Source organism: Sinorhizobium medicae, from assembly GCF_007827695.1.
Classification (GTDB): Bacteria; Pseudomonadota; Alphaproteobacteria; order Rhizobiales; family Rhizobiaceae; genus Sinorhizobium; species Sinorhizobium medicae.
Map to the genome: position 1 here is coordinate 171,280 of NZ_VITA01000003.1, position 115,343 is coordinate 286,622.

Genomic DNA, 115,343 nt, shown 5'->3' on the forward strand with positions numbered 1-115,343 from the left:
GAAATGATCCGGATAGCAACGGCGTTGCCGCGCGAGATCCTGATGCAGATCGGTCCGGCGCCTGAAATCGGACGCCGCAGATGGCTGGAATTCGAACTGCGCTGGTCCGCTCATAAGGACCCCGGACATGTGGCGCAGCTGGTTCTGGAGAGAGACGAAATTCAATCCGCTTCCAGCGACCTTCGCTTCGCCGCGGTTTTTGAAGCGCTTTCCAAAGCGGACGGCAAGCCTGCAGCATCTTCGGCCACGAGTGACCTGATTTCTCATGGTCTCGTGCTCGGCCAGGTCCAACGTAGCAAGTCGGCTTCCAGGCTGACATTCAACAAGTCCGTGCCAACGGGCTTCGTCGATTTCATTGCAGGTCAGATCGAAAGCCTGCACGACCAGTTCATGCAAAGGCAGAATTCGAAACGAGGAGATTAATCCGCAAAAGAAAAAGGCCCCCAACGAACAAGCCGTGGAAGCCTTCCTCAGATTTGTAGCAAGATCGAGAATCGCATTTCCACGAATCACAGTCAAGAGTCCTTGGCACCGTTTTTGGTGAGCTGCTTTCTTTTGCCTTATCGAAGGTGAAGAAAATGGAGAGTGGAAGTGTGACGACGCCCTTTGGGCGGCGGTCGATGACGCTTGCCATGTTGGCAGGCCAGTTCATCTCCCGCGAAATCGAACCTGGGAAATCGGTCGAGAAGTGGAAACTGTTTCGCTCGCTTTGTGCAGCCAAACGGCATCTGGGCATCAGTGACAGGGCGCTGGCTGTTCTGAACGCCCTGTTGAGCTTCTATCCCGAGAACACGCTTAGCGAAGAAACCGGCCTGATAGTTTTCCCCTCGAACCTCCAGCTTTCGCTGAGAGCCCATGGAATGGCCGAGGCAACACTCAGAAGGCACCTCGCCGCACTCGTCGATGCCGGACTTGTTGCCCGTAAGGACAGCCCGAACGGCAAACGCTATGCCCGCAAGACGCGCGATGGAGCGATCGGCACCGCATTCGGCTTTTCACTGGCTCCGCTTTTGGCCCGATCCACCGAAATCGAGCAGCTCGCAGCCAAAGCCGAGGCCGATCGGCTCGAATTGCAGCGGCTGCGCGAGCGGCTGACGCTTTGCCGTCGAGACATTGCCAAACTGATCGACGTGGTGGTCGAAGGAGAACTCCCGAGCGATTGGGCAACGGTGCAGGAGCATTTCCGGACCCTCGTCCAATCAATCCCGAGAGCCCCCGGCATTGACGACCTCACCCCCCTGGTCGCAGCGCTCGAGATATTGCGCGAGCAGGTGGCTAACCGATTGCAAATGCGCGCGAAACCGCAAGAACTGAGCGGCAATCCCGATCAAACTGAGCGGCACATACAGGAATCAAAACCTGAATCTATTATTGAACTTGAAGCCGGCTCGGGGAATGAACCATCCAAACATCAGCCCATTGCACCAGCCAGTGAGGCAAACAGGATCTTCCCGCTAGGGCTGGTACTGAAAGCCTGCCCGGAAATCGTCAATTACGGGCCTGACGGAACGGTACGAAGCTGGCGCGACCTTATGATCGCTGCTGTTACGGTGCGCTCCATGCTCGGCGTCTATCCCTCGGCCTATCAGGAAGCCTGCGCAGTCATGGGCACCGAAAATGCCGCGGCGGCCATGGCCTGCATCCTCGAGCGGGCAGGGCACATCAACTCTGCCGGCGGCTATCTGCGCGATCTGACCGCCAAAGCGAAGCAAGGGAAATTCTCGCTGGGCCCGATGCTCGTGGCGTTGCTGAGGGCGAATGGCTTCGATGTCCGGAGCGCGTCGTGATCAATGCGGCGGGAGCCTGCGACATTACCGGGCGCCTACCTATACCATTCCCTGGCTGCGAGAGGGCAGGGCGGTCGCGTGATGAGTTACTCCGGGAACAGCCACAGTGGCGAGATGCGGGTATTCATCAATATGCGGATAGCGCGTGCGGGCTGAATTGGCCCTGCCACCGCATCAGGGACAACAAGGCCCTCGATCGCAACGACCGCATTGGTGTGTGTCCAACGATGCTGGACGCTCGGACCAAGAAGGTAAGCGCCATGTCTAAGACCTCTTTCAACCTGATTCCAACGGCCTTTCTGGCCGCAGCGCGCAGCCCGGCACTGTCGAGCTACGCCGCACACCTCATCGAAGCAATCCGTCGTCGCAGGAGGATCCGCCGCACACGCGGTTGCGCCCTGAATGAGATGCCGGACGATATGCTCAAGGACATCGGGGTCACACGCTTTGAAATTCAGCACCTGGCCGGAGCCGCGCGCACCTTGGGAAATGCCCGGGAACGACATGCCCTCGGCCTCCCGCCAGCCGACAATGACCGGTTCAGGGACAGCCCGTAAGGCTATAATTCCGGTCGACCTCCAACCGAGAGCGGGCGGAACGGCTTGCCAGGGTGACCGCAGCGCGTGAGATGGGGTTTGCGGCGATACGCCCTTTTAACGGTATCAAAGGAGCTTCGGTCTACGCCGGGTCGCCTGCGGATTTTCAAATGCAAATTGTGTCGCGTGTTCGCGCGGGCTATTCTTCGTGGCTTCGAGAAGCAGCGACGTGTGGCGCTCTATACACGATACCTGAACCCCATCGATAGTGAGGGGTCCATGACGGAAGCGTGTTGGTATTTAGCTTCCGTTAGCGAATGTTTCCGATACTCACTCAGACGGTTAACGAATTCTGAAGCATTCGATCGCTGTCGCCTACACGCGGCCCTTGCGGCCGCTCTCGCGAGTCTGGGCAGCAGCGCTGCCGACGCTGCCGTTGGGAAACAGCAGTGAAGTTCGCATCAAGTCTGCCCGTAGGCTACGAATCCATCAGCTCTATCGGGGAATAGCGGCCAAGTTCCTGATTCGGATCGACACGATTTTCGTGCACTCTCTCTTTCCTTTTAAATTCGATGCTCTAGGCTTCTCTAAGACGCATGCGTGTACCGAGGGGAGTACGCCCAAGATGTCCGATGCAAATCAGGCCAGGGGGAGCATGGGACCCGCAAGGCGCCGGAACGAAGTCATCACTTTTCTCGTGCTGGCCTTCGGCATCTGGCCGATTGCCGCGGTGGGGTTCGTCGGCGCCTACGGCTTTCTCGTCTGGATGTTCCAGATCATCTTTGGGCCACCCGGCCCGCTAGCGCATTGAGGGCGGCATGGGTGAGAGCGTCGAGATATCACGGCGGAATTTTCTCCGCGGTTCTCACAAGCCGGGGGGTGGGCGTGTCTCTCCGCCGGGAGCAACCACGGAAAGCCTCGAGGCCTGCACCGGCTGCGGACGATGCGTCGATGCCTGTCCGGCCCACATCATCCGGCTGATCGCCGATCGCCCCGCGCTCGATTTCTCAGTCGCCGAGTGTACCTTCTGCGGCCAATGCGCGGAACTCTGTCCGGAGCCGGTCTTCATCGGCCGGCCAAGACACTTTCCCCACGTCGCAATGATCGGCGAGAGCTGTCTCGCGAAGAACCGAACCGATTGCCAGGCCTGTCGCGATGCATGTCCGACGGAGGCCATCCGCTTCCGTCCGCGTGCCGGCGGTCCCTTCTTGCCCGAGCTTAACGAAGAGGCCTGCACCGGCTGCGGCGCCTGCTTTTCCGTATGTCCGGTGGCAGCGATACGCACGCGAGAGACCGATTGGGAGCGCGCCGATGTCTGATTCGAGCGCGTCCTATCATATCTCCAGCGCCGTCATCATGACGATGCCGCACATGCGGGAGCGTGTCGTCGCCACTCTCGCCGAGATACCGAACGTTGAGGTTTATGCCCACGAGGCAGGAAAGATCGTCATCGTGATCGAGGGCACGAGCACCGGAATGCTCGGCGAAACTCTTTCGCGTATCGCGCTGCTCGAAGGCGTAGTGGCAGCCAACATGGTGTTTGAGCATGTCGAAACTCAAGGAGAGATCGGCCATGACCGGCGAACTGACGCGGCGTGAGATCCTGAAGGCGCATGCGGCCGGCATCGCCGCAGCTACAGCGGGAATCGCGCTTCCGGCGGCGGCGCAACCCGTGCCGGGCGGCGTCGAAGCACTTCAGATAAAGTGGTCGAAGGCACCCTGCCGTTTCTGCGGTACCGGCTGCGGCGTCATGGTCGGCGTCAAGGAGGGACAGGTCGTCGCCACCCATGGCGACATGCAGGCTGAGGTGAACCGCGGCCTCAACTGCATCAAGGGCTACTTTCTGTCCAAAATCATGTACGGCTCCGACCGACTGAAGACGCCACTCCTGCGCAAGCGCAACGGCGCCTTCGCCAAGGAGGGCGAGTTCGAGCCGGTGAGCTGGGACGAGGCCTTCGACATCATGGCCGAGCAGGCGAAGAAGGTGCTGAAGGACAAGGGCCCGACCGCCGTCGGCATGTTCGGCTCCGGGCAATGGACCATCTTCGAGGGCTACGCGGCAACCAAGCTGATGCGGGCCGGTTTCCGCTCCAACAATCTCGATCCCAATGCCCGCCACTGCATGGCCTCGGCGGCCTACGCCTTCATGCGCACCTTCGGCATGGACGAGCCGATGGGCTGTTATGACGACTTCGAGCACGCGGACGCCTTCGTGCTCTGGGGCTCGAACATGGCCGAGATGCACCCGATCCTGTGGACGCGCCTCGCCGATCGAAGGCTCGGGTACGAGCATGTAAAGGTGGCGGTGCTCTCGACCTTCACCCATCGGAGCATGGATCTGGCGGATATTCCGATCGTCTTCAAGCCGGGCACTGATCTGGCGATCCTCAACTACATCGCCAATCACATTATTCAGACCGGCCAGGTAAACGAGGATTTCGTCAGCAAGCATACGACCTTCATGGTCGGCGCAACTGACATTGGCTATGGCCTGAGGCCCGACAATCCGCTCGAGGTCAAAGCCGTGAACGCCAAAGATGCGGCGAAAATGACCCCGAGCGACTTCGAGAGCTTCAAATCCTTCGTTTCGGAATACACGCTCGACAAGACCGTCGAATTGACCGGCGTCGAGGCCGGGTTCCTCGAACAATTGGCCGATCTCTATGCCGATCCCAAGCGTAAGGTGATGTCGCTCTGGACCATGGGATTCAATCAGCATGTACGCGGCGTCTGGGTCAACCACATGGTCTACAACCTGCATCTGTTGACGGGGAAGATCTCTGAGCCGGGCAACAGCCCGTTTTCGCTCACTGGCCAGCCCTCGGCCTGCGGCACGGCACGCGAGGTCGGCACCTTTGCCCACCGGCTGCCGGCCGACATGACCGTGACTAATCCGGAGCACCGCAAGCACGCCGAGGAGATCTGGCGGATTCCCCACGGGATAATTCCGGAAAAGCCAGGCTATCATGCTGTCGAACAGGACCGCATGCTCAAGGATGGCAAGCTGAACTTTTACTGGGTGCAGGTGAACAACAACGTCCAGGCGGCTCCCAATACGCAGAACGAGACCTATCAGGGTTATCGTAACCCGGATAATTTTGTCGTCGTCTCCGACGTCTATCCGACGATCACCGCAATGAGCGCCGACCTGATCCTTCCGGCAGCCATGTGGGTGGAGAAAGAAGGCGCCTATGGCAATGCCGAGCGACGCACCCATGTCTGGCACCAGCTCGTCGATGCGCCCGGCGAGGCGCGTTCCGATCTCTGGCAAATGGTGGAGTTTTCGAAGCGTTTCACCACCGATGAGGTCTGGCCGACCGACATCCTAGACGCCAATCCCGGCTATCGTGGCAAGACCCTTTACGAGGTGCTCTTCAAGAACGGCAATGTCGACCGCTTCCCGGCAAGCGACTTCAACAAGGAATACGCCAACCGGGAGGCCGAGGCCTTCGGCTATTACATCCAGAAAGGTCTATTTGAGGAATATGCCTCTTTTGGGCGCGGGCACGGGCATGACCTGGCGCCCTATGACCGTTACCACGAGGAACGGGGGCTCCGCTGGCCTGTCGTCGACGGCAAGGAGACGCTCTGGCGCTACCGTGAAGGCTACGATCCCTACGTGAAGCCGGGGGAGGGCGTGAAGTTCTATGGTCGCCCGGACGGCAAGGCGGTGATCCTCGCCGTTCCTTACGAGCCGCCGGCGGAATCTCCCGACGACGAATACAATGTCTGGCTGGTGACGGGCCGCGTCCTCGAGCACTGGCACTCCGGCTCGATGACGATGCGGGTGCCGGAACTCTACAAGGCGTTTCCCGGCGCAGTCTGCTTCATGAATGCCGGTGACGCCCGCGATCGCGGCATCAATCAGGGGGCGGAGGTGCGGATCGTCTCCCGCCGCGGCGAGATTCGTGCCCGCGTCGAGACGCGCGGCCGCAACCGCATGCCGCCGGGTGTCGTCTTCGTACCCTGGTTCGACGCCAGCAGGCTGATCAACAAGGTGACACTCGACGCAACCGATCCCATCTCGAAACAGACGGATTTCAAAAAATGCGCGGTCAAAATCGTCTCTGTCGCATGATGAGGAGCCCCCGATCTTTGCTCGGAAGCCTGTTGGCGGTCCTGCTCGTCGCAACGGGGGCGATCGCCCAGATGGCGGGTGAGAGGGTGCCGGAGCTCTCCGGCCCACCGACGGAGATGGGCGAGGTAGTGGCGGAGCCTATTCCGAAGTGGGTCGTGGACGACGCGCGCAAGGAGCGCGCCTATCCCGACCAGCCGCCAGTCATCCCGCATTCGATCGAGGGCTACCAACTTTCGGTCAACACCAATCGATGTCTTTCCTGCCATAAGCGCGAACTGACGCAGGAGTCCGGCGCGCCGATGATCAGCGTCACCCATTACATGACGCGGGAGGGGCAGATGCTCGCCGACGTTTCACCGCGGCGTTATTTCTGCACGGCCTGCCATGTGCCGCAGGCCGACGTGCGACCGCTCGTGGGCAATACCTTCCGCGACATGAGCGAGATGGGCGTCGGTCACGCGGGGAGCGAGTAGGCCATGGCTCGTATAAAGCGCCTCCTATTGTGGGTGTGGAAGGTTCTGGCCACGCCGGCCGCAACGCTGAGCCTTGCCTTTTTGACACTCGGCGGCTTCGTCGGGGGCGTGATCTTCTGGGGCGCCTTCAACACCGCCTTGGAGCTCACCAACACGGAGGAGTTTTGCGTCTCCTGTCATGAGATGCGGGCCAACGTCTATGAGGAGCTGACACGCACGGTTCATTTCTCCAACCGCTCGGGCGTACGGGCGTCCTGTCCCGACTGCCACGTGCCGCATGAATGGACGGACAAGATCGCCCGCAAGATGCAGGCCTCCAAGGAAGTGTGGGGCAAGATCTTCGGGACCATCAACACGCGCGAGAAGTTCCTCAACCACCGCCTGGAACTCGCCAAGCACGAATGGGCGCGGCTCAAGGCCAACGACAGCCTCGAGTGCCGCAACTGTCACTCGTCGGCAGCGATGGACCTTTCCAAGCAGACGCAACGCGCCGCCGAGATCCATACCCGCTACCTGCTACCGGGCAGGGCGACCTGTATCGACTGCCATAAGGGCATCGCCCACGAACTGCCGAACATGCAGGGCGTCGAGCCCGGCTGGAAGCTGCCGCCCGAACTCGAAGGAGAGACGCTGCCTTCTGCTTCGGCAATCGACGACCTGAGGAAGGTAATGAATGACTCCCACAGGGTAGCCTTTGGCAATTGATGCTCGCAAGTCCTGGGACGAGCTGTTCCTGATGATGGAAGGCTGACTTGCAGCCTATCCATCTTTAGTTGGCTGCAGAGTGCACGCCAATCACCCGCTGCGGTACCGCCCTCGCAGGGCATCGGCGACGCCGGTCACAGACCTTCCTGAAGAGCTTTGATACTCATGAAGGCGGGCGGCAGCCTTTCCGGTGAGTTTGGCCATTGTTGATCACAATCAACGACTCAACCGAAACGACAGCGTAAAGTTGTCCCACATGCGGATTAACTTGGGGTCTTCCAACGAGCGTGCCCGACGCGTCGACCGGATTGCTACTTATTCCGACATTCGGATGTGGCACATCGATCTACGCTGCTGGGAAACAGACAGGATCCGGTCTGACGGTCCTATATCCAAAAACATTGGAGACGGCATGCGAGCAACGTGGGTGATTCCGGTAGCCGCTCTGGTGCTCCTACTCGACAGATCCGACGGATCGGCTGGTCAGCGGGGCAAATCAGTTGACGAGCCCAGTAAATACGTACCCAGCGTTGGCGAGATCATGACTAAGATAGATCTCAGCCGCTCTAAGCTTTGGTACTCAGTCAAATTGGGAAACTGGGCTTTGGCCGACTATCAATTGGAGCAGGTAAAGACAGGCTTTGATGACGTTTCTCGCCATCATCCTGACAAGTCCAACTTCGATTTCGCCAACGCGCAGAAGATAGCAAATTCGATCGAAGAGGCCATTGTCGCAAGAAGTGACGAGCAGTTTCAGCAGTCCTTCTCCCGGATGACAGCCGAATGCAACGACTGCCATCGGGCCGTTGGAAAACCTTTCCTCCACGTTGGGGCGCCAAAGATCCCTTCTCCTTACAGCGACAAAATGCTCGAGCCAGAAGCCTTCCGTTAACTCGATTTGCTTTGGCGCGATATTGTGGCTCCTCGTCATGCGATCCTAAGCAACGACTAAAGGCATAAATTCTGAAGGCCTCGATATCCCACGAGTTCAATCCCGCGAGCGCCATGCAGCTCGATGAAGCCCCTGTGCTTCAGCTTTGTCAGCGAGCGCGAAACCGTCTCAATCGTCAGCGCGAGATAGTCCGCAACATCGACACGGGACATGGACAACTCGAATCTGCGTGAATAGCCAGAGCGCTCCGACATCTCGAGCAGGAATGCCGCGACGCGCTCAATCGCACTTTGACGACCGATGACGAGCTGATGCTCTTGTGCGGCGGAGAAGTTTTCCAGCACCGCGGAGAATAGAGCCGGCCGACAAAGCGGTTCTTCCTGAAGGCCGATGCATCTAACGCCGGTGACCCCAATTGCTTCTGCATTCAAACTGTGCCGGTCCCGACTTTGCAGGCCAAACCAGTCGCCACCAAAATGGAATGCAAGGATCTGCCGCCTCCCATTCGCGAGTAACCTATAAACCCGGACGGCACCGAATTCGACCCGATAGACTTGATCGGCGCGTTCTCCGCAAGAGTAAATGCACTGTCCGTCAACGAAGCTGCTGGTCGGCGCCAACGCCGCCTCGCCTGACTGCGGGGGAATGGCATTTATATGCCTCCCCCAGGATGCCGATATCGAAGTGTTCATTTCTCCACTCCCAGAACTTTTATTATTCGGGCCGCCTTGCTCGCGAAGCTCCCGCCGCTGTTCTCTGTCGAGAAATTGCGTAGGAACGCCGCCCTTCGGATGAGCAGGCAAATACCTTTGAGTCAAATGAACCCGTCCGCCGGGCCAAGCGCTTCATCAATCTCTGCTGCCAAGCTCTCCATCAGTCCCTTGAACTCAGCACGGCGTTCCTCGCGAATATGCAAAGGAAGCTGATCGACGGCCGCGAGTGCGTCCTCAGCGGCTGCAAAATCCTCGCACATTCCCCTGAAATCCTCATCGCGCATCGATAGCTCCCTGATTTGCAAGGAGCGCGCCGGAAATCGCCGCAATGCTGCTGCCATGCAGTGTTTCCAGTCCGGTTCCCCATTCATGGCGCTCCTCCACCTTCGGTTTCAAAGATGTTTTTCTTATCGTCGGATTGTATTGCGCTCTGCCGGGATATGGACGTAAGATACAAGAGTATACGGGGCAGTTTCTGCAATCCTACGTTTTGCCCATGAGGGGCGGACATGACAATCGCTGACCGGGAGATCGTCCGAGCCGGATCGCCGACCGCTCTCCCTACGAACACGGAAATTCTTGCACAACTCGATCGAATACGGTCAAGCGCCGAATTCGACGTGCCGGACCGAGCGCGCAAATTCCTGGCCTACATTGTCGGAGAGGCAATTGCGGGCCGTGCCGACCGGATAAAGGCCTATTCGATCGCCACCGAAGTGTTCGGGCGGGATTCTTCTTTCGATGCTCAAACGGATCCAGTCGTGCGGATCGAAGCAGGTCGTATCCGACGCGCCCTCGAGCGATATTATTTCGTTGCGGGGAGCAACGATCCAATCGTGATAAAAATGCCCAAGGGCGGCTACGCGCCCGCCTTCGAAAAACGGCTCGGTGCGCTGTACCCCCTAACTTCCGGACAGGCCGCAGACGTTCAGTCGCGTTCCATGCCGCTTGAGCAGACCGCGCTGTGGGTCAGTGTGGCCACAGTGGGTCTCCTGACATGTGGTTTGATCGCAAATGCATTTTTTGGCTCGGCGGCAACGACATTCGAGAGCCTCACGAAGTCTGGCGGCACTCCAAACATTCCGAAACTGATGGTGATGCCGTTTGAAGACCTTTCACAAACGCCGCAATCGGCGATGATCACACGCGGACTAACAGATGAGGTCATCAACAACATCGCCAAGTTCAAGGAGATTGTTGTGGTCGCCGGGCCGGCAGCCCCGAACCCTCATAGCGCCGAAAGGGAATATCCGGCCTTTGCGTTAGAAGGCCGAGTCCGGCTCGATGGCGACAAACTTCGGCTGGGCATACGGCTAGTCCAGCATTCCGATGGTTCAGTCGTGTGGGCGAACACCTATGACGAAGTACTACAGCCGCGTAAGATCATCGAGTTGCAGCAGAACGCCGCTGCTGCAGTGGCTAGTGCCATCGCACAACCATACGGCATTGTTTTCCAGGCCAACGCCACACACTTCATGCGCTCTGTCCCGGACGATTGGCAGGCTTATGCGTGCACCCTGGCCTACTACGGGTATCGGGGCGATCTAAATCCGCAGACACATGCCTCCGTTCAAGAGTGTCTTCAGCATGCAACGACACAGTTTCCCGATTATGCTACGGCATGGGCACTTCTCTCACTGACCTATGTTGACGAGCTTCGCTTTCGATATCGCCTGAACCGATCGACGTCGGTGTCGCTCACACACGCGATCGAGGCTGCGGCGCGTGCGGTGGAGCTTGACCCTCAGAACGTTCGCGCACTGCAGGCGGAGATGCTTACATTATTTTTCCGCGGCGAAGTTAGCGCTGCCCTGGCGGTCGGCGCGCGCGCTTATGCGATCAATCCCAACGACGCCGAGTTCTCGGGCGAATATGGTTTCCGGCTCGCACTGTCCGGTCAGTGGCGTTCGGGGTGCGACCTTGTGTCGAAAACCGTAGCGAGCAATCCCGGGCCGACAGGATATTTCGAGGCAGCGCTGGCGGTCTGTTGCTATATTGAACACGACTACGTCGCCGCCGAACGGTGGGCCCGGTTGGCGGACCTTCACGCCAATCCTGTCTACCATGTCATTTTACTCGCCATTCTTGGCAAGCTCGGCAAGATGGACTTGGCTCGTGCCGAGAGACAATGGCTTGAAACCAACGTACCTGGTTTCCTCGAGAACGCACGAAACGAAGTCGCATTGCGAATTCACCGCCCGGAAGACCGAGAGCATTTCATAGAGGGTTTGCGCCAGGCAGGCGTACCCGTTCCCGGAAATTGAGGTATCGCCAAGCGCCATAGGCAAGCGCCATGGCATGCGTGCCATTAGGTTGGATTCGGCAGTTTCGATGGCTCCAGCCGCAGCCTTTCCGCTCCCACGGTGTCCGTGCTCATCCAGATCAACAGTAAATCGTGGAACACGCTGAGAACGATCGGCCCCAGGAAAAGTCCTATCAATCCGTACGAAAGCGTGCCGCCGAGCACACCCAGCAAAATCACGAGTGTCGGTGTGGAAAGTCCGCGCGCGACCAGGATTGGCTTCATGACGTTATCGATGATGAGGAGCGGTATCAGCAAGATCGTAAACAAGGCAGCCATGCCGAATTCCATCGAGGTCCACGCCCAGACGATCACGGGCAGCAGAACCAACGCCGGTCCAATCTGAATGATGCAGAGGATAAGGACGACGAAGGCGATTGCACCGGGTGCAGGAACTTTGAAAAGGCTCAGGATCAAAACACAGAGAAAGGCTTGCAAGAGGGCGACACCGATCACACCCCGCGCCACGTTGCGGATCGTTGCCGCTGCCAGTTGCAAAAAGCCAACGCCTCTCTCCCCACCTATTCTGCTCGCGAATCCCCGCGCACTGTTTGCCAGCCGTGCTCCGGACCCGAAGAGAAAACCGGCGACAAGAACGGAAACCACAAAGCTGAGCAGGTCGGCGCCAATCGACGCGATTGTGCTGAGCGCCTTGCTGCCCGCTTGCAGGAGCGAAGGCTTGATCTGTTGCAATACGGCCTCAAGATTGTCAGAAGCCATACTCCAGACCGAATAGATGCGCTCGCCGATAAGCGGAAAACTGCGAATACTGTCGGGTGGCGCCGAAATCAGAAGAGATCGATCATTCAGCCTCGCAAGCACCACCTGTAGGCCCTCGGCAAAGCTGATCGCAATGGCTGCGAGCGGAGCGACGATAACGAGCAGCCCCAGCATTGTAATGACGAGCGCCGTCACACGGGGCCGGTGGCCGAGGACAGCTGAAAGCGCAGTATAGGCCGGATAAAGGGCTACAGCCAGGATCGCGGCCCAAATAAGAATAATCGCAAATGGCGCGATCAAGGTCAGAGACCAGTAGGCGAAAAGTCCAACCAGGCCGATCCGTGCGATCTCGGTTATTCTCGGCTCGATAGACGGCCGCGCGGCGGGATTAACCGGGTCCGGGTTTCGTTGGGATGATGGATTGTCGTCCATGGCAAACCTCGCCTTTGATGCCGGAAACAAAAAGCTCATCCGCGTGGTTTCTGAGGCTTGCGCGTTCGATGCAAATGCGCTCGCGCAGGGTCACTTCAGTTGAAGCAAAAAAGTCCTGTCTTCTGCACCGATCGTCCGTCGCGGGGGCCAGGTACCCTCATGCAAGCCAGAGATTATGGTTGATTGTACGCCGCATATCCGCAGCGCAGCAGTAACATACCGTAGCATACGTCAATCAGCGTTCCCGCTTCGCGCGTTTCGTCGTACACAGATCTTGGGTCATAGGCAGGTTTTACAAGCGCGTGAATGATGGGGACTTGACCTGGAGGCCTAGCGCGGCGCGTCTTCACAGAGAGAAGCAGCCGGTATCGGGACGGTTCGCAAGTTGTTACCTGTCAATATTGACCGCGATCAATGCCACCGACGCATTCTGGCGTAATATCAGACTTGAGGAAATTGAGGTGACTAGTCCCCTTCTCTACTCGCCTTAGGTTCAAGCATTTTTGCCGCAGCCAGCGGCTTGTGCCAGTTTTCAGGAAGGGGGAGCGCAGAGATGGAAGACTCCTTGCATCCGGCTGCGGTTGCCCATCTGCCGCCGTTCATCACCGCGCCTGGTCAGACCGACGTTCTTTTTAACGTGATGATCGTCTTCGTCTTGCTGATGGTCTTTGTGGTCGGCATCCTCTACCTGCGCCTGCACGCTTTGCCCGAGCACATGGCGCATGGCGCCAGCAAAGTGCAGTTGCAGATCGTCGGCGTCTTGGCGCTGATCGCGCTCTTCACCCACAATCACTTGTTCTGGATTGCGGCTCTCTTACTTGCCATGGTCGAATTCCCGAACTTCTCGTCTCCAGTCGAATCAATCGCTCGCTCGCTGGCGAAAATGGCCGACCGGCACGATGGAACCGACGAACCCGTGACGAGCGCCCAGCCGGCGCCGATGCCCCCGCGAGCCAACGAATCCCACGCAAGCCCGCCGCAATGGGTACCGCTCGAGATAGAGCCCGTGGCAGGTGACGATAAGGCCGAACGGAGGGGGTGAATTGTGCTGGAATTCCTGATCTGCTCGCTGCTGACCATTTTTCCGGACTACCTCGTCCGCCGCTATGTCCAAGGCAAGCGCGTCGGCCGTGAGATCAATCTCTATTCCATGTGGTTTGAGCTTCGATACGGCATAACGGCCTGCCTTATCCTCACCATTTCACTGATCACAATGATCTTCTACTTCCATCCATCTACCAGCAACGTCACCGCGGTGTTCCGCACGGTAACGATAATGCCCGAATCGACCGGGCGAGTAGCGGAGGTTTATGTCGACCTCAATGAGAAGGTTCCTGCCGGAGCTCCCCTTTTCCGCCTCGACGATTCCGAGCAACGAGCAGCACTCGAGACCGCCCGGCGACGCGTCTCCGAGATCGAGGCAGAGGCAATTGTTGCGCGAAGCGAACTGGCCTCCGCCGACGGCCTTATCGCCCAGGCCGAGGGCGACTATCTTCAGGCGCTGAATGAACTCGAGACGCAGGTCGAATTGAACGAGCGCAACCCCAACATCGTCGCAAGGCGCGAAATCGAGCGCCTGCAGGTCGCTGTCGACGGTCGCGATGGTGCGCGTGCCGCGTCGATCTCCAACAAGCGGACCTTGGAAACGAAAATCGCCTCACTCCTGCCGGCGCAGAAGGCGAGCGCTGAAGCGGCGCTGAACCAAGCCCAGGTGGAGCTTGACAAGACGATCGTACGGGCTGGAACCGCCGGCGTAGTGCAGCAGTTCGCGCTCCGAGCTGGAGATATCGTCAATCCGATGATTCGCTCGGCCGGTATCCTGGTTCCCGAGCAACGCCGCGTTGGCCTGATCGCTGGCTTCGGCCAGATCGAAGCACAGGTGATGAAGGCCGGGATGATTGCCGAGGCGACCTGCATCGGCAAGCCGTTCACCATCATCCCGATGGTAGTGACGGAAGTGCAAGACGTCATCGCCGCCGGCCAAGTTCGTCCGACCGACCAGCTCGTCGACGCGCAGCAACTTGCCAGTTCTGGCACGCTGACCGCCTATCTGGAGCCGCTCTACGAGGGGCAGTTCAGCGGGGTACCACCTGGAAGCAGTTGCATTGCCAACGCGTACACGAGCAATCACGATGCACTACATGCGCCGGGCATCAGCACACCTCACTGGCTATTTCTGCACGTCGTCGATGCGGTGGGATTGGTGCACGCCATGATCCTCAGGCTTCAGGCCCTGCTTTTGCCGGTCCAGACGCTGGTCTTCAAGGGCCATTGAGGAGGGTCGGCTCCGCCGCGCCCAACGCAGACGTCAATACCTGTCGGGCACTGAACCGCAGATTCAAGTAACGATAGATACCGCAATCAGTGAGCAACAGGAGGAGGGACAATGGACAAGCACACCGACGACAGGAAAAAGAACAATCACTCGAAAGCGGAGGACGGGAAATCCGCCGAGACCAAGGGCTCCGAGGTGCGGTCCGGTGGAAACTATGCAAAAGAGCTGGCCCGATTACAGGAGGAGATCGCTCATTTGCAGGCTTGGGTGAAGAAGACAGGGGCTCGGATCGTCATCGTCTTCGAGGGACGAGACGCAGCTGGCAAGGGCGGCGTGATAAAACGGATCACTGAGCGAGTAAGCCCACGCGTCTTTCGTGTCGTGGCCCTACCTGCCCCGACGGATCGTGAGAAGACGCAGATTTACATGCAACGCTATATACAGCAGCTTCCCGCGGCCGGTGAAATCGTGATCTTCGACCGATCCTGGTACAACAGACCCGGCGTCGAGCGCGTAATGGGCTTCTGCTCGGAGAAGAAAGCAAAGCGTTTTCTGGAGATCGCTCCACGGTTCGAGGCAGCGATGATCGAAAGCGGAATAGTGCTGCTTAAGTATTTCCTCGATGTAAGCGAAGAGGAACAGGACCGCCGATTCCGGCAACGCATCAATGATCCGCTGCGCCAATGGAAGCTGTCACCGATGGATGTCGAATCCTATCGCCGCTGGTGGGACTACACTCGAGCCTATGACGAGATGATCAGGATGACAGACACCGACGATGCGCCATGGTGGATCGTCCCATCGGATAATAAAAAGCAGGCGCGCGTGAATTGTATAGCTCATATTCTTTCCTCAATTCCCTACGAACGGGTGAAGTTCGAGGAACCTGACCTAGGCAAGCGTCAGAAGCGGCCGGCTGATTTCGAAAGAGATACGCGGTCCCGCCGCACGGTGCCAAACCTTTTCTGAGTCAGTTTCCGGCGCTGTGCGTCTGCGGTCGTAGGCTCTGCGCCCTTTGCTGCTCGGCCGGCTTGCCGTACCTTGGGCCGGCGCGCGCCAGCCGAGCAAACATTCCCCTCCGCTCGAGTTCAATAGAATTGTTTCCATTTAGACTGGTCCGGCTGAAATCGATGCTGGACTTGCATGTCATCCTCCGAGGGCTGAGGCTAAGGCCACCAGCATCAAACCAATCGCGACCATTGCAAGCGCCAGACGCACTGGGTTGCCGGAGTGACGTCCCAGAGTATACCCGGCCAGAAACAACAGAGCAGTGGCTATCGCGTTGGAGACGCTCACTGCGGCCAGGGCGTCTGTCATGACGATGAACGGAAACACGACCGGAAATGTGCAAAAGAAGACCAACAGAAAGACACCTAGCGCGCTGATCACATCACGCGTGGTGGGTCGCGCGCGCACCTCGTCGTCAGGGAGGCTGGCCAGGTGCCGCCGTATCCGTTCCAGGTCTTCGGACGAAAGCGCCGGCAGAATGATGCCCGGCAATGCCTCTGCCACTATTTCGCGAGCCGCTTCAACGTCATCAGCTGTCCGCACGCGGTGAACCGTCCGCTCTGAAAGCTTGCGCTCAGCCATAGAGCTCATGAAGTACATGACTGCGTCAATGATACCCCACGCCAGATTGCAACCGACAGCTCCAATCAGCATTGACCGCACATCTGCTCGTCCTGCTTCCGTGGTGCTCAGCGAATTCGTGAACGTCATGACCATGATCAATCCAAAGAGCACCTCGTTGGAGCGTTCAACAGGATTGAGGACGCCGTAGAACAAACGCTTCGAGCCGCCATTACCGGACACTTTCTCGCTCATTGAGTCACTCCTGGGGGCAAGAGGAACAGCGTCAACGCAAATATGGCGTACACCGCCAGCGCCATGACGCCCGCATACCACGCTGCGTGCCCGCCATTGGACAGAAGGGTCGCCGCCATGGTGGCCACCAGCATCATTGCCACCGCACCGGGCCAGAATTCGAGCGACATCGGCTGGGGCCCAATGAAGTAACTGACAATGACGAGTACCGGCGCAACGAAGAGAGCGATCTGCGCAGCGCTGCCCAGCGCGATGCCAACGCTGAGGTCCAGGCGATTTGCGCGCGCCGCTGAGAACGCCGTGGTCATTTCCGCAGCTCCGCCAACCAGGGCGATGACGATGAAACCAACGAAGGCCGGTGTCAGTCCCAGATGTTGCGCGGCAGCTTGCACTGATCCCACGAAAATCTCGCTGACTATCGCGACGAGGAGCGTGACGACAATCAAAACGACAATCCCGATCGAAAGCGGCCAGGGCTCCTCTCCCGCCTCGGCCTGACCGACGCTTGCAAACAGTTCCTTGTGCGTCTTCAGGGAGAACACCATGCCAAGTCCGTAGACGGCTATGAGCAGGATCGCCAACCCTAGGCTCAACTGCTGGGAAAATTCTCCTGCCGGGGTGCGGTCCAAGCCGCTCGTGAGCGAGGGCACCAGGATCGCAATCGTCGCAAGGAACAGGAGGCTCGCCTGAAAACGCGCATTCACCCTGTTGAATTCCTGCAGGTGATGTTTCAGGCCGCCAATGAGAAAAGCGCCTCCAAACATGAAAAGGCTATTGGTGACGATCGCGCCCGCGATCGAGGCTTTGACGAGAAGATACTGCCCAGCCTGCAGAGCGGCGAGCGTGATAATGAGCTCCGTCAGGTTACCGAGCGTGGCATTGAGCAGGCCACCGACCGCATCACCGGTCTTTGCTGCCACCGATTCCGTCGCGCGGCTCAAGAGCGCAGCAAGCGGTACGATCGCTGCGATCGCAACGAAAAACAACAACGTATGAGCCTCGGGAGCCATCCGCTCCAGGAGAATGACGACAGGTACGAAGAAGATCAACGCCAGGAGTGGAGATCGTCGAAGCTCCCGTACGACGGTTTCGATTGCAGATCGCGGCTGCGTGGTGGACCTCTTCGCCTCTAAAGTGCGCATCCGTATGGTCCTCCGACCCCGTAAGGCTTTTGATTTGGATTCGAGTGCATGAAGCAACGACGCGAACTGCCCTTCGCCGTTACCCAACTACAGTTTCTCGGCGAAGGGACGTTTGACCGCAATGGGGCCCCAGGAGAGGCTCTCGTGGAAGCGCTTCACTCAGGCAGGGTCGTTTGCCGGAAGAAGGTCACGATCGTATCGTCAGGAGGTCCGAACCACTCGCTGAAGAATGCCGGGAAATCTTCCGATCGGTAGGTGCGGCTCAAGGCTCGGTCAACGACGATTCGAAAATCCTCGTCATTGCGCGCCAGCACAAGCGCAAGCGGTTCGTAGGTGAAATGGCGCTTCAGTACGATGAGATCGCCGGAATTTTCGCCGCGCGCGGCGGCGTCGAGCAAGAGCGGCAGGTCGCCGAAGAGTACGTCGGACTCGCCGTTGAGAATATTGGCGATTCCCTGATCATAGTTCTCCACAGCAGCGATGGTCGCTGAAAGCTGAAACGTCTTTATCCGCTCCGCAAGCCAATCCTCACTGGTAGTACCTGCGATCGGGGAAAATGTCTTCTGATTGAGCACGGTTCTTGCGGGGGACCCCCGCCAAATCGGCCGGTCAGAAGGGCGTCCCTGCGTCAGAACCTCACGCAACGCAAGTGGTGCGCTCGCACTCAGTACCGCACCCGTTCCGCTCGGAAAGATCGGTATCGAGAACGAAACCTCCTTTCGGCGCGTCAAGGTCACGGGCGACGCACCACAGAAGAGATCGGCCGAACCTTGTCGTATGGCGTTGTCGGCAGCATCCCTGGTGAGCTCAATCCACTCGACCGCAAGATCGGCAATCCCAAGTTCACGTTTCAATTCCTCGGTCACCTCCATGCACAGGCTGACGGCGTAGCCGGTGGCGCTTTCTCCTTCGGCCTTGAAAGAGAATGGCCGCGCGGTCGCATCGTAGCCCAGCTTGACGGTGCTGCTGCTGCGGACGCGATCGAGCGTCTGTGCTTCTGCGGTCGCCCACATGCTGACGGTCACTGCTCCTAGCGTCAGCCCAAATCTGACTATCCGTCGTCCCGTTTGACGTCCTTTGCCCGGTGCGGCTTGCATGGTGCATCCTCCCAACGCTTCTCTTGACCTCACGCTGTCCTCAGAGTCCCCGGTCTTGCGGTGAAGCGAGGCGCGATAAGGCCGTAAATGATGAAGGCAATTCCGGTGACGAGCATACCGCCCAGCACGGCATCCTTTCCGGACGCATAAATCGCAAAGACGCTATAGAGCATGCCCACGATCGCGATCGAAGAATTCAAGCGGAACTTGCTTTCTGAAACGCCAGCCGCCCTCATCATGACGAAGAGTGCGGAAAGGGAGATGATATAGGGAAGCACGTTTGTAACGACCGCAAGATTGACGAGCGCTGCAAACTGCTCGTTGAGCGTGGGTGAAATCGTCATGAGCGCCAGCAGAGACTGAACAACGCCCATAACGATCATCCCGGTTACGGGCGCACCCATCTCGTTCACCCGCGAAAAGAGGGACGGAAACATGCGCTCGTCTGCGGCGGCCCGCGCCGTCTGCGCGATGGTGAACTGCCAGCCGAGTAGCGAGCCGACGCAGGCGAGAACAGCCAGCGCCATGACGACTGATCCGATGGCGGGGTTGAACATCGTGGCAAAGGCAAGCGCGAACGGTCCTGTCGACGCGGCAAGCTCAGCGTTCGGCACGATCCCTTGAATGACTGTGGTCGAGAGAATGTAGATAATAGCGGCCCCGAGCGTCCCGAACAGGCAGGCAAGAGGAACGTCCCGCTTGGGATTTTCCACCGCGTCGGAGTTCTGTGCAGCCGATTCCATTCCCAGGAAGGCCCAGAGCGTCAGCGAGATGCTCGATCCCATGCCTTGAACCAGGGTCAGTCCATTGGGGTTCCAGGCAGCCGCGAAAACCTCCGAGCTGAACCATGCCCAACCGATAATGCAGAGCAGCCCTACGGGAAGGATCACTCCCCAGACCGTAATTGAGCCGATACGGCCCGTGACGCGCGGCCCGCCAAAGTTGGCTACAGTCGTAAGCCACAGAAGGATGATCAGGCTAACGCAAGTCGCAATCGGTGTGGACGTCAGCCACGGGAAGAACCCCGCGAGATAGCCGACGGCCGAAATGCCGATCGCCACATTGCCGACAGCGAGCGAAAGAAAATAGAGTAAGAAAACGAGGAAATAGCCTGGTTTGCCGTAGGCATCCTCCGCATAGGCCGACATCCCTCCGGGACGCTGGTTGAATAGACCGGCTTGTGCAAATCCGTAAGCGATCGCCATCGAGCCGACCGCGGTCACCAGCCAGGACAGAAGTGAAATGGCGCCGACCTGCGCCATGTTCGCCGGCAGCATTATTATTCCCGAGCCCATCATGTTCACCGCAACGATGAAGGTGAGCTGGACCAGGTTCATTTTCTTCTTCGACGCAGCTTCTACGGCGACGTTGAGCGAATGTTCAGTCATGACCCGATCCTCCCTCGGAAGAGGCGATTACTCGCGCACGGCGTAGGTGTAGAACTTGATCTGGCCGTCAACTCGCTCCTGAAACACACCCTGGACCTCGTAATTGAAGCCGGGGAAGCGGTTGAAGGACTCTTGGAATGCCAGGAAATAGTTGTGCATCGGCCGCGCCCTTTCGTCCCAGCGCTCCCCGGGGACTATGACGCCTATGCCCGGCGGATAGATCAACGCGAGCGTGGCCGAAATCCTGCCGAAAACCTCGTCGAGTGCCACATAATCAACTTCGTTTGCCACGAGAGCTTCATAAGCCGCTTTCGGCGCCATTGCGGGCTCGGGCATGCTCTCCCCCCGGAAGCAGAGACGCTGCAATTCCTTCACCCCTGCTTGCCGATAAAAGTCGTGCATCTCTGCGCAGACCTGCCGGAGTGTGTATCCTGCATAGCGCTCTCTGTTCGCCGCAAACACGGTAGGTAGAACCTCGGCCAAAGGCGCGTCCCGGTCCCACAAGTTCTTGAACTTCACCAACTTGGCTATCAGCGTGTTGAGCTTGCTCTCGTCCTCGGCCGGTGTGAGCAGAAACAGTATGCTGTTGAGGTCGCACTTCTCGGGAACGATGCGCTGTTCGCGAAGATAGTTGGCAACGATCGTTGCCGGGATGCCGAAGTCTCGATACTCCCCCGTCGCACGGTCTATGCCTGGAGTGAGAAGCGTGAGCTTGTTTGGATCCACCATTGCGTAGCCATCGGAATAGCCGGAATATCCATGCCATGAAGCCCCTGGACGGAAGCGCCAGCACTGTTGTTCCCGTTTGATGACCTCCGTCGGGAGCGCCTCCCAACGGGACTCGACAACATCCTTCGTATGTTTGGAGTCCGAGATCGTGACGAAATCGGGTACGAAGGGGTCGAAGAACCACTGCTCCTGGGGCCCCGCACCCGTCGATTCGTAGTACCGGGTGAATTCTCTCAGTTTCTTGCGTGCCTCGATACCCAGCTCGATACAGCGATCCCAGAGCATTTCGCCAGCCTTGCCCTCGTGGATCTTGGCGTTGACGTCCAACGAGGCGAATAGCGGATAGAAGGGTGAAGTCGAAACATGCATGAGAAGCGACTCGTTGAAGCGCTTATGTTCGACGTAGCGGCGCTGATCACGGATGTGCTCGTCGCGCTTGTGAATCTGCGAGGCTTGCGAAAAGCCGGCCCCTTGCTTGTGGACGGATTGCGTTGAGAACAATCCCGGCATTTCGGCATCAAGCGTGTCGATTCGCATCGGACTGTGGTCTTCAAACAATGGGTGGAAAGCGTTGTAGCCGATCCACGCCTCGTCCCAGAGTACGTAGTCGCACAGGTGTCCGATCTGTTCCAACACCTTGCGGACGTTGTAAATAGTGCCGTCATAGGTCGCAAGTTGGATGCAGGCGAGTCGGAACGGTCGCTCTGCACTGGCCCGCGTCTTGTCCTCGACCAGAGGATGCCTTTCGATCTGCCGGCGCAGGCTCGCTTCGTCCCAGGCGTCCCAGTCCACGGCACCGATCATCCCGAACGAGTTGCGCGCGGTCGGCAGGTAAATTGGTATCGCTCCCGCCTGCACCAGCGCGCCCTGGTGAAGCGACTTGTGATTGTTGCGGTCGAACAACACGAGGTCGCCTGCGCGCAGTACCGCGTTCGTAACCACTTTGTTCGATGTGCTTGTGCCGTTCAAAATGAAGTAGGTCCGGTCCGCGCCGAAAATCCTTGCTGCATTCTTCTGCGCCTCGGCCGCCGGCCCTTCATGGATCAGCAGGTCGCCCAGGTCGACATCGGCATTGCAAAGATCGGCGCGAAATATGCTTTCGCCGAAATAATTGAAAAAGAGCTGGCCTGCGGGCGACTTCCGGTAAAACTGTCCGCCCTGGTGTCCGGGACAGTCGAACGCAATGTTGGCTTCTCCATCGTAAGCCATGAGGCCGCCGAAAAACGGCGGGAGGAGCGTCTTGCCGTAATTGACCAGACTTGAAATGATCTGCTTTGCGTAGAACGCCGGTGTCTGCTGCCCAAGATAAACGAAGCCATCCACTTCACCGGCCATTTTTATCGCCGCGATGTCCGCAATACCGTGGGAGTCTGCAAGGGCCCATAGCGGCGTGCGAAATCCGATGTCTCTGACCGCACGGACGAACTTGCGGGCATCTTCGAGCCGTCCGCCCTCGACGGTCCCAATATAGGCGCCAACCGAAGCGTCCTCGGACACGTCGGCGGTATAGCTGCCGCGCAACTCGACTTCGAAATTTTCCGCGACAATGTGCGAAAGAAGTCTCTTCGTTTCCAGATTGCTTTCGTCGACGAATGCCACGACCTTGAGCAGCTTGTGGAATGGAATGGGGACGGTCGGAGCCTTCACATCACGCGGTATCATCTTGCCCCTCCTCGACGATGCAATCCACGAGATATCTCCGTCCACTCGGGTTCGCGACGAAACGGAGTCCGTGGATGTCTGTCTCAAATCCCGGGAATTTTTTGTCGAAACTCCGGGCGTAGACGAGATAGTCCTGGATTGATCTGGTGGCGGCGGTGATCCGCTCACCAGGCATGATGAGCGGGATTCCCGGCGGATAGGGTACAATCATGACTGCGAGTGTCCGGCCGATCAGTTCGTCGATATCAATGCTCTCGACGCACCCCTTGACCAGACGGTTGTAGGCGTCCGCCGGGCGCAGTGCCATTTCGGGTAGCACGGTGTACATCTCGCGCTGGGCATTCGGCACGTCGTCGCTGCGGTACACGTCGTGAATTTTCTCGCAAAGATCTCTGAGGCCCATTGTCCGGTAGACGTCCGGATGGGCTGCCGCGAGGGCGGGAAGGGCACGTGAAAGAGGGGCATTGGCATTATAGAGGTCTTTGAAGTTCAAGAGCTCGGTGATCAGGGTGCTCCACTTGCCCCTTGTGATCCCCATGGAGAAGAGCACCAGGAAAGAGTAGAGCCCGGTTTTCTCGATTTCGATCCGGCGAGAAGAAAGGAACTTCGTGACGACTGCGGCCGGAATACCATGCTCCAGCATCGTTCCGCCCGCATTGAGCCCGGGCGAAAGGATTGTGACCTTGATAGGGTCAACCATCACGTGATTCTCAGCCAGGTCTTCGAAGCCATGCCACGCATCACCGGGCTTTAGAACCCAATCCGACTTGGCGTCGCTCGGTGCCCGATCCGCGATGGGGGGCTCCCAGACTTCGAACCACCAGGAATCCTGCATCTGTGTCCGCACCGCATTGACGGCTCGGCGGAAACTCATGGCCTCGTCAATGGTCTCCTGTACCAGCGCCCGCCCGGCCGGCTGCTCCATCATGGCAGCAGCCACGTCGCACGAGGCGATGATCCCATATTGCGGCGATGTCGATGTGTGCATCATGAACGCTTCGTTGAAGCGTGTGATGTCGAGTTGCTTCGCCTCGGCATGCTGCACATGAAGCATTGAAGCTTGAGAGAAGGCAGCCAGCAGCTTGTGCGTTGACTGGGTTGCGAATGTTATGGCTTCTTGCGAACGCGCGGGCTTCGTCGAAGAGATCGCGTGATATCCATCGTAGAATTCGTGAAAATTGGCGTAAGCAAACCAGGCCTCGTCGAAATGCAGTACCTCCACCGCATCGCCGAGCGCCGCTTTGATTCCATCTACGTTGTAGCAGAGCCCATCATATGTGGAGTTTGTCACCACCATCAGGCGCACTTTACCGTTCGTCTCACCGGCAAACGGACTGGCGGCGATCTTCTGCGCGATTGCCTCCGGGGTAAACTGCTCCTTCGCAATTGGGCCGATGATGCCGAGGCCGTTGCGTGAGGGCGTCAGGTAAATCGGCGTTGCACCCGTCATGATCAGTGAGTGCAGGATAGATTTATGGCAGTTTCGGTCGCAGAGGACGAGGTCGTTGCGAGTGACCATACCGTGCCACACAATCTTATTGGCGGTCGATGTGCCGCCGACAACGAACAGCGTCTCGTCCGCACCAAATATGCGCGCAGCATTGCGCTCACCCTCGCCAATCGGCCCAACATGATCGAGGAGCGAACCAACGCTGCCGACGGACACAGAAATGTCCGACCTCAATGTGTTCTCTCCGAAAAACGCATAAAAGAGCTGCCCAACCGGGCTCTTGCGAAACGCCACCCCGCCTCCGTGTCCTGGCGTGTGCCAGGAATAGGCGCCGTGAAGCGTGTATTCCATCAACGCCTTGAACATTGGAGGCGGAAGCCTCTCGAGATAATTCTGCGCCGCGCGCACGATCGCGCGCGCCATGAATTCCGGAGAATCCTCGAAGAGACGCATGAAGGCATTGGCGTGGCGCAGCACGGGCGCCGGCACCATTTCCGCCGTTGTATCGTCGCCAAACAGAAAGATTGGCAGCAGGTTGTTCCGGGAGCGTTTCGCGGCGAGCAGCTCGGCTAAAATCTCCCATCGCGTCGTACTTGATTCCGCCCCGTCGACTGAAATCAGCCAGCAGGACTCGGTGTTGAAGACGTTCACGAGGCGGCGTGCATCCTCATAGGTGAGGCCTCCAACGACCCGATAACCTTCCTTTTCAATCGCCTCTGCGAGGCTGCGCATGCCCCGCCCGGCAGCGTTTTTACCCTCGTAGTCTTCATCGATGACAGCGATGGGGAATGCCTTGTAGAACTCCATGCTCCCAGGCTCCTGCGGACGCGGCGGCGAATTCTCAGCTTTCGTTGTAAGTCGTACACGCGCGTCGCTGGCGCGTCGTTGATTCCGATCAAAACTATGCCCGCGAGCTTCTATTCGTCCCGTAATCAGGCCGGATAATCGTGTTCGATGGGCGCCGACCGCGGATCGGCGATGGCGACGTCAACGACCCCGGCAGGGCTCGTGCTCACTCTGCCCACCTCTCGTCCGCCGTGAAAGCGATTGTCAACCAACGATTGTGGCCTTCATCGCCAATAGCAATCCCAATCTCATCTCGAATTCGGTCCCACGACTCTAAAGGTTGAGGTGGAAAGTTGCGGGGCACGATGAAATGAAGCTCTATCTGCTTGGCGCGCCCAACCCTGGCGACGTATGCCCGGTAAGAAACAAAGCCCTGCTTCCGCACCGTTTCGTCGGCGATGCGCTCCACCCGAGCCCTGAGCTCGTTTGGGGTGATCAGCAGGATATCGGCGAGAGCCGACTTAACCGTACCGATCGGCAGGGGGATGATGACGATGCAGACACAAGCCAACACCACGGGATCGACGTATGACGTGATCCAATGCAATGCCGTTTCCTGGACCGCATGGCCGATTATGAAAGCGACCAGAAGCGCCGAGGCGATGCCCCCCGACATGATCCAGGCCTTGACGTCAAGCGCGATGAAATTCGATCGGAGCCCGCGATTAGCTCGCACACCGATCACCGCCATCATCGTACAAATGAACACGGTGACGGCAGCATAGGCAATGGCGAACCCGAACTGGAGCTGATGGCCCCCTTTCAGAACGCTGGTCAGCGCATTGATCAACGCATAAACGGCGATGGCCATCAGCAATGTACCGTTGAGAAGCAAGACGATCGGCTCGAGGTGCCAAAACCCCATCGTGAAACGATCCCGCATACGGCCGGGCAACGCATTGCCCGTTGCCGATACCGCAATCAGTCTGGAAACCCAAAGCGCCAAGACAGTCATCCCGGCATCGGCGAGCGAGTAGACGCCGTCAAATGTGATGGAGAATGATCCGGACAGAAGACCCAGGATAACTCCAAATGCCGCGACGACAACAGTGGCGGCGATGGAAGCCCGAAGGAAGGTCTGCTCGTTGAACATATCGCCCTCGAGTACGGAACGAACCACACACCGGTACCAGGCGCTGCTGCCTGCCTGGAGCGGGATGAAGGAAAGTGCGCGCGGTTTTCCACCCGCATCCGCTCTAAGTCATCGCGATCAATCAGGCGTCAGGCCACGGCCAGGATCATTGGCCGAAATCACCCGGCACGAAGCTCCGCCGTCGCTGCCATATGTAAACGGGGATGCTCAGCAACAGCAGCATCAGTCCATAGAGGACAGGCTCCGCACCACAGCCGTAAAGCGTGAACATTGCAAAAGCGAAGCCAACAAGCTCGATAAGGGTTACACGCGGTATTACAGTCCCTCCGCTAACCCGTGCGGAGACGAGACTGCTGGCAAGAGCGCAGAACGCATAAGGTATAACGGCCGTCATTGTGCTCAAGCCGACGAATAGCCGATAAATGGATGAGAAGCCCTCGGAACCGGCTGCCTGAACAAGCACGAGAATTGTCGCCAGAGTCGCCGAAACGACAATCCCCGTGGCGGGCACATTTCGCGCCGAGAGCCGGCTGAACAGCGGTGGAAACAATCCGTCTCGCGCCGCCGCCATTGGCACCTGCCCCATCAGCAAGGTCCAGCCGTTCAGCGCTCCGATCGACGACAGGACAACTGCCAGAGAAATCGCTAGTTCACCGGCCGGTCCCCACATTCTCCTTGCTGCCTCGGAGAAAGGTGCTACCGAGTGGACGAGCTCCTCTCTCGGCACCAACCCCATAACGACAATGGTGCCGAGAACGTACAGCGTTACAGCAATGGAGATTCCAAGCACCGTTGAACGCGGGATCGTACGTTCGGCGTCGCGCACATCGCCAGCGGGCACCGTGGCAGATTCAAGCCCCAGATAGGCGAACATGGTGAGCGGCGCCAACGCAGCGCTCGCCTGAAGGAGCGGCTGGCCGCTCGGATTGAAGTCGGCGAAGTGGGAGAAATCGATGTAAAACAAGCCCAGCAGCGCGACTGCCCCGAACGGGATCATCTTAGCGTAGGTGGTGATTTCCGAGAAGAGCCCTGCCGCGTGGACGCCGCGTAAGTTGACGAGCACGACAAGCCAGATCACGCTCAACGTGAGCAGCGTCGCCGTTCCGCGCCCGCGGAGGATCGGAAAAAAATCGATGACCACGCCGGCGAACGCCACTGCGATAACGGGCAGCGACGCCCAGATGGAAATCCAATATCCCCAAGCGATAAGAAATCCCGGAAAGTCTCCATAGGCTATGCGCGTATATGCATAAGGCCCTCCGACCGCCGGGGAGAGCTTTGCGAGCCGTGCGAACGTCAGCCCGAGACAGATCGCACCCGCTCCCATCACGATCCAGATGACGATAGCGAGATTGCCGTAGGGAGCAACTGCCGCCGGCGAGAGGTAGAAGCCGGAGCCGACCATGTTACCGACGACGATGGCGGTACAGGCGGCCAGACCCAGGCTCTTGCCACTTGACGGTGCTGACATCGGCTCAACCTTTCGAGAGCGGGGCCCAGAAATGTATCAATGATGAGCGCTGACCTGCGTTGCCGGTGTGGCGCGGAGAAGCATGGGGGGACTGGAATCTGATCTTGGAAACGGCTCCTTTAACTGTTTCGATCGCCCATCAAGGTGAACGAAGATACCAATTCAGCAGCGCATCCGAGATCGACAACGCTCGATGCGGCAACAGCCTGCGTCAACGTCGCCTAGAGCCCTCGACACCAACGCGCACGGCCGGGACCATCCCGTATCGGTGCCATGCTCCCCTCCAGGCGACGGCGCAAACCTCCTGCATGCATTGCTCTACCGTCTGTAGAGCATGCCACTCCATGGATCCTCTCGCATTGATCGCAGTCAAGTGTGCGCGCAGGCGATACCGACCTAGTTAGCCTCCTGGCAGGCGCGCATGGCCTGCATTGCAGCGTCGGTTCCGGCAAGGCTCAGCGCGAAAGGCTGGCGCCCTTCCGGCGTGATCGTCAGCGTCTTCATCTTGGCAAGATCGTAGATGAAGTCTGGATTGTTGACCCAAACGTAAGCTCCATCGAATCCCTCCAGCTGCTGACCGGTTGCCTCCCCACTGAATTTCTGGCCGTCAACGTCGAATATCACCGAGCGTTTCTCACCACTGCCAACGTTTGCCGCCAACTTTGTGTAGAGTGCCATGTAGCCGCGTCTGCCGGTCGTCTCGTCTATGCCCATGAGAACCTGCATATCATCACCCAACTTCTTCGCGATCAGGCAGCCGGGGCCCATGTCCCCTCTCACAATGATATCCCAGCCTGCCGCAGTGCCGTACTTCTTCATGTTCTGTGCCTGGACCACTGTTCCACTGCAGAGAAGGCTCACTGCCGTCGCCACTACGATGCGCGTTATGGGGGTTGGCTTCATAACATTACTCCTCCTTGTTTCAGCCGTGCCGGTACGGCCAGGCTGTTTCTGATGGCGGGTATGAAATCTTTGATCTAGCCAAGCCAGACACTCGTGCTTGCCTGCGTCTGCCCGGGGGCAATAGGATCTGCGTCTTCCAGCGCCAGCGCGGCGCCGATCCAACGAGCTTCATTGGATATGCGGTATGCTCAATCGACTTAGATCTATCGTGATCTAGTCGGTAACCACGCTCCATTTTTCATCCGGATCGAAACGATCTATGAATGGCACGATTTCCCCGGTGCTCGGACCAAGGTCTCGTTCATAGACGATGCCCTGCTGATTGATGACGAAGGTCTTGACCCCTGTTTCGGCATAGTTGACCGGCCAGGCGACCAGCGCGAAGCCGGCGATCATGTTGCCGTTGATGGTGTAATCGTATTTGCCGCCGGCGATATTCTCACCTTGAGAGGTCAGGATCCGAAAGCGGTATCCGTAATAGCCCTCTCCAGTCCTTGCCTTCTCGAGCGCCGCCTCGCTGATGGCCTCACCGACCGGGCTTTCGCCGTTCCCCTGATCTGCCGGCCAGTAAAGCCCATCCGTCTGGCCTGGGCTGCTGATCAGCTTCTGGGCGTATTCGAAAACTCCGTCGCCATCGCGGTCCTGCGATACATAATCCTTCTGCGCCTCGATATAGGCGCGCGCGGTCTCGATCGCCTCCAGTTCGTTCTCGCCAACGCGTCGGTTGACGATCTCCTCCAGTCCAACATAGGTGTCGAAAGCCCATTTGCCGCCCTCGTCCTTGGCGAGCGGAAACGGCAGTGGCCAGAGCCGGTCGCCGATGACGATGATCTTGCGGTCGTCAAGATCGCGCACGACGATGTTGCGGGCCGCACCCTCTCGAACCAGATTGAAGGTCTCCATCGCTCCTTCGCCCGTCTTCAGCTTTGCGGCGTTCAGCCCCAGAAGTCGTGCAAGCCCGTCGAAGTCGTTGGCGGCAAGGACCGATTTGAATGCTTCCACCGCCTTCGACGGATCATCGAAGATTGGCGGATCTTCCGCAGCAGCATAATCCTCCAGGTCCGCCAAATCCTGTGTCTGGGCGAAAGATGCCTCTATCGGGCCAACGACGGGCGCAAGCGAGATCGCCGATCCCAGGAGAAGTGTGTGCAAGATCTTGATCATGTTCTATCTCCAGTAACCGCTCAGCGCCTGCCACCCCCGCGTCCGCCACCCCCGCGTCCGCCACCGCCACGTCCTCCCATCGGCGGCCGGCTGCCGCCGCGACTCATCTGCGGCCGCCCGCCGCCTCGTTGCCCGCCGCCCATGCTGTGGCCGCCGCGCCTTGAGGCAGACACCTCCCGCCGGCCGGAGTTGACGTTGCCTAGCCCGGACGGTTTTTTCGGCCTGTTCTGCGCCTTCGAAGCCATCTTCTTCTTGCCTGCTGGCCGATTGGCCGAGGACTTCTTACCCTTGGGGCGGTTGACACCGGCTTTCGCGCCGGTGGACTTCGCCTTTGCCACCGCCTGTCCGCCGCCGGGCTTTGCGGTTGGACGCGCGGCGGCGTCCCGTCTCGGCTGCGCCTTCAGCCCCTCGAGCGTGCTCTTGCGAACGTCCTTTAGTTGGCTGGCGCCACCGCCCGGTCCCGACTTCAACCGATCGCGATTGATCTCGGTGGCGCGGTTACGAATGTTGTTGTCGCCGTTCGCCTTGATATTGTTTTTCAAGTTCGTCCTGTCCAGCTTCTGGAGCTGGTCGCGATCGAACTTCAGCTTGCTGCGGTCGACATTTTTCCAATCGATGTCGTTCCACTTGACCTTGCCGTCTATATCGACGTTGTTGAAGCAATTGTCGCAGTCCACATCAATGTCGCCGCCCCAGTCTCCGCCCCAGACCCCCCAGTCGTCCCAGTCGACGATAGCGCCAAAGACCGCACCGGTGACTGCTCCGGCAAAAAAGGCTGCGCCCGGGTAGTAATAGGAGGGATAGGGCGTGTCATAGTAGTCGATGGGCACCGGCGCGTAATCCGGCTCGTACAACATTTCCGGAGGATACTGCGGCACGTAGATAGTCTCCGGATTTGCCGACTGGATGATGATGTTGTCCCCCTCCTGGACCACCATCATCTTGTCGTCCGATTTGATAATGTCCTTGGCTACCGCCTCGTCGCGCAACTGCTGGATCGCAATCAGCACGTCCTTTTGCTGATAGGCGACCGCCTGACCGAAGGCCTGCGTCCATTCAAGATCGTCACTCATCATCTTGACGACGTCTGGATAGTTCAGCAGCGAAATTACGCTGCCATCCCAGGCTTCCTTCGGCTTCAGGTCGGGCTTCTTTTTGTGGTTCTCAAGAAATCGGTCCGCCTCGACGATCTGTAAGGGGTATAGCGATACGGCTGAAATCAGCGCAACCAGTTCGTCCGGGTAGAGCGCAATCCGCGCCACCAGCACCTCCAGTTCGTCGTCAGTCAACGGCTCCGGGGTTGTTGCCGCGGTACCGGTTTCAGCTTTCATCGATTCTTGTGCAAGCGAGCCGTTGACTTGCATCGACAGCATGAGCGTTATTGCGCCCGCAAGTGCAAGGGTCGTCCCTCTAATCATCTTTCCGCCTCCCAAGGCCGGGCCTTTCGCGATTATCAACATGCGAGCTATGCGAGCCCGGTCCGCGATTGCAGCGTCAGACCTGACCCTCAGTGGCGTCTCTGCATCCGCATCAGGTTACGGGCGAACGGTGGGCGTCGGTTCGCGCGCTGCTGGGGCCGGCTTCGGCACGGACCCCGTAGACGATGGAGGCGGTTCCTTGGTGGCGGCCCTACGCTTCAGGAGGTAAGTATTAATGGGTTGTCTTTTTCCGTCGATTTGGCGTTGGTTGATGTCGATGCCCTCATAATACTCGTCTGCAGCTGCTGGCACGGCGGCGCCCAGCAATAAACAGAAGGCGGCCACCATCCTCGCCGGAATGATTGGTATCGTGCTCATTTTCTGATTCCTTCGCTGCGATTGGCGCAGACTCATTTTTAGTTAGTGCCGAACGACAAGTCGTTGATCGTGGTCAAGAACGAAAAAAATCAGGCGTAATGCTGGAGACTGCTTTGGCGCGAGTGGACATGCGAGCAGTTGATCGCACGGGAAAGTTACATTTTCGGGAGAATTGTTCCTGATCAATGCCGTCGCCTGCGCAAAGAACTATCCTATTCCCAGCGAAATACTGAAGAGGGCATCCACAGGCTGCGGAACTGTTTGGCTCTGGCTGAAGTGCTCGTCCGCAAACGCCGTGATGACCGCCCAGCCCGACTTTCGTCGAATTTCGACCAACGCAGGCGAGTCTGAGTGTCGCGGAAGGAGATGCCAATGCGTACTGTCGGTGTCCATTCGGAAGTCGGTAAGCTTAGAACGGTGATGGTCTGCAGACCATCCTTGGCTCATCAACGGCTGACGCCGGGCAATTGTCACGACTTGCTTTTCGATGATGTCGTCTGGGTGCATGAGGCGCAGAAGGACCATTACGATTTCGTTCTGAAAATGCAGGAACGAGGTGTGGAGGTCCTAGAGTTGCACGACCTTCTAACCGACACTCTGATGGATGCCGAAGGGCGCAAGTTCGTACTTGATCGCCGGGCCACACCCAACGTCATGGGATCCCAAATCGCCGAACTCGTACGTCCCTGGATGGAGGAAATGGAGCCCAAGCACCTGGCTGCTTTCCTGATCGGTGGAATCTCTGTTGCAGACCTCCCGGAGGGACATGGCAAGACCCTGATGGCATCAGCCTTCGGAGCCACCGAATTTGTCCTTCCCCCGATACCCAACACCCTGTTTCAGCGCGATCCGTCCTGCTGGATTTACAACGGCGTGACGTGCAACCCCATGTTCTGGCCGGCGCGGCGCGCAGAAACTCTGGTTCAAAGGGCGATCTACAAGTTTCATCCTTCCTTCAAGAGTGCGAGCTTCGATATTTGGTGGGGCGACTCCGACGAGCAGTTTGCCAACGCCACGATCGAAGGCGGCGACGTTATGCCTATCGGCAATGGTATCCTACTGGTCGGAATGGGGGAACGGACCACTTACCAAGCGGTTGGCCAGGTTGCCAAAACCTTGTTCAAGGCCGGAGCCGCTACACGCGTCATCGGCTGCCTTATGCCGAAGAGCCGCGCGGCAATGCACCTCGACACGGTATTCACATTCTGTGATCGCGACGTAGTGACGCTATTCGCCGAGGTTGTAGATCGGATCCGCTGCTACAGCATGATCCCTCTCGACGATGAGGGAAATTTCGAGGTGCGGCAGGAAGATCGACCCATGCTTGAAGTTGTTGCCGAAGCTTTAGGCGTCGACAAGCTTCGCACTATCGCAACGGGCGGCAATACCTATGAGGCTGAGCGCGAACAATGGGACGACGGGAACAACGTCGTCGCGCTCGAGCCGGGAGTAGTCGTTGCTTATGATCGGAACACCTATACCAACACCCTGCTCCGCAAGGCAGGCATCGAGGTCATCACAATCCGTGGCTCCGAGTTGGGCCGAGGACGCGGCGGCGGTCATTGCATGACGTGTCCGATTTGGCGAGAGCCGACTGAATGACTGACTTTGCAACCGGATTTCAGCAAATGGAGCAGCACCATGAGTTTCAATCTTCGAAATCGCTCGCTTCTGACCGTGCAGGACTACACACCGCGGGAATTTCGTTATCTCGTAGATCTCGCCCGCGATCTTAAGCGCGCGAAATATGCGCGGACCGAACAAGAACATTTGAAAGGCAAGGAAATCTGCCTGATCTTTGAAAAGACATCGACGCGTACAAGATGCGCATTCGAAGTGGCCTGCTCGGATCAAGGCGCTAATGTTACATATCTTGACCCTGCCGGCTCGCAGATCGGGCACAAGGAGTCTTTCAAGGACACCGCCCGCGTACTGGGCCGCATGTACGACGCCATCGAATACCGCGGCGCCTCACAAACTGGCGTAGAGACTCTCGCGAAATATGCGGGTGTGCCGGTCTACAATGGCCTCACCGACGAGTATCATCCCACGCAGATGATCGCCGACGTCATGACTATGCGCGAGCATAGCGACAAGCCGATCAGCGAGATCAAGTACGCCTATATCGGCGACACCCGATCGAACATGGGTCATTCTCTGCTCATTGTCGGCTGTTTGATGGGGATGGATGTGCGCATATGCGGTCCCCGATCTCTGTGGCCGTCAGAAGAATATCAGACTATCGCCAAAGAACTTAAGGCTCAGTCCGGCGCGCGCCTCATGATTACGGACGATCCGAGGGCAGCAGTGGAGGGAGTTGACTTCATTCACACGGATGTCTGGGTTTCGATGGGTGAGCCGAAGGAGGTCTGGAAAGAACGCATTCAGTTGCTTACGCCCTATCAGGTCAATGCCGAGTTGATGTCAGCAAGCGGCAACCCGCAAACCAAGTTCATGCATTGCCTCCCGGCCTACCACGATACCGAGACCGCTATCGGAAAGCAGATTTCCGAGGACTACGGGATGTCGAACGGTCTTGAGGTCACTGACGAAGTGTTCGAGTCGCAAGCGAACGTCGCATTCGAACAGGCCGAGAATCGCATGCATACGATCAAGGCACTGCTGGTTGCAACCCTGGGAGACTGACTATGCGCGTCGTGATCGCCTTAGGTGGTAATGCGCTCCTGAAACGAGGGGAGCCGATGACCGCCGAAGTACAACGGCAGAACATCAAGATAGCGGCCGAGGCCATTGCGCCGATCGCAGCGGAGCATCAGATCGTGGTTACTCACGGCAATGGCCCGCAGGTCGGGCTGTTAGCCCTGCAGGGATCCGCATACAAGCCAGAGGAGGCCTATCCGCTCGATATCCTTGGAGCCGAAACCGAAGGCATGATCGGCTACATGCTGGAGCAGGAACTTGGAAACGTCCTTCCTTTCGAAGTGCCGCTGGCAACAATCCTCACGATGGTTGAGGTCGACGGCAACGACCCCGGATTTCAGAATCCCACCAAGTTTGTTGGCCCAGTTTACGACGCAAGCGAGGCGGGAGAGCTGCATCAGCAAAAAGGATGGGTATTCAAGCAGGACGGGAATAAATGGCGTCGCGTGGTGGCGTCGCCGATTCCCAAGCGTATCTTCGAGCTTCGCCCTATTCAATGGCTTCTCGACAAAGGTGCTGTTGTCATCTGTGCCGGCGGTGGGGGAATTCCGACAATGTATGAGCAGGGAAAGGAACGGACACTGATTGGCGTGGAAGCGGTTATCGACAAGGATCTCTGCTCGGCCCTTCTTGCCCGGGATATTGAAGCAGACCTGCTCATATTGGCGACCGACGCAGAAGCTGTATATACCGGATGGGGAACCCCGGAACGAAAGGCGATCTTCAAGACCAATCCCAACCGGCTAGGCGAGTTCTCGTTTCCTGCCGGGTCTATGGGACCAAAGGTCGAGGCCGCTTGTCATTTTGTGAATGCGACCGGGCGCGCTGCCGCAATAGGTGCATTGGCTGACATTCCAGCAATGGTGCGTGGTGAGCGGGGCACGATTATAAGCTCGTCGTTTTCTGACATCACGTGGCACGTCGAGGTTCCAATTCCAGGTCCGGCCGCCCGTCCAGTCTAGATTGTCTGCGCACCGTCGGCGGGTGAGAAATCGTGATAGCCTTCGAGAGGCGACGGATGAAGGCGATTGGAACTTCCGTTATTCAAAAGCGTGCACTTGCGAGAAAAGGTCCCCTGCGTGCAACAACTTCCCAAGTGGTGTCCGCAGTGGCGAAGGCCGCACTGATAACGGTGCGGCGAAATGCGGCTTCCCATCCCTTTGACTGAAAGTGGAGCAAGGAAATGGCTGAAAAACAAAATATCGATTTGGATGCCGCACCTGCGAGCGCCAAGGACCTTCGTATGCAACTCCTTCAACGACAAATGGAGGAAATGGAGAAGGAACGACAGGTCAAAGCGGTACAGGAGAAGAAGCTGACTGACTTTGCCGACGTATTTCTCGAGGAGCATGTCACGCAAGAGGAGGTCGCCGTCGTGCGCCGCCTCGTGGCGAACGCCGTACGAGACGGAAAGTTCGAGGCGATGGTTTACAGCTTCCCTTCGAGTCTCTGCACCGATAGTGGCCGAGCAATAAACAGCGCCGACCGCGATTGGCCTCAGACCCTCCAGGGCAAGGCAAAAGAATTCTACGAACGCTATCAAAAATTCGGCAAGCCTCAGGGCTTCAAGCTGAAAGCTATGATCGTCAACTTTCCTGGTGGAATGCCTGGTGACGTGGGCTTCTTCCTGAACTGGGCTCCTGATGACTCTTAGGAATGAGGCCTGCAGACCCGAGTTAGTCGACTTCTTTGCATACTGACGCACAGTCTGGCCGCACTGCATTCCCGCCGGCGCCATTGCCGACTGTGTCTGCTCTGCATTGCGATCACGCGCGCGGTGGAGCTGCACGGTGCCCGTCCAGACAAAGCGATTGCTGGACGGAGCACCACTTGCGCCAGCATAGCCGGGGCCGGGCCAAGCCTGATTTTCCAAGTCGCGCACCGTGCAATCACTAGCTCAAACAGCGCATAGTGACGGAAGAGCGCCGCGTTTGCCGGAGGCTCCAAACTTCTGAGGAAGTGGAGCCGATATGAGCGTGAAAGCGAACAAATTTTCACCTGCGACGGCTTTGGCAACGAGCGTCGCCAGGCGCAAAATGGCATCGATTTGCAGTCCATTGTTCCTTGGGAAGCGGCTACGCTCGGCGACGTTCAACCTTACTCAGCAAGACCAGGCTGGCCGACGGCAGAAGGCGGCCGTCTACGGCGGATTTGAACCTAGATTGACGGGCTCTGCACTTGGCCGCCCGGTCAGTTGCTCTCTGCCACGTTTCCCACAGGTCGCGCGGGGTTGCGCAGTCCTATTCGCAAACTTGTCTTCCTTGCGGTTGAACTCTAGGTCGAATGAATTATTGATGGCCGTATGGCAAAGCGGTTACTGAGTCGGCGCTTCGGCCCGCCGGTCATTCTTCTATGTATATTGATCACGGGTTGTACGGCCCGAGAAGGCGTGCGCATGCCAACGGCAGCGGCAATGGTGCCGGCCGAAAATGCTCTCGTGCTCCCGCCACCGGGCGGCCCGTCAGTACTAAGTGTCGTCGAGCGGCGTACCTCGAACGCGGTGGAGCAGGACATCTATCTTTACACATCCGCTGCCACGCCGGGTCAGAACTTCTTGCGCGTGCAGTTTTTTGGACCTGTAGGTACGAGCAGTGCGCAGGAGCGAACCGCTTACATTCCGATCCGCAGTTCGGAGATGCTGCGGGAGGCTTATCGCGCAATACCGGGCGCCGCCCTGAGGCAGACCGCCGACTATCTGCAAAACAACTACGGTCCGTTCAGCTACGCCTTCGGCCGCGGCCGGGGCAACGATTCCTGTCTTTACCCCTGGCAGCAAATCCGGCCACCTCAACACCGCCGCTCGCCATTGCGGGACTATGGCACCATTCAGATCCGCCTTCGCTATTGCAAGACTGGTGCTACGGAAAGCGAACTACTGGCGGCTGTTTATGGTTATACGATCCTTGGCACTTTCGCTGATCCGGACTGGAATCCCTATGGCGAGCCTCCGGCAGTGGATCCGGCTTTGGGCCGGGCAGGCAACCCGATCTATAGGCATGAGCGGCCGCTCGCTGCGGCGGGAGCGCCCATTCAGCCGGTCAGGTTGGTGCGGTCGGCTCCCGAGCCTACGAGTGCGATCAGGCCGGAGTTGCAACAGGAGACGGCGGCCCCTACCGAGACCGTGGTTCCTACACCCACCGGTTCGCCTCAAATGAATCCGCCGGTTCCGTCCGGCAATAGCACGATTGTCGTTCCCACGCCGGCTTGTGGAGCGCAGCCGGCAAGTGAATGCCCTTGAGCCGCGGCTCGCCGGGCTTGAAACAGGCTCATCTTGGGCTCGCGGTACTGCATGCGCCGATTGCTAGAAGGCAGATCTATGCGTAAAGTTTTCGTCCTTGCCGTGTGGGCGTTCATCTCTCTCTGTGTCGTGGCGATCATCACTCTGCCCGTCAACTTACAGACGCAGTTGATCGCTAGTCTGCTCATCGTAACGCTGATGGCGATCATCAAGCTCGTAGATGCCGGGGGGAGGTGGCGCTTGATTGCGCTCGCCTTCGGAACGGCGGTGGTGCTGCGCTATGTCTATTGGCGCACTACCGGAACATTGCCGCCCATCAACCAGCCTGAGAATTTCATTCCCGGCTTTCTTCTCTATCTCGCTGAAATGTATAGCGTCATGATGCTGGCGCTCAGTCTCTTCGTCGTCGCCATGCCGCTTCCCCCGCGACCCTCCCGGGCAGCAACACCGGGCGACTACCCCAAGGTCGACGTGTTCGTCCCTTCCTACAACGAGGACGCATCTCTGCTTGCCAACACGCTCGCGGCAGCCAAAGGCATGGACTATCCGGCAGAGAAGCTGAGGGTGTGGTTGCTTGACGACGGCGGTACGCTGCAGAAGCGGAACTCGACTAATCTCGTTGAGGCGCAACGCGCCACCGCACGCAATCTGGAACTGCAAAAGCTGTGCACCGATCTCGGGGTGCGTTACCTCACGCGCGATCGCAACGAACACGCCAAAGCGGGCAATCTCAACAATGGCATGTCGCATTCGGATGGAGACCTGATTGCTGTTTTTGACGCGGATCATGCGCCTGCCCGCGACTTCCTGCTGGAGACCGTCGGCTACTTCGAGGACGATCCGCGCCTGTTTCTCGTGCAGACGCCGCATTTTTTTCTCAATCCGGACCCCCTCGAGCGCAATCTGAGAACATTCGAGAAGATGCCAAGCGAAAACGAGATGTTCTACGGCATTATCCAGCGTGGCCTTGACAAGTGGAACGCAGCTTTCTTCTGCGGTTCCGCAGCCGTCCTCAGACGCAAGGCGCTTGAGGACACGAGTGGCTTCAGCGGCAAGAGCATCACCGAAGATTGCGAAACCGCGTTGGCGCTACACGGACGCGGTTGGAACAGCGTCTATGTCGATCGCCCGCTGATCGCAGGATTACAACCCGCGACATTCGCGAGTTTCATCGGTCAGCGAAGCCGCTGGGCGCAGGGGATGATGCAAATCTTGATGTTCCGATTTCCACTCTTTAAGGGGGGTCTGACGATACCACAGCGCCTCTGCTACATGTCGTCGACACTGTTTTGGCTTTTCCCATTTCCGCGCACGATCTTTCTTTTCGCGCCGCTCTGCTATCTTTTCTTCGATTTGCAGATATTCACCGCGTCGGGCGGCGAGTTCATGGGGTATACGCTTGCCTATCTGGTCGTTAACCTGATGATGCAGAATTATCTCTATGGTTCGTTCCGCTGGCCCTGGATTTCCGAGCTCTACGAGTACGTCCAGACCGTTCACCTTCTGCCGGCCGTCGTGTCGGTGGTGTTGAATCCGCGCAAGCCGACTTTCAAAGTCACGGCAAAGGACGAATCCATTCAGGAGAGCCGTCTATCGGAGATCGGGCGACCCTTTTTTGTGGTCTTCATTGTCCTCTTCATAGCGTTGCTGGTGACCGCATACCGTGTCTACACGGAACCCTACAAAGCGGATATCACCATGGTCGTTGGAGGCTGGAACCTTCTCAATCTTATAATGGCCGGATGTGCTCTGGGCGTCGTCTCTGAACGCGGGGAAAAAGCCGCGTCGCGGCGCGTCAAAGTAAGTCGCCGCTGTGAATTCTCGACCGGCGAACGATGGTATCCGGCGACGATCGAGGATGTCTCCGCCAATGGCGTCCGCATTCAGGTTTATGGCCTTGCTAAGGATGATTTGTCCGTCGAGGCGCGGACCGAAATCCGCTTCGAGCCTTTCGCCGGGGATGGCGCTATCGAGATTCTGCCGATGGCGGTCAGAAACGTGGAAGTCACGGGTGACATAACCGCAGTCGGTTGCCGCTTCCTGCCGGAGGTTGCCCGGCACCATAGCCTCGTCGCAGATCTCCTGTTCGCGAATTCACGGCAATGGAGCGAATTCCAGCACAAGCGCCGCGGCAATCCAGGTCTGGTTCGCGGTACCGTGTGGTTCCTCTGGCTCGCCTTCTATCAAATGGGGCGGGGTCTAATCTATTTCTTCCGCAGCCTCGGTTCTTCCCGCAAAGAGGCGAGGGGGGTCCGTTGAAGAGGTTATCAGCCTTCGTGGTGGCGCTGCTTACCTGTGGGCCCTTGGGAGCCCAGCCGGCGCCGTTCGACATGACGGGGGAACGCCCCATTGAAGATCAGGCGCCCGCCCCCAAACAACAGGAGCAACCTTCGAGGAACGGTCCGGCTGACGGCATTGAAGGTGAAAAAATCCAACTTGCACCGGTGAAAGACGCAGCATCTTATCGCAGGCACATCGTTCCCTTCGCCAGTTTGTCACTGACCGGTGAAGTCGACGAGCGAGCGTGGTCGGTCTACTTGACGCCGGCGCAAGCCGCCGCAGGCGGCGATCTCATTTTCGAGTACCAGAACGCGGTCGTGATTGCGCCGGAAAGTTCCGTTCTGTCGGTATTTGTGAATGGCAAGTTGGTCGGTGAGGGACCGGTACAGGCAGGGGAAAAGCCGGAATCACGACGCTATAAGCTCCCGTCCAACCTTTTGCGGACGGGCTCGAACGAAATTCGCTTTCGGGTGCAACAGCGCCACCGGACCGACTGCACGGTCGAATCGACATACGAGCTCTGGACCGAAATTGCCTCTGGAAAGGCCTACATCCAGTTTGAAGGCCGGGATGCGGCAAGGCTCACGACCCTTGAAGATATCCAAGCGGTCGGCGTCGATGCCAGTGGGCGCACGCGGTTCAACATCGTCGCACCGGCTTTTGACCAGCCGAGCCGCACCGCCGCGTTGATGCGGCTAGCGCAAGGCCTCGCCCTTCTTGGCCACATGCCGGCACAGAGCTTCGACGTTCGCGGAGATCTCCCGGAACTCGGCAGAGCCGGGGAACTGACGGTTCTTGCCGGAACGGTCGCGGAATTACAGCCTCTTTTCCCATCACTGCCGGGTGAGGCATCGACGACGGCAGTGACGGCCCTTGTTGAAAGTCGGCCGGAACGGGCGCCAATCCTCGTTTTGACTGGTCCGGATTGGTCGGCGGTCGAAGGGGCTATCGAATCAATCACGAGGGTGACGGATAAACCTGCCAACGTTGCGCGGGACGTTATTGAAACCGGGAGGTGGAGATTGCCCCAGGCGCCACAGGTGATCTCGGGCAAAAGGCTGCCGTTTTCTGCTCTAGGCGTGTCGACGACGGAATTCTCTGGACGGCGCTTTCGCACTGCCTTCGCAGTCGCGGTTCCGCCGGATTTTTACGCCAATGCCTATGGCGAAGCGACGGTGCTTCTCGACGTCGGCTACACCAAGGCGGTTCGGCCGGGCAGCCGGATCGACATATACGTCAATGGAAGTATCGCCTCAACGGTTCCGCTGGACTCCTCGGGTGGCTTGGTGCGCCACTTGCCGATCAACGTGACGCTGCGCCATTTTCACCCAGGTGCGAATCTGATCGAATTGGAGGCCGTTCTTCTCACCGACGCCGATAGGACATGTGCGCCAGGAACTGCCGCCTCGACAGAGCCACGTTTCGCGCTATTTGACACATCAGAATTTGCAATGGCCGACTTCGCAAGGATCGGACGCCTTCCCGATCTCGCGGCAGCCGCGGGATCTGCCTACCCGTTTCGCAGCAGCGCCAAACCGATCGCTCTACACGTGGACAGGGCTGAGACCCTTAGCCTATCAGCGGCGGCGACCTTTCTTGCCCGCTTGGCCGTGGCAGGGGGGCGTCCGATGGCAATCGAAACGATTACATCGCCGATTGCTTCCGCGGACAGGGAAGCGCTCTTCGTCGGCGCGATGCCCCAGATACCGAAATCCGTTCTTACAGAAGCCGGGATTGACTTGAACAGTCAGATCTCCTGGGGCAGTTCCGCATCGTCTGAGGTTCTTGCCGACTCGCGGGCGGCTTTTGATGCCTGGCAGACCCGCTTGAACGGCGGAACCTGGCGCTCTCACCTTCGTGGTCTTGAGGATTGGGTGAAGGACACCTTCGACATATCATTGAATTCACTCAGGCTCCTCCCGCCTGACGAGGCTCCCTTCGCGCCGCCGGATACCGCGACACTGCTCATCGCGCAATCGTCAAATCCGGACGCGGGAACGACTTGGACGCTCGTCACGTCGCCTACACCAGAACATCTACGCGACGCGGTATCTACGATTTCCGATGTCCGCAGATGGAGCCAGATGTCGGGGCACATCTCCATCTACGAGCCCGTCAACGATCGGATCAGTTCGATCCCGGCGCAACACTTCGAGTTCGTCGAAACTCGGCCACCCTCGCTCGCGAACTATCGTCTTGTCCTTGCCAATTGGCTGTCGAGCAACATATTGGTGTACGCCGTGCTGCTCGTCTGCCTTGTCGTTCTGCTCGGATTGGCCACTGCTAGCCTACTTGCCAGATTGGGGCGCCGCCAATGAAGCCACTCGTCGTGCTAATGCTCCTGCTGCTAGCTTATCCAACGCATGCCCAGGAGCCAGCGACGGTGGAAGCAACGGCGTGGCAAAAGTATAAGACGCGATTTCTCGATCCGGGCGGCCGGATTATCGACGACGCCAACGGTGATATAAGCCATAGCGAGGGACAGGGTTACGGCCTTCTGTTGGCCTTTCTCGCGGGCAGCCGGGCCGATTTTGAACTCATCTGGTCGTTCACGCGCCGCGAACTCCTCCTGCGCGACGACGGCCTTGCTGCCTGGAAATGGAGTCCGGGCGAAGCGCCTCATGTTTCCGATACGAACAATGCAACAGACGGCGACATATTGATCGCCTATGCCTTGGCCCGTGCAGGGGTTTCCTGGGATCGCAAGGACTACACGCGTGCGGCTACTGCGCTGGCAGAGGCGATTCTCGAGAAAACCGTCGTCGAACACGGGGGGCTGACCTTGCTCTTGCCGGGCGCGCAGGGATTTTCTGCGGCCGATCGGGCCGACGGGCCCGTCATCAACCCGTCCTACTGGGTTTTCGAAGCCTTTCCGGTTCTCGAACAATTGGTTCCTTCTCCTGCCTGGAAAGCGCTCGCAGCAGACGGTGAAGCTATTCTCAAGAGACTGGAGTTCGGGCCAAAGAAGTTGCCCGCCGACTGGATTAGTGCACGAACCGTGTTCAAGCCGGCGGAGGGCTTCCCGTCCGAATTCGGCTATAACGCGCTGCGCATCCCGCTTTATCTTGTTCGCTCGGGAAGGACAGACAGTGAGCTCCTTTCACGGATCTACAGGGGCATGTCCGATGCGAAAGGTGCGGTTTTGCTCAGCGATGTCGAAAGCGGTGCCGTGGAGGAGACCCTTACCGATCCAGGTTATCGACTTATTAACCATATCCTGGCCTGTGTCCTCCAAGGGACGAAGCTCCCCGACGACATGAAAACGTTTGATCCGACCCAATACTACCCCTCGACAATGCACCTGCTGGGTTTGTCTTTCGTGGAGGAAATGCGCCCGGAGTGCCTATGAAGTTCCCGATTGTTGCATCCATAGGTGTTGTGACCGCCGCGCTTGCCGCCGCCGGGCTCGCCGGAGACGGGGAGTTGCCCAGGGGATTGGCGCAGGTGATCGTCGATGCGGATCGAGCCGATGACGCATCAACTGCTGTCCAACTCTCACAGGCTCACGGACCGGCCGCCCCTGAGAGCACACAAGATCCGCCGCCTCCGCGCGTCGATGAATCAGCCTTGCGCTACTTCGCCAGCAAGGGCGATACGGCTCGTCTGGAGGCCGAGATCGCCCGCCTGCGGGCGCTCTATCCAAACTGGACGCCGCCGCAAGATCCGCTGGCGGTGCCGCAGAACAGCGATGCTCAATTGGAGACGATGTGGCGGCTCTATTCCGAGGGGCGCTATGCGGAAGTGCGAAGGGCCATAGCCGAACGTCAGTCGACCGATCCGGATTGGCAGGTTCCAACCGATTTGCTTGAGCGGCTGAATGTCGCCGAGGCACGTGCCAGACTCGTCAATGCGTCCGATCTGAAGCAATACGAAACCGTAATCCAGGTAGGAGCAGGCACGCCGAGTCTTCTGACGTGCAGCGACAATGACGTTCTTTGGCGTGTGGCCGAAGCCTTTGCTGAGACCAAGAGGCCTAACCGGGCGCGCGACGCATACCTCTACATTCTCAAGAACTGCGACAACGATCCCGAACGGCTCGCTACCGTGCAGAAGGCTGCCTCTAATCTTTCCTATTCGAGCATGCAGGATCTGCTCTCCTATGAGAGAACGAATTCCGCGGGGGCGCTGGAGTTCGAGAGCATTCGCGACGATCTCGCCCGCCGCTTTGTCGCCGCAGGCGATGAGGACGCGACGCTTGAGGTGGATCCGAAGTATCTCCAACGTGTCGAGCGGCTGGCGGAAACGGAAGGGTCCGCCGCGGATGCGCTGCTCCTTGGCTGGTACCAACTTCGCCGCAAGAACACGAGTGAGGCGGAACGCTGGTTCCGTCTGGCGCGCGACAAGCAGGACTCTGCGCCGGCATCACAGGGCCTTGCGCTCGTCTTGATCGAGCGCAAGGCACCCGAGGAAGCCGAAAAGGTGCTCTACCCATGGCGGGACGCCTCCAGTGATGCGCGAGCGACCTACTTCGCCGCGACCGCCAACCTCCTGGCGATAGATCCGCCCGTGGCTCTTAGCGCAGATGTTCTTCAAAGGATTGCACAGGAGACGATGAAGAGTCGCGATGCCGCGACAGCGCAGCAATTCGGTTGGTACGCGCGTCTCCTTGGGCAGCCAGCCACGGCTGTGCAGTGGTTTTCGACCACGCTTGGCTGGAAGCCGGACGACGAGCCCTCCGCCTATGGCCTTGCAATCAGTCACAAGGAACTCGGGGACAGGGCAGGGGTCGCGGAGATCCAGCGTCTCTGGGCGGCGAAATCCGATAGAATTGCGCGCTTAGGTGATGAGGTGGACGGCCAGGCGAAGGCCAACACGGCTCCGCCAGGATCGGCCACGATCGCTGCTGGGTCGGCGCCAATCAGAACAGCGGCGGCGCCAGCGAAAGGCGCGCCGCTTGGGAGCGCCGCCCGTGGGTCACAAACGACCCCTCGCAAGCTCAGCGGCTGCCGTTCGACGATCGATCCGCGCGGCCTTCCGCCGGGGGCGGCTCTTGCACGTGGTTGGTGCCTCATGGATCTGAACCGGCCTCTGGAAGCCGCCGAAGCTTTCGAGGTCGCTCTGCGAGCGTCCGCTTCGAAACTGCGCGAGGATGCTGCCTACGGACAGAGCCTTGCCTATCTGCGCGCCGGACTGACCGGGAAGGCGGCCGTTGCGGCTGCGCGGTCGCCACAAAGTCTTGCCCGCAGAAATGAACTGCAGACCGCTATCCTGGCCGACCGAGCCGTCGCCGCCTTCGATGCGGGACGGTATAACGAGACGCTTCTGTTTCTGGAGCAGCGTCGCCAACTGGCAACCGAGCGGACGGACCTGATGGTGCTGCGGGGATATGCTTATCTGAAACTCAAGCGCTATGCGCAAGCCAAACGAATTTTCGAGGCGGCCGCGGCGACTGGCAATCGAGATGCAATACGCGGGCTCTCGGACGTTCTGGCGGAGCAGCAGGTTTGGCCGCGCAAATTCTGATAGTGCGGCACGCACCGTCGTCAATGCCGAAGACCGGCTCCCCAGAGCGGCGCGTTTGATCTGCGGCGAACGTCACCCGTGATGACTTCAATGCGTCGATACTGGTTAGACATAAGCTTGTCCTTGAGCCTGCTTTAGCCTTTCTGCTGATGCCGACTGTCCGGTCGAAATGGGGGCGGCTCACTGAGGAACTTTTCATCAGAGACATGGGTTTCTTGGCAGATGCTGCCCTTGAACCGGTGCCGAGCGGTCCAAAATGGATGTGAAGAAGGCAGGAATGGCGCGGCTGCTTTTGGCAGCCCCAGCTCTGCGTCGTAGCGCGTGGATGATGGAAAGCAGTGCGTTTCTGATGCTCTGTGAGGCCTACGAGCATGCGTGTTTGCGGCGCGACGTTCTTCGATGCTCAGCCGAGAAAGACGACGAGACCCTGATTAAATCCGAGGAGGAGTGCAGAAGCCTGGAGGCTGCTGCAATCGCTTACATTCGGGAGCAACGGAAATTTTCGGGGCTTAAATGATTCAGGCGATCGGATAATGCTCGCAAAAATCTCTACGAAGATCGAAGCTGTCAGGCGATCTCGAGATGAGGGTCTTCCGCCCCTTGTTCGATCAATGGCGGGCCAGACTTCCACTGCAGGTGGGAAGCGTTAAGTCGCCGCGCCACGATATCGTGGTTGAGCCATTGGATGTGGCCGGAGGGCTCTGAGGACGCGCCAAAAATTAGCTGCCCGGTCGCTTCCACCACGAGAGCACTCAAGAGGTCGCTGATCATGGCCTTGCTGTCCCGATGCATCTGCGTGATCTCGTTGGACGTGCCGATGGTCAGATCGGACTGTGCCTGGCTGTTTGCCATGGGCCATGCCGAAAAGTCGTAAAACGGACGCATGACCTCGTTGGCCTGCATCTCGGTAATCTTCTGGAAAACGTCCTTCATCGTGAAGCCGTCTGCCAGAAGCTGTTGGCATGCCTGCCACTGGTCCTCTGCCCATTGCCCACCGTTCTCTTTCCTCAGGGCAAGCAGCAACGGTATCAGGGGAAGCTCGATACCCGTAAATACGTCGGACGAATTGGTCCGGATCTCGGGGCAGTTATAGACGGTTGCCTTGACGCCCGCTGTCCAGGCTTCCTGCGCGATGGATTCTAGCAGCATCTTGGCGTAACCTTGGGTGTAGTTGGTGTAGGTCTGCCAACGATAGCGCCCGTCAATCAGGACTGCGGTTCCGTGATAACCGTAGGCCGTGTACCGGACCTGAGCACCCGAAGCCTCTACGCGCTCACGGATCGCCGCGCTGAAGTCGATAAGATGTCGAAAGGTGATTGCCGAGACTTCGTCGAAATTCTGCAGGATAAGCTTGCCCATGTCGCTGTCGAGCAGCGCTTGCGAAGACATGTGGCGGGGACCACGTCCCTTGTAGATACGATTGGCGACAACCAGGAACACCTTGGCTTTCGGAATGCCTCCGGCCATTGTATGGGCGAAGAAGACATTGCGGCCGTCGGCGATCATTCCGTCGAGAACGGCCATGACCTGCGAAAGCGAATTCGTGAACCGTGCGGTAGCGATGTCCCGGCACTTTTTGATGTAGTCCCAATCGAGCGTGTCATGTTCCCAGCTCTCCAGCGTCATGGATGCGAGGAGATCCGTCGGAGTCGGGCCTCCTGCCGGGGCGTCGAGATCGAAGCCAGCCATGAGAGGTATGTTGATGATTCTGCCGCCCAATCGGGCCTCGGCGGCAGAGAGTTCCTCGGCGTCCAGAGGCCGAAGCGCGTTGTTTTCGTCGCGCCGCCCGACTGTGATGCCCACGATCTCCATTCCAACCCGCCGGGCTTCATCGAGCAAGCCAGTGGCATATCCGCGGCCGAATAGTTCGCCGAAGAGGACGAAAACATCACCCTTACGAAAGACCTTGTTTTCGGCGATGCGGTTCAATGCGACCGGGTTTTCCATGCAATCAGCTCTTTGGTCCGTTAGTCGTCAAGCGATGGCTCAGACGAGCTTGGTTATCCACATGACCGTAATGAGCCGGAATAGGAAGTCATTTTAAGTGACCGCTTATTTCAAAGCGTGAACTCCCCAAAGGATTTTAGAGCCGGACAAAGAAGAGCTGAGACCATATTCTTTCGCTGGTGTCGCTGATATTCGCCGGTCTTGGCATTGGCGTCGAGCCGGGATGGACGCTGGATCTGCCAATCGCAATGTCGACGGAACCTGATCGGCCGCCTCCAGGGTGGAAGATAAGGCGACGTATTCCACCGAGCCTCGCTCGAGCGCAATCAGGAGGGGTTCGAATTGGAAGATATGAAAGCATCCCGCCGCAAAGCACTTCCCCGAATACCGATATTGATCGGCGGCACGTTGCATATCCCGCCAGCCGTAGAAGAAAAGACTACGCCGCCTGAACGAACCTCTCCGTTAGGTCTCGAACAATACATTGCCGGCCGAACGATTGTGAGCGGCGATGGACCGGCCTGGGACGATATGTTCGTACAGGTCTATTCCCGCCTCAAGAAGCAGGAACCATTCCTTGTTCCCGCCGTCGCCGAGCCGCTTATTGTGTGGGTTATATCTGGCGAGGCGATCGTTGAAGAACGTGAGATTGATCGTGACTGGGTTACCAACACCGTGACGGTCGGGGACTTTTTCCTGACGCGGTCTCCGACACCCTACGAAATGCGCTGGCGTGCGACAGGCGCGGCTCCTTTCCAGGTGATGCACCTCTATTTGTCAGTTCCTCTCTTCGAGCGCGTCGCAAAAGATCTGCTTGGCCGCGCTGCGCCCTCCGCACTGCGTGACGTATCCGGTGGCAAGGACGAGCAGCTGTCGCACCTTCTGGCCCTGATGCATCAGGAACTTACGGCTGAAGGGAAAGGCAGCCAGCTGTTCATTCAGGGACTTGCCCAGAGTCTCGCCGTCCACCTGATCCGGAACTATTCGTCGAATGGCTCCGAAGGCGGGCGGCAGACAGCACTTCCGGGTTTCAAGCTTCGGCGCGCTGTCGCCTATCTTGAAGAACACCTGGCTGAGCCATTCAATCTCGCGAAACTATCCGAGGCCGTAGGCATGAGCGAGTTCCATTTCAGCCGTCTGTTCAAGAAGGCGACGGGCCTCTCGCCCTCCAGGTATTTCATTCGCCAGCGTGTCGCCAGAGCACAGCTGCTCCTGCAGGAGACGGACACGAGCATTATCGAGATCGGCATGTCCGTGGGCTATTCGAGCCCAAGTCACTTTGCCCAGGTCTTCCGGCGCGAGACAGGTCTCCCGCCGAGCCACTATCGTCGAGGTTAGTTCTTTTCCACCTGCCGCGATTTGAGCAATATCGCAATAGGTGGAGCAAGGCCCCGTGAGAAGGCCCGGCATGAAAGGCTTAGCTTCCTCCTTGTCGAAACGAAACGCCCACCGCGGTGGCGGGCTTCAAGACAAGGAGTGAAGACAGTGACTAACCTCAACGGAAAGATCGCACTGGTAACGGGCGCATCGAGCGGCATTGGCGCCGCTACCGCTGCAAAGCTTGCCGAAGCCGGCGCAAGGGTCGGCATCGCCGCCCGCCGTACGGAAAAGCTCGCGGATCTCAAGAAGCAGATCGAAGCCAAGGGCGGTGAAGCTCTTGTAATCGAGATGGATGTCGTGGATGCGCCTTCTATCGAAGCGGGCGTCAGGAAGCTTGTAGACGCCTACGGCTCGATAGACATCCTCGTCAACAATGCAGGCCTGATGCCGCTTTCCGATATCGACCAATTCAAGGTCGACGAGTGGCACCGGATGTTGGATGTGAACGTGAAAGGCCTTCTCAATACGACGGCCGCCGTTCTCCCCGAGATGATCAAGCAGCACTCCGGCCACATCATCAATATGTCGTCGATCGCGGGCCGCAAGGTCTTCAAGGGTCTCTCGGTCTACTGCGCCACGAAACACGCGGTCACCGCCTTCTCTGACGGCCTGCGCATGGAAGTGGGCCAGAAGCACGGCATCCGCGTCACCTGCATCCAACCGGGCGCCGTTGCTACCGAACTTTACGATCACATTACGGACCCCGGCTATCGCCAGCAGATGGACGAGCTGTCCAGCCAGATGACCTTCCTCCAGAGCGAGGACATCGGCGATACGATCGTCTTCGCTGCCCAAGCCCCGGCTCACGTCGACGTCGCCGAGCTGTTCGTCCTGCCAGTGGAACAGGGGTGGTAACAAACCGGCGTCTGACGGGTCCCCGCCTAGATGCGGGACTCCTCAAAGGAGAGAAAAATGAAGGAGATATCCCCATCCCAAACCTATCGCGTATTGGAACCGGGTCCTATCGTGTTGGTCTCCACGATGGATAATGGAAAGCCCAACGTCATGACGATGGGCTTTCATATGATGATCCGGCACGATCCGCCGCTGATCGGCTGCGTTATCGGCTCTTGGGACCACAGCTATCAAGCCCTCCGGAAAACCGGAGAATGCGTCATCGCGGTGCCCGGGCTCGATCTGGCTGAAACCGCAGTCGACGTCGGAAACTGCTCCGGTGATCGGGTGGATAAGCTCCAGAGATTCGGCCTCAAGACTCGGCCGGCCAAGGACGTCTCCGCTCCCTTGATCACGGACTGCCTGGCAAATATCGAATGTGTCGTTGTCGATGGAAGGCTGGTCGAGCCATACAACCTCTTCATCCTTGGGGCCAAGCGGCTGTGGGTCAACGAGGCCCGCAAAGAGGGTCGAATGCTTCACCACCTTGGCGACGGTACCTTCACCGTCGACGGCGGCAGGCTCGATCTGAAGGAGCGCAGGGTCAAATGGCGCCATCTCCCCTGAGAGGCGCCAGACCCTCAAGAAGCACCAGTAACCTGAGCCTGAAAGGAAGCACACATGTCTGCCTATCTCATCGTCGATCTCGATATCCACGATCGCAAATCGATCGAGGACTATCGCTCCAAGGCCTTGCCGCTCGTTGCCAAAGCAGGTGGTCGGCTTATAGCTCTGGATGAAGCTCCACTGGAGCTGGAGGGCTGGAAAGCCGCCAACCTGCTCATCATCGAGTTCCCGGACAAGGACGCTATCCGTCAGCTCTTCGCTTCTCGTGAATACGCACCGCTCGCTGCCCAGCGGCAAGCTGCGGCAGGATCGCGCATCATCGCGATCAACGGCATCTGAAAAGAGCAAGATACCGACAGCGCCCCCAACGGGCCGAGAGACCATTTTCGGCGCCGCGTCATAATGCGGATGTTGGCTTCACTAAAACACGGAGTACCCGAATGGCTGAACTGAGCAACGTGGCCTACTTCACTGCAAAGCCGGGCCGCTCGAAGAAACTGGGCGATGAACTTCTTCGGCTCGTCGCTCCTTCCAGGAAGGAGGCTGGCTGCCTTCGCTACGAGATCCACCAGTCCAACGACGTCCCTGACGTCTGGATGGTACTCGAGAACTGGCGGTACGCCTCGGATTTCAAACTGCACATGAGCACGGATTACGTCAGGGCCTTCATGGTGAAGGTTCCGGACCTTTGCGTCGAAGACGTGGAAATCTGCGGCTACCGGCAACGGTCCCCGCAGGCTTGAAGCAGGAAAGGAATAGATGAAATGAGTGCGAAAAATCCTAAAGTCTGGCTCGTGACCGGATGCTCTACGGGCTTCGGTCGCTACATCGCAGAGCACCTGCTGGAAGCCGGCGAAAAAGTCGTTGTCACTGCCCGCAAGACTGACAATATTGCCGACCTCGAGCAGAGCGGTAATGCCCTGATCCTGCCACTCGATGTCACCGACCGCGAACAGTGCCAACTGGCTGTAAAAGCTGCAGTGGCCCGGTTTGGCCGAGTCGACGTCCTTATCAACAATGCCGGTATCGGCTTCTTCGGAGCAATCGAGGAAACTGATGAAGAGGATGCCCGGCGCCTGTTCGACGTCAACTTCTTTGGGACCGCCAACGCTATCCATGCGGTACTTCCGCATATGCGTGCCCGCCGCAGCGGCACGATCGTCAATATGACATCGATCGGCGGTCTGGTCGGCTATACCGGCGTTGGCTACTACTGCGCGACGAAATTCGCGGTCGAAGGACTGTCCGACACGCTCCGGGCAGAAGTCGAACCTCTCGGCATCAACGTCATGACTGTCGAGCCAAGCGCCTTCAGGACAGAATGGGCAGGATCGTCCGATGAGGTCTGCGCAGCCATTGACGATTACGACAGCACAGCGGGCGAAGCCCGTCGTGCCTATCATGCCTCCGTCGGAAAGCAGGCTGGCGATCCGGCGCGTGCCGCCAAAGCGATCCGGGAAGCTGTCCTGGCACCGGAACCCCCACACCATCTCCTCCTCGGCAATGATGCCGCGGATGCTGCCTTGAAGAAGGCAGACGCGCTGAAGGCAAACGTCCTCGCCTGGGAAGCCTTGTCTCGCTCGGCCGACTTCCCGGCAAACTAATCCAGTCAATCGAAACAGTTGAACACTTCCGTGGCCGCCGTCACGGAGAATGAAGGAGTGTGTCATGTCCAGGCGTTTTGCAGGCAAAGTTGCTATCGTAACTGCCGGGGGGTCCGGTATCGGCGCCGCCGTTGCAACCCGTCTTCTCGATGAGGGAGCTTCGGTAATGATATTCGGAAGAACAGACAAGCGGCTGTCGGAAAGGACGTCGAAGATGCCAGCGGACCGTACCGGCACATTTGTCGCGAACGTCTCTTCACGCCGGGACTGCGATGCCCTCGTCGCTGAAACCGTGGAGAGGTTTGGTCGTGTCGACACGCTCGTCAATGCGGCGGGGATGAACCTGGTCGGCACGATCGAGGAAACGAGCGACGAGGACTGGGAAGAATGCATCACTTCCGATCTGTCCGGCGTTTTCTACATGAGCCGTGCCGCCGTACCGCATCTGAAGGAAACGAAGGGATCGATCGTGAACATCGGTTCGGTGTCTTCCCTGGGTGGAGGTTGGAGCCATGCCGCCTACAATGCTGCGAAGGCGGTGTCGCCAATCTAACGCGCTCGGCTGCCTGCGACCTTGGCAAGTACGGCGTCAGAGCAAACACTGTTGCTCCGGGGCTGACCGTTACCGGGATGGTGGAAGCGATCATGGATGATCAGGCCCTCTGGAAGAAGCGTGGTCCCGTATCCCGTTGAGACGCGCCGGCCAGCCGGAGGAAATAGCATCTGCTGTTGCATTCCTCGCCAGTGATGAAGCCGCTTGGATCACAGGCATCATCCTGCCGGTGGACGGCGGTCAGACCTGCACAGATGGTGGCCCCGAATGGGGTAAGTAACGACGAGAAAGTCCGGGCTTCCGCCCGGGCTTTCCATCTACCTGTAAACTCGGTTAGTGCCGGGCGTCGAAGCTGTACCGCCCCGCGCCGAACGCCACCACCTGCAACAGGCCGCCTGCCATGGCGATGTTCTTGAAGAAGTGAATGAACTGGTTCAGGTCGCTGAGATTGTCGTGGAACGTCATGGCAGTGGCAACGCTGAACACGGCGAGAATGAAAGCCACGATGCGGGTCTGGAAACCGAGGATAAGGGCGATGCTGCCAGCGATTTCGGCCACGACCGCGGCGCCGTAGGATAGAGTCGGGAAGGGTAGGCCAACCATGTTGATGTAGCCGATCGTGCCAGCCGGGTCAGAAATCTTGCTGACACCGGAGAGCAGGAAAATGGCAGCGAGCAGGACGCGACCCGCGAGCGGCGTCACGCCGTTGATCAGAACTGATTGCGAAAGGCTTTCAACGCGCTGAGCGATTGCATCGGAATAAGACATGGACGTTCTCCTGAATTGGGCGTAGCCACCGTGGCTGCGTCATGAGAAAAAATTGCCACCATCCGATCCCACGAAAAAGCTGGATAATGTCGCAGATAATCGTCGAAAAACTCGAACGATCAAGCCAAAGAAAAACCCGCATCTGTGAGGAAGCGGGTCCGGCCGGAGGGCGCATTAATCAGATGACGGAGAGGAGGCCTCCATCTACGAGCAGGGCTGTGCCCGACACGTAGCTCGAAAGGTCCGAGCCAAGGAAGGCGACGGCGTCGCCAACTTCCGAAGGTTTGCCAAGCCGGCGAAGCGGTGTCCTTTGGCGGAAACCCTCCGACGCCTGCGCGATCCCAGGGCTTGTGCGAAGAAGCTCCGTGTCAATTGTGCCGGGCGCGACCGCGTTCACTCGGATGCCGTCCGGACCAAGGGCGTCGGCCAATGATTTCGCCATCAGCACCACACCGCCCTTACTGGTTGAATAGGCGACCGTGATCCCAGCACCTGAGATTCCACCCATGCTCGCCATGAGAACGATACTGCCCCGCTTGTTCAGCGCCTTCATTTGGCGCGCAGCGGCCTGCGCCCCGAACAGCGGGCCGTCGAGATTGACCGACATGAGGCGGCGGTAATCGTCTTCCGGAACCTCCGCGCCATCGGTCTTCAGGGTGATGCCGGCATTTGCGACCATGACATCGACGCCGCCGAAATCCTCTGCGGCGGCGACCAGGGCGTTGTTGTCAGCTCTGCGACTGACGTCCGCTTTCACGAAGACGGATTGCGTTCCAAGCTTCCGGATCTCGGAGGCGGTCGGCTCGCCGCCTTCGCGTGGTGCTTCGATAACGTCAGAGACGATAACCGCCTTCGCACCATGATCGGCCGCTCGAATGGCGATGGCGCGACCAATACCGCTCGACGCGCCGGTTACGATGACGACCTTGCCGTCAAGGATGTTACTCTTGCTCATGATGGTGATCCTTAGAGTTCCGGCACTTTTGGAGCTGAGGGGGGCAGGGCATCGAGCTGCTGCAGGAGGTAATAGAGGTTGGCGACACCCCAGTGTTCGACGATCTGGCCGTTGCGAATGCGCATGGCGTCGACGGTTTCGAACTTGATTTCCCGGCCCGTCGGCTCGATCCCAAGAACCGCGCCCTTATGGGTGCCGTGGTAGGTCTTGAAGGTTGTGACGATGTCGTTATCGACCGTCTGCCAGTGGATCTCGGCATGGAAATCCGGAAAAGCCTCGCGCAGGGCATGATAAAGACGGCGCGCGCCTTCCTTGTCAGGCGTCCCGCCAGGCTGCGGAGTGTGGTCATGGAAGTCGTCGGCGAAGAGTTCGTCGAAGAGGTCGAAATTGCCGCCGGACTGCACTTCGAGTGTGTTGCGGCGTACGATACCTTTTGCTGCTTCATGCTGGTCGGACATGGGATGATCCTTTCGAGGTCGGTGTCAGAGTTCAAAACCACCGATCGTCATGCCGCCATCGACGGTCAGCATCTGTCCGGTGACATAGGAGGCGGTGTCCGAGGCGAGCCAGATCGCGGCTGCCGCGATCTCTTCCGGCCTGCCGCCGCGTTTGGCGGGAATGGCGGTCTGAGTGAGGGCCGCAAAACCGGGGTTCTGCTGGCTATTTGCCGCCACCATCGGTGTTTCGGTCCAACCCGGCGCGATCGCGTTGACCCGGATGCCATCCGCCGCGTTTTCCATAGCGACAACGCGGGTCAGGCCCTGAACGCCATGCTTGGAAGCCGCATAAGCACTCATTCCTCCCGGCCCGGTCAAAGCGGCGACGGACGCGGTGTTCACGATCGACCCGCCGCCGCTGCGCTTGATGAGCGGGATCTGGTACTTCATCCCGAGAAACACGCCCTGCAGGTTGACGGCTACCACCCGCTGGAAATCCTCAAGGGGGTAGTGCTCGATCCGCTTTGCCGGGCCCGTGATGCCGGCATTGTTGAAGGCGGCATCAAGCCGGCCCGATATGGAGCCGATCTGCTCGACCCATCCGACCACCTGTACCTCGCTCGATACGTCGAGTTCGGTGGTGAATGCCCGGCCATCCTCAGCGCGGATGAGTGCTGCGGTCTCGGCAAGCCCATCGGCATTGCGATCGGCGAGATGCACCGTCGCGCCCTCACGAGCGAGCCCGAGTGCGATCGCCCGACCGATTCCAGAACCTGCGCCGGTAACCGCGGCGACCTTCTTTAAGAAGAGTGGGAACATGACTTCTCCTTGCCAGCCGATCGAATCGGTTGCTCGGGTTGGAGTTGATTTTGGGGAGAGTTTGGGCGGGGCTATGCGGCGTGAGCAGCAGCGAGTGCGGCTGCGGTGCGAGCGACGATCTCGCCCTGATGATAGGCACCTGCAAGATCGATCTGCGAAGGCTGACGGGAGCCGTCGCTACCGGCAATCGTTGTTGCGCCATAGGGAGCGCCGCCAACGATTTCGTCCATGCTCATCTGGCCTTGGTGACTATAGGGAAGACCGACGATGATCATGCCGAAGTGCATAAGATTGGTGATGACGGAGAACAGGGTTGTTTCCTGACCGCCATGCTGCGTGCCGGTCGAAACGAAAGCCGCGCCAACCTTGCCGTTCAGGGCTCCGCGCGCCCACAGGCCTCCGGCCTGATCGAGGAAGGCTGCCATTTGTGAAGACATGCGGCCGAAGCGTGTGCCGGTGCCGACAATGATCGCGTCATAATCGGCTAATTCTGCCACGGTCGCGACCGGCGCAGCCTGGTTGATCTTGAAGTGGGCCTTATCGGCAACGTCGAGCGGGACCGTCTCGGGGACGCGCTTGATCGTGACCTCGGCGCCGGCGCTTCTTGCGCCTTCAGCGATTGCAGCGGCCATGGTTTCGATATGGCCGTAGGAAGAGTAGTAGAGAACGAGAACTTTGGTCATTTGTATGTCTCCGTGGCGTGCATGATTTCGATGGACCCAAGATGCTGTGTTCGATCATTTCGGAACAGCCGGATAAAATGATTGCTTACGTTCGATTAAATCGAAATGTTCTCGACGCCAGGTCTGTGGAAACGGGCAAAACCGAATGTCCGTTCTGACGGGCAGTGCGGGGCGAGCACGGCAACGGCGTGCGGGAGTTTTCGCTCCCGCACGCCTCCGAGCAGCCGGTTCTTGCGTCTTTCCGTCAGTCCCTCAGAAGGTTGAGCGCGACCAGCGGCTGACCGAAATGCTGAAGAGAGCCGGAGGCTTTGAAGCTGCCCAGATCGGATGGGGCAAAGCCGAGACGGGCGATCAGGTCTGCGACTTTCTTGCTCGCTTCAGGATAATTTCCCGACAGGAACAACACGCGCTTGCCGCTTGCCTTGACCGGTTCGGCGGCCAGAACAGCTGCGGGGAGAGTATTGAAGGCCTTTACCAGTTGCGCACCTGGGAAAAGATCGGCAACAATTTCCGAGGACAGACGCCCGCCAAGATCACGCGGCTTGAAAGCTGGGAAGTCGATTGCGTTCGTCGCATCGACGATGGTGCGACCGTTCCAATCGGCTTTCCTTTCGGCGATTTCCGGCACGGCGTCGTAGGGCACAGCCAGTATCAGCACGTCGGATCGAAGAGCCTGTTCAAGCTCCACGGCATTCACCGCGCTTCCGAACCTGTCGGTGATGGGCTGAAGCGAAGCCGGACCGCGCGTATTCGCAATTACAGCGTCTACGCCTGCTGCATGAAAACGTTCTGCGAGGGCGGAGCCGATCGCGCCCGAACCGATGATTGCATATGTGGTCATGGTCGTTCTCCTTGATATGACGGGGTTTCAGTTGAAGTTCTCGGGGAGGGGAATGAATTCGTCGTCGCCAGGCACGCCGGGAAACCGCCCTTCGCGCCAGAGGTCGGCGGCATGGCGAATGCGCTCCTGATCGGTGGCAACGAAATTCCAGCGGATGAACCGCTTCTCCGGAAGGGGCTCGCCTCCGAAGGCGAGGAACCGCGCCCGTTCGTTCGCCGTCACGACGATTTCCGCTCCGGGTTTGAACACGATGAGGCGATCCGGGCCATAAACACCGTCCTGGCCGACGAGTTCGATCGTGCCGCTGACGACAAAGATCGCGCGCTCGATATGCTCGTCATCGATCCTGTAGCGTGCCCCTGCCTGAAGCTGGATCTCCGCTGAAAAGAGATCCGAGAAGATCGTAGCAGGCGAACGGCGGCCGTGCAGGGTGCCGGCAAGCAGCTTCATGTTGATGCCTTCGCCGTTGACGGTCGGAAGTTCATCGGAACCAAGATGTTGAAAGAGGGGAGCTGTTTCTTCCGACACTTTCGGCAGAGCGATCCAGTTCTGCAGGCCCGTAAGCTTGCCACCATATGTGCGAATATGCTCGGGCGTCCGCTCCGAATGGGCGATACCGGATCCGGCGACCATGAGATTGACCTCGCCTGGGCTGATTGACTGCACGTAGCTTTCGCTATCGCGATGCAGAAGCTCGCCTTCGAGAAGGTAGGTCAAGGTCGACAGACCAATGTGCGGGTGAGGGCGAGTGTCGATACCCTCGCCGGCGCCGAAGCGGACCGGGCCGAAGCTGTCGAGGAATATGAAGGGCCCTACCATCTGTCGCATCGCGGCAGGCAATGCCCGGCGGACCGAGAACCCTCCGAGGTCTCGGGACGGAGGCAGGATGATCTGTTCGATGTCAGCATTCGACAAATACGACATTGTCAGCTCCGGCGGTTGAATTTCTGTAAGCTGAAGGTAGGTCCACTAGACGTTTCGCAAAACTCAGATAATTTCGGCGAAAACGATCGAGGAATTCGAAATGTCAGACCCCGGCCAGCCGACGCTGGATCAGCTCAAGGTCCTCATTACCGTTGTCGAGACAGGCAGCTTCGCGGCCGCCTCTCGCAAATTAAATCGGGCAACATCGGTGATCAGCTACACGATCGCCAATCTCGAAGCGCAGTTGGGGGTCACGCTTTTCGACAGGCTATCGACGAAGAAACCGCAGCTGACTTTAGAGGGCCGGACGGTTCTCGCCGAGGCAAAGAGCGTCGCCCATGGAATCGATAATCTTCGAGCAAAGGTGAAAAGCATGCTCCGCGGCGTTGAGCCGGAGGTTCACCTCGCGCTCGACGTCATGCTTCCTGCCGCCCGTGTCATGGACGCGCTAAAGGCGTTTCGGAAGGAATTTCCGAGCGTCTCCCTTCGCCTCTATGTCGAAGCCTTGGGAGCGGTCACCCAGATCGTGCTCAACCGAACCGCTGCGATCGGTATTAGTGGGCCCCTCGATATCGAGATAGCCGGACTTGAACGTATCGGGGTGGGTTTTGTCAAACTCATTCCGGTGGCTTCACCCGACCATCCTTTGGCGGGCGGGTCCCATCCGCCAGGCGCAGCGCGGGGACATATCCAGCTCGTCCTGACCGACAGGTCACCCCTTACCCAGGGCCACGAGTTCGCGGTGGTCGGCAACCACACTTGGCGGCTCGCCGATCTCGGCGCCAAGCACATGCTGCTCAAGGAGGGTATAGGTTGGGGCAACATGCCGGAACCTATGGTGCGCGATGACATCGAGGCAGGCCGTCTGGTGCAGCTTGATCTTCCCGATTGCAAAGGCGGCCCCTATCGCCTTCAGGCCGTCTATCGTACCGACACGCCTCCCGGTCCCGCCGCCCGTTTCCTGATCGACCACTTCCAGAGCCAGGATGTTGACGATCCTATTTCAGCCGGCTTTGGAGAATAGCGAGAAGGAGCCACGGTCTACCTCACGCGGCTTCGAAGACGCCTCCGACTTACATTGGAGAGTGCGTCGACGCAGCCGCGCCAGATCTCGCCGAGGGCGCCCTGGAGGGTCAGCGCTAAACATTGAGTTGATAGGAAATCGGAAGCCAGCGGTAGCCTCGATCCTTCCTCTCAACAAACCCGAGGGAAGGGAATGACATGTGATAGCCAACGACGGGAAGCCGATCGGTCGCAACCATGTCATAAATATGCCGCCGGGTCTCGGCGCCTGTGGTCTTGTCCATATCGAAGAAAGCATGCCACTCGGGATGCGCCAGCGATGCCACTTCATGGTGCGCGCAATCGCCCCACACGAACAGCTGCTTGCCTTGACTTTCGATGTGAAAGGCCAGGTGGCCGGGAGTATGCCCATAGGCCTCGACGGCGCGAATGCCGGGAGCAACCTCGGCACCCGGTTTGATGAAGCTCATGCGGTCTGCCAAGGGCACGACATTTTTCGCAAAGACAGTGGCGGACACATATTCATTGTCGCCCGGGGCCGCAGCGAGACGATCTTTGGACGACCAAAAGTCGAACTCCAGGTCTCCAATCGCATATCGCGCGTTCGGGAATAGCGGTTTCCCATTCTCCATCAGGCCACCGATATGATCCGCATGCGCATGCGTGAGGACCACGAGGTCAATCTGTTCGGGTGTGAATCCGGCTGGGCGCAACAGGTTTGCAAGCCAGCCGCCATCGGGCCGCGGCACGAAGCCGTTTGCGCCGTTGCCGGTATCGAAAAGCACGAGCTCTTTGCCGGTGTTCACGATAGTGGGGGTAAAGCCCGGCTGAAACTTCCTTTCAGGAAGCAGGCTTTGCCGCATCAGTTGTTCGATCTCGCGCTGCGGTCGATCTTCCCCGACAATCGGCCACGGTCCATCGAGTACGGCGCCGGCATCGAGAATGTTTGTCACCTCGAAGTCACCTAGCTTGAAGCGATAGTGCGTAGGGGTTGAAGGGCCGAGTGGCATTCCGGCCGCGAGTGTCGCCGACGGGAAAAGACCGGTCACCGCCGGAGCCGTTATCAACGCAGCGCCCGAGGCGAGAACCGTTCGGCGAGTCAATTGGAATCGAAGCATGCGGTATCCTCCACATAGGTATTGACCCTGGTTGAGCGACCCAGACGGGCAGCAAGCCGCACTGTGCAGTCGGCAAATGCCCTTCCTGCGCGTGAAAACTGCTCCTTAAGGCCCAATTTCATTTCTGCGCGGTTCACTTACACTGCTCTCGCGGTCGGGATGGGCCTTTGCGTCGCAAGCAATCGGGAGGTTAGCCATGCCCGCTTCGGACGGCTTGTATGAACGTGCTGTTGAAAAATCTGCGCTCCGCCCCTTTTGGCATCTGGACGAAGCGCGGACGTTCTTTGTCGGGCCGCTCGAACGCAACAGCCTTCATCAGCACGGTGCGCCCGTCTACCTGGCCGGGATCTACGGCAATTTCCGGTTGCGAATCCAAGGGGGTCGCTGGCTATCGTGCCGCACGGCGGTCATTCCTGCCGGGGTGCTTCACGAACTTGACATCGGCGGCTACCCCTTGGCGGTGTTTTACATCGAAGCAGACATAGGCAGCGCCGATCAGCTCGTGCCGCTATCCGGCAATAGTTGGGAAGCAGACGGCGTTCTCTTGGGACGCAGCGGCGAGTTCTCAATCATGCGCGAGCTGTGGGAGGATTGTGCCGGCGCAAGATGGGCAGGCCAAGCGCTGGAGGACTTGCTCGACTTTTCAGCGCGGCGGGCCTCCAGAGGCCAAGACCTGCGCATAGCAGCGGCAATCGATTACCTGAGAACGCACTCGGACGAACTCACCTCCGTAACGCCGCTCGCAAAGCGCGTAGGCTTGTCAGCCTCCCAGTTTCAGCGCGTGTTCACTCGGGAGGTGGGCGTGCCTTTTCGCCGCTACCGCGCCTGGAACCGGATGCGCGTGGCCATCGGTGAGATCGTGAACGGCAGCAATTTTACGACAGCAGCCCATGCAGCAGGATTTTCGGACCAAGCGCACTTCAACAATGATTTCCGCCGCACCTTTGGCGCAGCGCCGTCGTTGAGTCTCCTGGACCTGAGAAAGCTCCCGTCCCGTTGAATGTGACGGCGACTTGCGGGGAACGATTGAAGTCGCCCAGAGCGTGCTCCGGCGACCTTGGGCGTCCGTTTTCGTAGTCACAATGTGGTGCTACCGTCGCGGCAAACCGGTGGGTGGCGGCGTTTGGGGGCCAGCAGACCATCGGTGGCGTCCGCGGCTTAGTCATTCGTCATTCAGTCAGCGCGTTTTTGTAGATGATGCCGTCTTTCATGATGATCTTGAAGCTTTTGGCAGGATCAGCCACCAGGTCGATGTTCTCTAGCGGATTGCCTTCGACGAGCAGGAGGTCCGCGAGAGCGCCTTCCTCGACAACGCCCAGCTTTCCCGGGTAGGGGTTGCGCTGGCCCGACAGCGCCAGCAGTTCGGCATTGGTCCCGGTCGCCATAACGAGCGCCTCGGCAGGCGTGTACCAACGCACGAGCGAGGCCAGTATTGCTCCCTGCTGCTTCGCCAGCGCGCGGGAGAACAGAACATCCGTGCCCCACGCGGTCTTAATCTTGTACTTCTTTGCGAGTTCGTATGTTCTGCCGATGCCTGGCCAAACCTCATCTGCCTTGGCGCGCTCGACCGAACCCTCCCGGAGGCCGGTCCTCATCAATTCGGGAAGCGGCTGCAAGCTCAGCCAAACGTCCTTTTCAGCAATCAGCCTGGCGGTGGCTTCATCCATGAGGAAGCCGTGCTCGATGCACTTCACACCAGCCGCGATCGCTTTCCGAATCGCGTCAGAGGTGAAGGCATGCGCGGCAACGTAGGTGCCCCAATTCTCGGCGATCTCAACGGCGGCCCGCAATTCTGGCTCGGTGAAGGTGGTGACGTCGAGCGGGCTGAAGGGTGAAGACACCCCGCCGCCGGCGGTTAGCTTGATCAGAACGGCTCCCTGCATGAACTGTTCGCGGACGCGCATTCGCACCTCGTCCGGGCTGTCGACGACCATTGCACCCCCGACCGTCTCCATAGGGGTGAGCGGACCGCCGGTTCTCCGCGGCAGGTCGGTGAACTGGCGGAAATCGCCATGTCCGCTGGTAACTGTGATCATGGCACCGGAGGTATAGATACGCGGTCCGGGGATGATGCCCCGATCGATCGCACGCTTGAGGCCGAAGGCTGGTCCGCCCACATCACGCACAGTGGTGAAGCCGCGCATCAGGGTATCCGTCGCCTCCTCGCCGGCCAGGATACTGGCGAAGCTGAGATCGCCCATTGCCTCCGCCGGACTGGACGCGGCCAACATGGCATGCCAGTGCGCATCGATCAGGCCCGGCATCAGCGTTCGCCCGTCGCCGGCAATTCGCTCAGCGCCTTCGGCTTGAATCGGGCTTGTCGAAATCGCCGCGATTATATTGCCCTTGACCAGAACATTCGACGGCGCCGAAAGAACAGCACCCTTTCCGTCAAAGATGCGGACATTCTCGAACAGCACGTCATCGGCGCTGGCCGTGGCGCAAAGTCCGAGCACGAGAGCCGCGGCAAGCATTTCTCTGCCAGAGTGAAGCACAGTGAAAAGGGGACGCGCAAGAAAGGACAACGCTGCGGCGCAGGACACGGCATGCGCCACAACTTTGCTCTTCGAGAGCTTTTGCGGTTCAACGAATTTTTGGCACATGACGGTTATCCCGCTTTGGGAGGAGACATGCTCACTGCGCAAGGGCAAGTTAGGGCTTAGCCGGCATCAAGAAGCAGTCCAGACTGGTCCTTCGGAAGTAAAGGTCGCCTTGAAGGGCTGATCGCGACGGAACCCGGGCCAGCGGTGCAGCGTTTACCGCCGCTGGGGGCGGAAAATCATGCCGCGTTGCATTAGCAACGCGCAATGATGATCGTGCCATCCGGTTGCCTATATCTGCAGTTTCCACGGTTTTGAGGCGAAGTGGTAGCGGTTCCGACAGCTGCACCGACAAGCGCTCCGCCTGCGGCCCCGGCGACCGTGCTCGTAGTGTTTCCGCCGATCAATTGGCCTGCCACGGCTCCCGTTCCGGCACCCACCAACGCGCCGCTCAATCCGCGTTGGTTCTGCTGGGTGGCGCAGCCCGCAACAAGCATCGTCGTGAATGCGGCAAAAAAGACTCTCCAGGACATGGCATGCTCCAATGCTGGAATAGCGGGAATTGCTAATATGGGCGCGGATTTCCTTCGTCTCTCAGAGAGCTGCCGCTTCGGTGCTACCTCCGTGCCCTCGCATTTCCACCACCCGTCCGTCCCGCTCAGGTGATCGACGCCCTTGTTGAGACTTGCTCCCTGCTAGATCTGACATCAACCGACTGAGCGGATGCGGGGACCTGCGCACCGCATCCTCCACCAATTGCCGACGGATGTATCATTCCCCGAGGCTTATACTTGTCAAGAAAGAGGAGGACCTGCTGCCTGAATTGGGGATGGAGCGTCAAGGTTGTGGATTCCGGGCTCATGACCGTGCGGGTGACGGACTAGTGAGAGAACTGGAGTCGCGGGATCTTTCGCCGGGATTGAAGACTCTCCTCAATCCCAACGGCCGAGGCTTCCGTGGCCTCTCCGCTTCGTGGAGCTACTCGTGGAGAACGAGTTCTGCTGCCTTCATGCGCCATCCATTATCGTCTCTTTCCCCAGCAGTTCCGCAAGCCACCGCGTAGAGGCGAACTGGGCGCAGAATGAAAGGACGGCGATGGTTATCGGAACGCCGATAAACGCGCCGAATATTCCCCACAGGAAGGTCCAGAGAAAAACGGAGAAGAGGACGAGCGACGGAGATATGCCGAGTGTGTTACCAGCCACTCTGGGCTCGATGTAGCTCCCTATTATGAATTGGGCGGTACTCAAGCAGGCGAAGACGATCAGGGCCGACTGAGGCGACTGGAATTGAGCCAGGGCGTAACAGGTCGGCAGGATCGTCGCGAATGCCGGGCCGATGAACGGGATATAGTTCAAGGTGAACGCGACGATTCCCCATTCGGCAGCGAACCGCAGTCCGAAGGCCGTGGCAAGCGCCCAGACGGCAATTCCGGTCGCCGCGCTCATGATCGTCCTGATGAGAAGATATCGTCGGATACGCGAGGCCGCGAGTTCGAAGCCGCTGATGATGCGAGCCGCGTTGTCGTCCGTGAGCCTGCGGATTCTGGCACCCAGGTCCGACACTTCCAAAAGCCCGAGAATGACATAGAGGAGAACCACGAGCCAGAACGAGACCATGGTGTTCAGCCGAGCAGAGATCCCCTGCAGGGCGCGCAACAGGAGCCGGGAGTCGAGGTTGTCCGCCCAGAACCCGGCGAGAGCTATTCCGTGCCCCCCTAGCCACTCCGCAAGGCGATTGTAAAGCAGCTGAAACTGACCGGCATCCATTGCCAGCGACCGCCCGATCCGGCCGAAGCTCAACGTCACGACGGACATGAACACGACAAAGGTCCCGAACAGCAGCGCCGCGACGATGGCCAATGCGAATACCCTGTGCAGGCGTGCCTCTAGCCGACTTTGAATTGGCCACAGCACCGCAATGATAAACAGCGCGCATGCGACAGGTGCGAGAACGACACCGGAGAAATACACGGCCGCCACCGTGGCGATTACAGTCAGGATGCCCGGTACGACCACCCTACCGCGTTCGGTCATCGTGCACCTCCCAGGGTTGTCGGCAGCATTTGGCAGCTCCGGGACATAGCTTGATTGCATTCCGCTTTTCCCCACGGGGACGGCTAATGCTGTTGTTTTCAAGCAATTCCGGACGCAGATTCGTCGCACGCTCTCGCGGGAATTGCTCTAGAAGCGCCATATCAGGGGAACGACGAATACCGAGACGACGAAGAACCACATCAGTAGAGGTAGGCCGAGCTTCCAATAATCGCTGAACGCATAGCCTCCGGGACCCATGACCATCAGGTTCGTCGGTGTTGCGATCGGCGTCAGGAATGCTGCCGCCGCCGCAACGGACGTGCTCATGAGAACCGGGCGAGGGGATACCCCCATGGTCGTCGCTGCGGCTACCCCAATAGGAATGATAATGAGGGCCGTCGCCGTATTGCTGATCAGTTGGCCCAGAACGGCGGTCATGACGAAGAGGCCCGCCAGAAGAGCGACAGGCCCGGCATCGCCGACGAGATCGACGAGCTGCTCGGCCATGAGCTTTGCCGCGCCCGTCTCCACCATCGCTGTGGAGAGCGGCATCATTGCCCCAACCAGGATCACGGTCGTCCATCCGATCGCCCGATACGTTTGCTCGACCGTCATGATCCCGGCGAGGATCATCGCGCCGGCAGCAAGAAGGCCGGCAACGGCTGGAGGCACTATTCCGGTTGCGAGCAGGAGCACCATTGCGATCAGGACGACGATGGCTTGCCATGCCCCCGGACCCATGGGAACCGCCTGACGCCGAACGAGTTCCGGCGAGCTCACGACCAGGACATCCGGGTCGTCAAGGTGAACATCCAGTGCTTTCCAGGTGCCTTGCAGCAGCATCGTGTCTCCGGCCTGCAAAGTCGTTCCGCCCGAGCGTCCGCCTCCACCCTCGGCGTCGCCGATCTGGTTTCCGCCTCTTTGAACGGCGAGAACGATGAGATCACCGCTTTCTGTGACCATGCCGGGAAAGACCTTTCTTCCGATAAGGCCCGAGCGGGGCGGAATGACCACCTCCGCAAGGCCCGATCTGCGATTGAAGAGCATATCCTCCCCGCTGGACGATCCGGTCTTCTCCCGGAAGGCGAGATGCGTGTCGGCGGCAAGACGCGCCACGGCATCGTTGTCGCCCCGCACCAAGACGTAGTCGCCTTCCGCGATGGCAGCTCTATGCAGCGGCCCGCCCGTTTCGCCGTCCTGCACGGCAACGAGTTGAAGGTTGGCGGTCCCGGAGAGATCGATAGACGAAGCCGGCGCGCCAACATAGGCAGAGGTCGCCCGCACCCGCATCTGATGAATGCCGCTCTCCAGCCCATATTGCTCGACAAGCGTCTTGGCGTGTCGGCTGAAGTCGGCAGGCATTGCGGCCCCGTTTCGTTCCGGAAGCAGATGGCGGCCAAAGAGGATGATTATCGCCACTGTTCCGGCAAGCAGAGGAAGACCGACAAGGCCGAATTCGAAAAAGCCGAACGCACCCACGCCCGCGTCGTAGCCGGCGTCCGACACCAGTACGTTCACGGGGGAACCGGTGAGGGCGAGCTTTGATCCAGCGTGTGCGGCGAACACCAGAGGCATGAGAAGCTGCGATGAAAACCGCTTCAGCCTGACGGCGATCACCACCACCACGGGCAGCAGTGCTGCAACGGCGCCGTTGACGCTGATGAGCGCGGTGAGGAGCGCTACCAAGCCCATGGTCAGCACCAGCAGCCGGGTCCTGCTTTCCTTGCCTGCTCCGCGTATCAGGAGCTGTCCCGCCCAGGCGGTCACCCCCGTTATCTCGAGACCTGCGCTGATCACGAAAAGCGAAGCGATGAAGATGACGGCGGGATCACCAAACCCTCCGAGCGCCTGCTCGATCGTCAATACGCCGCTCGCCCAGAGCGCCAGGGCGGTCATCATCGCGACCAAAACCACCGGCAGCTTGTTCGACACGAACAGAATGACGGTCAGAGCGACAATTGCGGCAATATAGGCGATCGGGCTCACTGAATGGGCTCCTTGACACCGCTCCGCTAAGGGATCCGGCTGCTAATTTGGCTTGTGCAATTTCCTTGCCGCAAAATGGATCCGGCTATTCCGGCATCGTTGCAAGCAGCACGCCAAGCCGACATCCTTTCTCATACTCCCTAAGGTCAACATACTCGTTCACGGTATGGATTTCCGCCTGACCTGCACCGATCGTGACCGTAGGAACGCCGTGCTTGTCCAGCCAATTGGCGTCGAGACCTCCATTTGAGAACAGATAGTTCGGCTCGAGTCCGAGCAACTTCATCGCCTTGGCTGCGCGAACCACAGCCGGCGAATTCTCGTTGAGCTTGAATGGTGGATAAGCTGTGTGGTGAATGAAGGTCACGCGGGCGGTCTCTCCGTTGCGATCCTTCACCGCCTGCTTCGCCTTCTCGAAAGCAGCTTCATAGCCTTCGGCTATCATCTTTGCGAAGGCCGGTTCTGGACTGCGGGCCTCGCCTTTCAGGAAAGCGTAGTCGGTGACGACGTTCGTCGCGTCGCCGGCTGCCATGCCGTCCTTCCCGCCGAAAATTCCGATGTTGCTTGTGCCGCGATCGTCGGATTTCTCGATCTTTCCGAACCAGCCTGCCGCATAGGCCTCAGCCAGGGCGAGGGCGCCCACGAGCGTTGCGGATATCCCCGTTTCTGGCGCGACTCCGGCGTGGGACGCCCGTCCCACGATTTCTGCCTCCCAGTTCTCCTGCCCCACTGCTCCAATGATGAGGTCCGATGCGAGCTGGCCGTCGACGTTGACGCACATCACCGGTCCGCCAAGGACGGCCGGGTCGAGTTCGCGGGCGCCGTGGAGCCCGCTCTCCTCGCGAACGGTAAAAAGAAGGGTGATCGGCGGGTGCGGGAGGCTATGCTTGATCAGCGTTTCCGCCACGACCACCAGAAGAGCAACCCCTGTGCGCGCGTCCCCGCCGAGGGCGGTTGTGCCGTCCGACACTATGCGATTGCCGTCACGCAGTGGTTTTGCTCCTGCACACAAGGGTACAGTGTCGAGATGCGTGGAGAACAGCAGCCGAGGGCCGGGTCGGGTGCCCGGAAGATCGACTATCAGGTTTCCCGTTTCGGTCGGTAAAGGGATCCTCTCGTTGGCGTCGTCGAAGCGGATGTTTTCTCCAGAAACGCCCACGGCCTTGAGAGCTTCGATGACCGACGCCGCGATGTCCGCCTCCTTGCCCGTTACTCCCTCTACGGAGAGAAACCTCATGAGGTGTTCTACGGCAGCAGCCGTATCCAAGGGAATTGCGAAGTTGTCCATCATGACCATCCATTGATGCGAGCAGGTTCTTGAAGCGGAGACTGCTCTACAGTCCCCAAGGAAGTCCAACCATCTTCCAGACCGCGAACAGCAAGGTCCACAACACGAACATCCAGATCACGTAAGGCAGCATCAGTGACACTATTGTCCCGACGCCAGCCGACCTGTCGTATTTCTGGGCGAACCCTACGACCAAAGCGAAGTAGGCGTTGAGCGGGGTGATGGCGTTCATCGGAGAATCCCCGACCCGGTAAGCAGCCAGGACCGCCTCCGGCTCAACACCGAGCTTCATCAGGAGCGGCACGAAGACTGGCGCGAATATCGCCCATTTTGCGATTGCGCCGGTCAACAGGAGATCGATGATCGCAACGACGATGATGAAGCCGAGTAACAGGGGCAGGGCGCCGATATTGGCGGCCTGCAGCGCGCTGGAAAGGCTCAACGCCATGACGGTGCCCATGTTGGTATAGGTGAAGTAGGCGACGAACTGGCTCAGCACGAAGAACAGGAAGATCGTACCGCCGAGATTTCTGATGGATTTCTCGACGGCCGTGATCACCTCGGTAAGGGTCCGCAGGGTCCCGGCCCCGATGCCGTAGCACCACCCGGAGACGAGGAAGACAAGCATGATCAATGCGATGAGGCCGTTCATGAAGGGCGAGTTGCCGATCAGCTCGCCGGTTTCGGCGTTCCGGAGCGGTGCGCCACCGGGCAGCGTCAGGAGGCAGAACACGATCACGAGGCCGATCAGACCGAAGGACGCGAACCTTAGCCCGCGCGATTCAGACGCTGAGAGCGCGGCTCCTTCGTTCGCGCGCTCAGCGTCTTCGTCGGGGACATAGGTCCCAAGTCTGGGTTCGATCATGCGGTCTGAGACGAAGGCGATCACGCCGGTCAGAAACAGGACCGATGCTATGGAGAACCAGATGTTGGACGCCAGCCCAATCGACCTGTTCGCATCGACCAGATGGGCGGCGTCATTGGTGAACTCCACAAGAACCGCATCAAGCGGCTTGATCAGCATGTTGACCGTGAAAGCGCCGGCCACCGCGGCAAACCCCAGTGCGAGACCTGCAAGCGGATGACGCCCCACCGCCAGGTAGGCAATACCCGCAAGAGGGATCAGAACCAGATAACCCGCGTCCGCGGCAACACTCGCGATAATTCCAACGAAAGCGAGAATGTAGGTCAAGGCCCAGCGCGGAGACACGATCACCAATTTCCGGATAAGCGCTGTAACGAGCCCGGACTCCTCGGCGACGCCGGCGCCGATCATCGCGGCAATCATGAGACCGACTGCAGTGAAGCTCATGAAGTTAGGGATAAGCGACACATACATGAAGCGAATGCCGTCGGTATTCAACAGGCTTCTTATTGAAGTCGTTGCGGACTCGAGCTCATGGGTATCCGGATTGATCCGCTCGAAGGTCACCGAGGTCCCAAAAATACCCAGAACCGCTGACAGCGCGATTACCCCGGCAATCAGAATAAGGAAGATTATGACGGGGTGGGGGACCATGTTGCCCACCTTTTCGACGCCGTCCAGGAACCTTTGCATCACGGTTTTCGGAACTGCTCCCGCCGTGGACATGGATACACTCCCTGTGCTCCAACCCCGCGAACCGGGGCGTGATGCCGACATCGCCGCCGCAGGCGAAGTAGACGTCATTTTAGTTGATGCAACCAAAGAGTCGTGAGTACAGAATCCACAACCTGAGCCGCCTGTCCCGAAACGCAGTCGATTTTTGTCGGAAGTCGTGGTGTGCGCCGCCGACGGCGACGGGCGCTTCCCTCCTGGTAAGCTTGAGCAGGAGTGGTTGTAGAGCGGCCCCGCTGGCGAAGAGCCCCGGCCTATATACAGCCGCAACAGCGATTTATTGACTTTAGTTCAATTAAGAGTACGACTTGTGATTGAGCATTAAATACAGTTTGCCGAAAACCTCGAAGGTATTGCTATGAATACAATGCCAGCGTCGAGTGTCGGGCGGGGTATTGACGTCAAATTTGCGTGCTCGATCGATGTAAGTACCCAGTCCTATCCTCAGCAAGATCAGTTTGAAATATTCAAGAACGCACATGCCGGCGTCGCGGATCTAACCTTCTGCAAGAGTGCGGACGGGTCCTTTCCAGCCCGGCAGATGGTGTGGATCCTGGGCTCAATGGTAATTGTCTCCAGTATGCTGCCTGGAGCAGGTTACGCACACGAGTGGCGGCATTTAAAGAAGCCGGCCTTAGACAACTGGTACCTGTGGATTCCACGACGGTCCGTCGATCAGGGCGTTGGCGCGCGGACCATGCCTCATCTGCACTGTCTGGCGAAGCCATTTCACGCCATCGTCGAGGACGAGGGCGCATGTGCGATCTATTTTCCGTCAGAGGGGTTCGTTCCTGCATCGATCCTTGATTGCTTGCTCGATAGATCTGTCCAGGGCGCGTCGGGGCGTCTCCTCACTGACTATCTCATGCTCCTGGTTCGATCACTGCCCGACATGACCGTGGCAGAAGTTCCATACGTCGTCGAAGCAACACGCAATCTCGTCGTTGCATGTTTGGCGCCTTCGCCTGATCGTGTTGCAGACGCTCAAAGACCGATTGCGGCGGTCGTTCTGGAGCGGGCCAAACGCATGATAACCTCGAGACTTGTTGATCGCTCGCTCACCCCCGAGGCGATTTGCTGCGAAATAGGCATCTCGCGCTCGAGGTTGTACAGGTTGTTCGAGCCGCTTGGTGGCGTCGCGGCCTACATCCGACACCAGCGCTTGGTTCGGACCCGCAGCGCTATTTCCAGTATTGAAGACGTCCGGCCGATATCTCGCATCGCGGAGGAATGGGGGTTCGACGATCCTTCAGCATTCAGCCGGGCCTTTAAGCACGAGTTTGGAATGACCCCTAAGGAAGTAAGGGAGGTGGGATGGAACGGCGCTGCTGCGCACGTGCGCAGGGAGAGGTTTCGCGAAGGAGCCCCGACTACACTCCGCCAACTCCTTCAAGGCATAGCGTGATCGTGCCGCTCGCCATTCGCGTGACAAGCGACGGCGGCCGCGAGCATAGAAATGGAAGATCGTTTGCGAGCAGCTGGAACAAACGCAGGGTGGGGACCGACCAACCGTGACTTCGAACTCTCCACGCCGGACGCCAGGCCGCTGCCGCTTTGCGCCGCCGGCTCTCGGATTGGCTATTCAAACAGGTCCGGGTTGTCCGCCTCGATCTGAGGAAGGTCGGAGAGGATGCCGTTCAAGTGCCGGCGCATCGCATTCGCCGCCGCTTCGGCATTGCGTGCATCGATGGCGATGATGATCGCCTCGTGCTCGGCGATCAGATTCTTCATAAGATCCGGGTGGCGGAGCTGGAGATTGCAGACTCGATCCATATGCGCCTTGATGTCGGCTATGGCATTCCAGGCCAGCCCGCATCCCGCACCCTCGGCAATGGCAATATGGAATTGCTCATCCTCGCGCCTGAAGGCATTGTGGTCGTTGATCTCCTCCGCTGCCCTTTGGCGCGACAGAATTGTGTCGATGCGCCCCCGTGTCCAGCTGTCAAACGCTTCGCTTGCGCGTTGCGCTACGGCCACTTCGATGGCCTCCCGCACGAAGCGGGCTTCCATCATCTGCCGGGCGGAGATACGCACCACGACCGTGCCGCGGTTGGGCCGTATATCCACCAGTTTTGACTTGCCTAACGCAATCAAGGCCTCGCGCACCGGCTGACGTGAAACGCCCATGCGCGTTGCGATTTCCTGCTCGGAAAGGCGGCTTCCGGGCGCAAGTTCCAGACGGATGATCGACTCGCGGAGATCGCGCTCCACCTGCGCAGCGGTCGTTTCTCCGTTGTCTGTCCTTAGGTTTTCAAGTCCCATCGGCCTCGCCGCCACCTCACGTTGACAAGCATCTCAAACCACCATACGGTACCATACAATTCATGGGCAACATAATAATTCTGCGGCCCTCGGCCGGCGGAAAGAGGGCGCCGGAGAGCAATCTCCGGCGGAAGGAGCGACTGTGCTTGCGAATTTCATCACTCCCGATGCCAGAGATCCTCGGCTTGCCATTAAATCCCGCTATCGGATGCTTGTCGACGGCAAGTCCGTCGACGCAGTGTCCGGGCGGACAATCGATCGCGTGAGTCCCGGCCATTTAGGTGTCGTGGTCGGAACCTGGCCGGAATCGTCTCCAGAGGATGTGCGGTTGGCGATTGCGGCTGCCCGCCGTGCCTTTGATACCGGTCCGTGGCCGCGCATGTCGGGCGCAGAGCGGTCGCGCCTGATGTTCAAGGTCGCCGACCTCATCCTTGCGCGGCAGGAGGAACTGGCGCTGATCGAGAGCCTCGAGGTCGGCAAGCCGATCGCGCAGGCGCGCGGCGAAATCGGTTTCTGCGCAGACCTCTGGTCCTATGCCGCCGGCCAGGCCCGCGCGCTGGAAGGACAGACCCACAACAATATCGGCGACGACCGCCTGGGCCTCGTCCTGCGCGAGCCGGTCGGGGTGGTCGGCATTATTACGCCCTGGAATTTCCCTTTCATCATCGCGTCGGAACGCGTGCCCTGGGCGATCGGCGCCGGCTGCACCGTTGTGCTGAAGCCATCCGAGTTCACTTCTGGTACGTCGATCCGCATGGCGGAACTGGCACGTGAAGCCGGCATTCCGGACGGGGTGTTCAACGTCGTCACCGGTTATGGCGATCCGGCCGGCCAGGTGCTGGCCGAAGACCCCGAGGTCGACATGGTCGCCTTTACCGGCTCTGTCCGCGTCGGCACGAAGCTCGGCGAGATTGCGGCGCGCAGCGTAAAGCGCGTCGGGCTTGAGCTTGGCGGCAAAGGCCCGCAGATTGTCTTCGCCGATGCAGACCTCGACGCGGCCGCAGACGGCATCGCCTATGGCGTCTACCACAATGCCGGCCAGTGCTGCATTTCCGGCAGCCGGCTCCTCGTGCAGGAGGGCATCCGCGATGCGCTGATGGAGCGCCTGCTCGACATCTCGCGCAAGGTGACCTTCGGCGATCCCCTGAACGAACGCACCAAGATCGGCGCGATGATCTCGGAGGCGCATGCGGAAAAGGTGCATTCTTATGTGACGGCTGGCATCGCATCGGGCGCGGAGCTGCTTCTCGGTGGCGAAAGGGTCGGCAGGGAGGCCGGGCTTTACTACGCACCGACGGTATTTTCCGGCGTCACGCCCGACATGTCGATCGCACGCGAGGAGATCTTCGGCCCGGTGCTTTCAACGCTGACCTTCAAGACCGCGGATCACGCCGTAGCCTTGGCGAATGCCACCGAGTTCGGCCTTTCGGCCAGCGTCTGGTCGACCAATCTCGAAACCGCGCTGCAGAGCATCCGCCGCATTCGCGCCGGCCGCTGCTGGATCAACAGCGTGATCGACGGCACGCCGGAGCTGCCGATCGGCGGCTACAAGAAGAGCGGCCTGGGCCGCGAGCTCGGCCGCTACGGCTTTGACGAATATTCCCAGTTCAAGGGCGTCCACGTGACACTCGGGCGCCCCGCGCCCTGGTTCACATAATCGGCCGCAGGCTGGGTTTAGGAGGAGGAATATCTCGGCTGGCGTGATCTTTGGTCGGAGCCCGCCAGCCGAGACTTGGGTCTTGCGACCCGCAATGCACATCCAAAGGGAGGATACGCAAATGAAACTGACCGGGCTCAGAACCGCAGCGCTGGCTGCGGGCCTTGCCACCTTGTTGACGTCGAGCGCACTCGCGGCCGACGTCAAGGCAACGATGATCATCTACCTCGATCCGAGTGTGCAGTTCTTTAATCCCGTGGTGAAGGGAGCGCAAGACGCCGCCGCCCAATTCGGCGTCGACCTCGACGTGCAGTATGCCAACAACGATCCGGTGCGCCAGAATGACCTGATCGAGAGCGCGACGGTCAGCGGCGTTGACGGCATCGCCGTCGCGATCTCCAGTTCGGACGCATTCGACGAGAGCATCTGCGCTGCAGTGAAGGCCGGCATCATCGTCATCGGCTTCAACAACGATGACCTCGACGGCGCCAAAGGGAACTGTCGCCAGGCCTATGTCGGCATGGACGAGCTTGCCTCAGGCTATGAGCTCGGCAACCGCATGATCAAGGAATTTGGCCTCAAGTCCGGCGACGTCGTCTTCAACCCGCGCGAAATTCCGGAAGCGAGCTTTGCAGTCGCCCGTGGTGGCGGCATCGAGAAGGCGATGACGGAAAACGGCATCAAGGTGGAGACGGTTCGTGCCGGCCTCGACCCCGCCGAAGCGCAGAACATCATCGCGCAATTCCTCATCGCCAACCCGAACGTGAAGGCGCTGTTCGGCACCGGCTCGGTCACCTCCACGGTCGGCGCGGGCGCCATCAAGGATGCCGGAGTAAACATTCCATTCGGCGGTTTCGACCTTGCGGTCGAGATCGTAAACGCGGTGGAATCCGGCGCTATGTACGCGACCATGGACCAGCAGCCCTATTTGCAGGGCTACTACCCGATCGCCCAGATCGCGCTTGCCAAAAAATACGGACTGACACCGACCGACATCGACACGGGTCAGGGCGCCTTCCTCGACAAGTCGCGCATCGGTTCGGTCAAGCCGCTGATCGGCAGCTACCGCTAACCGCGTTTTGTGGGAGCCTGCCGGCGCGGCCGGCCGGTTCCCCGTTCCCCAGAGATCGAGTGCCAGACCGTGACACCTGTCCTAGCCGAAAGTGCCGCGCCCCGCTCGCGGACCCAGAGACAATCCATCCTCAAGCAGATCATGGGCATGCCGGCGGGAGCGATCTTTCTCGTCTTCATGACCCTGCAGATCGTCTGCATCACCGGTGCGCTCCTCTACCCGGATGAGTTCCGCTATCTCTCGCCGCAGAACCTGACGATCCTGATGAAGGCGATCCCCGTGCTCGGATGCCTCGCGCTCGGAGCCGGCGTATTGATGATCGCCGGTGAATTCGACCTTTCCATAGGCTCCGTCTACACATTCACGGCCGTGCTGATGGCCTCGCTCGTCAATACGGGGCTGAGCGCCTTCATCGCAGCACCGATCGGTATTCTGACCGGCCTGCTGATCGGTTCCCTCAACGGCCATATCACCCTGCGCTTCGGCCTGCCGTCCTTCATCGTTACACTCGGCGGGCTCCTCTTCTGGCGCGGCGCGGTGCTGCTCTACAACGGTGCCGTCCAGGTGCGGTTCGACCCGGAGCCGGTGTTCACCAGCCTCTTTTCCGGCACCCTGTTCGGCATAAACGCCGCCTTCATCTGGATCGTCCTCTTCGTCGTGGGCTTTCACCTGCTGCTACACCGCCACCGCTTCGGCAACCACGTCTTCGCGACGGGTGGCAATCGCGGTGCGGCCGAGGCGATCGGCATCAACACCAGCCGCGTCAAGCTGATTGCCTTTGCAATTGCGGGCGGCATGGCAGCGGTCGCGGGCATTCTTGCCACGGCCCGCGTTGGCAGTGTGCAGCCTGGGCAGGGTGCGGGTCTGGAACTCCAAGCGATCGCCGCCTGCGTCATCGGCGGCCTGTCGCTGCGCGGAGGACGCGGATCGATCATCGGCATCTTTCTCGGCGTGCTGCTCATCCACACCATTACCGACGTCCTGCTCCTCTTGCGGGCACCGGGCTTTTATCTCGACATGTTCATTGCCACGCTGATCGTGCTGGCCGCCATTTTCAACCATCTCATCGAGCGGCGAGGTCTTGCGTGATGTCGACCCCCAATCTTCTCGAATTGCACAACATCTCGAAGAGTTTCGGTGCGCTGACCGCGCTTCGCAACCTGAGCTTCCATATCGGTGAGGGTGAAGTCGTGGGGCTTTTGGGCGACAACGGCGCCGGCAAGTCGACGACCGTAAATCTCATCTCCGGCATCCACAAGCCGACGGACGGCTATCTCAGCGTCGACGGCAAGAAGACGACCTTCACCTGCCGCTCGGATTCCGCCGATGCAGGCATCGAAACGATCTACCAGCACACCGCGCTGGTCGATTCCCTCTCGATTACCCGCAATATCTTCATGGGCCGTGAGCTGACCGATCGCCTCGGCTTCCTCAGACAGCGCGAGATGCGCGACATCGCCATGGAAGTCTTGCAAAACGCCGTGCACATCTCCGGCATCGATTCCCCGGATACGCTCGTCGGCAATCTCTCCGGCGGGCAGAAACAGGCGGTCGCAATTGCCCGCGCCGTCCACTTCAAGAAGCGCGTGCTACTCCTCGATGAGCCGACCTCGGCGCTCTCCGTACGCGAGACGGAAGCGCTGCTGAACCAGGTGCTGAAGCTCAAGGCGGAGAATGTGTCGAGCGTGCTGGTGACCCACAATCTCTACCACGCCTATCAGGTTTGCGACAGGTTCGTGATCATGAGCCATGGCACGAAGGTTTTCGACGTGCAAAAGGCCGATACGACGATCAGCCAGCTAACCGAATATGTCGTGCTCACCTGATGCCTTCAGAGCAAGAGGCAAATGCCTTGACTGTTTCCATGTCAGTGCACCAGTGATCAGGCCGGACGACGCCGCAAGGCGCAACACAGGGCCTGCGTGACGGCTTTGTCATCGAGTACTCTTGGAAGACGCGGCGGCCGCCGCCGAAAACCGAAGACGGGCTGCGTACAAGGCGATTTGAGAAACACCACCAAGGGCGGCTCAAATTCCGGAGCCGAGAATGGAGACGTCGCCTCCAACCTGGTCGGCTGGGAGGGGTTCGGACGCGATGGACTTCTTCGATAAACGGCAACCGACCATTTTGCGCTCAAAAGCGGTCTTAGGTGCGGAGACTCAGGAACCATTGAGCCAGCAGCTACCGGTACCGCTCCCTCGCCATAGGGGTTAGGATGCGCAGCTGGGAACGGGGCGGGCGCCTCGTCGGACAACCCATGTCAGGAGGCCAGCGTGAAATCCCCAACAGTGAGAGTTATGGCCGGGACCGAGGAAGATCTGGCGATCGAAACGGTCTTGCTGGCATTTGCAGCGGATCCTATGGCGCGATGGACCTGGCCGCATGCACACCAGTACCTTGCGGCCATGCCGCGAATGATCCGGGCGTTCGGGAGCAGCGCATTCTCCAACGGGGGCGCCTTCTGCACCGACGGCTACGCCGGGACGGCGCTGTGGCTGTCGCCTGGGGTGCATTCGGACGAGGAAGGGCTTGGTGCGGTGCTCGAGAGCACGGTTTCGCGCTCTCTTGCCCCCGAAACCACGGCCATATTCGAGCAGATGGCCACGTACCACCCGACCGAACCTCATTGGTACCTGCCCCTGATCGGCGTCGACCCGGCGCATCAAGGCGAAGGTCACGGCGACGCCTTGATGACGTACGCACTCGCACGGTGCGATCGCGATCACGCGCCAGCCTATTTGGAATCCTCAAATCCGCGCAACATTCCGTTCTATCGACGCTACGGCTTCGAACCACTCGGCGCGATTCAGGTCGGTTCGTCGCCGACGCTCGTCCCGATGCTGCGGCGGTCGCGTTGAGCCCTCAGCGGCTATAGCTGTTGCAATGTGAGCTTTGCCGGTCGCCGAGTTGGTTAGAACCGCGCCGTTCTATGTGGGTCGACGCATCCTGCCGATCGTCGGTCACCATCATCAGCCGAGGCCGCCGAGTTATAGACCTGACAGGCCGCGGCCGCCCCACTTGGGAACGCCACAACCGTGCCTGCCGACCTCCGCCGGGCTAGTGCTCAATTGGAGCCGGAAGGGAAAAGTCTGCTCTAGGGCACGTTTATCGGATATCCGCCCTTCGGCGATCGACCAGGGGCGCTGCAGTTCCGAGCGCTGCCGCTAGTACATCGGCCAGGCCGCGCCCGGCGCTGCCGTCCGCATCAAGACGTGGATTGTAAATGGTGATCTCGATGCCAACCGCCTTGCCGCTCGCCAAGGCAACCCGAAGTGCGACCCCTAGCTCGTCCCACGACAAACCGCCCGGAACGCGGAAATCGACAGCCGGCATGACAACGTCGTCGAGGCAATCCGCGTCGAGATGGATGAAGAAGCCGTCCAATGCCTCTCGGGTCAGGTGGTCGACCGCTTTGCGCGCGGCGGCCTCGATGCCCATCGCGCGCACGGCGGGAAGGTCGATCGCCTTGAGCTCTTTAGGGAGCGGCTGGCTTCCGTACTCCTCCTGATCCTTATGGTCGCGATACGCGAACGCCACAGCGTCTTCGGGACGGACCAGAGGACCGCGACCTTCAATGTCGGTCAGGTGCGACGGGCCGTAGCCAGTGACCAGGGCAAGGTCCATCGAGGCGCCCTCACCATTGGGTTCCGCCTCGGGCTGGAAGAAATCGGCGTTGCCGTCGATGAAGAACAGGCCGTAACGGCCGCGCCGTCGAAACGCGAGCATCGAGCCCAGCACGATCGTGCAATCCCCGCCGAGCACTACCGGAAATTCGCGCGCGTCAAGCACCGCTTCCACCGCGTCGGCGAGCTTGGGAGACCACGCCGCAATTGCCCTGGCATTCAGGATGCCAGTCTCGGCATCAGGCGTCGGCTCCTTTGAAAGCACCGCCAGCCGATCGGCGCGGCGCGCATGGATGCGCTCCGCAAGACCGAGGCCCAGGAGCTGGTCAGGCAAGTGCTCCACACCGTCGGTCGCGAGGCCCAGTGTAGAGGGGGCTTCGAGAATCGCATAGGGAAGGGTCGGCATGCGCGTCTCCGCTCGCTGATTCAGGTACTTTTTATCTTGCCGTTCATGCCATTCGGGTAAAAGCCACCCTTACTCGTGCCTTCCTTGTCCGAGAGATACACAATGCGTAGGACCTCTTGCGGAGTCCGGCTGAACGCAATCGCGTCCGGCGTCGAGGGAACAATGTTGGCGTTGCCATCCTCCTGAATGCCTTGATCCTTGTCGTCCGCGCCATCGATCTTGTCCCGGGCGTCGGATACCGCCTGTGCGGCCTTCCAGGCTTCTTCGCCCTTTCGATACAGGGTCGATCGGGCCATTCCCATGTGATAAGCCTCAACCGCCAGAATGCCCGCGGCCGCGGCGAGAAAGTCCTTGTTCTTGAGGACGGTCGCTGCTCCGGCATACGCGGTAACGCCAACATCTTCGAATAGCATACCGCCGAGCACGAAGTTCGTCTCGTTACCAAACGGATCAAAGTCCTCGCCGAGCCCCGCCGCTTTCGCGACCGCAGCAAAGCCGCCGTCGAAATCAATGGCCGGTCTCGGTACAGCCTGATCTGCGAGCGTCTTGCGATAGAACCGGACGTGCGCAAGTTCGTTTTCCGCAACCTCCCGCATGAACTCGCGGATCGCCGGCGTATCGAAGGAAACTTGCTTGCCGCCGGTCACCGAACCGGCGTCAGAACCCGCATCAGAATCATCGATTCCTTTTCCGGTCGTGCCACGCAGGTAATACTCGGCTTCCATGTATTCGAGATTGAGCGCAAATTGGAATACGTCCTCGTCTTCGACGTCACTTGGCTCGTCGGCCTGCGAGATCGAGGGGAAGCTTGCCGTTGAAGCGAACGTCGCGCCGAGGCCAAGCTGCAGAACGCGACGACGGGGAACGAAAATTGAGGGAATTGCACGGATCATGGCTTCCTCCTTGAAGCCCGCCCGGGGTCAGTCTTGGCTCCTCAAGTGCGGGCCAACTTTCCCGAACTACGCATGCGCGAAAATGTTCCGGAACATGCTTGCTGTCGCCCCCTATCCCGGCCGGCTATGGGGGCGTCTATGCCGACCACTGCATCCGGATGACCGTCGCCCCGGCATGGACACCACATGGCGGGCGAATGTCGTAACGATACCGTTCTTGATGAGATTAGCCCTGTGCCACCCGCCAGTCAGCCGACGCCAAACTCAGCGACGACCGGATCGCCGACCCCCCGCAACAAGCTGACGTGGGCGGCAGCCCTAACTGAGGGAGCTCACTCAGCAAACAAATCGGGACCAAAGACTTCGTAATGGATACGTGCTTCGGGGATGCCGAGCTGGAGGAGCTTGTCGTGTTGCATGCGCATGAATGGAACCGGGCCGCAGATGTAATAATCCGCACCTTCGAGAAGAATGCCGTCCTTGATTCTCTCAAGGTCGACCAGCCCCGCATAATCGTAATCCTGGCCCTCTACGTCGATGGGCAGAGGCTCGTCGTAGAAGATAAAAAGACTGAAATCCGGATACGTCCTTGCAGCCTCCTTGAGTCGATCGCGCATTGCGTGCACCGCGCTGTTGCGAGCCCCATGTACGAACGCGACTTTCCGCGGAGGCGTCTGCAGCGCTTTCCGCAGCATGCTGATCATCGGAGTGAGCCCTACGCCGCCGCTGATCAAGACGATCGGCGACGTTGCCGAGACGTCAATGTAAAAATTACCGTAGGGAGCGGCGAGTTTGATTTCGTCACCGACCTCCACGTGGTCGTGAAGCAGAGACGAAACGTATCCGGGAGTCCCTGAAGTGCCCTCTTCGCGTTTCACCGAAATCCGATAGGAGCGCCCGTTCGGTGAGTCCGAGAGACTGTACTGGCGTATCTGCTGACACCCGAGCCTGGGCACCTGCACGGCAATACTGATATACTGACCCGGCTCAAAATCCGCCACCGACCCCCCATCCGCCGGCTCCAGCACGAAGGAGGTGATCACATCACTTTCCGGCTGCTTCTCGCGGACAATGAATTGACGCCATCCAGTCCAGCCACCCGGCCGCTCCGCCGAACGTTCATAGAGAGCACTCTCCATCCCGGCCAGAATGTCCGCAAGATTGCCATAGGCTTGCGCCCAGGCTGATATGATGTCGTCGGTGGCAGCATTGCCGAGCACTTCCTTGATCGATGCCAGCAGGTGCTCTCCAACGATCAGATACTGTTCCGGCCGCACTCCGAGGCTGGCATGCTTATGGGAGATGTCCTTCAACACCGCGGAAAGGCTTTCGGGATCTTCGATATTGGCGGCATAGGCATACACGGCGCGGGCAAGCGCCTGCTGCTGCTCGCCGCGCTCCTGATGCGCCATGTTGAAGATGTTCCTGAGTTCAGGGTGGGCCTGAAACATCCGCTTGTAAAAATGCTGAATGATTGCAAACCCATGCTCGGCGAGCACCGGGGCAGTGGCCTTGACGATATCCTTGGTTTTCTGAGTGAGCATCAGGTTTCTCCTTTGGCATTCGGCGGCTCTTGAGCTAGGGAGATCTAACTGCGCGGTTTGAGCATAACGAGTGCACCCGTTGCCGCGCGACATTGTGCCTCGGAGGCCAAGGCTGGTAACAGCTTATCCCAGCGCAGTATTGAGGATGATACGCAGCAAAGAGCGGAATTGCGTGGAGCCAGTATGGTGTCCCGATGAAAGTCGCGACTTCGGCAGGTTGTTCCCGTTCTGTGCTCGGCGTCGTTCCAATGGCCGCCGACGCGCGGGCAGCAGAACACCAGAAAACGACGGGTTGTTTGCTCAGGCCACTCCTCCAGTTAAATTCTGAGCGGCCCGGATAATTCGCAATGACGGCTCGTTGGTTTTGAAATTCTAAACACAAGCAATTTCGACATCACAACGGGCGCACGGAGCGGAACGCAAAAGTGCCGGACCTTGCGAAGAAATCGGGTCGAGGGCAACCTGTCGCAGATATGGCAACAACGAGGTGACTATCACCTTTACTTTTAGGCACTTGTCGACACGCAGGCCTTGCAGCATCTTCTCAACAATGCAGAGGAGCCTCGCATGCAGCACTCGCCGATTTTCCTGCCTAGCAATTTCGACGCCCGAGACTGCGGCTGGTTTCAGGGCGGACGAGCGTCGAAACTCCCGCCCGACGATTGCGGCTTTCCGGTTGTGGTAACCAATACCCCTCTGCCGCCGATATATAGTGCAGTTCTTCCATAACTTCGTTCAGCCACTCCAGTTCAACCAGGAGCATTGTAATGAAGCCTATTTCCGAGAGCAGATTGGGTGCGACCGCCGCGGCTATTGCCAGGTCCCAGGGGTGGAAGGCCTTCGCGCTGGCGGGCACCATACTCGTCTCTTCTGTTGTCACGACAAGTTCACCTGCATCCGCGCAGGATGCCCCCGGGAAGCCCAATATTCTTGTCATCTTTGGCGACGATGTCGGGCAGTTCAATCTCAGCACCTATTCGTTCGGCCTCATGGGCTACAAAACGACCAACATCGACCGCATCGCCGACGAGGGCATGAAATTCACGGACTATTATGCGGAGAACAGCTGCACGGCAGGGCGGTCTTCGTTCATCACCGGGCAGACTCCAAAGCGCACCGGCTTGTCCAAAGTCGGCATTCCGGGCGCGCCCGTCGGGCTCCAGGACCGCGATATCACCATCGCGCAAGCGCTGAAGCCATTGGGCTACGCCACGGGACAGTTCGGGAAAAATCATCTCGGAGACCGTGACGAATATCTCCCGACAGCCCATGGCTTCGACGAATTCTTCGGCAATCTGTACCACCTGAACGCCGAGGAGGAGCCCGAACGTCCTTACTGGCCGAAGGATGATTTGGCTTATGTAAAGGCAAACTCGCCGCGCGGTGTCATCCACTCATACGCCGACGGGCGGATCGAAGACACCGGAGCATTAAACGCCAAGCGGATGGAAACGATCGACGACGAGACGACTTCGGCCGCAATCGAGTTCATGAAAAAACAGGTGGAACAGAAGAAACCGTTCTTCACCTGGATGAACACGACGCGAATGCACGTGTTTACCCACGTCCGTCCATCGATGCTTGGACAGAGCGGGATGCCCGGCAACGAATATGCAGACGGTATGATCGAGCATGACGGACATGTCGGCAAGCTTCTCAAGGCGCTGGATGACATGAAGATCGCCGACAACACGATCGTCATCTATACGACCGACAACGGTCCCAACCAGTTTTCATGGCCCGACGCCGCGACCACGCCATTCCGCAGTGAGAAAGACACCAACTGGGAGGGAGCCTTCCGCGTTCCCGCGATGATCCGGTGGCCGGGCAAGATCAAGCCTGGTGCGGTCAGCAACGAAATGTTTTCCGGCCTCGACTGGTTTCCGACCCTGCTTGCTGCCGCAGGCGAGGGCGACATCAAGGAGAAGCTTCTCAAAGGCACCGACGTTGCCGGAAAGCAGTTCAAGGTTCACCTCGACGGCTACAACCAGTTGCCTTACCTCACCGGCGAAACCGAACAAGGGGCTCGTCAGGAATTTGCCTACTTCAATGATGATGGCAAGCTGGTGGCGTTCCGGTACAAAGACTGGAAAGCTGTCTTTTGCGAAATGAAGGCACCAGGTGGCTTCAGAGTCTGGTATGAAGAGTTTGATTGCCTGCGCATTCCGAAACTGTTCAACCTGCGCATGGACCCGATGGAGCGGGCAGACACCGTTTCCGACCAGTACGACGACTGGCGGATCAAAAACGCGTACATGATGGGCTGGATGACGTTCCATGCCGCCCAGTTCCTCGAAACTTTCGTCGATTATCCGCCGAGCCAGACACCAGCAAGCTTCACGATCGACCAGATCGAAGCAGACGTTGAAAGGCGCAGTGCCGAAAAGGCTGGGGGGAGCAAATAGTTCACGGGGCGTGTCGATTGTCGTCGACACGCCCAATTTCTAGTTCGGGTGCTTCGCCGCTGCCGGCGAGAAGTTCAGGGTCAACCACACGTTCCAACCTTCAGGACGGTTCTTCGCCCCAAACTCATAAAAACCCTTGAGGTTGATATATCCGGAGGTCGCGTCGCTGACGTCGAACTTGTAGCCGATCTGAGGGCCCACGGCGAAGACGCGTGATCTGAAATCACCCAGCACGGCACCCTCGCCGCTGTCGCCCGTGAGTTGCTGGAAGGCGTAGCCGACCAACCCGGCATGCAGATGCTCGTTGAAGAACTGCGAGGCTGCCCAATCGATGTGGCCGTCGACCCCGTTCTTGTAGTCCGTATGGGGGTTTTCGAAGTTATAGGTCACGCCGCCCACTATCGTGAATTCCCGGCCCGTCGACGGATTCAGGTATGTGTAGCCCAAGCCGCTGTCGATTGCCGCGTGTCCGAAGCCGGTATTGGCGATGCGATCGGCGTCATAAGAACCGACGGGGATGCTCACCGTCGTATACGCCATGTAATTGTTCACGCCGTCATTCCATTTCAGGCTCACGAAAGGGGCGACGTCACCGAATGCAGTCAGAGAGTCGCTACGCTGGCCGGAAATCGTGTTGCCAAGCGGACCCGTCAAAGTGGCATCGACCTGTGCCCAGCTATGGACGATCGGAACGAGCAGGCCGAGCGACGCCTGCGCGTCGCCCAGTATCGGTTCCGCGAATGTATATGTGGGTACAAAGAAAACCGCATCGCTTCGTCCCTCGATACCGAGGTCGACTTCTCCGCGCCCTCCACGCGGGAATGCCTGGTTTGCGCCAGCGTCGACTGACGTGTGATAGTAGACGGCGCTCATCGCCCAGCCTGGCTCTGTCGGCGCTGCGGCAAAACTACCGTAGAAACCCGGCAGATACACGCTGATGCCGCCTTCGTCGGCCACAGCGTAATTCGGGGCCGATACGACAGACGCGGTCGCCAGTCCCGCAACCAAACGCCTCGTTGCTTGGCTAGTGCGCATGAGGAATTCCCTCCACCTCAATTGCGAATCACAAGACTCACCTGACACCCAGATTCGAGGATGTGCGGATTAAAGTGAAGCGAATACTTTCGGTTTTACTGCAAACAGGGGATCGCGGCAGGTTGGGCTAAGCGGTGCTCAGTTGTTTGATCTGCATCGCCTGATCGGGGCTCCGACAAGCGTCTGCTTCTTGCGTCTGGGGCCCGGCCGTATCGATTCTCGACCTCCACAGCATTCCGGATCGTCATTCAGCCGTCCCCCAAGCTCTGATACAGTTGACCGGCAGGAGCTTGAACAACACACCGCAATGGAGGGGGCTTATGAAACTCAAGCGTTTGAGCATCGGCACGTTCAATCTCTACAATCTCAACGAGCCGGGATTGTCCATCTACACCGACAAGACCGGCTGGTCGCAGGAGGAATATGATCGCAAGATCGAGTGGACCAGCCGCACGATCCGCCTGTTGCAGCCCGACATCTTCGGATTTCAGGAGTTGTGGCACTCGGCGTCCATCGAACGCGCGCTCACCCAATCCGGGATAGCCGGCGACTACGATCTGATCGTCCCGGAGAATGCCGACGGCAAACGGATCGTCTGCGCCGCCATCGTGCGCAAGGGGCTGATGATCAGCGAGCCCCAATGGATTAAACGCTTTCCGGAAAAGTTTACCCTGAAGAGTTCCGGCGACGATCCTCAGACGCCGGCGATCACCGTTTCCATCCCGAGCTTCTCGCGCCCGGTGCTGCATTTTTCGGTACGGCCGCGCGAGGATCACGAACCCATCCACGTCTATGTCTGCCATTTCAAATCGAAAGGACCAACCAAGGTCTTTCAGGAAGACTGGTTCGAGGCCGATGGGGCGCTCTACAAAAAGCACGCGACCAGCATCGGTGCGGCGATCTCGACGATCCGGCGAACGGCCGAGGCCGCGGCGTTACGGTTCATTCTGACCGAGCAGATGAAAGGGACCCGCACTCCGGTCATAGTACTTGGCGACATCAATGATGGCCAGCACAGCAACACCGCCAACATCCTGACCGAGCAGCCGCGCTATCTGGTCGGCGATTCTCTTGGCGGCGGCGATGTCAGCCTCTACACCGCTCAGACCCTGCAGGAATACCGCAGCACGCGAGATGTCTACTACACACATGTCCATCAGGACATCATGGAGTCGCTCGACCACATTCTGGTCAGCGAGGAATTCTACGACAACTCACGACGACGGGTGTGGATGTTCGATGGCATGACGGTCAACAATGACCATCTCAATTCCGATGACCACAAGGAAGCGGGCACCAGCGATCACGGCGTGATCTGCGCCACGTTCAAATACAGGCCGATCAAAGCCGAAGCGCAGGAGATCGCCAACGGCACGGCGTAACGGCGGCCATCTTCCAGAAACAAGGAGCAGGCAGCCGAACGCAAATGCACCTGTGATTGAGAAGGTCTGGAGGACACGGGCTTGCCATGTTGCTCGAAATACTTTCTCAGGGCGCGGCGATTGTGAACGGCCGGACGCATTGTCTACAATCAGGCCATGTGCCACCCTATCCTCGGAACGTTTAAGAGGAGGTGGTGTAATGTTGCGTAGGATTTTGCCCTTGGCTGCGATAGCTGTGTTTGGGTTGTTCAACCCTGGGGCCGCAAGTGCCGAACAGGTAGCACTCACTTCGACTGTGAGCGTTAAAAATGACCTCAAATATCTCTTGTACACGCCGGATGGCTACGACACGTCAACGGAGTCCTATCCTCTCGTTGTATGGCTACATGGAGGGGATCAGGGCGGAAGCGATATCGAAAAGGTTAAATCGAGCGGGATCCCAAAACTGATCGAAGAAGGAAAGCAGTATCCGTTTCTCGTCTTTTCTCCCCAAAATCCGAGCGAAGAACTGCTTTATCCAATCGAGAAAGTGGACGCTGCGCTTGAGGAAGTCGTTTCAAAATACCGCGTTGACCGTTTACGAATCTATGTGGTCGGTTTTAGCCGAGGCGGCTTCGGTGCCTGGGCCCTGGCTGAACAGTTCCCAGATAAGTTCGCCGCTATCGTCCCGATCGCCGGGGGTGGCAATCGGCATTACCTCAATAGAACGAACGAGAAAGCTGCGTTCTGGGTCTTTCATGGCTCAAACGATGGTGTGATCCCGTTGTCGGACTCGGTTGTGCTTTATGAACGTCTCAAGGCCCTGGGCCGCAACGCTCGCCTGACCGTGCTGGAAGGTGTCGATCATTCGAGCGTCGAGTGGGCCACTTTGAATGATGCTGAATTATGGGATTGGCTGCTTAAGCAGCGTCTTGAGGGCGGACCTCAATAGGATAATGATCGCACTTGAGACGGTGAGGAAGGTCGGTGCGGCTTCGCCTTTGCCGCGACGGCTTGAAAGCCTCAGGAAGCAGGCATCGAGCGAAAGTGGCTTCGGCATCTTGATCAGTATGTCTCAGCTCGACCGGACTACCGCAACCGAAAGCGTCTGACATTTGTGGCGCAAAGGGCCGAAAGTTGCCTGACTTCTCACTCACAATTGGTGGCGACGATGCGGGTGACTTCGGCCGCACAGCGTGTAAGCTGGCACCCATCTACCACCACGAAGAGAGCGCCAATGCCCCGTTTTCTAGCCGTGTACACCATGAAGCCCGAAGACCTCGCCTCGTTCCGCAGCCGGCCCAAGGCCGAGCAGGACGCGATCGATGACGTCGGCCTTGAGCAGTGGGCAGCGTGGGAGAGCAGAAACGCCGCATCCATCCTCGATCGTGGTGGCATGGTGGGCAAGACGAAGCGCGTAACCAAGGACGGTGTCGCCGATGCCGTGAACCCGTTCTGCGGCTACATTGTCGTCGAGGCGCAAAGCATCGAGGCAGCGGCGCAGCTGTTCCAGGACCACCCGCATATTACAGTCTTTCCGGGAGATGGAGTAGATATCATGCCCTTCGTGACCTGAACGCCTTCGGGTCGATTGCGGTCATCGGTGTCCGGCTCGTTATCGACGAGGCTGGGGTCAATCAGCTCCGGTCAGGGCTCACTGTATCCACTTGCAAAAATCCGCAGGTCATAGTCCTCCGGATCATTTCGAAAGATCAGCGCGCCTTTCCGGCCCGATTTTTGCGGAATATAGTCGATCGTGACACTGCTCTCCTCGATCATCTCCTGGCCATCGTGCAGTTCACCCTTGATCTCGACCGAAGCAACCGATTTTCCTGCCCGATTGTCGGCGGCGAACTCGACCACGTAACCATCGTTCATGGCCGTGACCTCGGCCGGCCGCACGATGATGTCGGCGGCCCCGTTGTTTCCGCTCAAGCCGTCGAGGATGAGGTAGCCGAGTACTGCGAGCAGCGCGATACAGCTTACTCCCGCCACGATCCACTCCGTCACGGAGGTCCCCGGCTTTCGCATGGTTTCCTCGCCTTTGGAGCGGGAGTTCTCTTGCATCTTGGCTTTTGTGGAGCCCTTGTTCACAGGATGAGCCTCGCTACCGCCGCGCCCAGCGCGCCCGGGAAGGATAGGACCACGACAGCGCTGAGCGTCTCCGAAAAACCGACACCGTCCGTTCTGCCGAAAGTCCAAAGGATGTAGAAGTTCACGAGCATCACCAGGCAGTAGCCGACGATCGTATAACGGAAGAAGATGCTGATAAACCCGGCGCCCGGTTCCGGATTGTGCGTGCCGCGGAATTCGAGTTCGTAGACGAAGACGTGCATAAGGCCAAGCGTGCCCACCACCAGAGCGATTTCGTGCCAGGGGTCCATCTTGTAGGCGATGAGGACAACCTCTTCGGTCGGTGCGATGTTCACTGAAAGAAACAGCGCGCCGACCACCATCAGGAACAATTCTCCCGCATAGTCGGGCTCCGGAACGGCATCCTCCTCCAACGGACCCGGACCCAATTGGGCCCGCGCCAGCGACGCTCCCAAGCTGCCGGGAACGATCTGCACGGCAACCTTCCCGACGATCTCCCGCAACGGCATATCTGCATCCACGATCCCGAAGATAAAGAGAATCGCTGACGCGGCAATAGCTGCGACGAAAAGCGCCACGAATGCGTCCGCGATCCGGTCACGCAGCCCCACCGTCCGGCGAAAGCCACCATATTTGTGCAGCAGCACCAGTGTTGGAACGGTGGCTACCAGCAAGAGCGCAAGCCGCAAGGGGTGAAGATGGAAGCCCAGAGCCCAGGCTTCCATCGTCATCAGTACAGGCACTGCGAAGATCAATGCGCCGGCGAAGGCGCGGCCAAAACCGATCCAGAACTCGCGCGGTGTCGGACCGACGATTACTACAGCTGGCGTCACGTCGCTTCCCGTTCTCAATGTGGCTTGGCCACCAGACTCGGCGGCTGTGATCAAGTGGGGAAACAATGTCTGCCGCGCGATCTTGTTCCGCCACAGCACGCGACTTCGATGCACCGCCCTATGGTTTTGCACTGCGGCGATCCCCATATCTCCCCCAACCAGCCGGGAGAACGCAGTGTCGGAATTCATCAGCTATCTGTTTGCCATCCTTGTCGTCGGTCCGCTGCAGGCGGAAATATCCGAGCGCCTCCAAGGCGTGCCATCAACCGAGATTGTCCAGGCAGGACGCGCCTGTATCGCTGCCGAGGCCCCAAGGCTTCTCCAACGCGCCCAGGAAGATTGGGGATGGGCGGCTGCGAATGCCGTCGGGATCAGCGTAGGACTGGTTGACCCGGCAAGCCTGCTCGCGGGCCAAAACGCAGATTGCGACCGACTCGTGCAGGTTCTGTCGCAGGGTGGCGGCGCCAACGGCGATGGTGAGGCATAGGAATTCGGTCGGAATCGCGTGTAGCAATGGCAAGGTGAACGTCGACCTTGCTGCCTCGTTCGGCTCAGCCTACTTGTTCGACTGCAAGAGTTCCCGCTGAGAGGGGCCTGATCAGTGACGTCGCAGAAATGGCCGGGTCGAGCCAGCTCGCCCACAGGCTGCGGTCCAGGATGACGATCTGCCGGTCGTGATATGGTGCGATGTCGGGCCCCGGCTCCATGGTGAGCATCGTGAAAGCCTGGCCGACATCCGGAGTCTCGCGCCAGATACCGGCGATGCAGAAGATGCGTTCTCCCTTCTTGGTGAAGAGCCACTTGTCCTTGCGCTTTTTCTTCGGGTCCTTAGGTTGCGTGAACTCATAGAAGCCATCGGCGATGATCAGGCAGCGGTTGGCGTCGAACGCCCGTCCTTCCGACCGGAAATTATAGACCGGCCGCTTGTTCGGTCCCGGCCAGCTCCATCGCCGCTGCACAAGTTCAGCCTCATCGCGCGCGCCGGCGAGCGTTCTGACGATGGGGCCGACGTCGGTGATCTTGATGTCCTCACGAGCTTCGAGGTTCGGCGTGCCTTCGCCGAAACGGATCTTGATCTTAAGCTCGGCGAACTCCTCGATGATCGAGGCGACATCCACCATCAGCCGATAATCATTGCACATGCATCCTCCGCCTCGGTTCGGCAAGAAAGAGCTCAAGCATAAGGACAATCATCCGATGAGAGAACAGCATTCAGTCCTTGAGGCATTTCGTCGCCGGTCGCCGGTCCATCCGCGCGAACTCGTCGGGCTATGGAAGGGGCGCGGCATTCCGGCAGGGCACCCGTTCGATGGGGTTCTGGAAAATTTCGGCTGGTTCGGGAAGCGGTTCACGCCGGACATGCGCGCCGATGCGTTGCTGTTTTGGTCCGGCGACCGCCGGCTGGTTGCCATCGATCCGGCAAGGATACCGCTTGGCCTGGCGCTTCGTTTCCACAATGTCGGCAGGACGCGTGCAGCGCGAAACCTGTTTTCCTATCTTCAACGCCGTCTTCGGGCGAAAGGCCCCGTCGCTTCCCTAACGACCATGGTGTTTGGCGGTGTCGAGAGTGCGGCCATGGTCTATGATGATCAACCGATCGTCGACCATTTCCGCCGGATCGATAATCGCAGCATCATGGGAGCGATGACGATCAAGGGCGACGGCCGGATTTACTTCTTCGAACTCGAGCAGGTCGACGAGCCCTGAAAACCGCACAGCGCGATGCCATCATAGTGTCTGATCGGGTCGACATGATTTGGATGGGCGATGTAGTATGAGCGAACTGATAGTTTGGACATATGATTGGGTGCCCGAAGGACCCCGTGGTTTCGTGCGCGATATACGACTGAGATGGGCCTGCGAGGAAGCTGGGCTTGGTTATTCGGTTCGAACGGTACCTTTCAGCGGGCGGGGGATCGAACATCTGGCGCGTCAGCCCTTCGGTCAGGTCCCGTTCCTGAGCGATGGCGAGCTTGAGCTATTCGAGAGCGGCGCGGGGCTCCTGCATCTCGCCCGGAAGAGCGAAAAACTCATGCCGCGCGATCCGGTCGGAGAGGCTCAAACGCTGCAATGGACGATCGCCGCGCTCAACTCGCTCGAGATGGTCACAGTCCCCTGGTGGTTTCTGGAAGTGACCGGTGCAAAGGACAATCATCTCACCGGCTGGCTGGAAAGCCGCCTCGGTCACATGGAGAACGTGCTGAAAGAGCGGGAATGGCTGGCGGCCGACCGCTTCACCGTTGCAGACCTGCTGATGGCCGATGTCCTCCAGGTCGCGAAAGTCCGCTCTTTCGGAGCGCGACCGGCGACGGAATCCTATGTGACCCGGATTACGGATCGCCCCTCGTTCAAGAAGGCACAGGCCGATCAGGTTGCCCACTTCGCTGCGGCTGACAAAGCGCGCTCGAGGCAGGCTTGATCTCCGTCTTGCGGCATGGAAGATGCCGCGCCCGATATGCTCGGGAGCCTTGCAGGCGATCGCGGAGCGTTTCCAAGAACGCGGAGCCAGGACAAGGGTCGACCTTGACGCTCGTCAAACATTGGGAACCTTTTCGGCAACGAGATCGTGAAGTGTCCTGCCAATCAAGCCGTCCGGATCGGCAAGGTCCAGGACCACGCTCATGTGATTAAATCCAGGCGCCGCAAGAAGCTCCGCCTTCTCGTTCTTCGAAGCCAAAACGGCTTGAAACTGCATCGCCTGATCATGAAACGGCGTCGTCTCGTCTCCGCCATAGGCGACGATGCGGCGGGGGCAAGGATGTTGGCTGGAGGTGAGCGGCGACCAAGCGTTTGCCTCCGCCGCCGTCATCTGCGCTTCGTCCCGCAGGAAACTGTTCGGGATCCCGGAAAGGTCATAGATGCCGCTCAGAAATAGGACGCCCTGTATGCTGGGCAACGAGGGCTCCCTGGTTTCTGACGATCCCGTCGCCGCGAGATAGGAGGCGAGATGCGCGCCTGCAGAATGGCCGCTCACCGTCAGTCGCCGGCAATCTGCGTCAAAATCCCCGGCGTGATGCTGAAGCCAGAGAACGGATCGCCGCACCTGATCGACCAGCACATTGAGCCGCGTGCCAGGCATGAGGTCGTATTCGATAAAGGCAGCAACGCCGCCGGCGGCCAGGACCGGCTTGGCCACGAAGCGGTAGTTCTCCTTTTCGCCAGACCGCCAATAGCCGCCGTGCACAAAAACATGGAGCGGCGCTCCGGCTTTCGGGTGTTCCGGCAAAATGACGTCCAAGACTTCCCGGGTGCGGGATCCGTACCGCAGGTCGGCCAGCACATTCGTTTCGGCTGACAGCGCACGGCTACGCTCCGCAAACTCAGCGGCAATGGCGTCGAAGTCTGGCACGAAGTCGCGAATTCGATAGAGGTCTTGTGACGTCATCTTCTCATTCTCCAGGATCAGTAGTCCACTGCGTAATACTTCGCCTCCATGAATTCCAGAATGCCTGTTACCCCGCCTTCGCGCCCGAGGCCGCTCTGCTTGACGCCACCAAACGGGGCGGCGGGATCAGACATCAGGCCCCGGTTGATGCCGAGCATGCCCGCTTCCAGGCGCTTGCCCACCTTCATGGCGCGTTTCAGGTCTCCACTGTAAATATAGGCGGCGAGCCCGTACTCGGTGTCGTTCGCAAGGCGGATGACCTCCTCCTCGCTATCGAATTTGTAGATAGGCGCCACAGGGCCGAAGATCTCTTCCCGCGCGATCGCGGCATCGACCGGCACGTTTTCGAGAACGGTCGGCGGATAGAAGTAGCCATTTTCAGAAAGCGGTTTGCCCCCGGTCGTCGCACGGGCGCCTCCGGCAACCGCATCCGAGACGAGTCTGTCGATCTTGCGCACCGCGTTCTGCGTGATCATCGGCCCGCATTGCGTGGACGGCTCATACCCCGGGCCGATCTTGAGCGCGGCCATTCGGGCCGTCAGACATGCGACGAAGGCGTCGTGGATGCCAGACTGGACGTAGAAGCGGTTGGCGGCGGTGCAGGCCTCACCGGCATTGCGCATCTTTGCGACCATGGCGCCGTCGATCGCGGCTTCCAGATCGGCGTCGTCGAAGACAACGAAGGGCGCATTGCCGCCGAGTTCCATCGAGCAGCTGACGACCGATTTGGCGGCTTCGGCAAGGAGCGTGCGGCCGACTCCGGTCGAGCCGGTGAAGGAGAGCTTGCGTACGCGCGGATCGGCGAGCATGGCATTCGTTACCTCGGCCGGCCTGCTCGTGGTCAGCACGTTTACGACGCCTGCCGGCACCCCAGCCTCTTCCCCGAGTCGCGCCATGGCATAGGCGGTGAGCGGTGTTTCGGACGCCGGCTTCAGAATGACGGTGCAGCCGGCAGCGAGCGCCGGGCCGATCTTGCGCGTCGCCATGGCAGCCGGGAAATTCCAGGGCGTAATCAGGACGGCGATACCGATCGGCTCATGGTCGACGAGGATATGGTGCGAGCCGGAAGGCGTGTGTCTGTATTCACCGGGAATGCGCGTCGCCTCTTCCGCGTACCAGCGGAAGAACTCAGCCGCATAGGTCACTTCTCCGCGGGCGTCGGACAAGGCCTTGCCGTTTTCGAGCGCGATGAGGGTCGCGAGGTCTTCGGCATGCTGGGTCATGAGCTGGAACCAGCGCCGCAGGATTTCTGAACGCTGACGGGCCGGGGTGTCGCGCCACCCCGCCGCCGCAGTCTCTGCGGCGGCGACGGCGCGGATCGCGTCCTCGACCGAGGCGTCAGCGACTTCGGTCAGCCTGTTGCCAGTCGAGGGATCTGTAACTGCTATGCCGCTGCCCTTCTGCCACTTGCCGCCGATATAAAGGCCCTCGGCATGAAGGGCCGGGTCGGCATAGCCGGAAATCCTGGTTTGGAACGTCATGTCGGCTGTCCTTTTCAAGTTCAATTCAGGCAGGACCGGTCGCCGCGATAGGCGGCGGCGACGAGATTGCGCATTTCTTTCGGGTTCAAGGGGCGGGGATTGTTCTGAATGAGGCGCGTGATGCCGGAGCTTTGCTCCGCCACCCAGTCGATTCGCTCCTCTTCAAGGCCGAGGTCCCGGAGCGTGCCGGGTATCCCGATCCGAGCGAAGAGGGAAACAAGAGCCGGTATCACCTCGTCCGGTCCATCCAGCCCCGCCGCCTGAGCAATCCTCCCCAGTTCGTCTCTCATGAGGGGGGCGTTCCAGGTCATGACATAGGGCATGAGGCAGGCGACGCCGAGGCCGTGGGCGGTATGGGTGAGGGCGCCCACGGGATATTGGATGGCGTGCGCGGCGGCGGTGCCGGCGACGCCGAAGGCAAGGCCGGCGAGCGTTGAGCCGAGCATCACCTTTTCACGCGCCGCGTGGTCGGCGCCGTTCCGACAGGCCGATTCCAGCCCCTGCCACAGAAGGGCGATGGCGCTGAGAGCGAAATGGTCGGACAATTCGTTCTTGCCGACGAACACACGCTGCTGCGAGATGCCCGGCACGGGATCGCGCCGGATCGCCGTGAATGCCTCGATCGCATGCGTCAGCGCGTCCGCGCCCGCAATCGCCGTCAGGCGGGGCGGGCAGGAAAGGGTCAGTTCCGGGTCGCAGATCGATACGGTCGGGATCAGGTGCGGGCTCGAAATGCCGACCTTCAGGCTGCGCTCGGCATCCGAAAGCACGGCGACGGGCGTCACCTCCGAGCCGGTTCCGGCGGTGGTGGGAATGGCGATCAGTGGAATGACCGGCCCCGGTACGGTGTGCTCGCCATAATAATCCTGCGGCTGACCGCCATGGGTCAGAAGCAGGGCAATGCATTTTGCCATGTCGAGGCATGAGCCGCCACCGACACCGATGACGAGGTCCGGCTCAAAGCTCCGGGCGCCCACGGAGCTGGACATCGCGGAATCCACGGGAACGTCCGGCAGGGTGGAACTGTCAACCATGACTGCGAGGCCCGCTTCATCGAGTTGCCGAACGAGTGATAGAAGGTCTGCATCCGCAGCAAGACGTGTGTCCGTGACGATCAGCGCGCGCCGGCCGATCCTGGCCGCGATGCTGCCGAGCGCATGCCGCTGGCCCGCGCCGAAGAGCAGTTCGCGCGGCGCCCTCAATGTGCCGAATAGGTTCATTGGCGTATTTCCTCCGATAGGTTCAGGCGGCCTCAAGGGCCATAAGATGTTCGTAAAGCGGTTGCGGCAGATCGATTCCCGCTTCTGCCGTCGCGGCGCGACGCGCCCGCGCGCCGTCGCCCGGAACGGTGACCGGACTTGCGGGATTGACGGGGCGGGACAGGCGCAGGCGGTCGAGATAGGCCGCAAGCGGCCCGAGGGTACCGCTCGCCCCTGCCGGATCAATCAGGACGAGGAGATCGCCCTTGTTGGCAGGATGGGTGTCGTCCAGCGTGCCGTGCACATCCGGTGCAAAATCGGAGCCGGCAAGTGCCGCGACGAGAAGCTCGATCGCAAGGCCAAGCCCATAACCTTTCGCGCCGCCGAACGGCGCGATTGCACCGGCCTTGGCGGCGTGCGGGTCCGTCGTCGGGCGGCCTTCGCCATCGACGGCCCAGCCCTCCGGGATTGGCATGTCGCGCATGGCATGATTGTTGATCTTGCCCATGGAAACCACGCTGGTCGCCAGATCCAGCACGAAAGGGCGGTCGCCGGAGGGGATTCCGATGGCGAGGGGATTTGTGCCCAGCATAGCCTCAGTGCCACCGAACGGATGGACGAGTGCCTCGCTGGTCGACATGACTATGCCGATCAAGCCGTCCCTTGCGGCGGCCTCCGCATAATAGGCAAGCATGCCGATGTGGTTGGCGTTGCGGATCGCGGCCACGGCGATGCCCGTCTCGCCCAGTATGCTTCGCATGATTCGCATCGCGTTCAGGACGACGACCGGTCCCAACCCGCGTTCGCCGTCCATGCTGAGAAAAGCCTGACGCCGCCATATTCCCGACCCGCGCGCTCGCGCATCCGCCAGGCCTTTGTCCAGTCGCGACAGAATGAGCGGCAGCCGCTGCAGGCCATGTGACGGCAATCCACGCAGTTCCGCTTCGATTAGAAGATCGGCCTGTAGGCGGGCACTTTCGGTTGGTGCGTTTCGTCGTTCGAGAAGTGTCACCGCCAACTCCCGAAGCCCTGTCGGCTGCAGCTTCATCCGTAATCCTATATCAGATCATATACGATATTGTATTTGACATCCGATATTTTATCTGGAACAAATGTCGCCGTGTCAAGCAGCAGTCGGAGAGTGAGAGTGGCGTTTGCGGCAGAGCGAGAAGGCAGGGGGGCGAGCATTCGCCCGAGCAGTGTGGTCGATGGCGTCTACGACAGCATCTACCACCGGCTGATGTCTTTGGAGATCGCGCCGGGTTCCCGTATCCCGATTGACGTGTTCGCCCGGGATCTGGGCGTCTCCCAAACACCGATACGTGAAGCCCTGAGCCGGCTGGAGCGCGAAGGACTCGTGCGCAAGGAACATTTGATCGGTTATAGTGCGGCCCCTCAGTGGACGAGAAAGCAGTTCGAAGACCTCTATGTCTTCCGCCTGCTGGTCGAGCCCGAGGCCGCAAGGCTCGCGGCAGTCAACATGACGCCCGATGCGCTCCGGCAGCTTGAGAATTCTGCCGCTGACATGGGGCATGGCGAGGCGCCGGTCGACCGCAACACGCGCTATTCCCGCTTTGCCCGCGCCGACGCGCAGTTCCATGATGCGATCCTGAAGGTCGCGGGAAACGAGGTGATCCGCAGCACGCTGTCGAACCAGCATGTTCATTTGCACATCTTCCGTTTGATGTTCCACACGCGCGTGACACAGGAGGCGCTGGAAGAGCATGAGAACTTGCTCGCCGCCTTCCGGGCCGGCGATCCTCAGGCGGCATTCGACGCCATGCGTATCCATATCGAGCGCTCGCGCGACCGGCTCCTTTCGGCTTTCGAATGAACGCGGTCCTCTCACCCCAATCGCTGGCGCCGCCTGCAAGCCCTGCCATTGCGGCGCTCAGAGCCGACGGGCTCGTCAAGACCTATGGTTCGATCACCGTCCTGTCGGACGTGACGCTCGATATTCGTGCCGGAGAGGTCCACGCCATCATCGGCGAGAATGGCGCGGGCAAGTCGACGCTGATGAAGCTGTTGTCCGGCCATGTCGCACCGACGGCTGGCCATCTGCTCATAGAAGGTGAACCGGTCGAATTCCGCAACGCTGTGGAGGCGGAAGCCGCCGGCATCGTGCTCGTGCACCAGGAAATCCTGCTTGCCGCCGATCTCACTGTGGCGGAGAACCTGTTTTTAGGGCGGGAGCTTGGTCGCGGCCTGCTGGTGGACGACCGGCTGATGAACCAGCGCACGAGCGAGCTTCTGGCTCGCGTCGGCTCGACGGCGCGGCCGCGCGACCGGGTGGGCGACCTGCCCCTCGCACAGCGGCAGCTGGTACAGATCGCGCGTGCTCTCCTGGATGAACGCAAGGTCGTCATCCTGGACGAGCCGACTGCCATGCTTGCGAACGATGAGGTCGCGGCGCTGCTTGAGATCGTCCGCAGCCTACGCGACCGCGGTGTCGCAGTCCTTTATATTTCTCACCGTCTCGACGAAGTGCAGGCGCTTGCCGACCGCATCACCGTGCTTCGCGACGGGCAAATGATCGGCACCTGGCCGGCGGCGGGCCTCGGCCAGCGCGATATGGCGGAGTTGATGGTCGGGCGAAAGCTCGAAATGCTCTACCCGCACAAACGGCCCGCCGTCAGCGGCGCGCCGATCCTGTCTGTGACCGAGCTTTCCGTGGAACACGGCAGGCAGTCAGCGTCCTTCGCCGTCTGTCCGGGCGAGGTGCTTGGCATAGGCGGCATGATCGGGGCGGGGCGCACCGAACTGATCGAGGGCCTGATGGGTCTTCGCCCGTCGGAGGCGGCAAGCGTCGTCTTCAACGGCCGGGAGATCGTGCATCGCTCCGTGCGCAGCCTGATGGATGCCGGTCTCGTCTACTTGACCGAGGACCGCAAGGGCAAGGGCCTGCTCCTGGAGGAGAAGCTTGGCCCCAACCTCACCCTGCAGGCTCTCGACAAGGTCAATCCCGGCACCGCCCTTGACAAGCGGGCAGAGTTTTCTTGTCTCGAAAAAGCGGTTGAGGCCTACGACATCCGCGTGCGCTCGCCGCGACTGGAGGCCGGCAAGCTTTCAGGCGGCAACCAGCAGAAGCTGCTGCTTGCCAAGGTGATGATGGCCGATCCCTCGGTGGTCGTCATCGACGAACCGACGCGCGGCATCGACATCGGCAACAAGAGCCAGATCTACGACTTCATCGACGCCATGGTTCGCGCAGGCAAGGCTTGCATCGTCATCTCGTCGGAAATGCCCGAACTGGTGGGGCTTGCCGACCGCGTTCTCGTGATGCGGGCCGGCAGGATCGTCGCCGAATTTCGCGGCTCTGAAATCAATGAGGAAAATGTCGTCTACGCCGCCACGACCGGTGGGCGCGCAGAAGCCGGAGAGTATGAACATGATCGCAGCGACAGCAACAATCGTACCGGCTGAGGAGGGCACCCGTATCCGCTGGGCCGATCTGGCGCCCTTTATCGCTCTTGCAGCAATCGTGCTGTTTGGCGCGCTCGTGAACGACAATTTCGTTTCATCGGCCAACCTGATCAACGTGGTAACGCGCAGCGCCTTCGTGGCCATAATTGCCGTTGGAGCGACCTTCGTCATTTCATCCGGGGGGCTCGACCTTTCCGTCGGCTCGATGATGGCCTTCGTCACCGGCATTATGATCATGGCGATGAACCACCTCGTTCCGTCCTTCGGGGACTGGGCAATCCCGATGGGAGCAGGTGTGGCGCTGGTAGTCGGCGTGATGTGCGGGTTGCTCAACGGTCTCATCGTGACGATCGGGCGCATAGAGCCCTTCATTGTGACGCTGGGCACGATGGGCATCTTCCGCGCCTTCATCACCTTCTTGACAGACGGCGGCTCCCTGCCCATCGACCGCAGTCTGCGGGAGGCCTACCGGCCGGTCTATTTCGGCAGCCTCTTCGGCATTCCCTATCCCGTGCTGATCACCTTCGTCGTCGTCATGCTGGGCGCTTTCCTGCTCTATAAGACGAAATACGGCCGCCGCCTGACCTCGGCCGGCTCGAATGTCGAAGTCGCCCGTTTTTCCGGCGTCAATGTCTCAGGTGTCCGCACCGTCGCCTATGTGATCCAGGGTGTCTGCGTCGCGGTTGCGGCCATCTGCTACGTGCCGCGTCTCGGCGCCGCGACGCCGACGACCGGGCAACTCTGGGAATTACAGGTCATCACCGCCGTCGTGATCGGCGGCACCCTACTTCGCGGCGGACGAGGGCGTATCGGCGGTACCGTGGCCGGCGCGCTCATTCTCGAGGTGATCGCCAACGTCATGGTCCTTTCGGACATGGTCTCGGAATACCTCGTCGCCGCCGTGCAGGGCACGATCATCATCATCGCCATGCTGGCGCACCGCTTTACCGCCAACCGCTGAAAACAGCACTGACTTCAAGGAGGAGAAAATGAAGTCCATGAAAAAAAAGGCCTGTCTCTTGTTATCGACCGCCGCGCTGATCCTCGCCCTGCCGCTCGGCAGTGCCCATGCCGAGAACAGTAAGGTGACGATCGCCGTCTCGATTCCGGCCGCTACGCATGGATGGACGGGCGGAGTCGTCTACCATGCCGAGCAGGCGGAAAAGGAACTTGAAGCCGCCTTCCCGAATGTCGACGTCGTGCTGTCGACGGCATCCTCCGCTACCGCACAAGTCTCCGCCCTCGAAGACCTTTCGGCAAGCCGCAAGCTCGACGCGCTGGTCATCCTGCCATTCACCTCTGAGGAACTGACCGGACCGGTCGAGCAGATCAAGCAGAAGGGCACCTTCATTTCCGTTGTCGACCGCGGCCTCACGGATCCGAACGTGCAGGATCTCTATGTCGCCGGCGACAACATTGCCGTCGGCGCCAACACTGCGCACTGGCTCGCTGACAAACTTGGCGGCGAGGGCAAAATCGTTGTGCTGCGCGGCATTCCCACCGTCATCGACGACGAACGCATCAAGGGTTTTTCCGACGTCATCAGCAAGACCAAGATAGAGATCCTCGACATTCAGTATGCCAACTGGAATCAGGATGAAGCCTTCAAGCTGATGCAGGACTATCTTGCGAAGTATCCAGAGATCGATGCCGTCTGGGCGAACGACGATGACATGCTGCTCGGTGTCCTGGAGGCCATCGACAATGCAGGGCGCAAGGACATCAAATACGCCCTCGGCGGCAACGGCATGAAGCAGATCATCGAGATGGTGAAGGCCAAGGACGAGCGCACGCCGATCTCGACTCCCTACCCGCCGTCGATGATCAAGTCGGCAATGTACATGACGGCGGCGCAGTTCAATGGACAGGCACCGGTACGCGGTTCCTTCCTGCTGGGCGCGCCGCTGATCACGCCGGAGAATGCCGACCAGTTCTACTTTCCCGATTCACCATTCTGATCCGAAACGGTGCCTGGTAGATCCGGGCACCGCCTGACATCCATGACAACAGGAGACATGACATGAGCGGCAAGAAAATCCTCATGCTGACCGGTGAGTTCACCGAGGAATATGAGATCTACGTGTTCCAGCAGGGGATGGAGGCAGTTGGCCATACGGTTCACGTCGTCTGCCCGGACAAAAAGGCTGGCGACCGCATCAAGACCTCTCTGCACGACTTCGAGGGCGACCAGACCTACACGGAGAAGCTCGGCCATTATGCCGACATCAACAAGACGTTCTCCGACGTGCGCGTCGAGGAATATGACGCGGTCTATGCGGCCGGGGGCCGCGGGCCGGAATATATCCGCACCGACAAACGCATCCAGGACATGGTCCGCCATTTTCATGATACCGGCAAGCCGATCTTCACGATCTGCCATGGCGTGCAGATCCTGATGGCTGTCCCTGGCGTGCTGGAAGGCCGCAAAGTTGCCGGCCTCGGCGCCTGCGAACCGGAGGTCACGGCTGTCGGTGGCACCTATATCGACGTGAAGCCCACCGAGGCCTATGTCGACGGCAATATGGTCTCGGCAAAGGGATGGACGGGCCTTGCAGCTTTCATGCGCGAGTGCCTGAACGTGCTCGGCACGAAGATCACGCACACCTAGTCGGTTGACGTGAGATCGACGACACCTACCCCTCGGGCTGCATCGCCCCGAGGGGCGGGTTTCGAAGCCTCCGATGCCGGGTGCCGGAAGCAGATGCTTAACGCTTGCAATTTCGCTTGTGGACGTTTGTCGACGGAGAGATCAGGGCTCGGGTTCGTGGCAAACCACTTCGATGTTGTGCCCGTCCGGACCGATGACGAAGGCTGCAAAGTAGTTCGCGTGGTAGTGCGGGCGAAGACCTGGGGCCCCATTGTCTTTGCCACCCGCCTCCAGCGCCGCGCGATAGAAAGCTTCGACTTGCTGCCGATTCTCGGCGATGAACGCCAAGTGAAGATGCGCCGGCTTCTCTTCGGTCTGGTACAGGCATAGTGAAGCCTTGCCCTTCGGGCTCAACTCGACACCGTAGGCCGGCGTCCCCTCCGAGACGACAGCCACACCGAGTGGTTCGAGTGCGCGAAGGAAGAACGCTTTGCTTGCTGAATAGTCGCTGACTCCGAATTTGACGTGGTCAAACATGCGTTCTCCCGAGGTGTGTCAGCCTGCTTGACGGACAGCTTTGAACCGCTGAAACGAGTGCTGTTCTCAGTCGAATCTGGCCATTGCGAGTTCGGCGCTTCTGTTAAGGCTCGTCATCCAATCGCTGAATTGCGGCTGGGTTTTGATCTGGCGTCCATAATGGCGGGAAAGCGCGCGCAAAAGCGCTCCGTCGCGCCCCAGCTGTTCGTCAGCAAATCCGACCATCAATGAGTTCGGCCAAGCCTGCGGCCGGATGCCAACCAATCTTGCGAACAGGGATTCCGCTTCTTCATCCGGATTGGCCTGGGCCATCAATGCCAGCATCGCCGCTGTAGAACGTGAAATGCCCATATGGCAATGCACGAGGACATGGCTGGGAGCCCCGCGATCCTCTCGAGCCAGGTGATCGGCACCGAATCTCAGGATCGCTTCGACATGCTCCGGGGCCGGCATGACCTGACCCCGCGTCGCGACAATGATGTCGTGGAAGCGCAAAGTCGTGCGATTGTGTTTTCCGTACGTCTCGAATGCATCCAGTTCCGGGTGATCCGGATCCACGATCGACAGGACATGCGTGACGTTGCGGGCACTCTGCGCAGGCAGTTCATGAATGCCGCAAATGGTCAGTTCAGGGACAAGAGCCAAATCCAAGACCCTCCAAAATCATCGCCCGCCTCTGTCGGCGCCGTCAGTTTTTCTAATAGCAATCATTCCGGGACGACGCCACAATTTCAGCCGTGGCTTACACCCTCAACGCGGTCGGTCCATCTCCCGCCACAGTGCCTTCGCCGGCACGGCACGGATGCCGGTGAGATCACTCGCCGATGAAGCCATCGAAGACTTCAAGCATCGCGTCGCTGATCGCCTTGCCGAGTGCAGCCGCAGTTCTCGTCAGCTCGTCCTCGTTCAGATCACGAGCGGCCATCGCAAAAGCGGCGCCTTCTGCTGTCACGATCTCCTGCGCGCGCTGGATCGACCAGAGAGCAAAGTCGTTGCGATTGCTGATTTCCAAGGTTTCCATGATTTCTCCTGATTTGTTCGAGCGGATGCCTTATAGCGTATTTGTCGGACGAGACAGTTCGATGAGTCGTTTTAAGAGTGAGCCCGAGATAGTCGAGTGACGCAGCAGTTCGATTTGTTTGTTTCGAGCAAGGACGCAGCTGTGAAGGCGGCTGGTTCATCGGCGATGAAACGCCGGCCCTCGACCGCTCCGAGCGAAGACGACATGGTGCGGCGGCTCCACGCGACAGGGCGATATCGTATCCTGAAGAAACTGGAAGGTCGGCCGGTTGCCTCCGCCGCGCGACCCGGATTTCCGCTAAGGGGCTTGATCCTCGACACCGAGACCACCGGCCTCAATCACCGTAAGGACGAGATCATCGAGATCGGCGCCGTCGCGTTCACCTTCGATGACGCTGGCAATATCGGCGATGTCATTGACCTCTATGGTGGATTGCAGCAGCCGAGCATATCGGTTCCACCGGAGATCACGCGTCTGACCGGCATCACCGACGAAATGGTGCTTGGCCAAAAAATTGATCTGCATCGTCTGCGTGCCGTGGTCGAGCCGGCCGATCTCATCATCGCGCACAATGCCGGTTTCGATCGGCCGTTCTGCGAAGCCTTCTCACCCATCTTCGCTCGAAAGGCATGGGCCTGTTCAGTCTCGGAGATCGACTGGCCGGCGCGTGGCTTCGAAGGGACCAAGCTCGGCTACCTGATCGGTCAGGCCGGCTATTTTCATGAGGGGCACCGGGCAGTGGACGACTGTTTTGCTCTCCTCGAGGTGCTTGCTCAGGGCCGGGCAGAGGTCGAGCGCTCGCCGTTTGCCGAACTCTACGGGGCAAGCCAGCGGTCGCGGATTCGTCTCTTCGCGGAAAACAGTCCCTTTGACATGAAAGAGCATCTGAAAGCGCGCGGCTATCGCTGGTCGGATGGTAGTGACGGTCGCCCGAAATCCTGGTGGATCGAGATCGCCGAAGAGGCTCTCGACGACGAACTTCACTATCTCCGCTCCGAAATCTATCGCTGGAATGAAGCGGATCCGCCGATAAGGCGCCTCACTGCGTTCGACCGCTTCAAGGCGTGACGGACGCCGCTCGGCCGAAAACGCGGCACGCCGTTGTCATCGATTGGCGGCCGCATGACTGCTGGTCGTCGAAGGGATACGGGCGATGACCTTGATCTCGAAATCGAAGCCCGCAAGCCAATTGACGCCCACTGCCGTCCAGTTCGGGTAGGGCGGCGCACCGATCTCTTCCGCTCGGACGGCCAGAACCGTCTCGATCTGTTCGTCCGGATTGGTGTGGAAGGTGGTGACGTCGACGACATCGTCGAAGCTGCATCCGGCAGCGGCCAGGACCTCGCGCAGATTGGCGAAGGCCCGCCGAACCTGGTCCTCGAACGCCGGCTCGGGCGAGCCGTCGCCACGGCTCCCGACCTGACCCGACACGAAGAGAAGATCGCCTGACCGAATGGCGGCGGAATAGCGGTGGATATCGTACAAGGCGTGCCGGTTGGCCGGATAGACGGCGTCACGTGTAGGCATTTCATGTTCCTTTCTGTCTTCACACCAGTAGGAAATAGACCACGTGTATTGCGCGCATTAGCCGTTGAAATCGGCATGAGATGATGCAAAATTCCCATCAATGTCCCGCCCGTCGCTCAACGACCTCACCGCCTTCGTGGCTGTTGCCACGCACCGCAGCTTCCGCCGCGCAGCGGACGAGATCGGCACGGCGCCTTCAACGTTGAGCCATGCGATGCGCGCATTGGAGGAACGCATGGGCGTGCGCCTTTTGCACCGCACGACACGCAGCGTCTCGCCGACGGAAGCCGGGCTCCGACTGCTCGGCCGCCTTCAGCCGGCGCTCGTCTCGCTGGACGAGGCGCTCGACAGCGTCGCCGGGTTCAGGGGCAATATCGCGGGAACGGTCCGCATCAATGCACCGCGACTGGTTGCCGGGTTACTCGTTCGCGAGGTCGTTCCGCAGATGGCGGGGCGCCATCCGGACGTGACCGTGGATATTGTCGTCGAGGGACGGCTTATCGATATCGTGTCCAGCGGGTTCGATGCCGGCGTGCGACTTCTGGGATCGATCCCCAAGGACATGATCGCCGTGCCGTTCGCACGCCCGTTGACGTTCATCTGTATCGCCTCGACCGATTATCTCGATCGCTTCGGCGACCCGGGAACGCCCGAGGAACTGCAACGCCACCATTGCATCGGCCATCGCATGCCCAGCGGCAAGTTCTATCGATGGGAGTTCGAGCGCGCGGGCCAGGAACTGGTGATAGACGCAAACGGCCCCATCGTTCTCGACGACGAGGAGCTGATGGTCGAAGCCGCGATAGAAGGGCTTGGCATCGCTTACGTTGCGGATTGGGCTGCCGAAGCGGCCTTGGCCGACGGCCGGCTGCGCAAGGTCCTGACCGCGTGGATGCCCGCGCCGGAAAGGGTTGCGGTCTACTATCCCGGACACCGAGCCGTGCCGCCCGCACTGCGGGCTTTTCTCGATGCCGTCAAGGACTTGCGGAAGACGGAACCTTAACGCATGGCTCAGCCATAAGGCTTAGATCCCTGAACCGTCGAGCTCTCTCGCGTCCTCGCCTTCCCAGGGTGAGGGCATCGAGGTGCGATCGAGATTGGCCGAGGGCATCGGCATCCAGCACTTCAATTCGGGCTCGGCGTATTCGATGATGCGGCCGGGCGAGGAGTCAGAGGCGCGCCAACCTTCCGCACCGAACTGATCGCCGTTCGACCAGTATGCGAGGTCAACCGCTGCCGGCCCCTGTTCCGACGGGCGGATCGTAACGAGGATCCGACTGCCGTCTTTCGGCGCGCTTGCCATATGGCGCCAGAGGTCTGGCTCGGCCATCCTTTTCCTCCTGTCCTGCCGCAGGTTGCAAGTGTCGCCTCGCGATCGCAAACGGTCAACTCAAACTTTGCACGACCCATCGCCTATGATGATCTGAAAGCGGTAGAGGGTACCGTTCGGCATGAATGCTATTCACGCGCGATCTTCTCGACGAAATAGCGCGGGATCTGGTCGCGTTCGCGTCGGCGGTAGAACTCCACGCAAAAACCCACAAAGGCCTTGAATCGGCGGGAAACGTGCCGCCGCCGCGAATAGATAAGGTTGATTGCCGTTTCGCGCGACCGCCATTCCGCAAGGACGGGCACCAAAAGCCCGCTCTGGCACTCCGTTTCGACGAAGAAGCCCGGGAGATAGGCGATGCCCTGTCCGGCGACGGCGAAATATTTGAGGGTCCAGTAGTCGTTCGCCGTCAGCGCGGCCGTGAGCAGGATTTCCGTCTCCGGTCCGCCCGGCCGAGAAAGGTACCAGGGCTGCAACCTCGTCGTGCTGCGAAAGATCAGGCCCCGGTGGCGCGCCAGTTCGGCTTCGCTTGCCGGTTGATCGTGCTGAGCCAGATAATCGGGGCTGGCATAGAGGCCGTAGGAAGCCGTTGCCAGCCGGCGGCTGACATAGTCGACGTCGGATGGCTCGCCCCAATGAAAGATACCGTCCAGCGCCATGTCGGAAACGTCGGTGAACGGCTGGCGGGCGGAGAGGAACACGACGTCGAGGATGACCTGCGGATACTTCATCTGAAAGGCGTAAAGCAGTTCGGAGGTGACGGTGGTGCCGAACTCGCCCGTCGAGCCGACCCTGAGCGTTCCCGCCACCTCCTTGTGCATCTCGGCCATTGCGGTGGCCGCATCGTCGCAGCTCGTCCGAATCTTCCGCGCATGGCGCAGGAGTTCCGAGCCGGCATCGGTCAGGTGCAGCTGATGGCCCTCGCGCACGAACAGCTCGACACCGAATTGGTCTTCCAGTTGCCGGATGCGGTGGCTAAGGGTCGACTTCGGCAGCCGATGCAGGCGCGATGCTGCCGAAATCGACCTTGCATCCGCCACTTTCACGAAACAATCGATTACTGAAAGGTCCATTCCGCCGCTTCCATTCGTGCAAGTTGTTGGACGATGCGTCCGATCCTAGACCTGTTTCGGCCAGTTGTTCAAACGAAAGCCGACTGAAATACTCCCTTCCGACAAGGGAGGTCAGAATGTCCGACATTCGAGAATTCATCCGCGCCGCTTCGGGCGGGGAGTCGAAGGCGACCGTGGCTGTTTGCGGCGGCCGGCTGGTCAATGTTGTTTCCGAAGAGATCTATCAGGCTGACGTCGCCATCTACCGCGATCGCATCGTCGCGGTCGGCGATATCAGCGAATATATCGGGCCGCAGACGGAGATCATCGACGTGACCGGCAGATATCTCACCCCGGGGATGATAGATGGCCATCTTCACGTCGAATGCTCGAAACTGTCGCTGACGAGCTTTGCCAAAGCCGTTCTGCCGCTAGGCACGACGTCGATCGTGTCCGGCCTCGACCAGATCATCGTCGTTGGCGGTCCGGACGCCGCACGTGAATTCCTGGATGAGGTCAGGCAGACGCCGCTCAAGGTATTTTGGGGTGCGCCGTGCAAGACGCCCTACACCATGCCCCGCTCCACCGTCGGCCACTATTTCGGCCCGAAGGACCACCGTGACACGCATCATTGGCCGGAATGCGTCGGGATATGGGAGACCGTGCGAGAATTCATCCAGGAGGAGGACGACGACGTCCTGCAGGCCATAGAGATCGGTCAGGCGAACCGCCTGCCTGTGCTCGGTTGCTGTCCGATGACCCGCGGCGCGCGCCTCAACGGATACATGCAGTCGGGCGTGCGTGCCGATCACGAGAGCTACACCCCCGAGGAAATGCTGGAGAAGCTGCGCGCGGGCATGCACGTAGTCGTGCGTGAATCCTCCATCTCTCACTTTTTGTCCGACAATCTGCGCATCGTCACGGAGATGGGGGCAAAGGCGCTGCGCCGCATCAGCTTCTGCACGGACGATGTTGTAGCCAGCGACATTCTTTCCCGCGGACATCTCGACAATATGGTCCGGATGGCGATCGCCATGGGAATTTCACCGATGGCGGCCGTCCAGATGGCGACGATCAACGGAGCGGAAGCACTGCGCATCGATCACAAGGTCGGTTCGATCTCTCCGGGACGCACCGCCGACATCCTGATTGTCAACGACTTGCGTGACTTCCGCATTGAGGCGGTCGTGGCAAACGGTACTCTGGCTGCGCGCGACGGGCGCATGACGGTGGAACTGGTGCCGCCGCAGCGCAGCGCCGGCCTGCTGCGGTCCGTCAAGGCTGCGCCAGTCGCGGCCGCAGAGATCGCCGTGCCCTTCACCGGCACGACGCCCTTCGCCGAGGTGCTCGCGATCGCGGTGACGCCGGAGAAGGTCTTCGTGCGTACCCGCCGGGACGTGACCCTGCCGGTCGTCGATGGGAAGATCCTCGCCGACGCGGGCCAGAACGTGCAATACGTGACGGTGGTCGAGCGCCATGGCAAGACGCGGAACCGACCCGTCGCCTTCGTGTCGGGCTTCAACCTGAAATCCGGCGCCATCGCCAGCTCCACGGCCCCGGACGACAACAACATCATTTGCATCGGTGCCGATCCCCAGGACATGGCGATCGCCATCAACCACCTCATCGCCAATAATGGGGGTCAGGTCGTGGTCGACGACGGCGAGGTCGTCGAATTCCTGCACTTGCCGATCGGCGGCATCGTGTCCGACATCGATCCCGCGGAGATGGCGGCGTTCGAATTGCGCCTGGACGAGGCGGCCCGCAGGCTCGGCTGCGATCTGCCCTGGCCGTTCATGTACATGTTCGTGCTGCAGATCACCGCCATCCCGGATTATGCCATGACCGATCTCGGGGTCGTCGATTGCGTCAATCTGCGGATCATTTCGCCGCTGGACCCGGATGGGCCTGCCAAGGCGACGACGCTTGCGGCGGAGCAGGAGAACCGTCAAGCGATTCGATGATGTTCAATAAGGGGAGGAACACTATGAACTATCAGTCGAAAGTCGCGGGAGATCCCGCCAGGCCGGAGAAACGCGGGCTCGGCGGTGCCATCGACCGCCTGTTTGAGGTCACCCGCAGCGGATCGACGATCCGCACGGAGATCATCGCCGCCCTGACGACGTTTCTGGCGGCGTCCTATGTCATCGTGGTCAATCCCGCAATCCTGCAGAATGCGGGCATCCCCTTTTCCGCAGGGGTCACGGCCACCGTCCTGGTCAGCTTTATCGGCAGCTGCGCTATGGGGCTTTATGCGCGCAGTCCCATTCTCGTCGCGCCCGGAATGGGCATAAACGCGCTTTTTGCCTACACGATGGTGATGGGAGCGAACGTGCCGCTGGAAATCGCTCTCGGCTGCGTGTTCTGGGCCGGCGTGCTCTTCACCATTCTCGCCATGCTCAACCTGCGCACGGCCGTCATCGAGGCGATCCCGAAGGACCTGCGCTACGGAATTGCTTGCGGCATCGGCCTGTTCATTGCGCTGATCGGTCTGGAGAACGCCAAGTTCATCGTCGCCAGCCCGGATACGATCGTCGCCCTGACCCAGTTCACGCCGGTTACGCTCACCTTCGTCGCCGGCTTCATCATCACGGCTGCGCTGGTCGTGCGCCGCATACCGGGCGCGATGATGGCGGGCATGATCATCACCACCGTGCTTGCGATCCCGATCGGTCGCCTGTGGGGAGACGGCAGCGCCTTTGCGGGTGGCGCGCCGGATGTCCACACGCTCGTCAACTGGAGCGGGCTGTTTGCCGCGCCCGATTTCAGCTTTGTCGGCCGGGTCGACCTTCTCGGTGCCCTTCAGGTCGCCTATGCGCCGTTCATCTTCGTCTTTCTCTTCACCAATTTCGTTGAGGCGCTGTCGACATTCCTCGGGCTCGCGGAGGCGGCCAACCTGAAGGACGAGAGCGGGATGCCACGCAACATCAAGGAATCGATGCATGTCGATGCCGTAGCAGCGCTGATTTCCGCCCCGCTCGGCACCAGCCCGGCAACGGTCTACCTGGAATCGGGCGCCGGCATCGCGCAGGGTGGGCGGACGGGCCTCGTCGCCTTCGTTGCCGGGCTCCTGTTCCTGCCGTTCCTGTTCCTTTCGCCGCTCCTTTCGCTGGTGCCGGCGATTGCCACGGCGCCCGTGCTCATCCTCACCGGCCTCTTCATGTCGGAGCCGATGGGAAGGATCAACTGGGCGGACATGGAGGACGCCATCCCGGCCTTCCTCGCAATCGTGCTCATTCCGCTGACGTTTTCGATTACGCTCGGCCTGTCGCTTGCCATCATCGCCTTCGTCGTGATGAAGCTGGCGCTCGGAAAGATTTCCGAGATCAGGCCCGTCATGTGGTTCGTCGCCGTGCTTGCCGCGATGCTGGTGATGCAGGTTCAATGATCTCCTCCGGTGGCGTCGCGGTGCGGCGCCGCCGGTTCGTATAGGTACTTGGATTGGGAAGGATCGGCAGAAATGCTGCAGCCATGGTCTGAAATCGCGCCACGCCTCGTAGATGTCGCGATGGGGCGGAAGCAAGCGGATTTGGTCGTCCGCAACGGCAGGTGGGTGAACGTCTATTCCGGGGAGATCGTCCCGGGCACCGATGTCGCGATCGTCGCGGGCCGCTTCGCCTATGTCGGTCCCGATGCCGGCCACACGATCGGGGAGGGGACCAGGATCGTGGATGCGGCCGGCCGCTACCTCCTACCCGGTCTCTGCGACGGTCACATGCATGTCGAGAGCGGGCTGGTGACGGTCAGCGAGTTCGCCCGCGCCGTCATTCCGCACGGCACGACGACCATGTTCGTAGACCCTCACGAAATCGCCAACGTGCTCGGCATGCCCGGCGTGAAGCTGATGAACGACGAGGCGCAGAGCCTGCCCGTCAACATCTTCGTGCAGGTCCCGAGCTGCGTACCGAGCGCGCCTGGCCTGGAGAATGCCGGCGCGACGCTGAGCGCCGTGGACGTGCGCGAAGCCCTTGCCTGGCCCAACATCATCGGGCTTGGCGAGATGATGAACTTCCCGGGGGTCGCTGGGAACGATCCCAAAATGGTTGCGGAAATCGCCGCAACGCAGGCCGCAGGCCTGACGGTCGGCGGACACTATGCCTCTCCGGACCTTGGCCGGGCCTTCCATGCCTATGCCGCCGGCGGCCCGGCAGACGACCACGAGGGAACCACCGTCGACGACGCGATCGCGCGCGTTCGGCAGGGCATGCGGGCCATGCTTCGCCTTGGTTCGGCCTGGTTCGACGTGGCGGCACAGGTCAAGGCGATCACCGAACGGGGCATCGATCCACGTAATTTCGTGCTCTGCACGGATGACAGCCACTCCGGCACGCTGGTCAATGACGGCCACATGAACCGGGTCGTTCGCCACGCTATCGCCCGGGGCCTGAAGCCGATCACCGCGATCCAGATGGCGACCCTCAACACCGCGCAGCACTTCGGCCTGGAGAGGGAGCTGGGCTCGATCGCCCCCGGCCGCCGCGCCGATCTTATCGTTACCACCGATCTGACCGCCTTGCCCATCGAGATGGTGTTCGGGCGAGGCCGGCTGCTGGCGGAGAAGGGGGTGCTGGTTGCCGACATTCCCGCCTATGACTATCCGGCGAGTGCGAAAAACACGGTGAAACTCGGCAAGAGGCTTGCCGCAACCGACTTCGATTTTTCCGCGGCCGGAGGGTCGGACGTCGAGGTGCGGGTGATAGGCGTCGTCGAAAACCAGGCCCCGACCAAAGCCTTGCAGCGCCGGCTGCCGGTGGAAAGCGGCGTAGTGCAGATGGACCGCGCCGGCGACGTCTGCCAGATCGCGCTGGTCGAGCGCCATCGGGCGACCGGCGGCGTGGTCAACGCCTTCGTTTCCGGATTCGGTTACGACACCGATTGCGCCATGGCCTCGACGGTTGCCCATGACAGCCACCACATGATCATCGTCGGCACGAACAAGGCCGACATGGCGCAGGCCGCCAACCGGCTGCAGGAGGTAGGCGGTGGCATCGTGCTTATTGCCGGCGGGCGAGAGCTCGCTCTCGTCGAACTGCCGATCGCCGGCCTCATGTCGGACGAGCGCGCCGAAGTCGTGGCGGAAAAGGCCAGTCGCCTCGTGGAAGCCATGCGCGCCTGCGGCTGCAAACTCAACAATGCCTATATGCAGCATTCTTTGCTGGCCTTGGCGGTGATTCCGGAACTGCGTATTTCCGACATCGGCCTCATCGACGTGACGCGCTTCGAAAAGACCGAGGTCATCCTTCGTTAGGGCGATCGCTTCCGTTGGGGCGGGGCCACTATTCTCAGGCTGCTCGGCATGGGCCGCTCCACGTCTGATGCTGTTTGAGCGGGTGGTGCAGGTCATTCGCCGCACTTTCAATCGTTAAGCTGGCACGACCCCCGTCTTTATGGGGATGACAAGTCGAAGGTTCCAATTTCAATATTGGTGAGGGTAAGGGGCTGACAGGCAGGCGCACGCGACGCGTGTGGGTTGGAAAATTGGCAGCTGCAGAACGGTACAGCCGTGAATGCGCACTATCGTCAGAGAGGGAACCTTACGATGCCGAACCCTAGCCAGATCAGCGACAATTGGTGGATCAACGATCAGACGCCGGATAATCCTTATGGAAAGAGCGAGGATTACGAGTCCTTTCTCGACTATCTTGGCGCACTACCCCGCAGCCTGACGCCGGAAATGGCTGCGGGAACGCTGAGGATCAACGTTTACGAGCTCAACGATCACCCGGAATACAAGGCGGCTGCGATCGGCGCCCTGCAGATGTGGGCGTCTGTCACCCCCCTGAAATTCGAGGTCGTCGACGACACGCCGTTCGACAGCTCAACGGACTGGATGGAGGTCGTCAGCCCCGAACTCGGTGAAGAGGACGACGGCAGCGCCTATTCGAGCAATCGTTATGTCAGCATCGGCCAGCGTTTCCACGACACCGAACCCAACAAGACGGATATCGGCGGTTATGTCTTCGATTCCTTCATCCATGAATTCGGCCATGAATTCGGGCTGAACCATCCGGGGCTCTACAATTACAGCGGTCCCGGCGGCGTGCAGATCAACTATCTGAACAATGCGACCTGGACCTATGATCGCCAGCAATACAGCGTGATGTCCTATTTCGACGGAATCGATGTCGGGGAAACCAGCCGCTGGTCTGCCTCCACGCCGCTCATGGCCGACATCGAGGCCGTCATCCGCCGCTTTTTCTCGACCGTCGACGAGAATGGAGTGCGGACCTATCAGCATATCGAGCTCAACACGGGAGACAATGTCTACGGCTTCGGGAGCACGCAGTACGGCTACCAGCTGACCTCCTCGGGCATGCAGCATGACATCGGCTTTGCGATCCATGACACGGGTGGGGCCGACACGATCGACTTCTCCGGCTCGACTGCGGGTACCATTCTCGACTTGCGTGCCGGACAGTTCTCCAGCGTCAATGGGCACAGCAACAACGTGTCGATCTTCGCCGGACACAATGCGGATGAGACCGACTATTACATTGAAAACGGCATCGGCAGCAGGTTTGACGACATCCTGATCGGCAATGACGGCGCCAACACGCTGGATGGCCGCGGCGGCGGCGACCGCATGGCAGGCAACGGCGGTGACGACACATATTTCGTCGATTCAATTGACGATATCGTTCGTGAGGAGGCCAACGGCGGCAACGACACGGTCATCCTCCTGTCCAGGCACCTGAAAATCAGGAAAATCGTCAATGTCGAAAACATCATCTATGCCGACGAGACGACGACGCAGCCTGGCGGTGGCGCCGAGACCCCGCCCAGCGCCGGCGATAACACGATGACCAGCATCATCTTCGGCGGTAGCGGAAATGACATTCTCGACGGCGGCGCCGGTGACGACACGATCTTTGGCCAGGGAGGCGACGACCTGATCATAGGCGGCCGCGACTCGCTCGCCAGCCGCGACATCAACAATACGATCGACGTCGAAGACCTCGAAGACCAGACCGAGAGCGACGACGGGAACGATACGCTCTACGGCGGCGGTGGCAACGACACCATCCTTGGCGGGCAGGGCAACGACATTCTCGACGGCGGCGCCGGAGACGATACGCTGAGCGGTCAGGACGGCATAGATATATTCAGGGGTGGCGAGGGCACCGATACCGTCGATTTCAGCAAGGAGAGCCCGTTCCAGCTGCTCGTCAACCTTGCCACGAATGTCGCCAGCGGCGGAACCGCCTCGGGCGACACTTTCTACAGCATCGAGAACCTGATCGGTTCCGACGATCGCATCGACCGGTTCATCGGCACATCCGCCGCAAACCACTTCTGGGGGCAGGGCGGCGGCGATTATTTCAATGGCGGCGGCGGCAACGACACCCTGGACGGCGGCAATGACGGCGACATCCTTTATGGCGAAGCCGGCAACGACACGATCATCGGTGGCGCCGGCCAAGACTATCTGGACGGTGGTTCCGGTGTCGACACGGTCGTCTACGCGGGCAGCCCCGATGGTGTGACGATCGATCTTGCCGAGGGCACGGCCAGCGGTGGCGACGGTGACGGTCCGGTGCAAATCGTCGGTCGGGGCGCGGTTATCCGGCACGATATTCTCGCCGGCTTTGAAAATGCCGTCGGTTCGTCATTTGACGACCATCTCATCGGCAATGCCCTGGCCAACGAGCTTTCCGGCGGCGCCGGCGACGACAGATTGACCGGTGGAGGCGGCGCCGACAGATTGAACGGCGGCGCCGGCAGCGATACGGCAGACTACGCCGACGCGACGAGCGGCGTCAGACTGAGCCTCGCTGGACGCAAATCCGGCGGAGATACATATGTCTCCATCGAAAATCTTGCCGGTTCGGGATTCAATGACCGGCTGACCGGCGACGGTGCCGCCAACGTGTTGACCGGCCAGGGCGGAAACGACACGATCGACGGCGGCCGCGGCGATGACACGCTGCTCGGCGATTTCGCCTATCAGGGCGACGCGCCCCCACGCCCGGGAATGGGAACCGGCTACGCCACGCTGGGACCGGACGCGACCAACAATTCGATAGCGGCCGCGTTCGACATCTCCGACAACTTCTCCTTGACCAGCGATCCCGATATCTTCGATTCGACCACGACCCTTCATACGACCGTCAACGCCACCGGAAATGGCCAAGGCGGATATTATAAAATCGATCTGGCGGCCGGTACGGTCATTACGATCGACATTGACGGCATTGCCGATCCTGATGTCCATGACAGTTGGGTCAGGCTGCTCGACAGCGCCGGCAACATCGTTGCGCAGAACGATGACGGCGGCGGCGACCCCGGTTCTACCAGCAACCGGGATTCAAGCCTCGTATTCGTGGCTCAGGAGACCGGAACCTATTACATATTGGAAGGCAGCTGGTCACCGACGGCGCCGGGCGATGGCTGGGCGGAGGCCGTGCCGGCAGGCTCGACATATGAGTTGAACGTATCGGTCGAGTTTCCCCCTGCGCCGGCCCAGCCGGGCGTTTCCGGCTCTGACACTCTCATTGGCTGCCGAGGCAGCGATCTGCTGGATGGCGGCCTGGGGGCGGACACGCTTATCGGCGGAGCGGGGGAAGATACGTTCCGCTTCTCGACGGCGCTTGGGAACGGCAATGTCGACGGTATCAGGGACTTCGATGTCATCGACGATACGATCCTGCTGGACAACCTCATCTTCGAGAGCGTGGGTGGCGACGGCGCTCTCGCCCTTGGCGCATTTTTCGGGAGCGCGGGCGGCCTCGCCCATGATGCCGACGACCGCATCATCTACGATACCGATAGCGGCGTCCTGTCCTATGACGCCGATGGCGCCGGCGAGATCGCGGCAATTCAGTATGCGCAGCTGAGCACAAATCTGAAGCTATCGGCGGCCGACTTCATTATTATTTAGATCGATAGCGAATGGGGCGCCTTCAGGCGCCCCATTCGCAGCGCAGTGCGTGTTTCCAGAAGCATGAAGGATTCCGCAGGCCATGGAAAATGTGCGATGAGACACCCTACCAACCGCCGCACGATGCTAATGACCGCAGGAGCTGCCGCGGTCGCCGCGGTCGCCGGACCAGTCGCTGCGCAATCCACCGATATTCGCGGTGCGGTCACATTCGAGGGCAGCGCGGTTATCCCGGAAGGTCATGTCGAGATCTATCTCGAGGATCCTGCCATTCAGGATAAGGCCCGACGCCGCGGTACCCAGACGCGCATCAAAAGTGATGGCAGATCAAAGTCGATAGCGTTTACCCTGTCCCTGCCCGCAAGCACGACGGCTTCGCCGACGCGGCGGATCGTGGCGCGTTTGGAGCGTGCGGATGGCTGGCTGGTCGCGCGCGGCAGCACACAGTTGGAGGCGGGTACGCCCGTCTACCTCACGCTCAATGCAGTTATCTATTGAAGGGCAAGAGCGATGGCCGGCTGCGAGAAGGCGTTTCGAAACCGGTTCCGACCGCTGATCACCTTCAGGCCGCGCCCCATTGGCGCTCGCCGTGAATTTCGCCCCTGATGTGGCAGGGGCGAATGTCGCGACAACATCAGGTCGTCAGCTCCGCGCCGGC

General features: G+C 59.7%; 105 protein-coding genes and 1 pseudogene (2 of these 106 only partly in view). 58 read left to right on the forward strand and 48 right to left on the reverse strand.

The features are described from left to right. The 10 genes from repB to FB009_RS06395 all read left to right on the forward strand — a co-directional run. Positions 1 to 423, forward strand: the end of a protein-coding gene (repB, locus tag FB009_RS06350) for a plasmid partitioning protein RepB (RefSeq protein ID WP_011970060.1). Its footprint begins 582 nt before the window's first position; the window shows 423 of its 1,005 coding nt (coding positions 583-1,005); its start codon lies off the left edge, out of view; its stop codon occupies positions 421 to 423. Positions 424 to 578: 155 nt separating this feature from the next. Further along, a complete protein-coding gene (gene repC, locus FB009_RS06355; RefSeq protein WP_011970061.1) occupies positions 579 to 1,787 on the forward strand; it encodes a plasmid replication protein RepC in 1,209 nt (402 codons plus the stop codon). Positions 1,788 to 2,047: 260 nt separating this feature from the next. After that, positions 2,048 to 2,344, forward strand: a complete 297-nt coding sequence (locus FB009_RS32655) for a DUF1127 domain-containing protein (protein ID WP_018210289.1) — start codon at positions 2,048 to 2,050, stop codon at positions 2,342 to 2,344. A gap of 604 nt (positions 2,345 to 2,948) precedes the next feature. Next, complete coding sequence (napE, locus tag FB009_RS06365) at positions 2,949 to 3,134, forward strand: periplasmic nitrate reductase, NapE protein (RefSeq protein WP_011970063.1); 186 nt, start codon at positions 2,949 to 2,951, stop codon at positions 3,132 to 3,134. A gap of 7 nt (positions 3,135 to 3,141) precedes the next feature. Beyond that, positions 3,142 to 3,642: a ferredoxin-type protein NapF gene (locus FB009_RS06370; protein ID WP_011970064.1), complete on the forward strand. Its 501-nt coding sequence runs from the start codon at positions 3,142 to 3,144 to the stop codon at positions 3,640 to 3,642. Further along, positions 3,635 to 3,922 carry a chaperone NapD gene (locus FB009_RS06375; protein ID WP_011970065.1) on the forward strand — a complete coding sequence of 96 codons (288 nt, stop codon included), beginning with the start codon at positions 3,635 to 3,637 and terminating at the stop codon, positions 3,920 to 3,922. Before FB009_RS06370 ends, FB009_RS06375 begins: the two co-directional genes overlap by 8 nt. Beyond that, complete coding sequence (napA, locus tag FB009_RS06380) at positions 3,897 to 6,401, forward strand: periplasmic nitrate reductase subunit alpha (RefSeq protein ID WP_011970066.1); 2,505 nt, start codon at positions 3,897 to 3,899, stop codon at positions 6,399 to 6,401. Before FB009_RS06375 ends, napA begins: the two co-directional genes overlap by 26 nt. Next, positions 6,371 to 6,874 carry a nitrate reductase cytochrome c-type subunit gene (locus FB009_RS06385; protein ID WP_050564347.1) on the forward strand — a complete coding sequence of 168 codons (504 nt, stop codon included), beginning with the start codon at positions 6,371 to 6,373 and terminating at the stop codon, positions 6,872 to 6,874. Before napA ends, FB009_RS06385 begins: the two co-directional genes overlap by 31 nt. Before the next feature lie 3 nt (positions 6,875 to 6,877). Continuing rightward, positions 6,878 to 7,579 (forward strand): NapC/NirT family cytochrome c, encoded by a 702-nt coding sequence (locus tag FB009_RS06390; RefSeq protein WP_011970068.1) that lies wholly within the window; start codon positions 6,878 to 6,880, stop codon positions 7,577 to 7,579. A gap of 412 nt (positions 7,580 to 7,991) precedes the next feature. After that, positions 7,992 to 8,471: a hypothetical protein gene (locus tag FB009_RS06395; RefSeq protein WP_011970069.1), complete on the forward strand. Its 480-nt coding sequence runs from the start codon at positions 7,992 to 7,994 to the stop codon at positions 8,469 to 8,471. Positions 8,472 to 8,527: 56 nt separating this feature from the next. Here the strand turns inward: FB009_RS06395 and FB009_RS06400 are convergent, their stop codons facing one another. Together FB009_RS06400 and FB009_RS06405 are read right to left on the reverse strand one after the other, a co-directional pair. Then, positions 8,528 to 9,163, reverse strand: a complete 636-nt coding sequence (locus tag FB009_RS06400; RefSeq protein ID WP_011970070.1) for a helix-turn-helix domain-containing protein — start codon at positions 9,161 to 9,163, stop codon at positions 8,528 to 8,530. Between the two features lie 122 nt (positions 9,164 to 9,285). Next, entirely contained in the window at positions 9,286 to 9,555 is a 270-nt protein-coding gene (locus tag FB009_RS06405) for a hypothetical protein (protein ID WP_011970071.1), read from the reverse strand. Positions 9,556 to 9,693: 138 nt separating this feature from the next. Between FB009_RS06405 and FB009_RS06410 the strand changes: the two genes are divergently transcribed. Further along, entirely contained in the window at positions 9,694 to 11,448 is a 1,755-nt protein-coding gene (locus tag FB009_RS06410; protein WP_011970072.1) for a hypothetical protein, read from the forward strand. Positions 11,449 to 11,492: 44 nt separating this feature from the next. Here the strand turns inward: FB009_RS06410 and FB009_RS06415 are convergent, their stop codons facing one another. After that, positions 11,493 to 12,638: an AI-2E family transporter gene (locus FB009_RS06415; protein ID WP_011970073.1), complete on the reverse strand. Its 1,146-nt coding sequence runs from the start codon at positions 12,636 to 12,638 to the stop codon at positions 11,493 to 11,495. A 553-nt stretch (positions 12,639 to 13,191) separates the two neighbouring features. Here FB009_RS06415 and FB009_RS06420 point away from each other — a divergent pair. The 3 genes from FB009_RS06420 to ppk2 all read left to right on the forward strand — a co-directional run bounded on the left by FB009_RS06420 (position 13,192) and on the right by ppk2 (position 15,882). Beyond that, entirely contained in the window at positions 13,192 to 13,680 is a 489-nt protein-coding gene (locus FB009_RS06420; protein ID WP_011970074.1) for a hypothetical protein, read from the forward strand. A gap of 3 nt (positions 13,681 to 13,683) precedes the next feature. Continuing rightward, positions 13,684 to 14,913 (forward strand): HlyD family secretion protein, encoded by a 1,230-nt coding sequence (locus FB009_RS06425; protein ID WP_011970075.1) that lies wholly within the window; start codon positions 13,684 to 13,686, stop codon positions 14,911 to 14,913. Positions 14,914 to 15,024: 111 nt separating this feature from the next. After that, positions 15,025 to 15,882, forward strand: coding sequence for a polyphosphate kinase 2 (ppk2, locus tag FB009_RS06430; protein WP_011970076.1), 858 nt, complete (start codon positions 15,025 to 15,027; stop codon positions 15,880 to 15,882). Between the two features lie 177 nt (positions 15,883 to 16,059). On the opposite strand, the gene FB009_RS06435 is transcribed toward ppk2, so the two are convergent. From FB009_RS06435 to FB009_RS06485, 11 genes are all read right to left on the reverse strand, one after another. Then, a complete protein-coding gene (locus FB009_RS06435; protein WP_011970077.1) occupies positions 16,060 to 16,737 on the reverse strand; it encodes a VIT1/CCC1 transporter family protein in 678 nt (225 codons plus the stop codon). Next, positions 16,734 to 17,879 (reverse strand): calcium/proton exchanger, encoded by a 1,146-nt coding sequence (cax, locus tag FB009_RS06440; RefSeq protein WP_011970078.1) that lies wholly within the window; start codon positions 17,877 to 17,879, stop codon positions 16,734 to 16,736. Before cax ends, FB009_RS06435 begins: the two co-directional genes overlap by 4 nt. Positions 17,880 to 18,034: 155 nt before the next feature. Further along, positions 18,035 to 18,976, reverse strand: a complete 942-nt coding sequence (locus FB009_RS06445) for an amino acid ABC transporter substrate-binding protein (RefSeq protein WP_011970079.1) — start codon at positions 18,974 to 18,976, stop codon at positions 18,035 to 18,037. A gap of 29 nt (positions 18,977 to 19,005) precedes the next feature. Further along, on the reverse strand, positions 19,006 to 20,364 hold the full coding sequence (gene potE, locus FB009_RS06450; RefSeq protein WP_011970080.1) for a putrescine-ornithine antiporter: 1,359 nt from the start codon (positions 20,362 to 20,364) through the stop codon (positions 19,006 to 19,008). A 27-nt stretch (positions 20,365 to 20,391) separates the two neighbouring features. Then, positions 20,392 to 22,755 carry an ornithine decarboxylase gene (gene speC / locus FB009_RS06455; protein ID WP_011970081.1) on the reverse strand — a complete coding sequence of 788 codons (2,364 nt, stop codon included), beginning with the start codon at positions 22,753 to 22,755 and terminating at the stop codon, positions 20,392 to 20,394. Further along, positions 22,742 to 25,012 (reverse strand): arginine/lysine/ornithine decarboxylase, encoded by a 2,271-nt coding sequence (locus FB009_RS06460; RefSeq protein ID WP_024324424.1) that lies wholly within the window; start codon positions 25,010 to 25,012, stop codon positions 22,742 to 22,744. Before FB009_RS06460 ends, speC begins: the two co-directional genes overlap by 14 nt. 205 nt (positions 25,013 to 25,217) lie before the next feature. After that, the gene (locus FB009_RS06465) at positions 25,218 to 26,144 is read right to left on the reverse strand and encodes a cation diffusion facilitator family transporter (protein WP_024324425.1); all 927 of its coding nucleotides are present in this window, start codon (positions 26,142 to 26,144) and stop codon (positions 25,218 to 25,220) included. Positions 26,145 to 26,289: 145 nt separating this feature from the next. Next, positions 26,290 to 27,615 carry an amino acid permease gene (locus FB009_RS06470; RefSeq protein WP_018011228.1) on the reverse strand — a complete coding sequence of 442 codons (1,326 nt, stop codon included), beginning with the start codon at positions 27,613 to 27,615 and terminating at the stop codon, positions 26,290 to 26,292. A 396-nt stretch (positions 27,616 to 28,011) separates the two neighbouring features. Then, complete coding sequence (locus FB009_RS06475; protein WP_018010503.1) at positions 28,012 to 28,518, reverse strand: hypothetical protein; 507 nt, start codon at positions 28,516 to 28,518, stop codon at positions 28,012 to 28,014. 213 nt (positions 28,519 to 28,731) lie between these two features. Next, positions 28,732 to 29,682 carry a DUF2950 domain-containing protein gene (locus FB009_RS06480; protein ID WP_018010502.1) on the reverse strand — a complete coding sequence of 317 codons (951 nt, stop codon included), beginning with the start codon at positions 29,680 to 29,682 and terminating at the stop codon, positions 28,732 to 28,734. Between the two features lie 20 nt (positions 29,683 to 29,702). Beyond that, positions 29,703 to 31,100, reverse strand: a complete 1,398-nt coding sequence (locus FB009_RS06485; RefSeq protein WP_024324426.1) for a DUF3300 domain-containing protein — start codon at positions 31,098 to 31,100, stop codon at positions 29,703 to 29,705. Between the two features lie 750 nt (positions 31,101 to 31,850). On the opposite strand from FB009_RS06485, the gene arcA reads away from it, so the two are divergent. The 10 genes from arcA to FB009_RS06550 all read left to right on the forward strand — a co-directional run bounded on the left by arcA (position 31,851) and on the right by FB009_RS06550 (position 45,637). Further along, positions 31,851 to 33,080 carry an arginine deiminase gene (arcA, locus tag FB009_RS06495; protein WP_024324428.1) on the forward strand — a complete coding sequence of 410 codons (1,230 nt, stop codon included), beginning with the start codon at positions 31,851 to 31,853 and terminating at the stop codon, positions 33,078 to 33,080. 39 nt (positions 33,081 to 33,119) lie between these two features. Beyond that, on the forward strand, positions 33,120 to 34,124 hold the full coding sequence (locus tag FB009_RS06500) for an ornithine carbamoyltransferase (RefSeq protein WP_018010497.1): 1,005 nt from the start codon (positions 33,120 to 33,122) through the stop codon (positions 34,122 to 34,124). A 2-nt stretch (positions 34,125 to 34,126) separates the two neighbouring features. Continuing rightward, positions 34,127 to 35,101: a carbamate kinase gene (gene arcC, locus FB009_RS06505; RefSeq protein ID WP_024324429.1), complete on the forward strand. Its 975-nt coding sequence runs from the start codon at positions 34,127 to 34,129 to the stop codon at positions 35,099 to 35,101. Between the two features lie 221 nt (positions 35,102 to 35,322). Next, positions 35,323 to 35,793, forward strand: a complete 471-nt coding sequence (locus FB009_RS06510; protein ID WP_024324430.1) for a hypothetical protein — start codon at positions 35,323 to 35,325, stop codon at positions 35,791 to 35,793. Between the two features lie 648 nt (positions 35,794 to 36,441). Then, complete coding sequence (gene bcsN, locus FB009_RS06520) at positions 36,442 to 37,377, forward strand: cellulose biosynthesis protein BcsN (protein WP_145161491.1); 936 nt, start codon at positions 36,442 to 36,444, stop codon at positions 37,375 to 37,377. A gap of 78 nt (positions 37,378 to 37,455) precedes the next feature. Further along, positions 37,456 to 39,636 (forward strand): UDP-forming cellulose synthase catalytic subunit, encoded by a 2,181-nt coding sequence (gene bcsA / locus FB009_RS06525; protein ID WP_101778763.1) that lies wholly within the window; start codon positions 37,456 to 37,458, stop codon positions 39,634 to 39,636. Between the two features lie 17 nt (positions 39,637 to 39,653). Continuing rightward, positions 39,654 to 41,975, forward strand: a complete 2,322-nt coding sequence (locus tag FB009_RS06530) for a cellulose biosynthesis cyclic di-GMP-binding regulatory protein BcsB (RefSeq protein WP_050574016.1) — start codon at positions 39,654 to 39,656, stop codon at positions 41,973 to 41,975. Beyond that, on the forward strand, positions 41,972 to 43,006 hold the full coding sequence (locus FB009_RS06535; protein ID WP_024324434.1) for a glycosyl hydrolase family 8: 1,035 nt from the start codon (positions 41,972 to 41,974) through the stop codon (positions 43,004 to 43,006). Before FB009_RS06530 ends, FB009_RS06535 begins: the two co-directional genes overlap by 4 nt. Then, positions 43,003 to 45,120 carry a hypothetical protein gene (locus FB009_RS33085; RefSeq protein WP_024324435.1) on the forward strand — a complete coding sequence of 706 codons (2,118 nt, stop codon included), beginning with the start codon at positions 43,003 to 43,005 and terminating at the stop codon, positions 45,118 to 45,120. Before FB009_RS06535 ends, FB009_RS33085 begins: the two co-directional genes overlap by 4 nt. Positions 45,121 to 45,376: 256 nt before the next feature. Further along, on the forward strand, positions 45,377 to 45,637 hold the full coding sequence (locus FB009_RS06550) for a hypothetical protein (protein ID WP_011970099.1): 261 nt from the start codon (positions 45,377 to 45,379) through the stop codon (positions 45,635 to 45,637). Positions 45,638 to 45,687: 50 nt separating this feature from the next. On the opposite strand, the gene FB009_RS06555 is transcribed toward FB009_RS06550, so the two are convergent. Continuing rightward, positions 45,688 to 47,067, reverse strand: coding sequence for an enoyl ACP reductase FabMG family protein (locus FB009_RS06555; protein WP_024324436.1), 1,380 nt, complete (start codon positions 47,065 to 47,067; stop codon positions 45,688 to 45,690). Positions 47,068 to 47,409: 342 nt separating this feature from the next. On the opposite strand from FB009_RS06555, the gene FB009_RS06560 reads away from it, so the two are divergent. The 7 genes and pseudogenes from FB009_RS06560 to FB009_RS06590 all read left to right on the forward strand — a co-directional run bounded on the left by FB009_RS06560 (position 47,410) and on the right by FB009_RS06590 (position 52,345). Next, the gene (locus FB009_RS06560; RefSeq protein WP_024324437.1) at positions 47,410 to 48,405 is read left to right on the forward strand and encodes an AraC family transcriptional regulator; all 996 of its coding nucleotides are present in this window, start codon (positions 47,410 to 47,412) and stop codon (positions 48,403 to 48,405) included. Between the two features lie 147 nt (positions 48,406 to 48,552). Then, on the forward strand, positions 48,553 to 49,302 hold the full coding sequence (locus tag FB009_RS06565) for an SDR family oxidoreductase (protein ID WP_018210303.1): 750 nt from the start codon (positions 48,553 to 48,555) through the stop codon (positions 49,300 to 49,302). A 57-nt stretch (positions 49,303 to 49,359) separates the two neighbouring features. Further along, positions 49,360 to 49,908 carry a flavin reductase family protein gene (locus FB009_RS06570; RefSeq protein ID WP_024324438.1) on the forward strand — a complete coding sequence of 183 codons (549 nt, stop codon included), beginning with the start codon at positions 49,360 to 49,362 and terminating at the stop codon, positions 49,906 to 49,908. Between the two features lie 54 nt (positions 49,909 to 49,962). After that, positions 49,963 to 50,247 (forward strand): DUF1330 domain-containing protein, encoded by a 285-nt coding sequence (locus FB009_RS06575; RefSeq protein ID WP_011970104.1) that lies wholly within the window; start codon positions 49,963 to 49,965, stop codon positions 50,245 to 50,247. Positions 50,248 to 50,348: 101 nt separating this feature from the next. Continuing rightward, positions 50,349 to 50,651: a putative quinol monooxygenase gene (locus tag FB009_RS06580; protein ID WP_011970105.1), complete on the forward strand. Its 303-nt coding sequence runs from the start codon at positions 50,349 to 50,351 to the stop codon at positions 50,649 to 50,651. A 21-nt stretch (positions 50,652 to 50,672) separates the two neighbouring features. Beyond that, positions 50,673 to 51,512, forward strand: coding sequence for an oxidoreductase (locus FB009_RS06585; RefSeq protein ID WP_024324439.1), 840 nt, complete (start codon positions 50,673 to 50,675; stop codon positions 51,510 to 51,512). Positions 51,513 to 51,576: 64 nt separating this feature from the next. Next, positions 51,577 to 52,345, forward strand: a pseudogene (locus FB009_RS06590) (SDR family NAD(P)-dependent oxidoreductase). 53 nt (positions 52,346 to 52,398) lie between these two features. Here FB009_RS06590 and FB009_RS06595 read toward each other — a convergent pair. The 7 genes from FB009_RS06595 to FB009_RS06625 form a co-directional block, all read right to left on the reverse strand. Further along, positions 52,399 to 52,833, reverse strand: coding sequence for a DoxX family protein (locus FB009_RS06595; protein ID WP_011970107.1), 435 nt, complete (start codon positions 52,831 to 52,833; stop codon positions 52,399 to 52,401). A gap of 178 nt (positions 52,834 to 53,011) precedes the next feature. After that, positions 53,012 to 53,788 (reverse strand): SDR family oxidoreductase, encoded by a 777-nt coding sequence (locus FB009_RS06600; protein WP_018210308.1) that lies wholly within the window; start codon positions 53,786 to 53,788, stop codon positions 53,012 to 53,014. A gap of 11 nt (positions 53,789 to 53,799) precedes the next feature. After that, positions 53,800 to 54,246, reverse strand: coding sequence for an ester cyclase (locus FB009_RS06605; RefSeq protein WP_018010485.1), 447 nt, complete (start codon positions 54,244 to 54,246; stop codon positions 53,800 to 53,802). A 24-nt stretch (positions 54,247 to 54,270) separates the two neighbouring features. Beyond that, positions 54,271 to 55,044: an SDR family NAD(P)-dependent oxidoreductase gene (locus FB009_RS06610; RefSeq protein ID WP_101778748.1), complete on the reverse strand. Its 774-nt coding sequence runs from the start codon at positions 55,042 to 55,044 to the stop codon at positions 54,271 to 54,273. 71 nt (positions 55,045 to 55,115) lie between these two features. Next, entirely contained in the window at positions 55,116 to 55,727 is a 612-nt protein-coding gene (wrbA, locus tag FB009_RS06615; RefSeq protein ID WP_018010270.1) for an NAD(P)H:quinone oxidoreductase, read from the reverse strand. Positions 55,728 to 55,971: 244 nt separating this feature from the next. After that, positions 55,972 to 56,568 carry an NADPH-dependent F420 reductase gene (locus FB009_RS06620; protein ID WP_018210311.1) on the reverse strand — a complete coding sequence of 199 codons (597 nt, stop codon included), beginning with the start codon at positions 56,566 to 56,568 and terminating at the stop codon, positions 55,972 to 55,974. Positions 56,569 to 56,595: 27 nt separating this feature from the next. Next, entirely contained in the window at positions 56,596 to 57,492 is an 897-nt protein-coding gene (locus tag FB009_RS06625) for a pirin family protein (protein WP_024324441.1), read from the reverse strand. A gap of 100 nt (positions 57,493 to 57,592) precedes the next feature. Here FB009_RS06625 and FB009_RS06630 point away from each other — a divergent pair, with 100 nt between their 5' ends. Further along, positions 57,593 to 58,516, forward strand: coding sequence for a LysR family transcriptional regulator (locus tag FB009_RS06630; protein WP_018210312.1), 924 nt, complete (start codon positions 57,593 to 57,595; stop codon positions 58,514 to 58,516). Positions 58,517 to 58,631: 115 nt separating this feature from the next. On the opposite strand, the gene FB009_RS06635 is transcribed toward FB009_RS06630, so the two are convergent. After that, positions 58,632 to 59,633, reverse strand: a complete 1,002-nt coding sequence (locus FB009_RS06635) for an MBL fold metallo-hydrolase (protein ID WP_101799387.1) — start codon at positions 59,631 to 59,633, stop codon at positions 58,632 to 58,634. 196 nt (positions 59,634 to 59,829) lie between these two features. On the opposite strand from FB009_RS06635, the gene FB009_RS06640 reads away from it, so the two are divergent. Beyond that, positions 59,830 to 60,633: a helix-turn-helix domain-containing protein gene (locus FB009_RS06640; protein WP_024324443.1), complete on the forward strand. Its 804-nt coding sequence runs from the start codon at positions 59,830 to 59,832 to the stop codon at positions 60,631 to 60,633. Positions 60,634 to 60,802: 169 nt separating this feature from the next. On the opposite strand, the gene FB009_RS06645 is transcribed toward FB009_RS06640, so the two are convergent. The 6 genes from FB009_RS06645 to FB009_RS06675 form a co-directional block, all read right to left on the reverse strand. Further along, complete coding sequence (locus tag FB009_RS06645; RefSeq protein WP_024311333.1) at positions 60,803 to 62,107, reverse strand: metal-dependent hydrolase family protein; 1,305 nt, start codon at positions 62,105 to 62,107, stop codon at positions 60,803 to 60,805. A 320-nt stretch (positions 62,108 to 62,427) separates the two neighbouring features. Further along, positions 62,428 to 62,706 carry a glycine zipper 2TM domain-containing protein gene (locus FB009_RS06650; protein WP_018210314.1) on the reverse strand — a complete coding sequence of 93 codons (279 nt, stop codon included), beginning with the start codon at positions 62,704 to 62,706 and terminating at the stop codon, positions 62,428 to 62,430. Between the two features lie 474 nt (positions 62,707 to 63,180). Next, positions 63,181 to 64,209 carry an AI-2E family transporter gene (locus tag FB009_RS06660; protein WP_024311332.1) on the reverse strand — a complete coding sequence of 343 codons (1,029 nt, stop codon included), beginning with the start codon at positions 64,207 to 64,209 and terminating at the stop codon, positions 63,181 to 63,183. Positions 64,210 to 64,356: 147 nt separating this feature from the next. Next, entirely contained in the window at positions 64,357 to 66,195 is a 1,839-nt protein-coding gene (locus FB009_RS06665) for an SLC13 family permease (RefSeq protein ID WP_018010266.1), read from the reverse strand. Between the two features lie 85 nt (positions 66,196 to 66,280). Then, positions 66,281 to 67,492, reverse strand: coding sequence for a M20/M25/M40 family metallo-hydrolase (locus FB009_RS06670; protein WP_018210316.1), 1,212 nt, complete (start codon positions 67,490 to 67,492; stop codon positions 66,281 to 66,283). Between the two features lie 37 nt (positions 67,493 to 67,529). Further along, positions 67,530 to 69,074: an AbgT family transporter gene (locus FB009_RS06675; protein WP_011970122.1), complete on the reverse strand. Its 1,545-nt coding sequence runs from the start codon at positions 69,072 to 69,074 to the stop codon at positions 67,530 to 67,532. Between the two features lie 364 nt (positions 69,075 to 69,438). Between FB009_RS06675 and FB009_RS06680 the strand changes: the two genes are divergently transcribed. Next, on the forward strand, positions 69,439 to 70,485 hold the full coding sequence (locus FB009_RS06680; RefSeq protein ID WP_011970123.1) for a helix-turn-helix domain-containing protein: 1,047 nt from the start codon (positions 69,439 to 69,441) through the stop codon (positions 70,483 to 70,485). Positions 70,486 to 70,658: 173 nt separating this feature from the next. Here FB009_RS06680 and FB009_RS06685 read toward each other — a convergent pair whose 3' ends face one another. Continuing rightward, positions 70,659 to 71,342 carry a GntR family transcriptional regulator gene (locus FB009_RS06685; RefSeq protein WP_018010264.1) on the reverse strand — a complete coding sequence of 228 codons (684 nt, stop codon included), beginning with the start codon at positions 71,340 to 71,342 and terminating at the stop codon, positions 70,659 to 70,661. Between the two features lie 142 nt (positions 71,343 to 71,484). On the opposite strand from FB009_RS06685, the gene FB009_RS06690 reads away from it, so the two are divergent. The 5 genes from FB009_RS06690 (at position 71,485) to FB009_RS06710 (ending at position 76,929) form a co-directional block, all read left to right on the forward strand. After that, the gene (locus FB009_RS06690) at positions 71,485 to 72,999 is read left to right on the forward strand and encodes an aldehyde dehydrogenase family protein (RefSeq protein ID WP_018210318.1); all 1,515 of its coding nucleotides are present in this window, start codon (positions 71,485 to 71,487) and stop codon (positions 72,997 to 72,999) included. 121 nt (positions 73,000 to 73,120) lie between these two features. Next, a complete protein-coding gene (locus tag FB009_RS06695; RefSeq protein ID WP_018210319.1) occupies positions 73,121 to 74,071 on the forward strand; it encodes a sugar ABC transporter substrate-binding protein in 951 nt (316 codons plus the stop codon). Between the two features lie 69 nt (positions 74,072 to 74,140). Continuing rightward, the gene (locus FB009_RS06700; RefSeq protein WP_024311331.1) at positions 74,141 to 75,160 is read left to right on the forward strand and encodes an ABC transporter permease; all 1,020 of its coding nucleotides are present in this window, start codon (positions 74,141 to 74,143) and stop codon (positions 75,158 to 75,160) included. Then, positions 75,160 to 75,897, forward strand: coding sequence for an ATP-binding cassette domain-containing protein (locus tag FB009_RS06705; protein WP_018010261.1), 738 nt, complete (start codon positions 75,160 to 75,162; stop codon positions 75,895 to 75,897). Before FB009_RS06700 ends, FB009_RS06705 begins: the two co-directional genes overlap by 1 nt. Before the next feature lie 447 nt (positions 75,898 to 76,344). After that, on the forward strand, positions 76,345 to 76,929 hold the full coding sequence (locus tag FB009_RS06710) for a GNAT family N-acetyltransferase (protein ID WP_024324444.1): 585 nt from the start codon (positions 76,345 to 76,347) through the stop codon (positions 76,927 to 76,929). 247 nt (positions 76,930 to 77,176) lie between these two features. Here the strand turns inward: FB009_RS06710 and FB009_RS06715 are convergent, their stop codons facing one another. The 3 genes from FB009_RS06715 to hmpA form a co-directional block, all read right to left on the reverse strand. Continuing rightward, positions 77,177 to 78,100 (reverse strand): arginase family protein, encoded by a 924-nt coding sequence (locus tag FB009_RS06715; protein WP_101799390.1) that lies wholly within the window; start codon positions 78,098 to 78,100, stop codon positions 77,177 to 77,179. A 20-nt stretch (positions 78,101 to 78,120) separates the two neighbouring features. After that, positions 78,121 to 78,993 (reverse strand): ferritin-like domain-containing protein, encoded by an 873-nt coding sequence (locus tag FB009_RS06720; RefSeq protein ID WP_018210322.1) that lies wholly within the window; start codon positions 78,991 to 78,993, stop codon positions 78,121 to 78,123. Between the two features lie 332 nt (positions 78,994 to 79,325). After that, on the reverse strand, positions 79,326 to 80,537 hold the full coding sequence (gene hmpA, locus FB009_RS06725; protein WP_018210323.1) for an NO-inducible flavohemoprotein: 1,212 nt from the start codon (positions 80,535 to 80,537) through the stop codon (positions 79,326 to 79,328). A gap of 767 nt (positions 80,538 to 81,304) precedes the next feature. On the opposite strand from hmpA, the gene FB009_RS06730 reads away from it, so the two are divergent. Further along, positions 81,305 to 82,942, forward strand: a complete 1,638-nt coding sequence (locus FB009_RS06730) for an arylsulfatase (protein WP_201272623.1) — start codon at positions 81,305 to 81,307, stop codon at positions 82,940 to 82,942. 39 nt (positions 82,943 to 82,981) lie between these two features. Here FB009_RS06730 and FB009_RS06735 read toward each other — a convergent pair whose 3' ends face one another. Then, positions 82,982 to 83,977, reverse strand: a complete 996-nt coding sequence (locus FB009_RS06735) for a SphA family protein (RefSeq protein ID WP_024324447.1) — start codon at positions 83,975 to 83,977, stop codon at positions 82,982 to 82,984. Between the two features lie 320 nt (positions 83,978 to 84,297). Between FB009_RS06735 and FB009_RS06740 the strand changes: the two genes are divergently transcribed. The 3 genes from FB009_RS06740 to FB009_RS06755 all read left to right on the forward strand — a co-directional run bounded on the left by FB009_RS06740 (position 84,298) and on the right by FB009_RS06755 (position 86,914). Further along, complete coding sequence (locus tag FB009_RS06740; RefSeq protein WP_024324448.1) at positions 84,298 to 85,359, forward strand: endonuclease/exonuclease/phosphatase family protein; 1,062 nt, start codon at positions 84,298 to 84,300, stop codon at positions 85,357 to 85,359. A gap of 199 nt (positions 85,360 to 85,558) precedes the next feature. Beyond that, positions 85,559 to 86,290, forward strand: a complete 732-nt coding sequence (locus tag FB009_RS06745; RefSeq protein ID WP_024324449.1) for a carboxylesterase family protein — start codon at positions 85,559 to 85,561, stop codon at positions 86,288 to 86,290. 285 nt (positions 86,291 to 86,575) lie between these two features. Beyond that, a complete protein-coding gene (locus tag FB009_RS06755) occupies positions 86,576 to 86,914 on the forward strand; it encodes a hypothetical protein (protein WP_024324450.1) in 339 nt (112 codons plus the stop codon). A gap of 71 nt (positions 86,915 to 86,985) precedes the next feature. Here the strand turns inward: FB009_RS06755 and FB009_RS06760 are convergent, their stop codons facing one another. Continuing rightward, complete coding sequence (locus FB009_RS06760; protein ID WP_018210331.1) at positions 86,986 to 87,432, reverse strand: TIGR02588 family protein; 447 nt, start codon at positions 87,430 to 87,432, stop codon at positions 86,986 to 86,988. Continuing rightward, positions 87,429 to 88,265 (reverse strand): TIGR02587 family membrane protein, encoded by an 837-nt coding sequence (locus FB009_RS06765; RefSeq protein ID WP_024324451.1) that lies wholly within the window; start codon positions 88,263 to 88,265, stop codon positions 87,429 to 87,431. The genes FB009_RS06760 and FB009_RS06765 overlap by 4 nt, the downstream gene beginning before the upstream one ends. A 175-nt stretch (positions 88,266 to 88,440) precedes the next feature. Between FB009_RS06765 and FB009_RS06770 the strand changes: the two genes are divergently transcribed. After that, positions 88,441 to 88,752: a hypothetical protein gene (locus FB009_RS06770; protein ID WP_018210333.1), complete on the forward strand. Its 312-nt coding sequence runs from the start codon at positions 88,441 to 88,443 to the stop codon at positions 88,750 to 88,752. A 64-nt stretch (positions 88,753 to 88,816) separates the two neighbouring features. On the opposite strand, the gene FB009_RS06775 is transcribed toward FB009_RS06770, so the two are convergent. Continuing rightward, positions 88,817 to 89,407 carry an SOS response-associated peptidase gene (locus FB009_RS06775; protein ID WP_011970140.1) on the reverse strand — a complete coding sequence of 197 codons (591 nt, stop codon included), beginning with the start codon at positions 89,405 to 89,407 and terminating at the stop codon, positions 88,817 to 88,819. A 55-nt stretch (positions 89,408 to 89,462) separates the two neighbouring features. Here FB009_RS06775 and FB009_RS06780 point away from each other — a divergent pair, with 55 nt between their 5' ends. Then, positions 89,463 to 89,972, forward strand: a complete 510-nt coding sequence (locus FB009_RS06780; protein ID WP_011970141.1) for a DUF4334 domain-containing protein — start codon at positions 89,463 to 89,465, stop codon at positions 89,970 to 89,972. Positions 89,973 to 90,039: 67 nt separating this feature from the next. After that, on the forward strand, positions 90,040 to 90,684 hold the full coding sequence (locus FB009_RS06785; RefSeq protein WP_024324452.1) for a glutathione S-transferase family protein: 645 nt from the start codon (positions 90,040 to 90,042) through the stop codon (positions 90,682 to 90,684). Between the two features lie 114 nt (positions 90,685 to 90,798). Here FB009_RS06785 and FB009_RS06790 read toward each other — a convergent pair whose 3' ends face one another. From FB009_RS06790 to FB009_RS06805, 4 genes are read right to left on the reverse strand one after another with little or no spacing between them, the layout of a single operon-like run. Then, the gene (locus FB009_RS06790) at positions 90,799 to 91,650 is read right to left on the reverse strand and encodes an alpha/beta hydrolase (RefSeq protein WP_018210335.1); all 852 of its coding nucleotides are present in this window, start codon (positions 91,648 to 91,650) and stop codon (positions 90,799 to 90,801) included. Positions 91,651 to 91,667: 17 nt separating this feature from the next. After that, the gene (locus FB009_RS06795) at positions 91,668 to 93,131 is read right to left on the reverse strand and encodes an NAD-dependent succinate-semialdehyde dehydrogenase (protein ID WP_011970144.1); all 1,464 of its coding nucleotides are present in this window, start codon (positions 93,129 to 93,131) and stop codon (positions 91,668 to 91,670) included. Positions 93,132 to 93,151: 20 nt separating this feature from the next. Next, positions 93,152 to 94,351, reverse strand: a complete 1,200-nt coding sequence (locus tag FB009_RS06800) for an iron-containing alcohol dehydrogenase (RefSeq protein ID WP_018210336.1) — start codon at positions 94,349 to 94,351, stop codon at positions 93,152 to 93,154. 22 nt (positions 94,352 to 94,373) lie between these two features. After that, a complete protein-coding gene (locus tag FB009_RS06805; RefSeq protein ID WP_018210337.1) occupies positions 94,374 to 95,378 on the reverse strand; it encodes an Ldh family oxidoreductase in 1,005 nt (334 codons plus the stop codon). Between the two features lie 93 nt (positions 95,379 to 95,471). Here FB009_RS06805 and FB009_RS06810 point away from each other — a divergent pair, with 93 nt between their 5' ends. The 5 genes from FB009_RS06810 to FB009_RS06830 all read left to right on the forward strand — a co-directional run bounded on the left by FB009_RS06810 (position 95,472) and on the right by FB009_RS06830 (position 100,361). Next, positions 95,472 to 96,164, forward strand: a complete 693-nt coding sequence (locus FB009_RS06810) for a GntR family transcriptional regulator (RefSeq protein ID WP_024324453.1) — start codon at positions 95,472 to 95,474, stop codon at positions 96,162 to 96,164. After that, positions 96,161 to 97,753: a sugar ABC transporter ATP-binding protein gene (locus tag FB009_RS06815; protein ID WP_024324454.1), complete on the forward strand. Its 1,593-nt coding sequence runs from the start codon at positions 96,161 to 96,163 to the stop codon at positions 97,751 to 97,753. The genes FB009_RS06810 and FB009_RS06815 overlap by 4 nt, the downstream gene beginning before the upstream one ends. Continuing rightward, positions 97,719 to 98,714 carry an ABC transporter permease gene (locus FB009_RS06820; RefSeq protein ID WP_011970149.1) on the forward strand — a complete coding sequence of 332 codons (996 nt, stop codon included), beginning with the start codon at positions 97,719 to 97,721 and terminating at the stop codon, positions 98,712 to 98,714. The genes FB009_RS06815 and FB009_RS06820 overlap by 35 nt, the downstream gene beginning before the upstream one ends. Positions 98,715 to 98,742: 28 nt before the next feature. After that, the gene (locus tag FB009_RS06825; protein ID WP_011970150.1) at positions 98,743 to 99,711 is read left to right on the forward strand and encodes a substrate-binding domain-containing protein; all 969 of its coding nucleotides are present in this window, start codon (positions 98,743 to 98,745) and stop codon (positions 99,709 to 99,711) included. 62 nt (positions 99,712 to 99,773) lie between these two features. Continuing rightward, entirely contained in the window at positions 99,774 to 100,361 is a 588-nt protein-coding gene (locus FB009_RS06830) for a DJ-1/PfpI family protein (protein WP_011970151.1), read from the forward strand. Positions 100,362 to 100,502: 141 nt separating this feature from the next. Here FB009_RS06830 and FB009_RS06835 read toward each other — a convergent pair whose 3' ends face one another. The 3 genes from FB009_RS06835 to FB009_RS32665 form a co-directional block, all read right to left on the reverse strand. Beyond that, positions 100,503 to 100,877, reverse strand: a complete 375-nt coding sequence (locus tag FB009_RS06835; RefSeq protein WP_011970152.1) for a VOC family protein — start codon at positions 100,875 to 100,877, stop codon at positions 100,503 to 100,505. Positions 100,878 to 100,943: 66 nt separating this feature from the next. Further along, positions 100,944 to 101,522 (reverse strand): tyrosine phosphatase family protein, encoded by a 579-nt coding sequence (locus tag FB009_RS06840; RefSeq protein WP_018010950.1) that lies wholly within the window; start codon positions 101,520 to 101,522, stop codon positions 100,944 to 100,946. Between the two features lie 169 nt (positions 101,523 to 101,691). Then, on the reverse strand, positions 101,692 to 101,898 hold the full coding sequence (locus tag FB009_RS32665) for a hypothetical protein (RefSeq protein ID WP_018010949.1): 207 nt from the start codon (positions 101,896 to 101,898) through the stop codon (positions 101,692 to 101,694). 96 nt (positions 101,899 to 101,994) lie between these two features. Between FB009_RS32665 and FB009_RS06850 the strand changes: the two genes are divergently transcribed. Continuing rightward, positions 101,995 to 102,966, forward strand: a complete 972-nt coding sequence (locus FB009_RS06850; RefSeq protein WP_018210340.1) for a 3'-5' exonuclease — start codon at positions 101,995 to 101,997, stop codon at positions 102,964 to 102,966. Between the two features lie 36 nt (positions 102,967 to 103,002). Here the strand turns inward: FB009_RS06850 and FB009_RS06855 are convergent, their stop codons facing one another. Continuing rightward, positions 103,003 to 103,425, reverse strand: coding sequence for a RidA family protein (locus tag FB009_RS06855; RefSeq protein ID WP_011970156.1), 423 nt, complete (start codon positions 103,423 to 103,425; stop codon positions 103,003 to 103,005). 100 nt (positions 103,426 to 103,525) lie between these two features. Between FB009_RS06855 and FB009_RS06860 the strand changes: the two genes are divergently transcribed. Continuing rightward, positions 103,526 to 104,428, forward strand: a complete 903-nt coding sequence (locus tag FB009_RS06860; RefSeq protein ID WP_011970157.1) for a LysR family transcriptional regulator — start codon at positions 103,526 to 103,528, stop codon at positions 104,426 to 104,428. Between the two features lie 21 nt (positions 104,429 to 104,449). Here FB009_RS06860 and FB009_RS06865 read toward each other — a convergent pair whose 3' ends face one another. Both FB009_RS06865 and FB009_RS06870 read right to left on the reverse strand, forming a co-directional pair. Next, positions 104,450 to 104,755: a hypothetical protein gene (locus FB009_RS06865; RefSeq protein ID WP_011970158.1), complete on the reverse strand. Its 306-nt coding sequence runs from the start codon at positions 104,753 to 104,755 to the stop codon at positions 104,450 to 104,452. A 128-nt stretch (positions 104,756 to 104,883) separates the two neighbouring features. Further along, entirely contained in the window at positions 104,884 to 105,828 is a 945-nt protein-coding gene (locus tag FB009_RS06870; protein ID WP_011970159.1) for a LysR family transcriptional regulator, read from the reverse strand. Between the two features lie 116 nt (positions 105,829 to 105,944). Between FB009_RS06870 and FB009_RS06875 the strand changes: the two genes are divergently transcribed. The 5 genes from FB009_RS06875 to FB009_RS06895 all read left to right on the forward strand — a co-directional run bounded on the left by FB009_RS06875 (position 105,945) and on the right by FB009_RS06895 (position 115,183). Then, on the forward strand, positions 105,945 to 107,771 hold the full coding sequence (locus tag FB009_RS06875; RefSeq protein ID WP_024324456.1) for an adenine deaminase: 1,827 nt from the start codon (positions 105,945 to 105,947) through the stop codon (positions 107,769 to 107,771). A 23-nt stretch (positions 107,772 to 107,794) separates the two neighbouring features. After that, complete coding sequence (locus FB009_RS06880; RefSeq protein ID WP_024324457.1) at positions 107,795 to 109,195, forward strand: NCS2 family permease; 1,401 nt, start codon at positions 107,795 to 107,797, stop codon at positions 109,193 to 109,195. A gap of 72 nt (positions 109,196 to 109,267) precedes the next feature. Continuing rightward, positions 109,268 to 111,055 (forward strand): adenine deaminase, encoded by a 1,788-nt coding sequence (gene ade, locus FB009_RS06885; protein WP_024324458.1) that lies wholly within the window; start codon positions 109,268 to 109,270, stop codon positions 111,053 to 111,055. A gap of 291 nt (positions 111,056 to 111,346) precedes the next feature. Further along, positions 111,347 to 114,685 (forward strand): M10 family metallopeptidase C-terminal domain-containing protein, encoded by a 3,339-nt coding sequence (locus tag FB009_RS06890; RefSeq protein ID WP_024324459.1) that lies wholly within the window; start codon positions 111,347 to 111,349, stop codon positions 114,683 to 114,685. Between the two features lie 96 nt (positions 114,686 to 114,781). Continuing rightward, complete coding sequence (locus FB009_RS06895) at positions 114,782 to 115,183, forward strand: hypothetical protein (protein WP_024311771.1); 402 nt, start codon at positions 114,782 to 114,784, stop codon at positions 115,181 to 115,183. A 144-nt stretch (positions 115,184 to 115,327) separates the two neighbouring features. Here FB009_RS06895 and FB009_RS06900 read toward each other — a convergent pair whose 3' ends face one another. After that, on the reverse strand, positions 115,328 to 115,343 hold the 3' end of the coding sequence (locus FB009_RS06900; protein ID WP_011970165.1) for a VOC family protein. The gene runs 431 nt beyond the window's last position; only the last 16 of its 447 coding nucleotides appear in the window; its start codon lies off the right edge, out of view — the gene reads right to left on this strand; its stop codon occupies positions 115,328 to 115,330.

Bases quoted from the DNA above. Each gene is read 5' to 3' on its own strand.
- FB009_RS06715 (WP_101799390.1), bottom strand. From the start codon at position 78,100: ATGCCGACCCTTCCCTATGCGATTCTCGAAGCCCCCTCTACACTGGGC.
- FB009_RS06735 (WP_024324447.1), bottom strand. From the start codon at position 83,977: ATGCGCACTAGCCAAGCAACGAGGCGTTTGGTTGCGGGACTGGCGACC.
- FB009_RS06460 (WP_024324424.1), bottom strand. From the start codon at position 25,012: ATGGAGTTCTACAAGGCATTCCCCATCGCTGTCATCGATGAAGACTAC.
- FB009_RS06745 (WP_024324449.1), top strand. From the start codon at position 85,559: ATGTTGCGTAGGATTTTGCCCTTGGCTGCGATAGCTGTGTTTGGGTTG.
- FB009_RS06405 (WP_011970071.1), bottom strand. From the start codon at position 9,555: ATGAATGGGGAACCGGACTGGAAACACTGCATGGCAGCAGCATTGCGG.
- repC (WP_011970061.1), top strand. From the start codon at position 579: ATGGAGAGTGGAAGTGTGACGACGCCCTTTGGGCGGCGGTCGATGACG.
- FB009_RS06830 (WP_011970151.1), top strand. From the start codon at position 99,774: ATGAGCGGCAAGAAAATCCTCATGCTGACCGGTGAGTTCACCGAGGAA.
- FB009_RS06605 (WP_018010485.1), bottom strand. From the start codon at position 54,246: ATGTCCGACCAGCATGAAGCAGCAAAAGGTATCGTACGCCGCAACACA.
- FB009_RS06370 (WP_011970064.1), top strand. From the start codon at position 3,142: ATGGGTGAGAGCGTCGAGATATCACGGCGGAATTTTCTCCGCGGTTCT.
- FB009_RS06685 (WP_018010264.1), bottom strand. From the start codon at position 71,342: ATGGGACTTGAAAACCTAAGGACAGACAACGGAGAAACGACCGCTGCG.
- FB009_RS06660 (WP_024311332.1), bottom strand. From the start codon at position 64,209: ATGACCGAACGCGGTAGGGTGGTCGTACCGGGCATCCTGACTGTAATC.
- FB009_RS06480 (WP_018010502.1), bottom strand. From the start codon at position 29,682: ATGATCAAGATCTTGCACACACTTCTCCTGGGATCGGCGATCTCGCTT.
- arcA (WP_024324428.1), top strand. From the start codon at position 31,851: ATGCGTACTGTCGGTGTCCATTCGGAAGTCGGTAAGCTTAGAACGGTG.
- FB009_RS06755 (WP_024324450.1), top strand. From the start codon at position 86,576: ATGCCCCGTTTTCTAGCCGTGTACACCATGAAGCCCGAAGACCTCGCC.
- FB009_RS06620 (WP_018210311.1), bottom strand. From the start codon at position 56,568: ATGACCACATATGCAATCATCGGTTCGGGCGCGATCGGCTCCGCCCTC.
- FB009_RS06805 (WP_018210337.1), bottom strand. From the start codon at position 95,378: ATGAAGCTGCAGCCGACAGGGCTTCGGGAGTTGGCGGTGACACTTCTC.
- FB009_RS06510 (WP_024324430.1), top strand. From the start codon at position 35,323: ATGGCTGAAAAACAAAATATCGATTTGGATGCCGCACCTGCGAGCGCC.
- FB009_RS06580 (WP_011970105.1), top strand. From the start codon at position 50,349: ATGGCTGAACTGAGCAACGTGGCCTACTTCACTGCAAAGCCGGGCCGC.
- FB009_RS06470 (WP_018011228.1), bottom strand. From the start codon at position 27,615: ATGTCAGCACCGTCAAGTGGCAAGAGCCTGGGTCTGGCCGCCTGTACC.
- FB009_RS06870 (WP_011970159.1), bottom strand. From the start codon at position 105,828: ATGGACCTTTCAGTAATCGATTGTTTCGTGAAAGTGGCGGATGCAAGG.
- ade (WP_024324458.1), top strand. From the start codon at position 109,268: ATGCTGCAGCCATGGTCTGAAATCGCGCCACGCCTCGTAGATGTCGCG.
- FB009_RS06835 (WP_011970152.1), bottom strand. From the start codon at position 100,877: ATGTTTGACCACGTCAAATTCGGAGTCAGCGACTATTCAGCAAGCAAA.
- speC (WP_011970081.1), bottom strand. From the start codon at position 22,755: ATGATACCGCGTGATGTGAAGGCTCCGACCGTCCCCATTCCATTCCAC.
- FB009_RS06855 (WP_011970156.1), bottom strand. From the start codon at position 103,425: ATGCCTACACGTGACGCCGTCTATCCGGCCAACCGGCACGCCTTGTAC.
- bcsN (WP_145161491.1), top strand. From the start codon at position 36,442: ATGGCAAAGCGGTTACTGAGTCGGCGCTTCGGCCCGCCGGTCATTCTT.
- napA (WP_011970066.1), top strand. From the start codon at position 3,897: ATGACCGGCGAACTGACGCGGCGTGAGATCCTGAAGGCGCATGCGGCC.
- FB009_RS06800 (WP_018210336.1), bottom strand. From the start codon at position 94,351: ATGAACCTATTCGGCACATTGAGGGCGCCGCGCGAACTGCTCTTCGGC.
- FB009_RS06485 (WP_024324426.1), bottom strand. From the start codon at position 31,100: ATGATTAGAGGGACGACCCTTGCACTTGCGGGCGCAATAACGCTCATG.
- potE (WP_011970080.1), bottom strand. From the start codon at position 20,364: ATGACTGAACATTCGCTCAACGTCGCCGTAGAAGCTGCGTCGAAGAAG.
- FB009_RS06555 (WP_024324436.1), bottom strand. From the start codon at position 47,067: ATGGAAAACCCGGTCGCATTGAACCGCATCGCCGAAAACAAGGTCTTT.
- FB009_RS06415 (WP_011970073.1), bottom strand. From the start codon at position 12,638: ATGGACGACAATCCATCATCCCAACGAAACCCGGACCCGGTTAATCCC.
- FB009_RS33085 (WP_024324435.1), top strand. From the start codon at position 43,003: ATGAAGTTCCCGATTGTTGCATCCATAGGTGTTGTGACCGCCGCGCTT.
- FB009_RS06680 (WP_011970123.1), top strand. From the start codon at position 69,439: ATGAATACAATGCCAGCGTCGAGTGTCGGGCGGGGTATTGACGTCAAA.
- FB009_RS06420 (WP_011970074.1), top strand. From the start codon at position 13,192: ATGGAAGACTCCTTGCATCCGGCTGCGGTTGCCCATCTGCCGCCGTTC.
- FB009_RS32665 (WP_018010949.1), bottom strand. From the start codon at position 101,898: ATGGAAACCTTGGAAATCAGCAATCGCAACGACTTTGCTCTCTGGTCG.
- FB009_RS06785 (WP_024324452.1), top strand. From the start codon at position 90,040: ATGAGCGAACTGATAGTTTGGACATATGATTGGGTGCCCGAAGGACCC.
- FB009_RS06375 (WP_011970065.1), top strand. From the start codon at position 3,635: ATGTCTGATTCGAGCGCGTCCTATCATATCTCCAGCGCCGTCATCATG.
- FB009_RS06410 (WP_011970072.1), top strand. From the start codon at position 9,694: ATGACAATCGCTGACCGGGAGATCGTCCGAGCCGGATCGCCGACCGCT.
- FB009_RS06400 (WP_011970070.1), bottom strand. From the start codon at position 9,163: ATGAACACTTCGATATCGGCATCCTGGGGGAGGCATATAAATGCCATT.
- FB009_RS06445 (WP_011970079.1), bottom strand. From the start codon at position 18,976: ATGCAAGCCGCACCGGGCAAAGGACGTCAAACGGGACGACGGATAGTC.
- FB009_RS06435 (WP_011970077.1), bottom strand. From the start codon at position 16,737: ATGAGCGAGAAAGTGTCCGGTAATGGCGGCTCGAAGCGTTTGTTCTAC.
- FB009_RS06635 (WP_101799387.1), bottom strand. From the start codon at position 59,633: ATGCTTCGATTCCAATTGACTCGCCGAACGGTTCTCGCCTCGGGCGCT.
- FB009_RS06550 (WP_011970099.1), top strand. From the start codon at position 45,377: ATGGATGTGAAGAAGGCAGGAATGGCGCGGCTGCTTTTGGCAGCCCCA.
- FB009_RS06860 (WP_011970157.1), top strand. From the start codon at position 103,526: ATGTCCCGCCCGTCGCTCAACGACCTCACCGCCTTCGTGGCTGTTGCC.
- FB009_RS06640 (WP_024324443.1), top strand. From the start codon at position 59,830: ATGCCCGCTTCGGACGGCTTGTATGAACGTGCTGTTGAAAAATCTGCG.
- FB009_RS06625 (WP_024324441.1), bottom strand. From the start codon at position 57,492: ATGTCGTATTTGTCGAATGCTGACATCGAACAGATCATCCTGCCTCCG.
- hmpA (WP_018210323.1), bottom strand. From the start codon at position 80,537: ATGCTCACTCAGAAAACCAAGGATATCGTCAAGGCCACTGCCCCGGTG.
- FB009_RS06740 (WP_024324448.1), top strand. From the start codon at position 84,298: ATGAAACTCAAGCGTTTGAGCATCGGCACGTTCAATCTCTACAATCTC.
- FB009_RS06825 (WP_011970150.1), top strand. From the start codon at position 98,743: ATGAAGTCCATGAAAAAAAAGGCCTGTCTCTTGTTATCGACCGCCGCG.
- FB009_RS06645 (WP_024311333.1), bottom strand. From the start codon at position 62,107: ATGCTTGCCGCGGCTCTCGTGCTCGGACTTTGCGCCACGGCCAGCGCC.
- FB009_RS06500 (WP_018010497.1), top strand. From the start codon at position 33,120: ATGAGTTTCAATCTTCGAAATCGCTCGCTTCTGACCGTGCAGGACTAC.
- FB009_RS06890 (WP_024324459.1), top strand. From the start codon at position 111,347: ATGCCGAACCCTAGCCAGATCAGCGACAATTGGTGGATCAACGATCAG.
- FB009_RS06695 (WP_018210319.1), top strand. From the start codon at position 73,121: ATGAAACTGACCGGGCTCAGAACCGCAGCGCTGGCTGCGGGCCTTGCC.
- FB009_RS06630 (WP_018210312.1), top strand. From the start codon at position 57,593: ATGTCAGACCCCGGCCAGCCGACGCTGGATCAGCTCAAGGTCCTCATT.
- FB009_RS06875 (WP_024324456.1), top strand. From the start codon at position 105,945: ATGTCCGACATTCGAGAATTCATCCGCGCCGCTTCGGGCGGGGAGTCG.
- FB009_RS32655 (WP_018210289.1), top strand. From the start codon at position 2,048: ATGTCTAAGACCTCTTTCAACCTGATTCCAACGGCCTTTCTGGCCGCA.
- cax (WP_011970078.1), bottom strand. From the start codon at position 17,879: ATGCGCACTTTAGAGGCGAAGAGGTCCACCACGCAGCCGCGATCTGCA.
- bcsA (WP_101778763.1), top strand. From the start codon at position 37,456: ATGCGTAAAGTTTTCGTCCTTGCCGTGTGGGCGTTCATCTCTCTCTGT.
- FB009_RS06815 (WP_024324454.1), top strand. From the start codon at position 96,161: ATGAACGCGGTCCTCTCACCCCAATCGCTGGCGCCGCCTGCAAGCCCT.
- FB009_RS06390 (WP_011970068.1), top strand. From the start codon at position 6,878: ATGGCTCGTATAAAGCGCCTCCTATTGTGGGTGTGGAAGGTTCTGGCC.
- FB009_RS06730 (WP_201272623.1), top strand. From the start codon at position 81,305: ATGAAGCCTATTTCCGAGAGCAGATTGGGTGCGACCGCCGCGGCTATT.
- ppk2 (WP_011970076.1), top strand. From the start codon at position 15,025: ATGGACAAGCACACCGACGACAGGAAAAAGAACAATCACTCGAAAGCG.
- FB009_RS06385 (WP_050564347.1), top strand. From the start codon at position 6,371: ATGCGCGGTCAAAATCGTCTCTGTCGCATGATGAGGAGCCCCCGATCT.
- FB009_RS06865 (WP_011970158.1), bottom strand. From the start codon at position 104,755: ATGGCCGAGCCAGACCTCTGGCGCCATATGGCAAGCGCGCCGAAAGAC.
- wrbA (WP_018010270.1), bottom strand. From the start codon at position 55,727: ATGACCAAAGTTCTCGTTCTCTACTACTCTTCCTACGGCCATATCGAA.
- FB009_RS06475 (WP_018010503.1), bottom strand. From the start codon at position 28,518: ATGAAGCCAACCCCCATAACGCGCATCGTAGTGGCGACGGCAGTGAGC.
- FB009_RS06585 (WP_024324439.1), top strand. From the start codon at position 50,673: ATGAGTGCGAAAAATCCTAAAGTCTGGCTCGTGACCGGATGCTCTACG.
- FB009_RS06465 (WP_024324425.1), bottom strand. From the start codon at position 26,144: ATGTTCAACGAGCAGACCTTCCTTCGGGCTTCCATCGCCGCCACTGTT.
- FB009_RS06650 (WP_018210314.1), bottom strand. From the start codon at position 62,706: ATGTCCTGGAGAGTCTTTTTTGCCGCATTCACGACGATGCTTGTTGCG.
- FB009_RS06820 (WP_011970149.1), top strand. From the start codon at position 97,719: ATGATCGCAGCGACAGCAACAATCGTACCGGCTGAGGAGGGCACCCGT.
- FB009_RS06535 (WP_024324434.1), top strand. From the start codon at position 41,972: ATGAAGCCACTCGTCGTGCTAATGCTCCTGCTGCTAGCTTATCCAACG.
- FB009_RS06795 (WP_011970144.1), bottom strand. From the start codon at position 93,131: ATGACGTTCCAAACCAGGATTTCCGGCTATGCCGACCCGGCCCTTCAT.
- FB009_RS06610 (WP_101778748.1), bottom strand. From the start codon at position 55,044: ATGTTCCCACTCTTCTTAAAGAAGGTCGCCGCGGTTACCGGCGCAGGT.
- FB009_RS06780 (WP_011970141.1), top strand. From the start codon at position 89,463: ATGAGAGAACAGCATTCAGTCCTTGAGGCATTTCGTCGCCGGTCGCCG.
- FB009_RS06675 (WP_011970122.1), bottom strand. From the start codon at position 69,074: ATGTCCACGGCGGGAGCAGTTCCGAAAACCGTGATGCAAAGGTTCCTG.
- FB009_RS06595 (WP_011970107.1), bottom strand. From the start codon at position 52,833: ATGTCTTATTCCGATGCAATCGCTCAGCGCGTTGAAAGCCTTTCGCAA.
- FB009_RS06775 (WP_011970140.1), bottom strand. From the start codon at position 89,407: ATGTGCAATGATTATCGGCTGATGGTGGATGTCGCCTCGATCATCGAG.
- FB009_RS06575 (WP_011970104.1), top strand. From the start codon at position 49,963: ATGTCTGCCTATCTCATCGTCGATCTCGATATCCACGATCGCAAATCG.
- FB009_RS06705 (WP_018010261.1), top strand. From the start codon at position 75,160: ATGTCGACCCCCAATCTTCTCGAATTGCACAACATCTCGAAGAGTTTC.
- FB009_RS06570 (WP_024324438.1), top strand. From the start codon at position 49,360: ATGAAGGAGATATCCCCATCCCAAACCTATCGCGTATTGGAACCGGGT.
- FB009_RS06880 (WP_024324457.1), top strand. From the start codon at position 107,795: ATGAACTATCAGTCGAAAGTCGCGGGAGATCCCGCCAGGCCGGAGAAA.
- FB009_RS06670 (WP_018210316.1), bottom strand. From the start codon at position 67,492: ATGGTCATGATGGACAACTTCGCAATTCCCTTGGATACGGCTGCTGCC.
- FB009_RS06600 (WP_018210308.1), bottom strand. From the start codon at position 53,788: ATGAGCAAGAGTAACATCCTTGACGGCAAGGTCGTCATCGTAACCGGC.
- FB009_RS06395 (WP_011970069.1), top strand. From the start codon at position 7,992: ATGCGAGCAACGTGGGTGATTCCGGTAGCCGCTCTGGTGCTCCTACTC.
- FB009_RS06790 (WP_018210335.1), bottom strand. From the start codon at position 91,650: ATGACGTCACAAGACCTCTATCGAATTCGCGACTTCGTGCCAGACTTC.
- arcC (WP_024324429.1), top strand. From the start codon at position 34,127: ATGCGCGTCGTGATCGCCTTAGGTGGTAATGCGCTCCTGAAACGAGGG.
- FB009_RS06720 (WP_018210322.1), bottom strand. From the start codon at position 78,993: ATGATCCGTGCAATTCCCTCAATTTTCGTTCCCCGTCGTCGCGTTCTG.
- FB009_RS06895 (WP_024311771.1), top strand. From the start codon at position 114,782: ATGAGACACCCTACCAACCGCCGCACGATGCTAATGACCGCAGGAGCT.
- napE (WP_011970063.1), top strand. From the start codon at position 2,949: ATGTCCGATGCAAATCAGGCCAGGGGGAGCATGGGACCCGCAAGGCGC.